The organism is Pantoea wallisii, assembly GCF_002095485.1.
In the GTDB taxonomy this organism is placed as follows: Bacteria; Pseudomonadota; Gammaproteobacteria; order Enterobacterales; family Enterobacteriaceae; genus Pantoea; species Pantoea wallisii.
The window spans coordinates 1-90,677 of sequence record NZ_MLFS01000011.1 but is presented as its reverse complement, the minus strand read 5'-3'; the positions used below and the strand labels follow the sequence as shown (position 1 = coordinate 90,677).

The 90,677-nt window shown below is 56.2% G+C and carries 72 protein-coding genes and 9 pseudogenes; 32 read left to right on the top strand and 49 right to left on the bottom strand.

What is annotated here, in order from left to right:
* Positions 1-117: 117 nt before the first annotated feature.
* From iolG to HA48_RS06205, 3 genes and pseudogenes are all read right to left on the bottom strand, one after another.
* Positions 118-1,128: a bifunctional inositol 2-dehydrogenase/D-chiro-inositol 1-dehydrogenase gene (gene iolG, locus HA48_RS06215; RefSeq protein ID WP_128600253.1), complete on the bottom strand. Its 1,011-nt coding sequence runs from the start codon at positions 1,126-1,128 to the stop codon at positions 118-120.
* 27 nt (positions 1,129-1,155) lie between these two features.
* Positions 1,156-1,977 carry a TIM barrel protein gene (locus HA48_RS06210; protein ID WP_128600252.1) on the bottom strand — a complete coding sequence of 274 codons (822 nt, stop codon included), beginning with the start codon at positions 1,975-1,977 and terminating at the stop codon, positions 1,156-1,158.
* Positions 1,978-2,124: 147 nt separating this feature from the next.
* Positions 2,125-3,569, bottom strand: a pseudogene (locus HA48_RS06205) (sugar porter family MFS transporter).
* A 410-nt stretch (positions 3,570-3,979) separates the two neighbouring features.
* On the opposite strand from HA48_RS06205, the pseudogene HA48_RS06200 reads away from it, so the two are divergent.
* Positions 3,980-5,322, top strand: a pseudogene (locus HA48_RS06200) (MFS transporter).
* A gap of 40 nt (positions 5,323-5,362) precedes the next feature.
* Here the strand turns inward: HA48_RS06200 and arnF are convergent.
* Genes arnF through arnB form a run of 7 tightly spaced genes read right to left on the bottom strand, consistent with a single transcriptional unit; the run spans position 5,363 to position 12,722 of the window.
* Complete coding sequence (arnF, locus tag HA48_RS06195) at positions 5,363-5,740, bottom strand: 4-amino-4-deoxy-L-arabinose-phosphoundecaprenol flippase subunit ArnF (RefSeq protein WP_208613109.1); 378 nt, start codon at positions 5,738-5,740, stop codon at positions 5,363-5,365.
* On the bottom strand, positions 5,737-6,069 hold the full coding sequence (gene arnE / locus HA48_RS06190) for a 4-amino-4-deoxy-L-arabinose-phosphoundecaprenol flippase subunit ArnE (protein ID WP_128600251.1): 333 nt from the start codon (positions 6,067-6,069) through the stop codon (positions 5,737-5,739). Before arnE ends, arnF begins: the two co-directional genes overlap by 4 nt.
* Positions 6,066-7,727 (bottom strand): lipid IV(A) 4-amino-4-deoxy-L-arabinosyltransferase, encoded by a 1,662-nt coding sequence (gene arnT, locus HA48_RS06185; protein WP_128600250.1) that lies wholly within the window; start codon positions 7,725-7,727, stop codon positions 6,066-6,068. The genes arnE and arnT overlap by 4 nt, the downstream gene beginning before the upstream one ends.
* Before the next feature lie 16 nt (positions 7,728-7,743).
* A complete protein-coding gene (gene arnD, locus HA48_RS06180) occupies positions 7,744-8,628 on the bottom strand; it encodes a 4-deoxy-4-formamido-L-arabinose-phosphoundecaprenol deformylase (RefSeq protein WP_128600249.1) in 885 nt (294 codons plus the stop codon).
* Entirely contained in the window at positions 8,625-10,604 is a 1,980-nt protein-coding gene (gene arnA, locus HA48_RS06175; RefSeq protein ID WP_128600248.1) for a bifunctional UDP-4-amino-4-deoxy-L-arabinose formyltransferase/UDP-glucuronic acid oxidase ArnA, read from the bottom strand. The genes arnD and arnA overlap by 4 nt, the downstream gene beginning before the upstream one ends.
* Positions 10,601-11,584: an undecaprenyl-phosphate 4-deoxy-4-formamido-L-arabinose transferase gene (gene arnC / locus HA48_RS06170; protein WP_128600247.1), complete on the bottom strand. Its 984-nt coding sequence runs from the start codon at positions 11,582-11,584 to the stop codon at positions 10,601-10,603. The genes arnA and arnC overlap by 4 nt, the downstream gene beginning before the upstream one ends.
* Position 11,585: 1 nt before the next feature.
* A complete protein-coding gene (gene arnB, locus HA48_RS06165) occupies positions 11,586-12,722 on the bottom strand; it encodes a UDP-4-amino-4-deoxy-L-arabinose aminotransferase (protein ID WP_128600246.1) in 1,137 nt (378 codons plus the stop codon).
* A 424-nt stretch (positions 12,723-13,146) separates the two neighbouring features.
* Between arnB and HA48_RS06160 the strand changes: the two genes are divergently transcribed.
* The 3 genes and pseudogenes from HA48_RS06160 to HA48_RS06150 all read left to right on the top strand — a co-directional run bounded on the left by HA48_RS06160 (position 13,147) and on the right by HA48_RS06150 (position 16,985).
* Positions 13,147-13,908 carry a prepilin peptidase gene (locus HA48_RS06160; protein WP_128600245.1) on the top strand — a complete coding sequence of 254 codons (762 nt, stop codon included), beginning with the start codon at positions 13,147-13,149 and terminating at the stop codon, positions 13,906-13,908.
* 213 nt (positions 13,909-14,121) lie between these two features.
* Positions 14,122-15,507: a diaminobutyrate--2-oxoglutarate transaminase gene (locus HA48_RS06155; RefSeq protein ID WP_128600244.1), complete on the top strand. Its 1,386-nt coding sequence runs from the start codon at positions 14,122-14,124 to the stop codon at positions 15,505-15,507.
* 12 nt (positions 15,508-15,519) lie between these two features.
* Positions 15,520-16,985 (top strand): annotated as a pseudogene (locus HA48_RS06150) (pyridoxal phosphate-dependent decarboxylase family protein).
* A 107-nt stretch (positions 16,986-17,092) separates the two neighbouring features.
* Here HA48_RS06150 and HA48_RS06145 read toward each other — a convergent pair.
* Positions 17,093-18,004 (bottom strand): LysR substrate-binding domain-containing protein, encoded by a 912-nt coding sequence (locus HA48_RS06145; protein ID WP_128600243.1) that lies wholly within the window; start codon positions 18,002-18,004, stop codon positions 17,093-17,095.
* Positions 18,005-18,101: 97 nt separating this feature from the next.
* Here HA48_RS06145 and HA48_RS06140 point away from each other — a divergent pair, with 97 nt between their 5' ends.
* A complete protein-coding gene (locus HA48_RS06140) occupies positions 18,102-18,968 on the top strand; it encodes an aldo/keto reductase family oxidoreductase (protein WP_128600242.1) in 867 nt (288 codons plus the stop codon).
* Between the two features lie 10 nt (positions 18,969-18,978).
* On the opposite strand, the gene pdxR is transcribed toward HA48_RS06140, so the two are convergent.
* Positions 18,979-20,463 carry a MocR-like pyridoxine biosynthesis transcription factor PdxR gene (gene pdxR / locus HA48_RS06135; protein ID WP_208613108.1) on the bottom strand — a complete coding sequence of 495 codons (1,485 nt, stop codon included), beginning with the start codon at positions 20,461-20,463 and terminating at the stop codon, positions 18,979-18,981.
* Between the two features lie 109 nt (positions 20,464-20,572).
* Between pdxR and gabT the strand changes: the two genes are divergently transcribed.
* Together gabT and gabP are read left to right on the top strand one after the other, a co-directional pair.
* Positions 20,573-21,832 (top strand): 4-aminobutyrate--2-oxoglutarate transaminase, encoded by a 1,260-nt coding sequence (gene gabT, locus HA48_RS06130; protein WP_128600241.1) that lies wholly within the window; start codon positions 20,573-20,575, stop codon positions 21,830-21,832.
* A 98-nt stretch (positions 21,833-21,930) separates the two neighbouring features.
* Positions 21,931-23,324: pseudogene (gabP, locus tag HA48_RS06125) on the top strand (GABA permease).
* 24 nt (positions 23,325-23,348) lie between these two features.
* Here the strand turns inward: gabP and HA48_RS06120 are convergent.
* Positions 23,349-23,600 (bottom strand): hypothetical protein, encoded by a 252-nt coding sequence (locus tag HA48_RS06120; RefSeq protein WP_244182808.1) that lies wholly within the window; start codon positions 23,598-23,600, stop codon positions 23,349-23,351.
* A gap of 256 nt (positions 23,601-23,856) precedes the next feature.
* Here HA48_RS06120 and HA48_RS06115 point away from each other — a divergent pair, with 256 nt between their 5' ends.
* A complete protein-coding gene (locus tag HA48_RS06115) occupies positions 23,857-25,197 on the top strand; it encodes a glycoside hydrolase family 10-like protein (protein ID WP_128600239.1) in 1,341 nt (446 codons plus the stop codon).
* A gap of 38 nt (positions 25,198-25,235) precedes the next feature.
* Here the strand turns inward: HA48_RS06115 and HA48_RS06110 are convergent, their stop codons facing one another.
* Both HA48_RS06110 and HA48_RS06105 read right to left on the bottom strand, forming a co-directional pair.
* On the bottom strand, positions 25,236-27,083 hold the full coding sequence (locus tag HA48_RS06110; RefSeq protein WP_128600238.1) for a hypothetical protein: 1,848 nt from the start codon (positions 27,081-27,083) through the stop codon (positions 25,236-25,238).
* A 338-nt stretch (positions 27,084-27,421) separates the two neighbouring features.
* Positions 27,422-29,401, bottom strand: coding sequence for an autotransporter outer membrane beta-barrel domain-containing protein (locus HA48_RS06105; protein ID WP_128600237.1), 1,980 nt, complete (start codon positions 29,399-29,401; stop codon positions 27,422-27,424).
* Between the two features lie 509 nt (positions 29,402-29,910).
* Here HA48_RS06105 and HA48_RS22425 point away from each other — a divergent pair.
* Both HA48_RS22425 and HA48_RS06095 read left to right on the top strand, forming a co-directional pair.
* Positions 29,911-30,138 carry a twin-arginine translocation signal domain-containing protein gene (locus tag HA48_RS22425; protein ID WP_128600236.1) on the top strand — a complete coding sequence of 76 codons (228 nt, stop codon included), beginning with the start codon at positions 29,911-29,913 and terminating at the stop codon, positions 30,136-30,138.
* Entirely contained in the window at positions 30,111-31,346 is a 1,236-nt protein-coding gene (locus tag HA48_RS06095; protein WP_244182807.1) for an NAD(P)/FAD-dependent oxidoreductase, read from the top strand. The genes HA48_RS22425 and HA48_RS06095 overlap by 28 nt, the downstream gene beginning before the upstream one ends.
* 52 nt (positions 31,347-31,398) lie before the next feature.
* Here HA48_RS06095 and HA48_RS06090 read toward each other — a convergent pair whose 3' ends face one another.
* On the bottom strand, positions 31,399-37,416 hold the full coding sequence (locus HA48_RS06090; RefSeq protein WP_128600234.1) for an autotransporter outer membrane beta-barrel domain-containing protein: 6,018 nt from the start codon (positions 37,414-37,416) through the stop codon (positions 31,399-31,401).
* Positions 37,417-37,788: 372 nt separating this feature from the next.
* Positions 37,789-38,916 carry an acyltransferase family protein gene (locus tag HA48_RS06085; protein ID WP_128600233.1) on the bottom strand — a complete coding sequence of 376 codons (1,128 nt, stop codon included), beginning with the start codon at positions 38,914-38,916 and terminating at the stop codon, positions 37,789-37,791.
* 575 nt (positions 38,917-39,491) lie between these two features.
* On the opposite strand from HA48_RS06085, the gene HA48_RS06080 reads away from it, so the two are divergent.
* Positions 39,492-40,292: an SGNH/GDSL hydrolase family protein gene (locus HA48_RS06080; protein ID WP_128600232.1), complete on the top strand. Its 801-nt coding sequence runs from the start codon at positions 39,492-39,494 to the stop codon at positions 40,290-40,292.
* Positions 40,293-40,294: 2 nt separating this feature from the next.
* On the opposite strand, the gene HA48_RS22420 is transcribed toward HA48_RS06080, so the two are convergent.
* The 3 genes and pseudogenes from HA48_RS22420 to HA48_RS22415 form a co-directional block, all read right to left on the bottom strand.
* Positions 40,295-40,624, bottom strand: coding sequence for a helix-turn-helix transcriptional regulator (locus HA48_RS22420; protein WP_244182806.1), 330 nt, complete (start codon positions 40,622-40,624; stop codon positions 40,295-40,297).
* A gap of 83 nt (positions 40,625-40,707) precedes the next feature.
* Positions 40,708-40,782: pseudogene (locus HA48_RS22775) on the bottom strand (hypothetical protein); the annotation flags it as partial.
* Between the two features lie 67 nt (positions 40,783-40,849).
* Positions 40,850-41,188 carry a cupin domain-containing protein gene (locus tag HA48_RS22415; protein WP_279626737.1) on the bottom strand — a complete coding sequence of 113 codons (339 nt, stop codon included), beginning with the start codon at positions 41,186-41,188 and terminating at the stop codon, positions 40,850-40,852.
* Between the two features lie 99 nt (positions 41,189-41,287).
* On the opposite strand from HA48_RS22415, the gene HA48_RS06070 reads away from it, so the two are divergent.
* Complete coding sequence (locus HA48_RS06070) at positions 41,288-42,034, top strand: SDR family oxidoreductase (RefSeq protein WP_128600231.1); 747 nt, start codon at positions 41,288-41,290, stop codon at positions 42,032-42,034.
* A 57-nt stretch (positions 42,035-42,091) separates the two neighbouring features.
* On the opposite strand, the gene HA48_RS06065 is transcribed toward HA48_RS06070, so the two are convergent.
* Both HA48_RS06065 and HA48_RS06060 read right to left on the bottom strand, forming a co-directional pair.
* Positions 42,092-42,520: a nucleotide triphosphate diphosphatase NUDT15 gene (locus HA48_RS06065; protein ID WP_128600230.1), complete on the bottom strand. Its 429-nt coding sequence runs from the start codon at positions 42,518-42,520 to the stop codon at positions 42,092-42,094.
* Positions 42,521-42,585: 65 nt separating this feature from the next.
* A complete protein-coding gene (locus HA48_RS06060; protein ID WP_128600229.1) occupies positions 42,586-43,734 on the bottom strand; it encodes an MFS transporter in 1,149 nt (382 codons plus the stop codon).
* A 155-nt stretch (positions 43,735-43,889) separates the two neighbouring features.
* Between HA48_RS06060 and HA48_RS06055 the strand changes: the two genes are divergently transcribed.
* Positions 43,890-44,384, top strand: a complete 495-nt coding sequence (locus HA48_RS06055) for a MarR family winged helix-turn-helix transcriptional regulator (protein WP_128600228.1) — start codon at positions 43,890-43,892, stop codon at positions 44,382-44,384.
* A 90-nt stretch (positions 44,385-44,474) separates the two neighbouring features.
* Entirely contained in the window at positions 44,475-45,014 is a 540-nt protein-coding gene (gene cybB / locus HA48_RS06050) for a cytochrome b561 (RefSeq protein WP_128600227.1), read from the top strand.
* 69 nt (positions 45,015-45,083) lie between these two features.
* On the opposite strand, the gene HA48_RS06045 is transcribed toward cybB, so the two are convergent.
* Both HA48_RS06045 and HA48_RS06040 read right to left on the bottom strand, forming a co-directional pair.
* A complete protein-coding gene (locus HA48_RS06045) occupies positions 45,084-45,437 on the bottom strand; it encodes an MmcQ/YjbR family DNA-binding protein (RefSeq protein WP_128600226.1) in 354 nt (117 codons plus the stop codon).
* Between the two features lie 67 nt (positions 45,438-45,504).
* Positions 45,505-47,448: a methyl-accepting chemotaxis protein gene (locus tag HA48_RS06040; protein WP_128600225.1), complete on the bottom strand. Its 1,944-nt coding sequence runs from the start codon at positions 47,446-47,448 to the stop codon at positions 45,505-45,507.
* 278 nt (positions 47,449-47,726) lie between these two features.
* Between HA48_RS06040 and HA48_RS06035 the strand changes: the two genes are divergently transcribed.
* On the top strand, positions 47,727-48,833 hold the full coding sequence (locus HA48_RS06035) for a Fic family protein (RefSeq protein ID WP_425270659.1): 1,107 nt from the start codon (positions 47,727-47,729) through the stop codon (positions 48,831-48,833).
* 51 nt (positions 48,834-48,884) lie between these two features.
* Here HA48_RS06035 and HA48_RS06030 read toward each other — a convergent pair whose 3' ends face one another.
* The 3 genes and pseudogenes from HA48_RS06030 to HA48_RS06020 all read right to left on the bottom strand — a co-directional run bounded on the left by HA48_RS06030 (position 48,885) and on the right by HA48_RS06020 (position 50,631).
* On the bottom strand, positions 48,885-49,211 hold the full coding sequence (locus tag HA48_RS06030; protein ID WP_128600223.1) for a YebG family protein: 327 nt from the start codon (positions 49,209-49,211) through the stop codon (positions 48,885-48,887).
* A gap of 69 nt (positions 49,212-49,280) precedes the next feature.
* Positions 49,281-50,074: pseudogene (locus HA48_RS06025) on the bottom strand (SIR2 family protein).
* Positions 50,071-50,631, bottom strand: a complete 561-nt coding sequence (locus HA48_RS06020) for a non-canonical purine NTP pyrophosphatase (RefSeq protein ID WP_128600222.1) — start codon at positions 50,629-50,631, stop codon at positions 50,071-50,073. The pseudogene HA48_RS06025 and the gene HA48_RS06020 overlap by 4 nt, the downstream one beginning before the upstream one ends.
* A 373-nt stretch (positions 50,632-51,004) precedes the next feature.
* Between HA48_RS06020 and HA48_RS06015 the strand changes: the two genes are divergently transcribed.
* A complete protein-coding gene (locus tag HA48_RS06015) occupies positions 51,005-52,372 on the top strand; it encodes a putative bifunctional diguanylate cyclase/phosphodiesterase (protein WP_128600221.1) in 1,368 nt (455 codons plus the stop codon).
* A gap of 90 nt (positions 52,373-52,462) precedes the next feature.
* On the opposite strand, the gene HA48_RS06010 is transcribed toward HA48_RS06015, so the two are convergent.
* From HA48_RS06010 to HA48_RS05975, 8 genes are all read right to left on the bottom strand, one after another.
* On the bottom strand, positions 52,463-53,329 hold the full coding sequence (locus tag HA48_RS06010) for an ABC transporter substrate-binding protein (RefSeq protein ID WP_425270660.1): 867 nt from the start codon (positions 53,327-53,329) through the stop codon (positions 52,463-52,465).
* Positions 53,330-53,367: 38 nt separating this feature from the next.
* Positions 53,368-54,162 (bottom strand): amino acid ABC transporter ATP-binding protein, encoded by a 795-nt coding sequence (locus HA48_RS06005; RefSeq protein WP_128600219.1) that lies wholly within the window; start codon positions 54,160-54,162, stop codon positions 53,368-53,370.
* A complete protein-coding gene (locus tag HA48_RS06000; RefSeq protein ID WP_128600218.1) occupies positions 54,146-55,060 on the bottom strand; it encodes an amino acid ABC transporter permease in 915 nt (304 codons plus the stop codon). Before HA48_RS06000 ends, HA48_RS06005 begins: the two co-directional genes overlap by 17 nt.
* An 11-nt stretch (positions 55,061-55,071) precedes the next feature.
* The gene (locus HA48_RS05995; protein ID WP_128600217.1) at positions 55,072-55,584 is read right to left on the bottom strand and encodes a GNAT family N-acetyltransferase; all 513 of its coding nucleotides are present in this window, start codon (positions 55,582-55,584) and stop codon (positions 55,072-55,074) included.
* Between the two features lie 9 nt (positions 55,585-55,593).
* The gene (locus tag HA48_RS05990) at positions 55,594-56,526 is read right to left on the bottom strand and encodes an ABC transporter substrate-binding protein (RefSeq protein ID WP_128600216.1); all 933 of its coding nucleotides are present in this window, start codon (positions 56,524-56,526) and stop codon (positions 55,594-55,596) included.
* Between the two features lie 16 nt (positions 56,527-56,542).
* Positions 56,543-57,856, bottom strand: a complete 1,314-nt coding sequence (locus HA48_RS05985) for an LLM class flavin-dependent oxidoreductase (RefSeq protein ID WP_128600215.1) — start codon at positions 57,854-57,856, stop codon at positions 56,543-56,545.
* A gap of 81 nt (positions 57,857-57,937) precedes the next feature.
* Positions 57,938-59,074 (bottom strand): amidohydrolase, encoded by a 1,137-nt coding sequence (locus HA48_RS05980; RefSeq protein ID WP_128600214.1) that lies wholly within the window; start codon positions 59,072-59,074, stop codon positions 57,938-57,940.
* 15 nt (positions 59,075-59,089) lie between these two features.
* On the bottom strand, positions 59,090-60,085 hold the full coding sequence (locus tag HA48_RS05975; RefSeq protein ID WP_128600213.1) for an MsnO8 family LLM class oxidoreductase: 996 nt from the start codon (positions 60,083-60,085) through the stop codon (positions 59,090-59,092).
* A gap of 667 nt (positions 60,086-60,752) precedes the next feature.
* Here HA48_RS05975 and HA48_RS05970 point away from each other — a divergent pair.
* Positions 60,753-61,772 (top strand): glycosyltransferase family 9 protein, encoded by a 1,020-nt coding sequence (locus HA48_RS05970; protein ID WP_128600212.1) that lies wholly within the window; start codon positions 60,753-60,755, stop codon positions 61,770-61,772.
* Between the two features lie 418 nt (positions 61,773-62,190).
* Entirely contained in the window at positions 62,191-62,481 is a 291-nt protein-coding gene (locus HA48_RS05965) for a hypothetical protein (protein WP_128600211.1), read from the top strand.
* Between the two features lie 117 nt (positions 62,482-62,598).
* Here the strand turns inward: HA48_RS05965 and HA48_RS05960 are convergent, their stop codons facing one another.
* On the bottom strand, positions 62,599-63,105 hold the full coding sequence (locus HA48_RS05960; protein ID WP_244182805.1) for a hypothetical protein: 507 nt from the start codon (positions 63,103-63,105) through the stop codon (positions 62,599-62,601).
* A gap of 39 nt (positions 63,106-63,144) precedes the next feature.
* On the bottom strand, positions 63,145-64,704 hold the full coding sequence (locus HA48_RS05955) for a sensor domain-containing diguanylate cyclase (RefSeq protein ID WP_128600210.1): 1,560 nt from the start codon (positions 64,702-64,704) through the stop codon (positions 63,145-63,147).
* Between the two features lie 178 nt (positions 64,705-64,882).
* Here HA48_RS05955 and HA48_RS05950 point away from each other — a divergent pair, with 178 nt between their 5' ends.
* From HA48_RS05950 to HA48_RS05925, 6 genes are all read left to right on the top strand, one after another.
* Complete coding sequence (locus tag HA48_RS05950) at positions 64,883-65,314, top strand: peptidase dimerization domain-containing protein (RefSeq protein ID WP_128600209.1); 432 nt, start codon at positions 64,883-64,885, stop codon at positions 65,312-65,314.
* A gap of 78 nt (positions 65,315-65,392) precedes the next feature.
* On the top strand, positions 65,393-65,920 hold the full coding sequence (gene blc / locus HA48_RS05945) for an outer membrane lipoprotein Blc (protein WP_128600208.1): 528 nt from the start codon (positions 65,393-65,395) through the stop codon (positions 65,918-65,920).
* Positions 65,921-66,229: 309 nt separating this feature from the next.
* Positions 66,230-67,927 carry an ABC-F family ATP-binding cassette domain-containing protein gene (locus HA48_RS05940; RefSeq protein ID WP_128600207.1) on the top strand — a complete coding sequence of 566 codons (1,698 nt, stop codon included), beginning with the start codon at positions 66,230-66,232 and terminating at the stop codon, positions 67,925-67,927.
* A 149-nt stretch (positions 67,928-68,076) separates the two neighbouring features.
* Entirely contained in the window at positions 68,077-69,252 is a 1,176-nt protein-coding gene (locus tag HA48_RS05935) for an efflux RND transporter periplasmic adaptor subunit (RefSeq protein WP_128600206.1), read from the top strand.
* Positions 69,249-71,186, top strand: coding sequence for a MacB family efflux pump subunit (locus tag HA48_RS05930; RefSeq protein WP_128600205.1), 1,938 nt, complete (start codon positions 69,249-69,251; stop codon positions 71,184-71,186). The genes HA48_RS05935 and HA48_RS05930 overlap by 4 nt, the downstream gene beginning before the upstream one ends.
* 189 nt (positions 71,187-71,375) lie before the next feature.
* Positions 71,376-71,660: a hypothetical protein gene (locus tag HA48_RS05925; RefSeq protein WP_128600204.1), complete on the top strand. Its 285-nt coding sequence runs from the start codon at positions 71,376-71,378 to the stop codon at positions 71,658-71,660.
* 293 nt (positions 71,661-71,953) lie between these two features.
* Here the strand turns inward: HA48_RS05925 and HA48_RS05920 are convergent, their stop codons facing one another.
* A complete protein-coding gene (locus HA48_RS05920) occupies positions 71,954-72,169 on the bottom strand; it encodes a YdgH/BhsA/McbA-like domain containing protein (RefSeq protein ID WP_128600203.1) in 216 nt (71 codons plus the stop codon).
* 327 nt (positions 72,170-72,496) lie between these two features.
* Positions 72,497-72,706 carry a YdgH/BhsA/McbA-like domain containing protein gene (locus HA48_RS05915; RefSeq protein ID WP_128600202.1) on the bottom strand — a complete coding sequence of 70 codons (210 nt, stop codon included), beginning with the start codon at positions 72,704-72,706 and terminating at the stop codon, positions 72,497-72,499.
* 397 nt (positions 72,707-73,103) lie between these two features.
* On the opposite strand from HA48_RS05915, the gene HA48_RS05910 reads away from it, so the two are divergent.
* Complete coding sequence (locus HA48_RS05910; protein WP_128600201.1) at positions 73,104-73,967, top strand: AraC family transcriptional regulator; 864 nt, start codon at positions 73,104-73,106, stop codon at positions 73,965-73,967.
* 126 nt (positions 73,968-74,093) lie between these two features.
* Here HA48_RS05910 and HA48_RS05905 read toward each other — a convergent pair.
* Positions 74,094-75,184 (bottom strand): annotated as a pseudogene (locus tag HA48_RS05905) (YncE family protein).
* A gap of 417 nt (positions 75,185-75,601) precedes the next feature.
* On the opposite strand from HA48_RS05905, the gene fhuE reads away from it, so the two are divergent.
* Entirely contained in the window at positions 75,602-77,785 is a 2,184-nt protein-coding gene (gene fhuE / locus HA48_RS05900; RefSeq protein WP_128600200.1) for a ferric-rhodotorulic acid/ferric-coprogen receptor FhuE, read from the top strand.
* Between the two features lie 40 nt (positions 77,786-77,825).
* On the opposite strand, the gene HA48_RS05895 is transcribed toward fhuE, so the two are convergent.
* Positions 77,826-78,377, bottom strand: a complete 552-nt coding sequence (locus HA48_RS05895) for a C40 family peptidase (protein ID WP_128600199.1) — start codon at positions 78,375-78,377, stop codon at positions 77,826-77,828.
* Positions 78,378-78,635: 258 nt separating this feature from the next.
* Entirely contained in the window at positions 78,636-80,153 is a 1,518-nt protein-coding gene (locus HA48_RS05890; protein WP_128600198.1) for an MDR family MFS transporter, read from the bottom strand.
* A 78-nt stretch (positions 80,154-80,231) separates the two neighbouring features.
* Here HA48_RS05890 and HA48_RS05885 point away from each other — a divergent pair, with 78 nt between their 5' ends.
* Positions 80,232-80,897: a TetR/AcrR family transcriptional regulator gene (locus HA48_RS05885; RefSeq protein ID WP_128600197.1), complete on the top strand. Its 666-nt coding sequence runs from the start codon at positions 80,232-80,234 to the stop codon at positions 80,895-80,897.
* Between the two features lie 5 nt (positions 80,898-80,902).
* Here HA48_RS05885 and HA48_RS05880 read toward each other — a convergent pair whose 3' ends face one another.
* Complete coding sequence (locus tag HA48_RS05880; protein ID WP_128600196.1) at positions 80,903-81,091, bottom strand: hypothetical protein; 189 nt, start codon at positions 81,089-81,091, stop codon at positions 80,903-80,905.
* A 160-nt stretch (positions 81,092-81,251) separates the two neighbouring features.
* Between HA48_RS05880 and HA48_RS05875 the strand changes: the two genes are divergently transcribed.
* The 4 genes from HA48_RS05875 to HA48_RS05860 are packed head-to-tail and all read left to right on the top strand — an operon-like array spanning position 81,252 to position 84,257.
* The gene (locus HA48_RS05875) at positions 81,252-81,818 is read left to right on the top strand and encodes a peroxiredoxin (RefSeq protein ID WP_128600195.1); all 567 of its coding nucleotides are present in this window, start codon (positions 81,252-81,254) and stop codon (positions 81,816-81,818) included.
* A gap of 15 nt (positions 81,819-81,833) precedes the next feature.
* Positions 81,834-83,066, top strand: a complete 1,233-nt coding sequence (locus HA48_RS05870; protein WP_128600194.1) for a protein-disulfide reductase DsbD family protein — start codon at positions 81,834-81,836, stop codon at positions 83,064-83,066.
* A 17-nt stretch (positions 83,067-83,083) separates the two neighbouring features.
* Positions 83,084-83,635 (top strand): sigma-70 family RNA polymerase sigma factor, encoded by a 552-nt coding sequence (locus HA48_RS05865; protein WP_128600193.1) that lies wholly within the window; start codon positions 83,084-83,086, stop codon positions 83,633-83,635.
* A complete protein-coding gene (locus tag HA48_RS05860; RefSeq protein WP_128600192.1) occupies positions 83,628-84,257 on the top strand; it encodes an NrsF family protein in 630 nt (209 codons plus the stop codon). The genes HA48_RS05865 and HA48_RS05860 overlap by 8 nt, the downstream gene beginning before the upstream one ends.
* Positions 84,258-84,360: 103 nt before the next feature.
* Here the strand turns inward: HA48_RS05860 and HA48_RS05855 are convergent, their stop codons facing one another.
* Positions 84,361-85,425 (bottom strand): SDR family oxidoreductase, encoded by a 1,065-nt coding sequence (locus HA48_RS05855; protein WP_128600191.1) that lies wholly within the window; start codon positions 85,423-85,425, stop codon positions 84,361-84,363.
* Between the two features lie 100 nt (positions 85,426-85,525).
* Here HA48_RS05855 and HA48_RS05850 point away from each other — a divergent pair.
* Positions 85,526-86,427: pseudogene (locus tag HA48_RS05850) on the top strand (LysR family transcriptional regulator).
* Between the two features lie 33 nt (positions 86,428-86,460).
* Here HA48_RS05850 and HA48_RS05845 read toward each other — a convergent pair.
* The 5 genes and pseudogenes from HA48_RS05845 to HA48_RS05825 form a co-directional block, all read right to left on the bottom strand.
* Positions 86,461-87,111: a methionine ABC transporter permease gene (locus tag HA48_RS05845; RefSeq protein WP_128600190.1), complete on the bottom strand. Its 651-nt coding sequence runs from the start codon at positions 87,109-87,111 to the stop codon at positions 86,461-86,463.
* Positions 87,095-88,195, bottom strand: coding sequence for a methionine ABC transporter ATP-binding protein (locus tag HA48_RS05840; RefSeq protein ID WP_128600189.1), 1,101 nt, complete (start codon positions 88,193-88,195; stop codon positions 87,095-87,097). The genes HA48_RS05845 and HA48_RS05840 overlap by 17 nt, the downstream gene beginning before the upstream one ends.
* A 2-nt stretch (positions 88,196-88,197) precedes the next feature.
* The gene (locus HA48_RS05835) at positions 88,198-88,998 is read right to left on the bottom strand and encodes a MetQ/NlpA family ABC transporter substrate-binding protein (protein ID WP_128600188.1); all 801 of its coding nucleotides are present in this window, start codon (positions 88,996-88,998) and stop codon (positions 88,198-88,200) included.
* A 20-nt stretch (positions 88,999-89,018) separates the two neighbouring features.
* Entirely contained in the window at positions 89,019-90,377 is a 1,359-nt protein-coding gene (locus HA48_RS05830) for an LLM class flavin-dependent oxidoreductase (protein ID WP_128600187.1), read from the bottom strand.
* Positions 90,374-90,677: pseudogene (locus tag HA48_RS05825) on the bottom strand (SfnB family sulfur acquisition oxidoreductase); the annotation flags it as partial. The pseudogene HA48_RS05825 and the gene HA48_RS05830, both read right to left, overlap by 4 nt.

Genomic DNA, 90,677 nt, shown 5'->3' with positions numbered 1-90,677 from the left:
GAGGTTTCAGCCAAATATCGCGTGCCGAGGCCTGCATGGATGCGGCCGTTGCCATTCCGGGCGTGCTCAGTATCCCTTCTGACGTTGCAGGATCCTCCCGCAATGACTCGTTAAGGGTTAGTTATAAAACGCCGGACGCGCTGGCATGGTAATCGGCACGATCTCACCGTTATTCTGCGCGGCAACACAGGCATCTGCTGCGACAGCGGCAGCGTAACCATCCCATGCCGATGGGCCAGTCATCTCACCCGACAACACGTTATTGATGAAATCCTGCAGCTCAACGTCATAAGCATCAATAAAACGCTTCTTCCAGTCGGTCAGAATGCCGGTCGAAAGTTTGGCCGCGCTACGGGTCTGTACTGACATCGGTTCAGGCAAACGCGCAATACCCGTCTCGCCAACCACTTCACACTGAATATCGTAACCGTATTCACAGTTAACGAAGATCTCGACATCAATGCGTACGCCTTTCGCGGTTTCCAGCAACACGATCTGCGGATCTTTCAAATGCGATGAGGCTTTACGCGTCTTACGTGGGTAGATTACCTGCGCACTGACATAATCGTCCTTCAGCAACCAGCGCAACACATCCAGCTCATGAATCAGCGTATCGGTAATCGCCATATCGGTGGTATAGCTATCACCCACTTCCGGATTACGGTGCGCGCAGTGCAGCATCAATGGCTCGCCAATCTCACCGCTATCAATCACGTGCTTCAGGGCACGATAGCCGCTATCGTAAGGACGCATAAAGCCCACCTGAACCAGCTTCTTACCGGCAGCGATCTCCGCTTCCACAATATTCATACAGCCCTGCGCCGTCACTGCCAGCGGCTTCTCGCAGAACACTGCTTTCCCTGCTTTGATCGATGCCAGCACAAACTCTTCATGCGTCGGGCCCCAGGATGTCACCAGAATCGCCTGCACATCGGGTGCATTGATCAGATCATGCGCGTTATCGTAAATCTCAGCCTGCAGACCAAGATCGCTGATCACCTGCTCACAGTTACTGCGATTGATGTCATTGAGCGCGACGACGCGAGAGTTCTGCAGCACCTGGCTGCAACGACGAATGTGTTCACGGCCAATTGCGCCCGTGCCGATTACACCAATATTGAGCGTCATGAAAAGTTCCTTAATAGATAAGCGGGGTTAGTTATTCAGGTAGTCAATGCTGGTTTTGATCTCACGCGTAATATCTTCCGCGCTCCAGCTCTCCATCACCGACGAGAACGGCTCAAACGCATAAATCCCGCGGTAGCCCATCTCCTCCAGGCGCTGAACCTGCTGTTTGGATTTCAGCAGATCCTCCGCGCTCAGCATAATGCGCTCTTCATCCGTCAGCTCGTGCGTAGGGCGCGCGTCAGTAACGCCCGAAAGATGCACCAGGCCGATGTTATTCACATCCACGCCGCCGGCGAAATCCTGCTCTGCGCCTTCATACAGGTGATGATGGAAGGTATCCAGCACGATCTTAAACGGGACATCCGCTTGCTTAATCAGCTGCTGCGCCAGCGCCGCAGAACGCAGAGAGCTCTGCGGGAAGCCGAGCGGCTCCACCAAACCTTTGATGCCGTATTCGGCAAACAGCGGCGCTAAGGTTTTCAGCGCATCCACCGTTTGCTGCTCCGAAATAATGGTGCCGTCATTGAGCGGGCACAGCACTAATGCTTTGGCGCCGGTATCACGCGCATCCTGTAATAAACTGCGCGTCCTCTCCAGCACCTCATCCGTCAGCTGGTTAAAGGGATAGACCGCGTTAATGGTCTCAATTGAAAAATTATGCTGCGCCGCCAGACGACGCACTTCAGCGCCGCCTAAACCATCTGTCACGCTGCCGCTTTTCATATCATTGCGAATTTCAACCTTATTTAACCCTAACTCCTCCACCAGCGAGAAAAATTCCGCGATACTCAGGTTAGGCGCAATTTTACGGTTCACACAAAGGCGGTCACTGCTTATTTTGTTCGTCATAGTCGTTCCTGGATAATAAAGGGTAAGGATGTTCTGTTCTGCTTTGACGCCATAACATCCTTTGATAGTAATTTATCTTTTTGCCCCGCACTGCGGCTTCTTTGAGTGATTTACATCAGCGCGATAGCAATCAGATCGCCGTCACAGTTATGACTTTCCGTCATACAACTCATAGAAGTAGTGCTCAACCTGCTCCAGGCTCCGGCCTTTGGTTTCCGGGATGGCACGCAGGACAAACAGTGAACCACCAATGCCAATAATGGCAAAGGTCAGGAACGCCCCGGCCAGCCCAAAGGCGGCCAGCAGCAACGGGAAAGCCATCGAAATAGCGAAGTTCGCCATCCACAGGCAAACACTGCGCCGCCCATACAGATGCCGCGCATGCGGGCCGGGAAGATTTCCGACAGCAGTAGCCAGGTCACCGGCGAAAGTGCCCCCTGCTGGAAGCATAAAAACATCAGCATACCGGTTAGCACCAGATAAGCGCGTACCAGGTTCACCTCACCCGCCGCATGGTACTCCGGCATAAAGAAGCACACCGCCGCGATGAAAAACAGGCAGCCGGTACAGCCCATCTGCCCAATCAGCACCAGCGGACGGCGACCAATTTTGCCAATCATCCAGATACCCACCAGCGTCATCACCACGGAGATCACCCCATTGGCGATGGTGGCGAACAGCGCTGCATCGTTGCTCAGACCGGTTGCCGTCAGCATCGTGGGCGCGTAGTACATGATGGTGTTAACACCGGTCAGCTGCTGGATTGCCGCAATCCCGATGCCGAGAATAAACACCTTACGCAGCCACGGCGTGCGCAAGTCGCGCAGACGGCCTTTGCCCTTCTGGCGATTCTCTTCGATGGTCTCTTCAATCTCCTCCAGTTCCCACTCGACATCCTCCGCCGCGCGGGTCTTCTCCAGTACCTGACGCGCCGCCCGGGTATTACCGCGCATGACATGCCAGCGTGGACTCTCAGGCATGAACATCATCCCGACCCATAGCAGCACCGCGGGCACAGTGGAGATTGCCAGCATCCAGCGCCATGTGTGCTCGCCGCCCCAGATTTCATTGAAGGTGGCATTGGAGACATACGCCAGCAGCTGACCGGAGACGATCATTAGCTCCTGTAACGTCACCAGCTGGCCGCGCTTATTGGCAGGCGCGATCTCCGCAATATAGACCGGCACCGTGGCAGCAGCGCCGCCGACGGCAATGCCGAGAAACAGGCGCGACACAATCATTGACACAACATCAGGTGCAAAAGCGGAACCGACCGCGCCGATGGCGAAGATAAAGGCGAGCAGGATAATGATTTTGCGTCGCCCCAGCGCATCGGCAAAATGCCCGGCCAGAAGTGCGCCAAATGCAGCGCCGAACAGCAGTGAACTGGTAACCAGACCGGTGGTAAACGGCGTCAGGTGCAGGTCACTGCGCATAAAGAGCAGCGCCCCCGACACCACGCCGGTATCGTAGCCAAATAATAAGCCACCCAGCGTGGCGACCAGCGCGATAATTTTTACAAAAGGCTCCGTTCTTGTTGTGCTATTCGGGCCGGATGCGGTGTTGGTCGATATATAAAGTTCTCTTTCCATAATACCTCCTGGTCAAAACTATTTAGGAAATACAGCAGAACAAAACAGAGCCAACACGCTATCGGCATTTTTATTTCAAGTTAATATTTATTTGAAATCTTCTTTTCGAACTGTGAGTTCAAGCAGTTTGACGATTTTATTTTGATGGAATTTCATCAAGTCGTGCGAGGGTGATAAATTACGCAGCATCCGCAGAGAAGTTGGGGTTTTAATATCAAATAACCGATAAAAGTAGCGCAACTATTTGCATCGCTCTGATGCGTGCTAATAAAAAAAGGCGCCGCCGGCTGAGCAAACTTATGAGGATTTCAGGGGTGATTGGCCAAACATATTTGTGATCGCTGACACATCAACAACACAAACATCCTTGTATGGTAGTCGCATTATAACTCATCTGCAGGTATGCATTTATGGCTTCCTCTACCCTCGCATCGTCATCGGCCACTCAGGGCAATCACACCTCGTTGATTCGTCGCGTTGCCAGCGCTTCTGCTATTGGCACCGCCGCAGAGTATTATGATTTCTTCGCCTATGGCACCGCTGCGGTCCTGTTTTTCGGTCACCTCTTCTTTCCCAGCCACGATCCGCTGATCAGTACCCTCGCCGCGTTTGCCACCTACGCGGTGGGCTTTCTGGCACGGCCGATTGGCGGCATTGTCTTTGGTCACATCGGCGATAAAGTGGGCCGGAAAAAAGCGCTGGTCGCGACGATCCTGATTGTCGGTCTGGGCACCTTCTGCATCGGCCTGCTGCCAACCTACGAAAAAATAGGCATCTGGCGCCGGTACTGCTGATTGCCATACGCCTGTTACAGGGATTTGGCGTAGGCGGTGAACAGGCTGGCGCAGTGCTAATGACGGCAGAGTACTCAACGGCTTCACGCCGTGGCTTTTTTGCCAGTTGGGTGCAGATTGGCGCACCGGTGGGTTTCCTGCTGCCGCTGGCGCTGTTTGCTATTCTCAATGCTACGCTATCGGCGGATGAGATGATGGCCTGGGGCTGGCGCGTTCCCTTTTTACTCAGCGCGCTGTTAGTGATTGTGGGCCTGTTTATTCGCCTGCGGATTGATGAATCTCCGGTTTTTGCCGCGATCCGTGAAACCAAAGCCGCCGAATCGCGCCCATTGAAAGAGGTGATCAGCGGTCATCCACGCCTGGTGATTAACGGTGTGGCCGCCAAGTTGATTGAAGCCTGTGCCTTTGCGCTGTTCACGGTGATTATCCTCGCATGGGGAAAAGCCAATCAACTTGACGCGGGTATTCTCATGAACAGCATGATTGTTGCCGTCATTCTGGAGGTGTTCACCATCCCGCTGATGGGCGCGCTATCAGACAGAATAGGCCGCAAGCCGGTCTATTTAATGGGTGCGCTGCTGATCATTATCTCAATCGTGCCTTTCTTCCTGGCGCTCTCTCACAATAGCTACTGGCTGACGCAGCTGGCGATGATCGTGGCGCTCACGCTGGGCCACAGCATGTGTTATGCGCCGCAGGCATCGTGGTTCCCGGAGCTGTTCCCTACCCATATTCGCTGCAGTGGAATCGCGGTGATCTGGCAGATAGGGTCCCTGATTGGCAGCGGCGTACTGGGATTAGTCGCGGTTAAAATACTGCAGGTCACTGGCGGACACTGGTACGGGCTGGCGCTCTATGTTGCCGTGCTGGGGATAATCTCGCTTATCGGCCTGCTGCGCCTGCCGGAAACTGCCCCCGCTCGCCGTAAAGGTGAATACCATCCCTGGCACCAACACTAAATAAAGGCAAAAAAACAGTAAGTCGTGACATTGTCACGACTTAATGTTTACGCTGCGGCAGCGTGATGCACAGCAAACCGCAAACAATCAGTGTGACACCGGCCAGGCTGCTCCAGCGGAACGACTCACCCAAAGAGGGCAGCGTGATTGCTGCCAGCCACACCACGACATAGCTGAGACTCAGAAGCGGATAGAGCCGGTTGAGCGGCAGATAACGTAGCGCCAGCATCCAGCACAGCATAGAGACCCCATAAGCACACAGCCCCGCGCACAGCAACAGCAATAGCGTACCGTGCTGCTGCCACTGCGGGCTGAGCAGTATCGCGACAGAGGGCAACCGGACCATGACAGCGCGCAGCACTAACTGCGCCACAGAGACCAGTAAAATACTCCCCATCGCCAGCAGAAACCCCTTCACAGATGACTCCCCATCAGCGCCACGCCAGCGACAATGACCAGCGTACCGATCCACTGTCGCAGGGTGTAGGTTTCATGCCAGAGCAGACGTGCAGCCAGCGCTACCAGCACAAAGTTCAGGCTCAGCATCGGATACGCCACGCTCACGGGTGTGGTGCGCAGCACCGCCAGCCACAGCAACATCGCCACACCCAGCAGCACCAGGCTAAGCACCACCCACATCAGCAGGCGGATTCGCCCATGGCGCCTGCCTATCAGCGCAGCCTGCTTCTGGCACAGCTGCGCCGCGCAGCTCAGCAGACTGACCAGCATAATCAGCATCACATTCATGGCGTTGCGTTATAACCGTAGTAAACCAGGCGGCCCTGACGATAAACGTCGTCCGGCTGTGGCAAACGCGTATCGGGCTGTTTCTCGCCTGCATTGAGCATCAGCACCAGCGATACCCTGCCCTGGCGACGATGTACCTGTAGCCAGTCGGCAAAGGCCTCTTCATCCACATAGCGCGGCTGTGCATCCGGATAGCTCAGGCCATACTGCAGCTCGCCTTTGGCATCGTAAAAGGTGATGTCGCTTCGCTGCAGCTCCCATGCCATGGCTGAGGCAATGCCAGGGTTGTCTGACAGTAAATAACGACTCTCCGCCAGCTGATGCGCTACCGCCCGCACGAAACTCTGCGGCTGCTTCGCATCTCGCACCCTATCGGGAATCGCGAACCCCACCAGCAGCGCCAGCGCCAATGGGCACAGCGCCGCCCATTGCCAGCGGCCGTTTCCCGGCTTCAGACTCAGCCAGCCCATCACGGCCCAGCCGGCAAATGCCAGCGCAGCACACGCCACCTGTCGGGTCTCATCGCGTGTATAGACCGGGTGGTGTGCCACTCCCCATGGCGCAATCACTGCCACGATGATAAACAGCGCGATCAGGCCAAAGATCAGATTGATCCAGCCGTTAAGCTTAAAGACTTTCACCAGTTGCGCTTTACCGCTGTGCGCATACTGCGCCATCAGCAGCGCCAGCGGCGCAAAGCACGGCAAAATATAGGTTGGCAGTTTGCCTTTAGCGATGCTGAAGAACAGCAGCGGTAATAACGTCCAGCTCAGCAGGTAGACCGCGCCGGCATGCTGTTTCCGCTGGCGCCAGGCGCCAGTCAGCGATCCGGGCAGCAGGGCCAGCCAGGGCAGAGAGCCCGCCAGCAGCACCGGCAGGTAGTACCAGAATGGCGCTTTATGCTGGGCATCAGCGTCAGCGAAGCGCTGAATATGCTCGACCCAGAAAAAGTAGTGCCAGAAATCCCCTTCCTGATGATAGATCGCCAGCGCCCAGGGTGCGCTGATCACGGCCGCCACCCCTATCGTGAGCGGCCCCCAGCGCAGCAGCTCACCAAAGCGCCGCTGCCAGAGTGCCCACGGCACGATGGCCAGTACCGGCACTGCCAGCGCCAGAAAACCTTTGGTCATAAAACCCATGGCGCAGGCTGCACCCAGCAGCAGATAGCCACGCAGCCGCTGCGGGGAGGTCGCCGCCTGCGCCACCAGCCAGTAACTGCACATTGCGGCCACCATCCACAGCAGCAGGATGGGATCGAGCACCGCATAGGTACCCACGCCATACACCAGCAGAGAAGTCAGGAAGATAGTGCTGCCGGTTAGCGCAACTTTATGGCTGGCAAACATCTGCCGGCCAAGCCAGTAAATCAGCAGTGCGCTTAACGTGGTGCAGAAAATTGAACCGGCGCGAACGCCAAAATTTGTGTGCCCAAACAGCAGCTGGCCCAGATTATTGACCCAGTAGCCGGCAATCGGCTTCTCGAAATAGCGCAGGTCAAAAAAGTGCGGCACCAGCCAGTTGCCGCTGAACAGCATCTCACGGCTGATCTCGGCATAGCGGGTTTCATCCGGCTGCCACAACGCACGGAATTCAATCGGGATCAGGTAATAGAGGGCAAAGAGCGCCAGCAGCAGCGCGGTTTTGGTGCCTGTTCGCATCCGGAGTTCCTGTAAATTATTTCTGGCAGCCCAGCCAGCCTTCACGACCGGCGAGGTGTCCGCGCACGACATGACCATACGGCAGCGTGCTGAGGTCATCTGGCAGCAGCTCACTGAGCGGGCAAAACCGGATACCGCTGTGCGCTGCACGCTGCAGGAGTTCACTGAACGCCGCCAGTCCGACAATGCCTTCAACTTCCGCGTGAATGGTATAGACCGGTGTGCCCGGCGCCGCGAGCATCTGCTCAAGGATGAAATCGTTGAAGCCGGCCGCGCTCACCGATTGTCCGACCACCTCATCCCAGGTGGGCAAAGTAACCGGAATCTGTACCGTGCCCGGCGTGCCATCCGGCAGTAGCGGGATAAACGGGCCGCTACCGCGACAATCACTGTTGTAACGGAAGCCAAACGGCTCTTTGGCCGCTACGGTACGCGCGTCCGCGCGCCAGCCCGCCACAGCCGAACAAGTGACATTGTCACCGATTATCGCTTCCAGCGCGCTTTTCCCCCTGGCGATATGCTGGCGCAGCGCTGCCGGTGACCAGACGCCGGCCCAGGTCTGCCAGGCAAAGTGATCCCACGCGTGCAGGCCTACTTCATGGTGATCGGCGGTGGCGCGGATGATGTCAGGCAATCCGCGACCAATTTGTCGCCCGGGCCACGCGGTGCCGGCCAGCAGAATATCCCAGCCGTAGAGCGATACCGCGCGTGAGCGCAGCATTTTCCATAAAAAACGCGGCTTCAGCAGGCGCCATAAATGGCGCCCCATATTGTCCGGCCCGACGCTAAAGAAGAAGCTGGCCTGCAGCTGATGCAGGCTAAACAGCTCCAGCAGCGCCGGCACACCACGCTGCGTGCCCCGCCACGTATCGACATCGACACGCAAACCGACCCGCTTCATGGCTTATCCTGCAGCTCAACGGTGCGCAGGAAAAAGTCCAGCGTGTTATCGATGGTGGTATCCATTGCTACCGCAGGCGTCCAGTCAAGTAAACGACGGGCGTTTTTGATCGACGGCTTGCGGTGCTCCACGTCCTGATAGCCCTTGCCGTAATAGCTGCTGCTCTCGACGTCACGGAAGCCGGCAAACGGCGGGAAGCGATCGCGCAGCGGATGGCGCTCAAAGCTTGCCAACAGCTGCTCCGCCAGCTCTTTAATGCTGGCTTCATTCTCCGGGTTACCGATATTGACGATCTGCCCGTCGCAGTTGTTGTTTTTATTCTCGATAATGCGGAACAGCGCTTCAATACCATCACGGATGTCTGTGAAACAGCGCTTCTGCGCCCCGCCATCGATCAACTTGATCGGCGATCCCTCAACCAGGTTGAGGATCAGCTGGGTGATGGCGCGTGAGCTGCCAATCCGGGCGGCATTGAGGTTATCCAGACGCGGCCCCATCCAGTTAAACGGACGAAACAGGGTAAAGCGCAGCCCCTCTTTCTCGCCATACGCCCACAGCACGCGATCCAGCAGCTGTTTTGAGACGGAGTAGATCCAGCGCTGTTTGTTGATCGGACCTACCACCAGGTTCGAGTGGTCCTCGTCAAAGTGCTTGTCGGTGCACATACCGTACACTTCTGAGGTTGACGGGAAGATGATGCGCTTTTTGTACTTCACGCAGTCACGAATAATCTTAAGGTTCTCTTCAAAATCGAGCTCGAAGACCCGCAGCGGGTTACGCGTGTACTCAATAGGCGTGGCGATCGCCACCAGCGGTAGCACGACGTCGCACTTCTTAATGTGGTATTCGATCCACTCTGAATGAATACTGATATCGCCTTCAACAAAGTGGAAGCGAGGCTGATCGAGAAAGCGGCTGATGGCATCAGAACCGATATCCAGACCATACACCTCAAAATTATCATCCTGCAGCAGCCGCTCGGTCAGGTGGTTACCGATAAAGCCGTTGACGCCCAGAATCAGCACCCGGGTACGGCGCTTGACCGCGGCAATTGGCTGTGAGTAGAGCAGCGCACCCGGTACCATGCCGAGGCTTTGCGCCAGCTGGCTGCCGTTCATGTAGACGCCGTTATCGCTCTGCCCGGTAACCACTTCCAGCGCGCCCGTACCGCAGGCGATCAAAAAGGGCTCCACTGACAGTACCGTGCCCGGTTTGGCCGCGGCGACATCGTTATGCACCCGCGCTTTCCATACGGTAAATTTCACCGTGCCGGCAAACGCAAACGCCCCAGGCCAGGGGTCGGTCACAGCACGCACCAGATTGTTGACGGCCTGCGCCGGCAGCGTCCAGTTGATGCGTCCATCCTCCGGCGTACGGCGGCCTACCACGGTCGCTTCGCTATGGTTCTGCGCCGTGGCGGCGATATCACCGCGCTTCATCGCCGGCAGAGCGCCCTCCAGCAGCTGGCTGGCGCAGGCCACCAGTTTGCGATGCAGCGTCAGCGCGTTGTCCTGTTCATCAATCGCCACACGCTGTTGCGCCACAATATCGCCCGCATCCGCGCGTTTCACCATACGGTGCAGCGTTACGCCGGTTTCGGTTTCGCCGTTCACCAGCACCCAGTTGAGCGGTGCGCGCCCACGGTATTTTGGCAGCAGTGAACCATGCAGATTAAATGCGCCGTTGCGTGCGGTATCAAGAAGGGTGTCGCTGAGTAAGGCACGATAGTAGAACGAGAAGATGAAATCGGGCTGCATCGCTTTAATACGGTCTACCCACAGCGGATGGTTGACCTCTTCTGGCGCATATACCGGAATGCCCTGTTCTGCCGCCAGGCGTGCAACCGACGGGAAGGCATGGCTCTCCGGCGAGGTATCAGCGTGCGTGAAGATAGCGCCGATCTCAAAGCCCGCATTTAATAGCGCAGTGATGCCTGCACAGCCCATTTCGGCATAGGCGAATACGATAGTTTTCATTGCTTAATTTCCTGTACAGAACCATCCTGCTGCGGATAGATAACACGTTGAATGAAGTAGCGCGGACGGGCGCGTACGTCGTTGTAGATACGGCCGATGTACTCTCCGAGCAGGCCCATACCGATAAACTGGGCACCGACAAAGATAAACAGCACGGCAAACAGCATAAATACACCGTCGCCTGCCCAGTCGGCGCCAAGGAACAGGCGCAGCACTATCAGCACCAGTGAGAACGCAAACCCGGCCAGCGCGATCAGGCTGCCGACGATGCTCAGCAGGCGCAGCGGCGTGGTGGTCAGGCAGGTAATCAGGTCATACATCAGGTTAATCAGCTTCATGAAGCTGTACTTTGAGTCACCAAACTCGCGCTCGGCATGCGTGACCGGCAGTTCAATGGTGCGGCGCGCGAAGGTGTTAGCCAAAATCGGAATAAAGGTGCTGCGCTCATGGCAGTTAAGCATCGCCTCGACAATATGACGCCGGTAGGCGCGCAGCATGCAGCCGTAATCGCCCATCGCTTTACCGGTGACGCGCTGGATCAGATGATTGATAGTGCGGGAAGCGCGACGGCGGAACCAGCTGTCCTGACGGTTCTGGCGCACCGTGCCCACCACGTCATAACCCTGTTTTGCCGCCTGGACCAGATGAGGGATCTCCTCCGGCGGGTTCTGCAAATCCGCATCCAGCGTGATGATCAGATCACCCGTGACGTGGCTGAATCCGGCCATGATCGCCGAGTGCTGGCCATAATTGCGGTTGAGCAGTACACCTACCACATGGCTGCCTGGCATATCTGCGGCATCGGTAATCATCTGCGCGGAGCGATCGGCGCTACCATCGTCTACCAGCAAGATCTCATACTCCAGCGACAGCGCGCGGCAAGCCGTATCCGTGCGGCGCACCAGCTCCGGCAGGCTCTCCTCTTCGTTGTAGACCGGGATCACCACAGAGACTTTACGAATCGGTTTTTCATCCAGCATGTCAGACTCCTGCGATGTGACGAAGCGCATTGATGACGCGGGTGACATCGTTATCGTGCATATCCGGGAACAGCGGTATGGAACAGATACGTTCGCTGTTCCACTCGGTGTTCGGCAGAGAGAGCTGCGGATAGCGCTCACGGTAATATTTGTGGGTATGTGCCGCCCGAAAATGCAGACCGGTGCCGATATCCTGCGCTTTCAGTGCCTCCATCAGCGCATCACGGCTGATACCGCAGGTGGCTTCATCAATGCGAATAATGAACAGGTGCCAGGCATGCTGATGCGCCCACTCGGGTCGGGAGAGCGGCAGAAATGGGGTGTCTGCCAGCGCCCGGAGATAGCGCTCAGCGATGGCGGCGCGGCGCGCATTGATGGCAGGCAGCTTTTGCAGTTGTACCAGCGCAATCGCCGCGCTGATATCCGGCAGGTTATATTTAAAGCCAGGCGCGATCACCTCCGCCTGCGGCTTACGGCCGTGGGTGTGACGATCGTAGGCGTCCACGCCCAGCCCGTGAAACTTCAGGCTGCGCATCCGCTCCGCCAGTGCGGCGTCGTCGGTAACAATCAGGCCGCCCTCTGCGCAGGTCACGTTTTTGATCGCATGAAACGAGAAGATAGCCGTGCCCCGATGGCCGATGTGCTGGCCCTGGTAGTAGCAGCCGGCCGCATGTGCCGCATCCTCGATGATCGGAATCGCATGGCGCTCAGCAACGGTGCGAATCGCCGTGACATCTGCCGGCGCGCCGGCGTAGTGCACCGGAATAATGGCGCGGGTGCGCGGCGTAATGGCAGCCTCAATGAGCTCCGCGGTCACCATCAGATTATCGCGGTCAACGTCCACCATCACCGGCGTGGCACCTAATAGCGTAATGATGTTCAGCGTGGAGACCCACGTCATGGAGGGCGTGATCACTTCATCACCGGGCTGAAGGTTCAGCGCCATCAGCGTGACGTGCATCCCTGCGGTGGCAGAACTGACAGCGATGGCGTGCTGATTGCCGGTTAACTGACAAAACGCCTGTTCCAGCGCAGCATTTTGCGGGCCAGTGGTGATCCAGCCTGAATCAAATACTGCCTTGACGGCCGCCAGCTCTTCCTCACCCAAAGCGGGCCGTGAAAACGGAAGAAAACTCATAAATACACCTTATGATTCAATGCCTGAATATGGCTTATTAATAAGCCAACGTAGCTACAGCGCATTGGCTGCAGAAAAAATACATTTTAACTTATTGTTTAAACACAACTTAAACGCATGGCGCGTCTGCGCTGTTTATTGCTTGCGTCATCAATCTGCAATAAAACATAAACAACCCTGTCTTATTGCGCCGTGAACCAACATACGGCCCGAAACTTAACTGAACATTAAATGGTGCTGGCACTAACGGGCTTTTTTCCCTGTTGTTGAGGATTGGTAGAGAAAGACGAGGCCGCATTAGCGTGTCGTCACGGAAGCTGGCTCTGAAACATTGCTGCAAGTGGCTGCAACTTCACGTTTCGCATCGCGAAGCTGGCTTTCGCGGCGTAGAGTGCTGATGCGCAGAGAGCAGGAGGAGAACAGCATGGAGATCGCAGGGTGGCTGATCGGCAGCATACTGGTGCTGGCGGTCGGCAGTTTCTTAAACGTGGTGATATATCGGCTGCCGCGTCAGATCCTGGGGTTGGCTTCTGCCGGCTCGCTATGGTGGCCCGCTTCCTGCTGTCCGCAGTGTCACATTGCGCTGCGCTGGTACGACAATGTGCCGCTGGTGAGCTGGGTGTGTCTGCGCGGTGCCTGCCGCCGCTGTGGGGAGAGAATCAGTCTGCGCTATCCGCTGATTGAGCTCGGTACTGCGCTCTTGAGCGGCGCACTGGCATGGGCGCTGCCCTACGACCAACTCGTCAATGCGCTGTTGCTGAGCTGGGCGCTGCTGGCGCTCTCTCTGATTGATATTGAGTATCAGCTGCTACCGGATGCCATCACGCAGCCACTGTTATGGCTTGGCCTGTTTCTTACCGCCACGGGCACGCTTAACGGTTCGCTACACGACGCGGTTCTGGGCGTGATTGCCGGCTATGGCTGCCTTACTCTGCTGGCAAAGGGATTTCACTGCCTGCGCGGCTACCCGGGCCTGGGTGCCGGCGATGCTAAATTACTGGCCGCACTGGGTGCCTGGCTGGGCTGGACGGCTTTACCCTTTGTGCTGTTAATCGCCAGCGGTAGCGCTATTTTATACGTTTTAACCTCAGGATTTTGCTGGCATCGCGACCGCTATCAGGCGCTGCCGTTTGGCCCCTGGCTTTCGCTGGCGGGTATAAGTCTTTTTATTCACTCAATTATTTAATAACCCGGACATCTGCCCCGGGTAAAATGGGTGGGCAGTTTCTGTCCAACGCCCTGATTCATAAATAAAAAGAATAAACAATTCTAAACAAAATTAATCATTGTGATGTGAGCCAAAAGGCTCTATATTGGCCGCGTTTTTTTAAGCAACTGATACTTTTTTGTTCAATTAGTCAATCGGCCAGCCATGACGAGCCCCGGTTGAAGGAGAGATATGATGACGGATAAAGTCCGTATTGATACTTTTGGTGCCAACTCATTCAACGGAAACAACGACGCATTCTTAGCCCGTCAGGCTGAGTTTGAATCAAACGTCAGGAGTTACCCGCGTAAGTTGCCTTTAGCGATTGCCAAAGCCAACGGCGTGTGGATTACGGATGTTGAGAATAAGCAATATCTTGACTGTCTGGCTGGCGCAGGGACGCTGGCACTTGGTCATAACCATCCTGATGTTCTGCAGAGCATCCAAAATGTCATTACCAGCGGCTTGCCGTTACATACTCTTGATCTGACAACACCTCTTAAAGATCAATTCTCTGAGTCTCTGCTCTCGCTGCTGCCAGGCCAGGGTAAAGAGTACTGCCTGCAGTTCACCGGTCCTTCCGGTGCTGATGCCGTTGAAGCGGCGCTTAAGCTGGCGAAAAAAGTCACCGGCCGTACTGGCGTGATCAGCTTCTCTGGCGGTTACCACGGCATGACGCACGGTGCGCTCGCTGTCACGGGCAACCTGTCACCAAAAGAAGCCGTCAATGGCATGATGCCTGAAGTACAGTTCATGCCATACCCGCATCAGTACCGTTGCCCGCTGGGCATTGGTGGTGAAGCAGGCGTTAAAGCGCTGACTTACTACTTCGACAACCTGATCAACGACGTTGAGAGCGGCGTGCGTAAACCTGCTGCCGTGATTCTCGAAGCGGTTCAGGGCGAAGGCGGTGTAAACCCGGCACCGGCTGAGTGGCTGCAGCGCATCCGCAAAGTCACGCAGGAGCACGGCATTCTGCTGATTCTGGATGAAGTACAGGCGGGCTTTGCCCGTACCGGTAAATTCTTCGCCTTCGAACACGCGGGCATTGAGCCGGACATCATCGTGATGTCTAAAGCCGTGGGCGGCGGTCTGCCACTGGCTGTTCTGGGTATTAAGAAGCAGTTTGATGCCTGGTCACCTGGCCACCACACCGGTACCTTCCGCGGCAACCAGCTGGCGATGGCGACCGGCCTGGCAACCCTGAAAGTGCTGACCGAGCAAAATATTGCCGGCAAAGTGGCTGAACAGGGCGAATGGCTGAAAGCACAGCTGAACCAGATGGCTAAACGCTTCCCGGTTATCGGTCACGTGCGCGGTCTGGGCATGATGATCGGTATTGAGATCGTTAAACCTGATGAAGCAGCGGATCACATGGGTAGCCTGCCTGCCGACGGCGAGCTCTCTGCCCTGCTGCAGAAGAAGTGCTTCGAAGCAGGTCTGATCCTGGAGCGCGGTGGCCGTCATGGCGCAGTGCTGCGTCTGCTGCCGTCGCTGCTGATCACCAACGATGAGCTGGCTGTATTCCTGGATAAATTTGAGCAGGCGCTGATTGGCGCTGGCGTGAAACCTGTTTGACTGGAAGCGTAAATGTCTGAAGTAAACCCGATTCTGGCCGCCTCTGCACAGAGCATTGAGGCGTACCAGCAGGCGATTGCCCAGAGCAGCGCCGCGGTTGTGCAGTGGCTGCAACAGCCTGAAATGTATCAGGGCAAATCCGTTGCCGAGCTGCGCGAGCGTATTACGCTCGACTTCAATCCAAACGGCCTGGGTAACCAGGCCGCGATTGAACGTGCGATTGAATATTTCCTGAAAGATAGCCTGGCCGTGCATCACCACAGTGTGTGGCGCATCTGCACTGCCCGAGCCTGGTGGTCAGCCAGGCGGCAGAGGTACTGATCAATGCCACGAACCAGAGTATGGATTCGTGGGATCAGAGCCCTTCTGCCACCATCATTGAGATCAAACTGATTGAGTGGCTGCGCTCGCAGGTTGGCTACCCGGCGGGGGACGCTGGCGTATTCACCAGCGGCGGCACGCAGAGCAACCTGATGGGTCTGATGCTGGCGCGTGATGCGTTCTATGCGCGTCAGGGCCACTCTGTACAGCAGCACGGTATCACCGGCGATCTGCGCAAGATCAAAGTGCTGTGCTCTGAAAATGCCCACTTCTCGGTGCAGAAGAACATGGCGCTGCTGGGCCACGGCTATCAGTCTGTGGTGCAGGTGAAGTCAGACAAATTTGCCCGTATGGACGTGAACGATCTGCAGGCTAAACTGGCTCAGGCAGAAGCGAACGGCGAGCAGATTCTGGCTATCGTCGCCACTGCCGGTACCACCGATGCAGGCGCAATCGATCCGCTGCGTGAAATTGCCGGCATTGCGGCAAAACACAATATCTGGGTCCACGTTGACGCAGCCTGGGGCGGCGCACTGCTGCTGTCTGAGAAGTATCGCCACTATCTTGATGGCCTGGAGCTGGTGGATTCCGTTACCCTGGATTTCCACAAGCAGTACTTCCAGACCATCAGCTGCGGCGCATTCCTGCTGAAAGATGAGCGTCACTATGAGCTGATGCGTTATCAGGCGGCCTATCTCAACTCTGAGTTTGACGAAGAGGCGGGCGTACCGAACCTGGTGTCAAAATCACTGCAGACAACGCGCCGTTTCGATGCGCTGAAACTGTGGATGGGTCTGGAAGCACTGGGTCAGAAGCAGTATGCCGCGATCATCGATCACGGTGTCAGCCTGGCGCAGGACGTTGCGGCGTTTGTTGCCGCCGAGCCGCGTCTGGAGCTGGTGATGCAGCCACAGCTGGCAAGCGTGCTGTTCCGCTATCGCCCGGCGCAGCTGACCGATAACGCGCAGGTTGCCCTGTTCAACCAGCGTATCGGTGATGCTCTGCTGGAGTCTGGCCGCGCCAACGTTGGCGTGACCGAGAGTGAAGGTGTGACCTGCCTGAAACTGACGTTGCTGAACCCGACCGTGACGCTGGATGACGTGAAAACGCTGCTGGCGCTGGTTGAGAAGACCGCGAATCAGTTGCTGAACGCCTGATTAGCTGGCGGCCCTCGCGGGTCGCCACCCCGCCTGTTGGGTTAGCAACTTTTTGCGAGCCAACAGGCGCCCCTCACGGAACGCCGTAACGGATAGCTCTTATCCGATTAATTCGCGCGGGCATTCAGCTCGCGCACATAATCCAGAAACGCCTGCAGCGGCGCCGGGATCAACCGACGATCGTTGTAGTAGAGCCATAACCCGGAAAAATGTTGCCACCATTCGGGCAGCACCGGCTGCAGACTGCCGTTATCCAGCGCAGGTTTTAGCCACTCCTCAAACAGATACACGATGCCGGCACCGGCAACCGCAGCGGAAACGGTCAACTCCATCGCCGAACCAATACTACAAATCAGCGGACCCTGTGGCTGCAACCGTACGGTCTCTTCGCCGCGCGTAAACTCCCACTCCGCCACCACACCGGTTGCATAACGGCCATACAAACAGCGATGCTGCATTAGCTCGCGCGGATGCTGCGGAATCCCCTGCGCCGCCAGATATCCCGGTGCCGCAGCGGCGGCAAAACGCTGTACGCGCGGGCCAATCGGCAGCGCGACCATATCCTGCTCCAGGTGATCATCGTAGCGGATACCCGCATCACAGCCCTCGCGGAAAATATCCTGCACGTTACTCTCAGCCACCACCTCCAGCCGGATGTCCGGATAGCGCTGCAAAAAGCCCGGCACAATTGCCGGTAACACCAGCCGCGCGGCGCTTACCGGCACATTTAATCGCAGCGTACCGCCGGGCGTATCCCGGAAGGTATTCAGCGCATCCAGTGCCGCGTCAACCTCGTTCATCGCCGGCAACAGGCGCGTCATCAACACGCGGCCTGCTTCAGTCAGCATCACGGTGCGCGTGGTACGATTAAAGAGCCGTACGCCCAGTTGCTGTTCAGCCCTTCGCACCGCATCACTCAAGCGTGAAGCATTACTGCCGGTCATCCGAGCGGCTTCGCGAAAGCCGCCTGCCTTTGCCACCGCCACAACCGCATGTAGCAACGAGATATCCAGCGCCATTGTTCGCCACTCCGTACAGTCTGTCCTGATTTCAATGGATAGTTGCACAGCGCCAGGGTGATTACAATCTAATCACACAATGGTAAAGGAGGTTCTCATGTCCCATCCAGCAATGACGTTTACGCTTGGCTCTCGCCATGTTGCGCGACTCGGTTACGGTGCCATGCAGTTAGCCGGTCCCGGCGTATTTGGTCCGCCGAAAGATGAAGCGCAGGCAATCCAGGTCCTGCGTGATGCCGTTGCGTCCGGCGTCAATCATATCGACACCAGCGATTTCTATGGGCCCCATATCACCAATCAACTGATCCGCAAAGCCCTGCACCCGTACGCTGACGATCTGGTTATCGTGACCAAAGTCGGGGCCCGGCGTGATGACAAAGGCAACTGGCTGCCTGCCCTTACTCCGGATGAGTTGACCCAAGCGGTTGAAGATAACCTGCGTAACCTTGGCCTTGAGGTGATGAAGGTGGTTAATCTGCGCTCTATGCTGAGCGTACACGGGCCGGTGGAGGGTTCGCTGGAGGCGCAGGTTGAGGCGATGATCAAGCTGAAAGAGCGCGGATTGATCCGGCATATCGGACTGAGTAACGTGACGCTGCAGCAGGTAACAGACGCCCAAAAAATGACGCCGATTGCCTGTGTGCAGAACCACTACAATCTTGCCCACCGTCAGGATGATGCGCTGATTGATCAACTGGCTGCTCAGGGCATTGCCTATGTGCCGTTCTTCCCGCTCGGCGGCTTCTCGCCCCTGCAATCCGCACAGCTTACGCAGGTGGCTGAGGAGCTTAACGCATCGACGTTACAGGTCGCGTTAGCCTGGTTGCTACAGCGCTCTGCCAATATCCTGCTGATTCCCGGCACCTCATCACCGGCACATCTGCAACAGAATCTGGCCAGCCGCATGTTAACCCTGTCGCCGGCGGTGGTGCAGCGTCTGAACGGGATCGGTCAGACGCTGTAAAACCGTGGCCCTAAAGTGCCCCGGATTCGGCCAGGCAGGCTTTCAGGATGCCAAACGCATCCTGGCACTGGCGCTCATCCACGCAGGCGTAGCCCAGCAGCAAGCCGCGCCGCGCCTGCGGATGCATATAGTACTGTGACAGCGGGCGCACCTTAACGCCGCGTTGCAAAGCCAGGGCGGCAATCGCCACATCGTCACTGCCGGCAGGCAGATTAAGCACCAGATGCAGGCCAGCTTCATGATTAACCGCTGGCATAAAAGCCGGACCGAGATAACGCGTAATCAGTCCGGTCATAAAGCGCCGACGCTGGCTATAGAGCTTACGCATGCGGCGAATGTGCGCCATATAGTGGCCCTTCTGGATAAACTCAGCCAGCGCGCGCTGAACCAGCAGATGTCCGCCGCGGTAGAGTTCGGCGGCCGCGATGCGCAGCGGTTGCGCCAGCGCTTTCGGCACCACCAGATAGCCCAGCCGCAGCGCCGGGTAGAGCGTTTTACTGAAGGTGCCCATATAGATAACCGGCGCGTCAGGCTCAAACCCTTGTAGCGAGGGAAAGGGCTGGCCTGAAAAACGGAACTCACTGTCATAGTCATCCTCCACCAGCCAGCTTTTATGCTTGCGCGCCAGATCCAAAAGCTGTTTACGCCGCTCCAGGCTGAGATGAACGCCGAGTGGATACTGATGTGACGGCGTCACAAATATCATTTTCGGCGCTCTGCTGCGCGGCGCTAAATCCGGAATAATGCCCTGTTCATCCACGGCTTTGGCCTGGATTTTTAGCCCGTTGATGCGTAGCAGGTTGCGCGTCCCCCAGTAGCCTGGCTCTTCAATCCACACGGTGTCGCCAGCATCACACAGTACGCGTGTAACCAGGTCGACCGCCTGATGCACCCCTTCGGTGATGATGATCTGTTCCGCATCCGCGCGGACTGAACGCGCCACGCTGAGATACTCCGCCAGCGCCTGCCTCAGCTGCGGGCATCCGCCATTGTTGCTGTAGATCAGGCGCTCAATGTCCGGCTCGCGGTTCAGGCGTGACTGAATCTGACTAAACAGCTTATGGGGAAATTCGCGCACATCAGGTGCACCCGGTACAAACGCGCCCCACTGGTAGGGTGAGGCATTGGCATGGCCAAGCAGACTTGCGCCGCGTTTTGAGAGGGCCGCCGGCGGGCTCGTGGAGGGCTGAACGGTGGCGGCAGTGCGCGGGCTCTGCAAACAGCCTTCGGGCAGCGCCTCTGCAATCCAGGTACCGCTGCCGGTGCGTGCGTTGACATAGCCCTGCGCCATCAGGTTTTCATAGACGTTAAGGACCGTATTGCGGGATACCGCAAGTTCTCGTGCCAGGTCTCGCGTGGCTGGCAGACGCGAGCCGCGCGGAAAAATCCCCTCAGCAATTGCACCTTGCATACAGTGCAGTAATCGCTGTTGCAAGGTGCCTTCAGCGACAAACTGCATACGTTCTAATACATGATCGGCGTATAAACTCCGCAATTGGCTCCATCCTTTTCCATGAAATTGGCTCTGGCAACAACGGCCAGTGCAGGCATAAATAAGCGTGTTTGTCGTGTTTTGTAAAGACGCTTATCGCTAAGGAAAGGTTATGGAAGGTAAAAACAGTCAGCTGCAGCAACGTAAAGATGATGCCCTGCCGCGCGGTACCGGCAACCTGTGTCAGTGGTATGTTGAGCAGGCAGAGAACGCCACGCTGCGTGACGTTGAGGGCAATAGCTGGATTGATTTTGCAGGCGGCATCGCCGTGCTGAACACGGGTCATCGTCACCCGCGTATCGTGCAAGCCATTGCGCATCAGTTAGAAAAATTTACCCATACCGCCTTCCAGGTGACGCCGTATGAGAGCTACGTTGCACTGGCGGAGCGCATCAATCAGCGCGTGCCAATTGCAGGCAAAGCCAAAACCGCCTTCTTCAGTACCGGCGCGGAAGCGGTGGAGAATGCCGTAAAGGTAGCGCGCGCAGCTACTCGCCGTCACGGCATCATCACCTTTGGCAACGCTTTCCATGGACGCACCTTCATGACCATGGCGATGACCGGCAAAGTGGCCCCTTATAAGCGTGACTTTGGTCCCATGCCGGCCTCGGTGTTCCATGCCCGCTATCCAAATAGCGTGAGCGGTATCAGCATTGATGACGCTCTCGCCAGCCTCGACGACATCTTCACGCAGGATATCGCCCCGCAGGATGTGGCGGCAATTGTGCTGGAACCGGTACAGGGCGAAGGCGGATTTCATATCGCCCCGGCGGAATTCTTCACGCGGCTGCGCGCGCTGGCCGATCGGCACGGCATTTTACTGATTGCCGATGAGGTCCAAACCGGTTTTGGCCGCACCGGTAAGCTGTTCGCGATGGAGCACTACGCGGTAAAAGCGGATCTGATCACCATGGCGAAAAGCCTGGCGGGCGGGATGCCGCTGTCGGCGGTCAGTGGCCGCGCTGAAATTATGGATGCGCCCGGTCCCGGCGGCCTTGGTGGCACCTATGCCGGTAATCCGTTATCCATTGCCGCTGCACACGCAGTACTGGATGTTATCGACGAAGAGAAGCTGTGTGAGCGCTCAGCGCAGCTGGGTGCGCAGCTGAATACCTTTCTGCAGCAAGCCCGCGCCCACAACAGCGCCATTACCGATGTGCGCGCGCTCGGCTCCATGGTTGCCGTGGAGTTCAGCGATGCACAAAGCGCGCAAACGCTTCAGCAGCAGGCTATGCAGCGTGGGCTGCTCCTGCTCACCTGCGGTCCGCAGGGCAATGTGATCCGTTTCCTCTACCCGCTCACCATTCCTGATGCGCAGTTCCGTCAGGCGCTGGACATCCTCGGCAGCCTGCTAAGCCAGCCGCAGGCCTGACGCATAACCTGTTCCTGCCTGCACGCCGCAGGCAGGCATTTCACTTTGATCTCAGGCCGCGCCGGGCGCCGCCTGAGAGACGATGGGGAGATTTACTGATGAGTGCTCAAAATGCTGATGTCCTGGCACAAGGCCTGAAGCCCCGCCATGTGCGTATGCTATCTATTGCGGGCGTGATTGGTGCAGGCCTGTTTGTCGGCTCCGGCCATGCCATTGCCGAAGCGGGTCCGGCGGTGCTGCTGGCCTATATCGCTGCGGGAACGCTGGTGGTACTGATTATGCGCATGCTGGCGGAGATGGCCGTTGCCTCACCTGACTCCGGCTCCTTCTCAACCTACGCGGATAAATCCCTGGGGCGCTGGGCCGGTTTTACCATCGGCTGGCTCTACTGGTGGTTCTGGGTGCTGGTGATCCCCCTGGAAGCTAACGCCGCCGGCACCATTTTGCACTCATGGTTCCCCGGCGTCGCCGTCTGGCAGTACACGCTGGCGATTACCGCATTTCTCACCATTAGTAATCTGTTCAGCGTGAAAAATTACGGTGAATTTGAGTTCTGGTTTGCCCTGCTCAAGGTGGTGGCGATCGTGGCTTTCCTGGTGGTCGGTAGCCTGGCGCTGTTTGGCCTTTTGCCGGGTAGCAGCACACAGGGCATTTCGCATCTTTATGATACCCATGCTTTATGCCTAACGGTATCAGCGCCGTACTGGCTGCCATCCTCACCACCATGTTCTCCTTTATGGGGACTGAAATCGTCACGATTGCCGCCGCGGAGTCGAGCGAACCGAAAAAGCAGATTACCCAGGCGACCAACTCCGTCATCTGGCGTATCGCCCTGTTTTATCTGTTATCGATTTTTCTGGTGGTCGCGCTGGTGCCATGGAACACGCCATCGTTACGCGGCGCCGGCTCGTATCAGACGGCGATGGAGATGATGAACCTGCCGTACGCCCGTCAGATTGTCGATGTGGTGGTATTGATTGCCGTGTGCAGCTGTCTTAACTCCGCGCTGTATACCGCATCGCGTATGATCTACTCGCTTTCGCGCCGTCACGATGCGCCGGCAGCTGTTTCACGCACCACGCGCAGCGGCACGCCGTGGGTAGCAGTGCTCTTCTCAACCGCCGCCGCCTTTGTCGCCGTTATCGCCAACTACCTGGCGCCCGACGCGGTATTCGCGTTCCTGCTGGCCAGTTCAGGCGCGATTGCCATGCTGGTCTATCTGGTGATTGCCGCATCGCACCTGGTGCTGCGTAAGAAGCGCGAAGCGCGTGGCGAAACGCTGACATACCGCATGTGGCTGTTTCCCGGCCTGACCTGGGCGACAATCATCTTTATTATTGGCGTGCTGACCTCAATGCTGTTCAATGCGCAGCACCGCGCAGAGATTGTTGCTACCGGGTTACTGACGCTGCTGGTGCTGGTTGCCAGTCAGGTGGTGCAGCGCAAACGTACGGCGCGTAAAACGGCCGCTATCGTGGCGCTACGCTCCTGATCGCTCGGGCATGGATGCCCTGCGTTACTGCACATCAATGCTGATTGCTTCCTGCTCAACGTCAACGGTAATAGTGCAGTGCGTCCATACCGGCTGGCCTTGAGTCATGTCATTATCAACAAAGTATTGCTGAAACGCTTTTAATGCCACGGTCAAATCGCCAATCGCGCGCGCGTCCGGTTCGAACCAGTCCGGCTCACCCTTTTCATCAATATAATCAAACTGATATTGTCCGCCATCCTCATCTGCAAACAGCTCCGCTTGCACGATTAACATACGCGCACCGTCTGGCCCGCAGCTAAAGATGATTTGCGCGATGCGCCGGTAGAGATCTTCATATTGCATAGTGACTAAATTCCCAGGTAAAGCGTTCAGAGCGGTTGCGATGTTGCGTTATGGTCGGCTAGCTAACCCGCACGCTGTTACATTTTACAGTAAAATCAATATGTCCTGCAGCAGTGATGCCGTGCTTTCAGATTGACTTTGCCTCGCATGATAAGAGAATGAACGCCTCAGAACAGTAAATTGAAAAATGGAGTTTACCATAGCCTGTTCACAACGCTTTTCTGCCGCTGCGACCGGCAAACGCCTGGCGCCGCTGCTTGCAGCCGCCTTGTTGCTGGTGAGCTGCGCCTCTGAACCGCCCAGGTCGCTGGTCACGCCGCTGCCGCCGGTCGCGAAGCCGCCCGTCGCTGCAAAACCGGTCAACAGCGACCAGCCGGTGCGCGGCGTATGGCTGACGACGGTATCCCGTCTGGACTGGCCGCCCATCGCTTCGGTCAACGCCAGCCCGGCCACGCGTATCAGCATGCAGCAGCGCGCCCTCACGGATAAGCTCGATAATTTAAAACGTCTTGGCATCAATACGGTGTTTTTCCAGGTGAAGCCGGACGGTACTGCGCTGTGGCAATCAACAATTCTGCCGTGGTCCGATACGCTGACCGGACGCATTGGTGAGTATCCCGGCTACGATCCGCTGCGATTTATGCTGGACGAAGCCCACAAGCGCGGCATGCGCGTGCATGCATGGTTTAATCCCTATCGCGTCTCAACCAACATCAAGCCTGCGACCGTTACCGAGCTAAATAATACGCTGTCGCTGCATCCGGCCAGCGTCTATGTACTGCATCGCGACTGGATTCGCACCGCCAGCGATCGCTTTGTGCTTGATCCCGGCATCCCTGCGGCTCGTGACTGGATCACCAGCATCGTCGCGGAGGTGGTGTCGCACTATGATGTGGATGGCGTGCAGTTTGATGACTACTTCTATACGGAGACCGCCAGTTCGCGCCTTAATGACAGCGCCACGTTCCGCCAGTATGGTCATGGGTTTGCCACTAAAGCCGACTGGCGACGTCATAATACGCAGCAGCTGATTGAGCAGGTCTCCCGGACCATCAAACAGCTCAAGCCCGAGGTCGCGTTTGGCGTCAGCCCGGCCGGCGTCTGGCGTAACCTGTCACACGATCCTGCGGGTTCCGATACGCGCGGCGCCGCTGCCTATGATGAAGCCTATGCCGATACGCGCCGCTGGGTGCAGATGGGCCTGCTGGATTACATCGCGCCACAGCTCTACTGGCCCTTTGCCCGCCAGGCTGCCCGCTATGATGTGCTGGCAAACTGGTGGGCAAATGTGGTGAAGCCGACGCGCACGCAACTCTATATTGGCGTCGCGCTGTACAAAGTAGGCGAAGCGGCCAAAAATGAGCCGGACTGGACCGTCAATGGCGGCGTGCCAGAGCTGAAGCGGCAACTCGATCTGAATGCGACGCTGCCGCAAATAAACGGCACTATTCTGTTTCGCGAGAACTACCTCAATCAGCCACAAACTCAGCAAGCAGTTGATTATCTCCGCCAGCGCTGGGGCGAGTGACTGATGCGCCAGTGACAGCCGTCACTGGCGCATTTTTTTTATTCAGTCGGCCCGTCGGCATCGTGCAACTCAATACTGTGTGGATTGCCGTTGACCCGCACTTTAATAAATTTGCGCGTCACGTTATTTATCTTTTTAGTGAAATAAGCGCCGCGCAGTAACAGCTCCTTATTGTCGTTGTAGCCAAATCCCACCTCGCGATTACCTACCCAGTGTTGTTCAAAGGCAACCACCGGCGCGGCTTCCACACGGGCGGCCTCCTCTTCTGAGCAGCTGGTGAAACTTTTGCGAAAAATAAAACACTGCCCCGATAAGTAGCGGTCTTTGCTATTGGTCTCTACCAGCGCAATCGAGTAGCCCGTATAGGCGGCAATTTTTATATAGAGTTTTGTGTGTGCCCCTTTTCCCTCAATATGCACCTTAACCACCGGGCAAGAGCCTTCGCCATACCAGCTGCCAAGCGTGCTGGCATTATTACGGGCCTGCAGATAGATGTGCGCCACCCCTTCCGGCGTTCGCGCGCTGTAATCCCGCTGGGTTTCGCTTTGCGATGAAAATTGCGCAGAGCCAACGATACGCACATGGATCTGCGAATTGGCATTAGAGAAATTAAATTCACCAACGTAGAACCATTTCGCACTGGCTGACGACTGATTATCCATATGGTGCTGCGATGTCACAAAGTCGTAATTGAGCGAACCCTGGATAACAGCGCCTAAATCGGAGATCTCCATTACGCCACGATCGCCTTCGGCCAGAAGCGCCCAGGGTTCGATGCCCTCTTTACTGAAATCAAAACCGGCGCTGTCGCGATGTACGCTCTTCTGGATAATCATGGCGCGACAGTAGCCCATCTTCATGGGTTGCTGCGTCGATTCGATCACCAGCCCTTCAATCGTCCACTGCCCATTGGTGAGATCGCCGGCAAACTCTGAGTGTTCAATCCAGCCGTTACGAATAAAGGATTGCGTACAGCGCGGCAAATCAAACACTGGCTCTTTCGTGCTGCGTTGTAAATTGAAATTCGAGAGTTCAATGGCGGTTGAGTGATCCCACGCGCCTCTCTCCCGATCGGACCAGCGCGCATAAATAATGCTGCCCTGGCAGCCACGCGAATAGAACTGATCTATTTTGCAGTCCAGCGTATCAATCAGCTCCAGGGCGCGGCCGCCCAGATAGCGGAACTCCATGCTGCTGACGCGCAGAAACTGTCCGCCAATAATGCTGTTGGTAAAGAAACCTACGTTGTTGAATGCCGTGCCGCCATCTTCGCCGCTGTTTGAACTCATCCCTTTTACGACAAATCCGGATATTTCTACGTAGCGTGCCTTTACCTTAAAGAAGTGACTTTTTCGTGGTTTGGGTCCCCAGTTAAATTTCAGCGTCGTCGTAGGAAAATAGCCAAAGTTGACTGGCGCACCGGAGATTTTAAAGCGGTTAATCTCTCCATCATTGCCGCGCACTTCCGCCTGATCAAAACCCGATAAGCTGAACTCGCCGGCTGGAAAGCGGATACCCGCAGAAGGTAAAACGCGCTGGGACCATTTATACATGCGGATGACCGCATCAATACAATCCGTTTCTCCATCGGCAACGGCACCAAAATCCACCACCGTCACCGAGCTGTAATCCAGTACCACCCGCTTCCAGCGCCTCTTCCCTGGCGTAACAAACGTCAGTCCACCATCTTCAGGTGTAGTGGTGTCCGTGCCGTCATACACAAATACTCCGCCGCCCATGCGGGTATTTTTACTGTACTCCAGCACAGTGGCTAACTCACCAATGGAGGTCGGCTCGTGTTTGCGCAGATCGTCTATGGTACGTAACTGAATTACCACGCTATTTTCTGTAGGTGTAATGCCGGTATTAACTGACGTATTTGTCATGGTGTACCCCATAGTGAAGGAAGAAATACTGCGAAGCGCTTTCAGTATAAGTCATTGAAAATTAATGCATCTCTTCGTGCCGCGCTAAATAACACCCTTATTAAGCGTGACCTTATTTTCTTCTCAGCAAGATTATGATTCCGAAAATAAAGCGAAGCGGTACTGACTCTGATTTACAGAATTTTCGCAGCAAATTTATATATTGCCCCGGCACGAAGCGTGGAGTGAGTTTGATTTAAGGCGCGTTGATTGCTTATCAATGTGAATATGTCGTGCAGAGGAGCAGTAAGGATGACAGACCCGTCTGCCCGGTACGGAACAGACGGGTACAGGTACGCTTAAAAGAGAGCGTTGATGCCAACGTTCCATGAGACCTGGTGATATTCGCTGTTACCGCCCACGGCTGATACGCCGGCAAAAGCGTTGACGGTTTGCCCCAGCGGAACGCTCGCGCCCACCGACATATCCAGCCAGTTTTTATCTCCCGCCGTAACCGTACGTGCAAAAGAGGTTTGCGTTGATTTGAGTCCGCCACGCAGCGAATTGTCACTATCACCAAACTGATGGTTATAGCTGACCTGCGCCCAGGGATTCACCGGCCACTGTTTGGTATCAATACGCCAGCCAAGCACGCCAATTTGTGAATGCAGGGTTTGATCGGAGAAGCGCATGCTGGTGCTGCTGTCACCGTTTTCGCTATAGCCCCCTACCCGCACATAATCCAGCGCATAGCTGGCAACCGGGCCGGTTGAAAGATGGGTGCCCAGCGGGATATCCCAGCCGGTTTGTACCTTTAATCCCAGTAACTTGCCGCTGGTGCTGCCCTGCTCAACCCGCGTAGCCGGCCCGATGGTGATTTTGCGCTCAATACTATCGAAATCGAGATCGGCATAGTGCAGATCGGTGTTGATCCAGCCCTGATCCCCCAGGGTCAGCTGGCTATAGAGCGCCAGCAGATTGCCGCGCAGTTTGTAATCGTAACGGGACGAGGGAGTTTGCCGCTGATCGCTGTTCGCAAACAGCACGCCTGCCTGCCAGTTATCCGTCAGCTGATAACCGACACCGAGCGTAAGATTGGCGCTGGTGGCATCACCGTTGTATAAGCTATCCCCCTGATAATCAACATGCTGTCCGGCATAGCCGCCAAATACGCTGACCTGACCGGCGCGGCCAGGTTGCTGGCGCTGCTGTTGCAGATGGCCCTCCAGCGTCGTTTGCATCCCCCGCGATAACATCAGCGGCGCACGCGCCAGCGCGCCCACCTGTGCCGGCGCATCCAGGATCGACTGAATGTAGTCCGCGATCATTGCATGTACTGCCGGGCTGGGGTGCAGCCGATCGGCAAACAGATACGCCTGCGCGGTCGTGAAACCGGGCATAGAGGAGGTACATTCTGCTGCGGATGTTCCCACCGGGCAGGCCATACCGATGGTATTGCTTAAACCGTAGCGCTGCGGATCGGCGATAACTTCGTTAAACAGACCGGCGATATCTGCCCGTACGATATTTCCGTTCAGCGCCACCAGCCCGGCTTCCTCCTGCTGGTTATAGCCCTCAGACAGTGCGGTCACCTGCTCGCTCAGCACCTGCCACGCACTAAACAGCTGCTGCGCCAGCGCCTCACGAACTGCAGGTATCGACGAAATTTGCCCGGCCGCCTGGTCAAATGCCTGCTGCACCGCCTGCTGTCGCGTGGCCAAATCAGGCGTAGCGGTCGTGTCCAGTGAGGCGAAGGCCGCCACCAGTGCGGATTGCGCGGCTGGGCCGAGCACGCTCAGTACCGCCTGCACCATAAAAGGTGTCGAACCCAACTGTGGCACGTTTGGCACGATCACCGTGCCCGCACCGGCGTCAAGCAGGGTTTTTACCTGCGAAACCGCCGCCGTGGCGCTGGTGCGGATACTTTCACGCGCGGTAAGCGGGTTGGTGACGGCGGCGGCAATATCGTTTGCCCCGACCCAGTGGATGTACAGGCCATTGCTGTCAGCACGCCCGCCGTTCGACTGTAGCCAGGCGGCCAGCTGATCCTGCGTATTCAGATCGGGATCGATCTGCGGCAGCGTAACGCCGCCGCCCTGCGCATAGTTGCTGCCGCCCTGTGACGAAGCCTGCAGATTTTGCCCAAGATGGGCGGCAAGGATCTCATCATAGAGCGGATGCTGCGCGCCATCCCAGGTGTAACGACCAACGTTGCCGCCATCGCTCAGGCTATCACCAAATACGGTCAGGCTATCCCAGGCCCGGGCGGTTATCGGCAGGCAGAAGCTGGTTAAGGAAACAAGCGCAACGGCAGTCAGCGCCCTGTTTGGCTGGTTCATTCTCTAATCCCCAAATTGCCAGCGTGAATCTCTGGCAGCAAAAGATGGCTTGCGCTTTGGTTTGCAGCAGCACAAGGCGAAGGTCCGCTAACTCGCGGAAAGCAAAGTGATTACAAGGACGTTTAAGGTGTAGTCAGGAAGCGAAGGCTTTACCAGCCTGCCAGCCTGAAATTGCGAGCGCGATCCAGCAGGCAGGTGCGATGTTTCAGATCGTTGGATATGTTGTTCACTCTTCAGCAATACACATTGTCGGACACCCGCGGTTTTCATCCTCCCCTTTATGCCAGGCAACCTGCTCGCTTTCTGCCCAACACGTTACTTGCCAGTGCAACATGGTTGACATGAATTTTACAAAACCCAATAATCTGAATACATCAAGTATACAGCAGATATACAAAATGACATTTTATGCCACCCTTTTCGGCAATGTGATACGCCTCCGGCCTCAGGTTATGGCGTGTCAGGCAATGATTTGAACACCATTTTTGTTATCATGGAGTGTATTAGTAATGGGTATTTCCAGAAGGAAGCTGCTGGTTGGCACCGGTATCGGTGCAGGTGTGATCGCGGCGGGCGGCGGCGCAACGCTGTTAACGGATAACCTGCCGGCCGATCCGGAATCGCTGCTGCGTATTGATGCGCTGCCGTCCGATGACCCCGGACCGGCTGGTTCCATACCAGCCAGAAGCGTACGCCAAAACCGGCGCTGGTGGGCGATGCGCAGGCGCCGTGGGTAGTGATTGGCGCTGGCTTTGCCGGCCTGGCAGCAGCGCGTCAACTGGCGCTGAATTTCCCTGATGATCGGGTGATTCTGGTCGAAGCGCAGCAGGCAGGCTTCGGTACGTCTGGCCGTAATGCGGGTTTTCTGATCGACGTGCCCCACGATATCAGCGCACCGGATTACATCGGCGATAAGACAATTGCGCGTAATATCCTGAACCTTAACCAGACCGGCCAGCGTATCCTCAAAGATCTGGTAGAAGAGCACAACATCACCGAAGCGCATATGCGCCACTCCGGTAAATATCAGGCGGCCGTGGAGAACAGCGGCATTGCGGTATTGGATGCTTATCGCGGCGGTCTTGAGGCGCTGGGACAGAAGTGCAAGCTGATTGAAGGGAGCGCGCTGAAGGATATCTTTGGCACAACGTTCTATCGCAAAGCGCTGTATACGCCAGGCACCATTCTGGTTCAACCTTCGGGGTTAGTTAAAGGCCTTGCCGATACTCTGCCAGAGAATGTCACGCTCTACGAAGAGACGCCGATTACGGCTGTTGAATATGAACCCCGCATCGTGCTGCATCATGCAACCGGCCGCATCATGGCGGATAAGCTGATTCTGGCTAATAACGCGTTCGGCACCCATTTCGGCTTTAGCCCGCGCACGATTTTCCCGGTCTTTACCTACGGGAGCCTGACGCGTCCGCTCACTAAAGCTGAGCAGGATAGCATTGGCGGCGAAGACTTCTGGGGCATCATCCCGGCAGATCCCTTTGGCACGACCTCACGCCGAACCCATGATAACCGCATTCTGATTCGTAACAGTTTCAGCTTCAACGAAGATGGTCGTTACAAGCCAGGCTATACCGAAAAGTATCGCCAGACGCACCGCCAGTCTTTCGAACGCCGCTATCCGACTCTGAAAGATGTGAATTTTGAACACACCTGGGGCGGCGGACTGGGCATGACGCGCAACGGTTCAAGCCTGTTCGGCGAGCTAAGAAAAAACGTGTACGGCGCACTGGGCTGTAACGGCCTGGGTACCGTTCGCTGTACCGCAATGGGCACCATGCTGGCTGACTGGCTGGCGGGGAAACGCAACGACACCATCGATTACCTGCTGTCGCTGCCAAAACCTGAGTGGAATCCGCCCGATCCGTTCCTCACCATGGGCGTTAATTTTACGCTGCGTCGCGGGATGCATGATGCCGGCTTAGAGGCATAAGTGACCTGACCGGCGCGGCGGCTCTTCACTCCGCTGCGCCGGAAATTCCGGATTAAAACGACCACCTTACCCCGGCGTTGTAACGCCAGCCTTTCGCACCGTTGCCGTCGATCTCTTTACGGTAATCGGCTTCGGCATACAGCGCGACATCCCGCTTCAGCGTCACTGTGCCACCGAGGCCAACATCCCACATTTTGCCGAATTTACCGCTCTCAAATGCCTGGCTGTTGTCGCTTTCGGAATCACCCACTCTCACTTTTGCCGTGCCGCCCCAGCCTTGTGAGTAGTTGGCCCGCAGCCAGGGCGTGTACTGATTCTGGCTGCTATCCTGCCAGGTCCGATCAACGCGTGCGCCGAGGCGCGCAACGGTCTGATCGTAATCGTTAAAGGAGACGCGCGTGCGATCGCGATCGGTAAAGCTGTCCATTTTCACTTGCAGCCAGGTGAGCTGCGCCTGCGGTTCAAGCCGCACACCATTGGCGAAGGTAAACGGATAGCCGGATTCAATTGAGGCCGTCCAGCCATTGCCTTTCGGTGAAGCGACCTCTTTCTGGCGCGCAATGTCCGTTTCGCCACGATACCAGCCCCAGCTGAGTGAGCCATCAACATACATTCCGCTCTCCCGTAGCCAGGTGCCGTAGAGAGAGACCGTGTCGCTATCAAAGCTGGTCGTACTGTAACCGTCGGCGGCATGTGGCCGGATGCGCGTGTTGCCGCGCGTATAGGCAATACCTCCGCGCAGGCTATCCGTAACGCCATCGGCCTGGATCAGGTTACCGCCCAGCTGTACTGCGCTGTAATCAAGATCGAAATCGTAGCCATAATCCGCCAGCTGGCGCTGACTCTGGTACGTCAGGTTTGAGCCGATGTAGCGAATAAACATCTCGCCTGCCGGTGATTCATCCACGCCCTGCTGCTGGCGCAACTCACCCAGGCGTTTATGCAGATCATCGGTGACCGCCAGTGAGTAGTAAGCCAGTCCCACCGGGGCAGAGATCCAGGCGGGCACCTGCGGGGTTACGGCCGGGCGCACCGCCCGTGACGTGCTGCCCGTTTGGGGCTGACACAGCGCACCGTCTTCACACACAAAGGTATTGGCCAGCCGGTAATCCCGGAAGTTACTGCCGCTGCCGCTGACAGCGCGCTGGCTGGCGTCGCTGCTGCCCGGTGCAAAGCTATACAAACTGTATTGCCATGGGCCGGACGCGACATAGCCGTTGCGCAGGACGACGCTGCCGGCGCTACCGCTACCGGAGACCTGCGCCAGCGATACGCCTTCATTCGCGGCAATCACGCCGTCGCGGTTGACGTCCATCAGCGGGGCGCCGCGCAGCGTATCCTCAATTAGCGTGGTGCCGCTGACGTTGCCATTCACCAGCAACCTGTCACTTTGCGTTGCGGCTGAGTTGAGCGTGAGACGGCCACCCGCAGAAGCCAGATCGCCGTTAATGGTCAGCGTATTCGCCGCCGTGTTCCCACCGTTAGTGAGATCGAGGTTACCGGCGTTGTTTACCACCAGCGAATCATTAGTGCCGCCCTGTAACAGAGGCTGCACGTTATTACCGGCAAACAGCGTCGATCCGGCATCAATATTGATGGTGCTGTGCGCCAGACGCAGGTTGTCCGTGAGCGTCCAGCGCGCATTGTTGAAGTTCAGTGTGCTCCAGCCGGCCCCAAGATTGGTGCCCTGACTGAGATCGTCGTGGCTGAAGGAGCCGCCGCGGGCATCAATCTCGCTGAGTGTCAGCGTACTGCCTGCGCCGCCATTGCTGGTGATATGGCGCGTGTTCGCCAGACTGATATTCTGCACCATGGCCTGATTGCCCGCGCCGTTGCCCATCGTCAGGCTGCCATCCAGCGTGCCGCCGCTCACCTGCAGCGTATCGCGACCATTGCCGGTGTTAACCTCGCCCACAACCTGCCCCTCCAGCAAGGCAATCACATCGTCCGTCGCGCCGCCGGCGACCACGGTCTGATCGGCATACGGCGCATTAATCGTCCCCTGGTTGATAAACAGCGTCTCGCCGCCGCGCAGATCGATCAGTGGCGAGACGCGGCTTTCAGAGGAGATGATCCCCTGATTGATCACTTCGCTGGCGGTACGCGTAACAATCGCCGAACCGCCGTTGGTATCATGAAGGGTGATGGCTCCCTGCGCGATCACCCTGCCCGACGTGTTGGCGCGTACGCCGGTGCCGGTGCCATAGACATCAATGCGGTAGTCAGGGCCTATCACCAGATCGCTGCTGCTGGTTGAGCCGTCGGTATTTTCAAAGCGGTAGCCCGTGCCGCCGCTGCGCACGCTGATTTGCGCGCTACCGCCAGGATCAAAGGATGTCGCAGAGCGAATGCCCGTGCCGCCATTAGCCTCAAGCCTGACGTTGTGCAGATAGATGTCGCTGATGCCCGCGCGGTTATTCAGCGCGCTGCCGCTGCCGTAAGCGCCAATGACGATATCATTGGCTTCAAACCGCTGTGCGCCGCTATCAAGCAGCAGACCATCCGCGCTGCCATGCGCAGCCAGCGTACTTGCTCCCTGCCCGTCACCGTAGATCATCATGTCGCCGCCGCTGCCTGTGCGCAGTGCCGCTATACCGTCATCAACGCGCAATTCACTGTCGACCGGCACATACTGACCATAACCGCTGCTGACATCCACACCGATGCCCGAGGCCAGATGAATCCGGCCACGGTTGATGAAGTTCCCGCCATCGTGCACGCGCGCGCCGGTGCTGTTCGCGCCGCTCAAATCGACCACGCCCTGATCCTGATTAAACAGGCGCGCGCCGCCACTAACCTCCAGCGCAGTGGCACCGCTGCCGCTGCCGGTGATGGTGGATGCGGCGTACACTTCCGTCTCGTCGCCGCTGGCAACCGCACCGGTGGTATTGCTGCCGTTCAGGACAATACTATTGCTGATGATGCCCTGCGCGCGATCGCTGGCGCGCAGCGCCGTGGCACCACTGCCGGTTACAAGATAGCGATCGGTGCTCGAAACCAGCGCATCACTCCCGCTCACCAGTACCCCGCCAGCGTTCGTGCCGCTCAGCGTCACGTTGCCGAACCCCTGATGGTAGAGCCACGCGCCGTTGCGGATCTCATACAGCAGCGCCTCTTCGCCGCTGACATCAATATCGCTGCCATTCACAATAAGCCGGGTGCCGGGATCAACCGCACGGTAGCCGACCTGGCGCGCGTCATAAAAGTTTACGCGACTGTCTGCGCCCAGCGTCAAACGTCCACCCGCGAAGGCAGAGCCGCCGATCGCGCGCTCACCGTAGAGGTTGATGGTGCCATTTTGTACCGCGCGTCCAAGCTGGTGGTATGCGGTAATGCCCACACTGCTGCCGGTTGCGGCGGCATCATTGTGTACATTGAGGGTGCCGGTGTTATCGATTTCGGTTAACGTCACGCCATCGCTGCGCTCAGGATTACCATCAGCAAACAGCCCACGCCCACTGTGCAGAATCGTGATGTCACCGCGATTGACCAGCCTCGCACCGTACTGGGCGGTGATGGCCGTCACGCCAGCCCCTTCCAGCGTGATATCCCCATAGTTGTACATCTGCGCATGGTTTCGCACGGTGAATGGCACCTGTTCACGTGCGCTGCCATGAATATCCGCATAGTTGGTCAGTAGCGTGTCCGCGTTGAACTGCGTCAACGGATTGATAACCGCGCCTTGCAGGGTGAATGTGTTGCCATCCGCGATTGCAACAGACGCATACTGGCCGTTGAGGTGAATCTGCGCGGCGCGTTCGATGGTCGCATGTGCGCCATCGCTGATCTCCAGACCGTTGGCAAAATCGGCAATATTCAGCGTGACATTGCCACTCCTGACGTCAGTGCCTGCTCCGCTCCCGTTCACCCCTGAAGCGAAAGGACTGTTTGTGGAGAGCGTAAGGCCGTCTCCGGCAAAGTCCGCGCCCGCTTCCACGCGAAAAATGGTGCCGTTATACACGGATGTGGCATAGCTGCCGTTCGCGGGCAGATTGATTCTGGCATTTGGCCCTTTGGTATAAAAACTGATTTGATGGCTATCAAGCGAGCTGTCACTGCCGGTTGATACCGGAATGGCGGCAGCGCTCACATTGACCGTGGCATTGCCTTCCGCACGGATACCGATACCCATTCTGCCGCTGAGCCTGATTGGCCCGCTGAGATCCGCGCTGGCGCTGCCGCCCGGCTCGCCTGTTACCCATACGGCTGTGTTATTGCCGCTACCAAAGCGATCGCCATCACCGGGAACGTTAATCGCCCCGCTGGAGAAGGCATGGGCGCTGTTACCTTGCGAAGCGATAACTTTCAAGCCGGTACTGTTGTAGCCATTAAGGTTAATGGTGCCGGTGTTACCGACCTTGCCGCCGCTGCCTGAATCGATAGCCAGCATGGCGATATTCTCCCGCGGCAGCGGCTGGGCCTGCCCGTTGACATCGATCACGCCGTGGTTCAGAGAGGTGGCATTGGGGCCGGCTTCAACCCGCATCCCGACTGCATTCTCCACTTTTGAGCCAATGACAATATGGCCTTCGTTAATTGCGCTGGAATCGAGCAATCCGGAGATCGCGCTGACGCCACCGTCCAGGCTCACCGCCACATCCTCACTGCTATCACCGCGTGCGTTTTGTGGCGCGCGTCCGATATAGAGGGTGCCATCCGCCGCGTTAACAAACCTGCCCTCACCGCTAAAGCTGACCGCCGACGCAGAGCTGCCGTTGGCAACATTCGTGATGCCGAGGTTGATATTGCCATGATTGACGGCACTACTGTCGCCGAGGAACAGACCGCGTGTGCCCCACGGCGCCGCGCCGATGTGTATATTAAGTACGCCATTATTGCGAAAATGGCTGTTGTAGATGGCCCTCACCGCCGTCCCGGCATAACCGAGAGAGTCTGCGCTGACGCCTGTTCCGTCCGCATTAGTGAAAAAACCGCTGTTTATGACACCGTTATTGATACCGCGCGCGCCGTACGTTAACGCCAGCGCGCCCGCCTCTGACGAAAAAGCATTACTGGTGGAGAGCGTGCCATTGATAACGGCTTTTGCACCGTGACTGGCACGCATCACCTCGCTGGCGCTGTTTTTGACCTCCAGCGTTTTGCCACGATTGATGCTGACGCGCGCATTGCGCCCCTCTGCGCTGAGTACCACCTGATCGCCCAGTGCCGCGGCCACTTCATCATCGATATTGTTGGTGCTCATGCGATACACAACGCGGCCCTCGCGTAGCGTGAACGCTTTATTAAATTCTGCGTTATAACGTTCCGGACTAATAATACCGCTGGTAATTAAATCGATGAGCCAGTCGTTATATTGCCGTAACTGAGTGAGATTACTGACATAATACGACGTGCTGCCGCCATCCAGCGTTGGAATATCAAAGAGGCCGGCGTAATCGACAATACCGCCGGCATCAAACGCCAGCCGATCGCCACCGTAGGGCGGTGTCGCAGCGGTAAAAGTTATACGGTTATTGGCATTCCAGTTAATCTGCCCTTTACGGGTGGCCGCAAAAAGCTGGCTCTGCTTCGCAGCCATTGACCAGCTATTGGTGGCTGAATCTGCCGCTGCGCCATACTGACCAATGTCGATATTCATCGTGCCATTACTGACTGACGCAACGCGGGTGTTTATATATTGTTTGTCGTTAACGTCATAATAATCTGGCACTGCCGTTTCAGAGCCGATTACCGGTATATCAACAATCTCTGCGCTGTTATAAACCTGGTAAATGGTATAACTGTCTGTTTCATAATCAGGAACGCCGATATTGTAATTTTGCGCACCGAGTTGAATGCGTGGTTTTCCGATTACGTCATCATCAACAATGCGGCCAACCGTTTGTAACTCTCCGAGCGTAACGGGACGGGTACCGCTCTCACCCACCGTAAAGCGCGGCAGCCCGCTCAGGGTCTGCGTGCTGCCGTTGCACAAACAGTGAGCGCCGTATTTATTGTCATTCACTTCTGGCGTGAAAGGTCGCAATACCACTGCCGCCGCCGGCAGCACAGGGAATATCAAACCTTGCGTGGCGATAAGGCTAAGTAACACCGGATTTAATTTGAACACAATGTTTTCCTCAACTGAGAAAAGACAAAAGCCGCACAACGCTTGCCGTTATGCGTGACGCACTGCTTAAAAGAATTAATTTGTAACAACGACTAATAAATGGAAATGGGTGAAGTGAGTATTGCTGCATTAAGCGGCAACCGTCCAGTTTGAGTTAAGGAAATGCGAGGCAGGCGTGACAATTTAGGAATTGCGCCACGCATTAACTGCAGATGAATGGACCTAAACGCGGGCAGAAATTAAGTTACTTTTCAGGGATGAATCTATTTAAATACAGAGAGACTGGTGAAGGGGGCAAGAAACTAAAACGATCGTGCCAGGGAAAAATAAGGTGCGCATGGCTGCGCACCTTTTAAAAAGTTAACGTGAAATTTACAGACGAGCCTCTACCGGCACGGCTTCTTTCTTCTCTTTTGGCTTGAGACCAAACATGAATGAGGCAAAGCGTGAGCGCTTAACCAGCGTGTAGCATACTGCGCTGAGCGCGATACCGATGGCAAAATCGAGCAGCACATACAGTACCGAAAGATTGTCAGGCAGCCAGACATCCAGCAGCCACGAGAAGCTCACCACAACCGGATAGTGCAGCAGGTAGATGATCAGAGCCGAATCCACGATGGCGGTTAAAATGCGGTTCTCTTTTACCTTAATGCGCTCGAAGGTAAACACCAGCCAGTACGACAGCATCGCTGACAGTACGCTACCGATCATCACCGGGACATACTTCACCACGCCATTGATATGGTTGTGCGCCACATACCAGCACGTTGCCCATACTGCCAGCACCAGTGCGCCAATCAGCCAGCCATTCATCAGCTTACTGTTAGCATAACGGGCGATTTTTTCCCGGTTAACGTACAGCGCAAAACCTGCAGTGTAGTACACCATAAATCGCAGCGTAATGGGGATCAGCTCGACGAACTCGCCGCGACCTTTCACCACGAATTTCAGTACAAAGCAGGCATTGCCCAGAATCACAAGCGTGGCAATTAACATCGGCAGTGACATTTTGCCCAGCTGACGTGCGCTCCAGTGATAAAACGGTCCAGGAATAACCAGAGACATCACCGTTAACGAGACGAGGAACCACAGGTGATGCATCATGGTATAGCTGTTTAACCAGCCCGTCAGCGTATACGGCGCATTATTGATCTGTCCGGCGATGAAATACATCAGCGGCGGAATAAATATATAGGCCGAAATTAGCGGGATAAACACGCGCTTGCGGCGGTTATCGGTAAAGAACTTCTGCCCTTTACGCAGAATAATCAACGCCGAAAACATTCCTGAGAGAAAGAAGAATACTTCCATCCTGAAGGTATGAAACATACTCAACAACGCCGTAAATATCTCAGAGGGATCGCGTTGCGCCACATAATACCAGCCATTCTCGCCGGGCAAGCTCCGCGAGGCGTGTAATAGCACCCCTTCCAGAATTAACCCGGCACGCAACAGATCCAGACCGATATTTCGGCTGGATAAAAAGGATTGTGTTTTCACGTCGCACACCTTGAAATGAATTGTAGCCCGAGAGTAGGCCAGACAAGGGGGATAGTAACACCAGAAAATTCCGTATACATTGCGTTTAGAAATTATTAGGAATTTTGCCATAGTGTAAAAAGTGTAACCATGCAGCGATCTTTTAATTAAGGAGTACGAATTATCCGATTGAATGTTTAATTAAAATAATATGGATACCCGGTCAAAATTTGTTAGCGCTCAGAGATTGCTCAGCCAATACAATCACTTGATTGCTTTTTGCGCTGCATCATTATCGGAGAAACTGATTAGTGTGATGGTTAACTTTACCGGCCTTACGGTAGTGAATAAGCGCAGCACGCAGATTTTTTTGCCGAAACCTGTGCTGATTACCCCTTAGCCATAAATATAAAACTTGCTGATTTTCTGCGAAATCCCTGCCATTTCGGCCTGTTTCTTCAGAGTTACCCTAATTTTGCAGCGCTACAGTGGCTTTAGGATTGTGACCCTGCATTGCTGCCTGTTAAAGTTACAGCCTGACGGTTAATAACCGGTATTTCACGTAACATTGAGTGTCTAAAAGGCGGGATTTTGTCATGCTTCAGGTTTTCACGCGCGTCGTAACCTTACTGATAACAGCAATCGTTATGCAGCAAACAGCGATAGCAGAACCCCCTAAACCCAGCGATGACTTTATTATTGAGGCATATGGTGGTTCCAGTACGCGCGGCGCGATGGCGATACGGGAGAATGGCAAATTGCGGGCAATCTACATTAAAGACAATGAGATTGCTCTGATTAACAATTGGCTGGCCGATAAGTACGGCAGCGGTATCCGCGTGGTAAATAAAGGCGCCTCCTCGTCTCAGGCGATGGACCTGTTAAATCCAAAATATTTTTACAAGAAAAACAAAAGCTGGCGCGAAGAGATGCATAACTCGCCGGCGAAAATCATTCTGTTGAACTTTGCGACCAATGACGCGCGCCACTTCCATTTTCGCGATATAGAGAAGGATTATCAGGTTAGCCCTGAAAAATATACCCAGGTTATGACGCAGCTAATTACCATTGCCCGCGAAGAGGGTAAGCAGGTGATACTGCAGGAGCCGCATCCGATTTGCGGTCGTGCTGAAAAGTGGAACGTGGCACCTTATGTCGCCAAACTTGATGCCCTGGCAAAAGCGGAGTCGGTTCCGCTGGCGCGCCAGTATCAACGCATCCTGAAAATGGATAACTGGCAGTCGCTGATGTCGCCGGATTGCATTCACCCCTCAGAACAGCTCTACCGCCTGAAAGCCGAAGAGACATTTTCCGTTCTGGTGGCGCAATTTAATGATGAGCTGGCGTCCGCGGGTCATAAAAACCGTGAACAGTCTGAGCAGATGGCGAAACGTTAACGTCACGTTCCTGCGGCAAACCCGGTGGGTGACAGCCCTGCGTAACGAGTAAACGCCACGCTAAAGGCACTGGCGGAGCGGTAACCCACCTGCTCCGCCACTTCGGCAACGCTTAAGTGTGCACTGCGCAGCAGATCTTTAGCTAAGGCCATACGCCAGTTCAGCAGATACTCCATTGGCGACAACCCCAGCGCGGCGCGAAAACGCACAAAAAAAGCTGATCGTGACAGCGCCGCACACTTTGCCAGCTCAACAACCGTCCACGTATGCGCCGGATGCTGATGTATCGCACGAATGGCTGCGGCCAGGCGATCGTCTGCCAGGCCACGCATGACGCCCGGGCAGCCCTGTCATCCGCCAGCGACCGCAACGCATCAATGAGTAGCAGCTCAAGTAACCGCGCCAGCACGATCTGGCGTGCCGGACGCTGCGCGCGGCACTCCTCCATCACCAGTTGCACCAGCGTGGTAAGCCGGGACGCTCCGCGCACATGGATAAACTGCGGCAGCAGTGAAACTATCAACCTGCGTCTGGCGCACCAAACTGGCAATAGCCAATCAGGGTCTCGACCTCAAAGGGCTGATCCTGTTCGCTATCCAGACATCTCCTGGCGCGAGCATGTGCGGTACGGCATCTGGCACGTTCGCTGCCGGTGGCGTCGCGCTGCTCATAGCAAACTCCCACGCAGCCGGGATCAATACGAAATCCCCCTGTTCGAGCGTGACAGGCGCATAGCCCTTTAGTGTTAGCTGACTGCTTCCCGCCAGCACCAGACAATAAAACGGCTGCCCGGTTTCACTGCGCGAAACGCGCCAGCGTCCATTGGCACGCGCACGTTTAGAGAAAGCCGCCTGCGGCTGCAGCAGCGAGACGATTTCGGCAAGCGGATCGATCATTGTGGACTCCTGCGAATGAAACCTGGACTTTGTATTGTAGTGAGTCCGGTTACGCCACTTTATAGTGAATGCTCTATCCACTGCAACGCAGGAGTTAACATGAAAACCATCCTTATTACCGGCTGTTCCTCCGGCTTTGGTCACGCCACTGCACACTATTTTCTTGAACGCGGCTGGAATGTCATCGCCACTATGCGCACGCCCAACCCTGAACTGTTTCCGGTTTCCGACCATTTGCGGTTACTGGCGCTGGATGTCAGCGATGCAGAGAGCATTAAACAGGCGCTGGCCAGTGCGGGCGAAATTGATGTACTGGTGAATAATGCCGGCATTGGCCTGTTGTCATCACTGGAGGGCACGCCGATATCCACCGTGCGCGAGGTGTTTGAGACCAATACGCTGGGGACGATAGCGCTGACCCAGGCGGTGCTGCCGCAGTTTCGCGCGAGGAAAAACGGCACCATTATCAATGTGACTTCGACGGTAACGTTGAAATCACTGCCGCTGCTGGCGGTCTATACCGCCAGTAAGGCTGCGGTTAACGCGTTCACCGAGTCGCTGGCGCTTGAACTGCAGCCGTTCAACATTGCGGTAAAGCTGGTGCTACCGGGTCTTGCGCCCACCACTGACTTTGGTAAAAATGCTGCACCGCGCATGGAGAACGCGCTGCCGGATGCTTACCAGCCACTGCTTGAGCAAGTGATGGGCGGAATGCATCAGCCACAGCCGACCACGACAGCGGAGCAGGTTGCGGCGGCTATCTGGCTGGCAGCAACCGATGCCAGCACGCCGATGCGCACTCCCGCAGGCGATGACGCAGAGCTACTGATGGCGCAGCCCCGCTAATGCGGAGTCAGCGGCTTTGCGGGTATGGAGATAAGCGCGAGCGGAGCCGGCCGGGCATTACTGCCCGCGCTGCCGCGCCAGATCCTGTAGAGCGGCCAGGCCGTCACGCGTAATCCAGCTGCGCAGTGGCGCAAACAGAGGTTCGGGCAGCGCATCCGGCGCGAACCACTGCCAGCCTTCGCACTTCTCCGGCTCCAGCCGCTGGGGTTCACCCCTAATCTCATGCGCAACCATGAACAGCGTAATGTAGTGTTTATTCACCTCCGGAAAGATATCGCTGACAAACGCGCCGTGGCTCAGGCCGTTAATTTGCAGGCCGGTCTCCTCCAGCACTTCACGCTGTGCGCAGGCTTCAGGCGATTCACCAAACTCCAGATGCCCGCCAGGCGCAGACCAGTCGCCCGCCCCGTGGCTGCCTTTGCGCCGCCCCAGCAGCACTTTTCCATTCCGAAACACTAATACACCCACGCCAATCTGCGGTGACATCGTCTCTCCTTTGTTGATCGGTCGTCATTTTCATCGTTAAGTCGTGATAAACAGGTTTCTGCGCATCATGCCTGCTGCGGTTTAAAACGCAGCGCCATCACCATCAGCACGACAATACCTGCGGCCATTATCATCCAGGCGGTGTCGAGTGATTCAGCACGGTCGCGCACGATCCCCGCCATCAGCGGCATCACGGCGGCCAGTAAATAGCCGCCCCCCTGCACAAATGAGAGCAGCGTTCCGGCCTCTTCCGGCGAATGGGCGTGATCAAGCGTGACAATCAGCGAAAGCGGGAACAGCGCGCCAATCCCCAATCCCAGCAGCAACGTTGGCAGTGCCGCGTATGAACCGCCCAGGCTGATTAACGCGATCAAACCCAGTAATATCATCGTCAATACGGCAATTAATGGATAGCGGCGATCGCGAAAACGGTGAATCAGCGCCGACAAAATAAATCCCGCAACCACCTCAACCAGCGTTAACGCACCCAGCACATAACCGCTTTGCTGAGGCTGCCAGCCCTGCTGCATGTAAAACGGGGGTAACCACGCCAGCACCAGCGTATAGGCACCGGTGCCGATACCGAAGAACACCATTAGCCACCAGGCGCGCTGGCATCGCACTATTTGAGGCCACGTACGATTTTGCGCAGGCGCAGGCGCACGTACTGCCCACAGCCATAAGGCGAGTGCCACTAACGCGGGCAACACCGGTATAGCCAGCGCCATCGCTAATCCGCTGTGTTCTGCCAGCGGCGCGGAGCTGGCGGCGGCTATTGCAGCACCCGCCATAATGCCCGTGGTGAACAACGCCATCAGCGTGCCGGCCCTGGTGCCGTAGTGACGCTTAATCAATGCTGGCATAACTGCCTGAATCAACCCAATCCCGCTGCCGGCTATCAGCGCACTGCTCATTAACCCGGCGACTGAGTGCGTCAACCCGCGTATCGCACAGGCTACGATCAGTAACATCAGGCCGGCGGCGACGCCTCGCGCTTCGCCCAGCGTGCGGAGCAGAACCGGGCCTGCCAGCGCAGCCAGGCCCATCATGATTACCGGTAGCGTCGTTAACAGGCTCAGCTGCGTCGCGCTGAGCTGCGCGTCATGCTGCAACAGCGGATACAGCGGTCCGATAGCCGCCATCACCGGACGCAGGTTGAGCGCCACGAGAAAAACCAGAACGGCAAATACGCTGGCAGGTAAAATACGCTTCATCAGGCTAATCCTTACGCTATAAAGTATCTTAACGTTAAGATACTTTCGCGGCGCGTGAAAGCCGCTGCGCACAAAGCAACAAATGGGCAGAGCCGCATACAGTGCCGTAGGGTATTACCTGCAACCGGCGATGCCGCTGAATAACCGGAGAGATCATGACCGATCATATAGATTTTGTAGTCAGGCAGTGGGCAGAGGCCATGCCCGAGCTGGATGCCTCTTCGATGGCGATTACCGGCCGTATGCTGCGCATTATGAAGCAGCTGACAGCCGCCCGTGCTGAGGCGCTGGCCCCCTTTGGCTTCCGCGAGGGGGAGTTTGATGTTCTGGCGACACTGCGGCGCGCCGGCGCGCCCTATTGTCTTTCGCCTACGCAGCTTTACCAGGCCTTACTCATCACATCAGGCGCGATGACTAACCGTCTTAACCGCCTGGAAGAGGTCGGTTCCATCGCGCGCGTGGCCGCCGCGGAGGATAAACGCAGCATGCTGGTGGCGCTGACGCCCTCAGGGCTGGAGAAGATTGAGCAGGCGCTGCAGAGACATACTCAGGTACAGAATACATTTCTCGCGGTACTGAACAAGCAGCAGCAGCAGCAGCTGGTTGAACTGCTGCGTATTTTGTTGCAAGCCAGTGAATCGCAAGCCTGAATATTTGTCCGACGATGTGGCAAAAGATGAATGCGATCGGCCGATTTCGCGATATGTTAGCGTTCCCGCTTCGCATTTTACGGATTGAGTATGAGCAACAAATACGCCCCTTCGCAGATTTGGCTTCACTGGCTGACTTTCGTGCTGGTGGCGACGGCTTATTGCACTATGGAGTTTCGTGGGCTGGCAACGCGCGGATCCTGGCAGGGCTTTGCCATGATCATTGGGCACTTCAGCGCCGGTAGCTGTGTGCTGGTTTTGATGCTGTCACGCATTACGCTGCGTTTCCGCCACCGTAGCCCGAAGATTGAACCTCAACCGCCGCACTGGCAAACCGGTCTCGCGCATCTGACGCACCTGGCGATCTACCTGTTCTTTATCGTGCTGCCTGTGCTGGGCATTCTTTCACGCTTTTATCTCGGCCGCACCTGGTGGATTTTTGGTATTCCTATGCCCGTCAGCGCGAATCCCGATCCGGACTTCTCCGATACGCTGAGCGACTGGCATGAAACGCTGGCGCCCTATGGCTACTGGCTGATTGGCCTTCACGCCGCTGCGGCGCTGGCACATCACTATCTGTTCAAAGACAACACGTTGCTGCGCATGATGCCATCGCGTCGTTCACGGTAGTGCCGGACAGTTTTATGCCCGGTGGCATTGCTCACCGGGCAGGGTTTCAACTTCGCTCCAATCATCCGCTCAAAATGTCAGGCTGAAGCTGTCATCAAGCAGTGCAAGGATCTCGCTATCCGCTAAGCCCTCCTCCAGCGTCAGGCTGAGCCAGTGCTCTTTGTTCATATGGTAAGCGGGATAGACACCATGTTGTTGGCGTAACGATCCGTTTTGTTCCGGGCGGGTTTTAATATTTATCACATCAATGATCGGGCCGTCAGGCAGGCCGAGCTTATCGCGCGTCAGCGGAAATACCAACGCAAACCATTTGCGGTGACGCGGATGGCGCAGCACCGCATAATCACTGTGTCGCTTCCACGGATAGTCAGGTTCAATCTGATAGTGCTGCTGAATATAGGCAAACAGTTGCTGGCGGTGCATGACGGGCTCCGGCAAAAAAAATCGTGGCTCACTGGCCACGATGTTAACAAAACTGCCGGTTAGCTGACTATGCGCTCAGTCGGAAACGACCTACGGTATGCGCCAGCTGGGAAGCCTGATCTTCCAGTGAGCTGGCGGCCGCCGACATCTGCTGTACCAGCGCGGCGTTTTGCTGTGTGGTGCCATCCATCTCATTCACCGCAATCGTTACCTGGCTGATACCCCGCGCCTGTTCATCGGAAGCCGTGACAATTTCACCGATGATGGTGCGAACCGAGTTCACTGCCTGTGTCATCTCCTGCATGGTGCGGCCTGCATCCTGCACCAGCTGTACGCCGCTGCCGACGCGCTGCGTGGACTCCTCTATCAGCGCCGCGATCTCTTTCACCGCGTTGGCGCTGCGCTGGGCCAGGTTACGCACCTCAGATGCTACCACCGCAAAGCCGCGCCCCTGTTCGCCCGCCCGCGCCGCTTCCACGGCGGCATTCAGCGCCAGGATATTTGTCTGGAAGGCAATGCTATTAATGATCGCGGTGATATCACCAATCTTCTTCGCACTATCATCGATCTGCGCCATGGTCTGCACGACCTCGCCCACCAGCGACTCACCCCGGCTGGCAATATGGGTAGCATTGTCCGTCAGCGCGGTAGCCTGGTGCGCGTTGGCGGCATTGTGCTTCACCGTTGCGGTAATCTGCTCCATGCTGGCGGCGGTCTGCTCCAGCGCAGCCGCCTGCTCTTCGGTTCGTGAGGCCAGGTTGAGGTTGCCGCTGGCAATCTCGCCTGCGCCCTGCCGCACGGATGAACTGGCGTCCTGAATCTGTCCTACAATCTCACGCAGCTGGTTTTGCATCGTGTGCAGGGCAAAGAACAGGCTGCTGTTGTCACCCGCTTTCAGCGTAATCACATTATCCAGCTTGCCATCTGCCACGGCCAGCGCAATGGCTGTCGCCTCCAGTGGCTCGCCCCCGATAGGTTTCAACACCTTGCGGCTGAATACCACGCCCAGCAGCGCACTCACTACCAAAATGCTAATCACCATCAGGATCAGGGCATTTATCAGCTGATGGTGGGCCGCCGCCATCACTTTACTGACTGGCGCTACTACGCCAAGATACCACTTCTGGTCGCTGTTACCGATGACGATGGGCTGCCACGTCACCATACCCTCTTCCCCCAGAATCGCGTCTGGCTGCTCTGTAACGGCACTGCTGAAGTTATGCGTTTCACCCTTCCAGGCTTTACTGGTTTGGCTTTTATCCGGGTAGGAGACAACCTTACCTGCACTGGAGAGCAGCATCGCATAGCCGCTCCCTTCCCAGGGTTTGATCTTGTTAACTTTCTCCTGCAGAGAAGCCAGTGAGATATCGGAAGTGACCACTGCCCACAATTTGCCCTGGCTGATGATCGGTGAGGCAACGGAAGTCAGTAACGTCGGTACGCCGTTATAGGCATAGCTGTAGGGCTCAATCAGCATATCCTTCTGGCTTTTTTGCGGCAGCAGGTAGTAATCCCCCTGGCCTGGCGTAAAGATCGAGGTCAGTGGATGCATGTTAAAGGTGCCGGATTGATCGCGGTCGACAAACACCGCATACCGCCCTTTTGGCGCGGCGTTCGGCTGCGTGGCGAACTCCGCATCACGGCCGTCAAAGGCGTTCTCTTCAAATGTCACGGAAATGGATAGATAGTCCGGATTATCACGCAGCGCGGACTCCATCAGCTTGTCCGCCACTTTGCGATCGGCAATGCCGGCTTGTGGCAGAGCAATCAGGCTGTGACCCACGTTGTGCGCCACATCGCGGGCGTAGCTAAGTTCCTGCTGAATTTGCAGCGCCTGCGTTTGTGCAATTTGCTGCAGATAGTTTTCCGCCAGCGATTTCTGTTCACTGCTGGACTGCCAGCTCAGCACGCCGATGGTAACGGTGAAGCCGAGGGTAATGGTCAAGGCACCCGTCAGCAGCATTTGCGTGCGGGTGCTCATTTTTTTCCTGTTTAAAGCTTTCGTGGCCATGTCGGCGCTCCTGGAGTTGACACTTTGTCGCTAAAAAAATGAATCACTCCATGTGCACTTACATCCCTTTGATCACTCTATCGGCGCGCCGGTGCGGAACTTGATGCCCTGGCAGGTCCGATCAGAAAATGATCAATGGTCTGTGATGGCCGACTGCATTTCTGTTGCGATCACTTAACTCATAGCCACTGAGCCGAATACTGGTTATTATTCGAATCAATATATGAGCCGAATATAAGAGATAAACGGCTCATGGAACGTGAGAGAGGGTGATAAATATGTGGATTTGGCAACAGCAGGCGTGGCCGCAGTTCAGCTGGCAAGAGACACAGCTTCTGCCACGTTTACGTCAGCTACAGCAGAAGCGCGGCATGCTACTCGGGCGGGCCAGCGTGGCGGAAAACAGTGAAGCGCAAACGCTGGATACGTTACTGACGAATATTCTCTCCTCCTCAGCCATTGAAGACGAACGCATAAATGCGCAGTCCGTGCGCTCTTCGCTTGCGCGACGACTGGGAGTATCACTTGAACAGCCCTATCCGGTATCTGCTCGCTCGGAAGGCCTCGCCACCATCATGATGGAAGCCATCACGCAACGCGAAGAGCCGCTTACGCTGGATCGCTTGTGCCAGTGGCATCAGTGGTTATTTCCGGCCAGCGAATGGACCATCAAACGCCTGAATGTCGGTACCTTGCGCGGTGAGGAGCCGATGCAGGTGGTATCAGGCCGCCTTGACCGGCCCGTTGTGCACTTTGAGGCACCGCCACGCTGCGGCCTGGAGCAACAGCTGGACGATTTTATCGCCTGGTTCAACCGCAGCCGGGATGATGTAATGCTTGATCCGCTGCTGCGGGCGGCGATCTGCCATTTGTGGTTTGTTACGCTGCACCCGTTTGATGACGGCAATGGGCGCATTACGCGTGCGCTGACCGATCTAGCCCTGGCGCAGGCGGATAGCCAAAGCATTCGCCTGTATGCGATGTCCGCTTCGATCCTGAACCGGCGCGCCGATTACTATCGCATCCTGCAGGAGACGCAGCGTGGAGGGTTGGATGTTACGCCATGGCTGTTATGGTTTCTCGATGTACTGAACGATAGCCTTGAGCAGGCGCTGGCTAGCGTGACCCGCATGCAGAATAAAGCGCGCTTCTGGTTAATACATAACGCTGCTGCGCTTAATGCAGAGCAGACACGCGTACTGAATCGCCTGCTCGACGGCGGAGAACAGGGATTTAGCGAGGGCATCAGCGCCAGCCAGTATCAGAAAGTGGCGAAAGTGAGTAAAGCCACCGCTACACGCCATTTGGCGGAGTTGGTAGAGAAAGGATGTCTGGAGAAACTGCCGGGCGGAGGGCGCAGCACGCGCTATCGGATCAAACACTGAGTGCAGAGAGCACAACGCCGTCAGCGAGGACGGCGTTGCAGAGTGAAAGCATCAGGCCGCTTTTACCGCGCGTACTTTCTTCTCTGGCGCAGCGGCGGTTTCATTAGTGGCAGCAGGCGCATCAGCGGACTCTTTCACCGCATCAGGCAGCTTGCTGGTCCGCAGAATATGCTGCACCGCATCTTTCTGCTCCGCGAGCAGCAGGCCCAGCGCTTCAGCCTGCGCTTCACCCATTTCCGGCTGATGCTGTTGCAGCCAATCGGTAAACGCATCTGCCATATCGAGCATTTTATCCCAGGCATCCGCGTCTTTTTTATTGGCAAACGTCATCTTCTCTTCACCCTTTCTGACCACAACAAATTTGGTTTCGACTGCCATGATGCACCTCGTTAACTGTATTTATATACAGTATAATCCGATTAAAACCGTTCAGCAAGGGGGTGCTTATTAAGCCAGCAACTCCTCCAGGAAGGTCGCCAGCGCTTTGCGCGGATCATCCTCTTCCGACACGATCATCTCTATGCCCCACTGCCCCAGAACCTCCTTCGCCACCGGATTATTGCGATTGGTGAAGAGATAGGATTTTGGACGCGCGGTTGCCAGGCCGGTGCGGCCCCACATTTTTGTCAGACGATAAAAGAGCAGGCGGATGTTGAAATCACTGATGCTATAACCGACAAAAAGCACTGAGTTGCCCATCACATCGTGCGTCAGCTTGATATCCAGCGGTGAGTCGAAATAGAGGCGCTCAAAGTAGCTGCTCTCATCGAGCACAATCGAAGTATCGTCGTCAAAATCGCCGTGAAGTTTAATGATGTGGCGCTTATCTTCGGTTAGCGATACCAGATCGGCCGCATTCGCCACTTTGCTGTACGGCACGTTGTGCGCTTCGTGCGCCATCTCCAGCCAGCGGTCATAGTTGGTGGTGTAGATGCGGGCAAAGTTGCCTGGGTGATCATGGTATGAATTTCCGAGCTGCGCACATCAATATCAGGGCGATGCCATTCGCGATCCATCCAGCTGCGTAGCGGGCCCAGCGACCCTTTACGCTGCTTATAGTATTCAGCCAGCGAAAGATGCGTGCCGTAAGTGTTGAAGATCTTCGGATCGTAGCCCAGCTCATTGGCGAGATGGGCAATCAGTTCGTGCCACTCCGGCAGGCCAAGATTGCGCGAAATACCGGCACCGGCAAACAGAATCAGCTTTCCGGCGTCATAGGCGCGTTTGAGTTCCGGTTTCATGCCAGTCCCCGTGAAGTTTTCAAAAAGGTTGCGAAGCGATCCAGTGCCAGACGCCGCATGGATATCTCATTTTTTAGTTCGCCCATCTCAGCGAAAGTCTGCGTATGCCCCTCCGGGATAAATACGCAATCCCACTGAAATTCACGCGGCCCCGCCGGCTCAGGCGCAATGGTGCCGCGCAGTTCACCCTCAAACTGATACATTTTACGCCCGTCGCAGTAGCCCAGAACGGTTTTTGCCGTCACCTGCGCACTGTCCAGCCCGCGCACCAGCCGGGTAAAACGCTCCGCATTGAGGCGGCTCCAGAAGATGCGCGTCAGGCCAGCCGGTAAACCGTTCAGGCCATCCAGATAGAGTCCGGTGTGTTCCACAAACAGCGGGCGACCAATGATAGAGAATGCTTTGGTCAGCTTGTCACGCACCAGTTCGACCTCGTTTTCAGTCTGGATCTCTTCAATGCGGCGTGCGATAGGGATCACATCAACACCAACCGGCTCGAGGATAGTACGTACCTCGGCAAGCTTAAGCTCATTTGCAGACAGGAATCTAATTTTCATTGCAATCAGTAAGTTGAAAGTAGTGTAAAGGATCAGATTATGCGTATCCGGTTGGTTGTCCGGCTGAAGTTATGTCATGCTGAGACGGTACATCTGCAGGGCATTCTAGCCTGTGCGGCAACCCGTAGCCAGGCACAATCCTGGTAATCAGGTAACCGGGGGGAAAGCACCCGCTAAGAAGAGATCGCTGCTCTGTGTTTAATATAGCGCCATAAATATTTAATACCGACCATTCTTTGCGTTTAAATCAAATTAAAAAACGAGCTGCGCAAGTGTAAATTTGATGAAAACCATTGTGACAGCGGTCTCGCTTAAACGTAAAATTACGCTTTGCAAAATTAAATAATTATGACAATAAAACCGGAAACAACCGATGATGACCTGGTTCATTTTAGGGTACTCACGCCTGAGAAACCTGCCTTTCACGCTACGCGGTGATAGCCCGGAAAAGAAATTACGCCTGACACTGCTGATTGCCGGCGTCTCCAGCATAGTGGCAGGGGTGTATATGGCCCTGTTTAATTTCAGCCGCGATAATCCTGCTATTGCCGCCCTGTACGTTTTCAGCTCACTGGCGGGCATTTATATCGGTGCTGCCGCCTTCTGTAACGGGTTAAAACGTAACCTGTATATTATTACGCATGCACTATTAGCAACGCTTATTCTGTTATTTCTGCTGGATAATCACCATGTGGCCGGGAAACATTCAGAATATAACTACCTGATAGCGTTAACCGCAGGTGCTGCGCTGGTACTGCGTCTGCAGTCACTCTACCTGAGTAAAATATTCCCGCTCATTTGCCTTATTACGTATCTGTTTTTTGTGAGTACCGGCCTGATCTGGCAAAACGGCAGCTTTGTACTTAATGTTCCCCAGGAGTCCGGTTTCTACCTGGTAAACTGTATCGTGCCGATCACAGCATTATTAATGACAGTATTTACCTGTAGCGGTAACTACTCAGAAACGGATTTGATTAAGCGCGAGCTCTCTGATGCCATCGCACGCCAGCAGCTGGAACTCTACTACCAGCCCCAGGTTGACAGTGAAAAAAAGCTGATTGGCTTTGAAGCACTATTGCGCTGGAAACACCCGGTAAAAGGCTTTATCTCCCCGGAAGTTTTTATCCCGGTCGCAGAGAAAAGTGGGCTAATTATCGATATTGGCAAGTGGGTATTGGCACGTACTCTGCAGCAGATGGATGAGTGGGATCGGGAATATCCCATTCAGCATCTGGTGTTCTCGATTAATATTAGCCCGCTGCAACTGATGCACCGCGATTTTACACAGGAGACGCTGCTGACGTTATCACACTATAAAATTCGGCCGGAGCGTCTTAAATTTGAGATCACCGAGACAACCTTTATCTACGATCAGCCACGCATCAGTCGCGTTATTCAACACTTCAGCCAGCTGGGCGTGAAATGGGCTATCGATGACTTTGGTGTGGGCTACTCATCACTGAAATCGCTAAGCGATTTTGCCATTGATGACATCAAAATTGATAAGTCGCTGATCATGCATATTTTCGAAAACGACGCTGCGGCAATCATTGTGCATAAAACCATTGAGCTATCACGTGACATGGGCCTGAACGTGCTGGCTGAAGGCGTTGAGAGTGAAGAGTGCTTCGAGCATTTACGCAGTAAAGGGTGTCATCTGTTTCAGGGCTATCACTTTGCGCGTCCGCTGCCCGCGTCCGAGGCGGCCGTGTGGATAAAAAAGTCTGCCGGGGCGGCATAAGAGTGTGCGCAGGCTGTATTCAACGGGATCAGAATACCCTTTATAAAATGCCTGCAATAACGTTCATTGCAGGCCGTTTTCCACTGTACATTATTGATAAACGATCCCCGGTGGATTTATCTGCGACGTTTCAACCGCCTCCTCCTGCTCGCCCCAGCGGCTTAACACCTGCCTGTATTGTCCGCTGATAATCGCGCCGTTGATCGCCTGCTGTAATGCGACATCTAACCCATTGCCTTTTTTGGTGGTCACCGCCACCCATGCCCGAAACGGACCGTGACCCACGATTTTAGTCTGCCCGCGTGAGGCCACTTTCCAGGCCGCCGTCGCCTGCGGGCCAAAGGTGGCATCGGCGCGCCCGGAAAGGAGCGCCAGCGTGGCAGAAGCGTCATCATTAAGGTAGATCGGCTGCACCGGTGCCAGGCCCTGCGCACGGTTTTTCTCATCCCAGCTCAGCAAAATCTTCTCCTGATTAGTACCGGAGCCAACAATGATGCGTTTGCCCGCCACATCTTCCCGTCCTTGTATGACGTTGACAGCACTGTCCGCTTTTACCGCAAAAGCATGGTTATCGGCCCGGTATGTCGCGAAATCGAACCTCTTTTTGCGCTCTTCAGTCACCGCGATATTAAACATCGCCACATCATAGCGCCCGGCCGTAATGCCCAGCGGCCAGTCCTCCCAGGCCGCCGGCACCAGCTTCAGTTTTAACCCCAGGCTCTCTGCCAGCAAACGCGCGATATCCGGATCGCTGCCAATTAGGGTTTTATTGTCTGAAGCCCATAGCCCAATGGGCGGAGAGTTACTGGCCGTGGTGGCCACCGTTAAATAGCCCGGATTAACGAAATGAAAACCGGGGGGGATTTTCGCCACGGCCTGCGGATTGACCGCAATATGGATAGGCGTTTCGTTATCTTTTGCGTTCAGCGGCGCGGCAGAGGATGACGCAGCCGTCATGAGGCCTGCTACCAGCGCGGCTATCACTATCTGTTTCATTACAGTACCCGCGCCAGAAAGCGTTTTGTGCGCTCATGGCGCGGCTGGTTGAGAACCTGACTGCCGCTGCCCTGCTCAACAATACGGCCATCCACCATAAACACCACGTTATCAGCGACTTCCCGCGCGAAGCCAACTTCATGCGTGACGACGACCAGCGTGGTACCGGATCGCGCCAGCTTTTTGATGACATCAAGCACTTCACCGACCAGCTCAGGATCGAGGGCGGATGTTGGCTCATCAAACAGCATGACGCGCGGGTTGAGCATCAGCGCACGGGCAATGGCGATTCGCTGCTGCTGACCGCCAGAGAGGTGGCGCGGCCACGCATCGGCTTTATGCCGCAGGCCCACAACATCCAGCAACTCTCCGGCGCGATCAATCGCTGCGCGACGCGTCAGCTGACGATGGGCTACCGGCGCTTCGATCAGGTTCTCCAGCACGGTCAGATGGGGAAACAGATTGAAGTTCTGGAACACATAGCCAACGTTAATACGCTGGCGCAAAATCGCCCGCTCTTTCAGCTCATAGAGCTTGTCACCGCGCCGCTGGTAGCCGATGTACTCACCGTCGATCTGAATAAATCCCTCGTCCACGCGCTCCAGATGGTTGATGGTGCGCAGCAGGGTTGATTTGCCCGAACCCGACGGGCCGAGGATCACGGTCACCGACCCCGGCGCCAGCGCCAGTGACACGTTGTCCAGCGCTTTATGCTTGCCGAACGATTTGCTGACGCCGGTAATGGTGATGGCGCCCGTGGTATGCAGATTGCGGTAATCAATGGCTTCGGACATGGGAAAGCTCCTCGTTAGCAGTACGATTGCGCCACTGACGCCAGCGCGACGGTTGCGGTTCACGGGTGACGCTGCGCGCCAGCCAGCGCTCAACGCTGTGTTGTAACAGCGACAGTACGGTCGTAATGATCAGATACCAGGCAGCACCGACCATCAGCAGCGGAATCACCTGCTGAGTGCGGTTGTAGATCATCTGAATGGTGTAAAACAGCTCCGGCATCGCCAGCACATACACCATTGAGGTGCCTTTCGCGAGGCTGATGATTTCATTAAAGGTGGTGGGCATAATCGCGCGCAGCGCCTGCGGCAGAATGATACGGAAGGTACGGCGTGAAGAGGAGAGACCAAGTGCTGATGCCGCCTCAAATTGACCGTGATCGACACCCAAAAAGCCGCCACGAATAATCTCCGCGCTGTAGGCGCTCTGCACCAGCGTCAAACCAATCACCGCCGCCGGGAACTGTCCCAGCACATTGATGGTCTGGAAGTGCCCCCATGACAGCGCAGTAAAGGGCACCCCGAAAGAGAGCGTGTCGTAGAGATAGGAGAAGTTATACAGAATGATCAGCACCACAATCAGCGGCAGCGAGCGAAACAGCCAGATATAGCCGAATGCCAGCGTGCTTAACAGCCACGATGATGAGAGCCGCGCCAGCGCCAGCAGGCCGCCAAAGATCAGGCTAAGCACCGTGCCCGCCAGCGTGAGCAGCAGCGTTTGACCCAGTCCATGCAAAATCACCGGGTCAAAGAACCAGCGCGCAAACACGCCCCACTCCCAGCGAGGATTGAAGGCCACGGAATCAATCACGGCGGCCAGAATAAACAGTGCGACGATGGCCCCGACGGTGCGCGCCGGATAGCGGGCCGGTACCACACTCAGACGATGTTCATTACTCATGGTGGTGCTCCTTAGCTGGCCTGCGCTTCGCTATGCACATCAATGACTTTAAGAAAGCGCAGCCGCCCATCGTGCGGTGGCTGGCCATAAATCTCCATGTCCTCCCGCAGTTCGAACTGCGGTTGATAACCGTGACCGATATAGAGCCGCACCGCTTCCGGCTGGCGGAAGCCGGTGGTCAGGTATACGCGCTGATAACCGGCGCGCAGCGCACGCCGCTCCAGCTCCTGCAAAATCAGCAGCGCCAGCCCCTGACGGCGCAGATCGCTGCGCGTCCAGATGCGCTTCAGCTCCGCTGTCACCGCGTCATAGGGTTTATAGGCGCCCATGGCGATGATCTCACCGTCGCGCTCCAGCACGATAAACAGCCCCTGCGGCGGCAGATACCACTCGGTCAGTTCAGCCTCGTTGTGCTTTTTAAAAAAATCACCGTAGCGGCTGGCGTATTCGCCAAACAGTCCCTGCAGAATCGGCGCCAGCTCCGGGGCTTCGGGTGACACTTCACGGAAAAATTGCTGATTCATGCTCTCTCCTTAATCGCCCAGACCAGCCGGGTTAATCTCTGAGTGCGCCAGACGCTCTACGCCTTCACCCCAGCGGTTCAGTACCTTGTCGTAAGCGCCGTTCTGCATGACGCCATTCAGCGCGGTATTGATCGGTTGCACCAGCCCGTTATCCTTTTTCACCGTCACGGCGATGTGAGCGGCGCGCGGCCAGCCGCCATCCACGCTGCCCACCAGCCGCGTCTGTTTGGTCAGCGCAGCTTTCCAGGCACCAATGACGTTAGGCCCAAAGTAGGCATCGGCGCGCCCGGCCTGCAGCGCCAGCGTTTGCGCGGCATCATCTTTGGTATAAACCGGCGTGAATGGCTTTAATCCTTTGGCCTGATTCTCTTTGTCCCACGTCAGCAGAATGGCCTCCTGATTAGTGCCCGAGCCGACGATGATACGCAGACCGGCAATATCCGCAGCCTTATTCAGCGACGTAATCGGGCTACTGGTTTTGACATAAAAGCCGAGAGAGTCCTTGCGATAGGTAGCAAAATCAAAACGCGTTTTACGCTCCTTCGTGACCGTTACATTGGTGATCGCCGCATCGTATTTGCCTGAGGCCACGCCCAGCGGCCAGTCCTCCCAGGAGGTCGGTACCACATTCAGTTTCAGGCCGAGGCTATCAGCAACCAGGCGAGCGATGTCCACCTCGCTGCCCAGCAGGGTCTTGTTATCATCACTGAACACCGTCAGCGGCGGTGAGTTCTGCGCGGCCACGGCAACCGTGAATGATCCCGGAACGGCAAACCGGTGACCCGGCGGAATCTGCGCAACCGCCGCGTCATTTTTTGGCGTATTGATGGGAACTTTGTTCGCCTCCAGACTCACCTGCTGGCCATTGACGGCCACATCATCAGCGATTGCCGCACTGCTCAGTCCCAGCAACATCAGCGCAATAAAGGATTTTTTCTGCATAGCGTTATCTCGTTTCTTATTGTTGTGTGAAGTGATTAAGCGGATCTTTCAGGCCAAAGCTGGCACGCAGCGTTGTTCCGGGATAAGCCGTACGCGACAGGCCGCGCGCCTGCAGGATCGGTATCACGCGATCCACAAAGCGCTCGAAGGTATCTGGCGTGCCGCCCTGAATAATGAAGCCATCGGTCGCTTCGCTCTCAAACCACAGCTGCAAACCATCCGCAACCTGCTCTGGCGTGCCGTGGAACAGCGGCCGCGGCGTTGCGGCTTCCAGGGCGGCCTGACGCAGGGTATGCCCCTGCTCGCGGGCTTTACGTTTGATCTCATCGGTGGTGCTGCGAAAACTGTTTTGACCGATATCGCCGATATCGGGGAAGGGTTCATCCAGCGGATACTGCGTGAAGTCGTGGTGATCAAAGAAGCGGCCAAGGTAGTTGAGCGCATCGCTGATTGACACCAGCGCAGCCGTGGTCTGGTATTGCTGCTCAACATCCTGCGCATCATCCCCGACAATCACGCTAACGCCCTGGAAGATGTGCAGATCGCCAGGCTCACGGCCGTTGGCCACCAGCTGTTTTTTCACATCCTGATAAAAGGATTGCGCCTCTTCGCGCGTGGACTGGTGAGTGAAAATGGCATCTGCGTGCCGGGCTGCCAGCCTGCGTCCATCTTCCGAGGCTCCGGCCTGAAAGACGATGGGGCGCCCCTGAGGCGTACGCTCAATGTTGAGCGGCCCCTGTACCTGGAAGAAGTCCCCGTGGTGATTAAGCGTATGCAGTTTGCCGGCATCAAAGAACTGGCCGCTGTGCTTATCACGGAGGAACGCGCCTTCCTCCCATGAATCCCATAACCCTTTCACCACCTGTAGATACTCATCGGCGATGCGATAGCGCAGCGCGTGCTCCGGGTGCTGCTGACGTGAAAAGTTCTTCGCGGAGCCCTCCAGCGGCGAGGTCACCACATTCCAGCCTGCGCGACCACCGCTCAGGTGATCAAGGCTGGCGAACTGGCGCGCAACGGTGAACGGTTCGCTGTAGGAGGTTGACACGGTGCCAACCAGCCCCAGATGTTCTGTCACGCCCGCCAGCGCTGACAGCAGCGTTAACGGCTCAAAACGGTTGAGAAAATGTGGGATCGATTTCTCATTAATGAACAGGCCATCGGCAACAAACAGGAAATCCAGTTTGCCGGCCTCCGCTTTTTGCGCAATGCGGCGGGCGTAATCAAAACTGATGCTGGCATTCGCCTGCGCCGCCGGATGACGCCACGCGGACATGTTGCCGGAGGCGCCGTGTAAGATGGTGCCCAGTCGCAGTTGTCTTGCACTCATAATGGTCTCTCTTAGGCTATGGCTCAGCCTGACGGCGACAGCGTGGTCGCCGTACAGCGCTGAAAGGAAATCGGGGTTGGATTAATTCAGAGTGGTGTCGCGACATCGCGCGCTGAGCTGCTGCAGAGCCTGGTGCGCAAGCTGACTAAAATAGTGCGCCGCGGGCGCGATCAACGCCTCATCCGGATTGAAGCCGCCGTGGTGCAGGCCATACGCGCTGGCGCTGCCAATGCTGACAAAGGCACCGGGAATCTGTTGCAGATAGAAAGCAAAATCTTCGCCGCCAAGATGCAGCTCCGCAGTTTGCACCTGATAGCCCACCTGCTGCGCTACGCGGCTGGCGAACTGTGCCCAGTGCGGATCGTTCTCCAGCACCGGTGGGCCGGCATGCCAGCTGAAGGTGGCGCGAGCCCCGCTGGCTGCGGCGACACTCTCTACCAGCTGGCGCGCACGCTGCTCCAGTCGGGCGCGCACCTGCTTGTCATGCGTACGCACCGTACCGCCAAATCCGGCTTCGCCCGGATCGGCTGGATTATCTCTCTGTGCCTCAATACGCGTCACGCTCAACACCAGGCTATCGAGCGTATTGAAGCTGCGCGTGGTGAGCGATTGCAGTGCCTGAATGATCTGGCTGGCAACCAGAATGGCGTCTGTTCCCGATGTCGCGCGCTCTACACGCACGATAAATTTGTCTGCGTTGGCGTAAAAAGCCCCGGCGCGCGTAGCAAAGGTGCCGGTAGGCAGACCCGGTTCGTTGTGCATACCGAAGATGGCCTGTACCCCCTCCAGCACGCCCGACGCAATCAGTGTGCGCGCGCCGGTGGCGTTCTCTTCCGCTGGCTGAAACAGAATCCGCACGCGGCCAGCCAGCCGATCCTCGACAGCTTTCAGCTGCAGTGCCGCGCCAAGCATGACGGCGCTGTGCACATCGTGACCGCAGGCGTGCATGACGCCACTGTTACGCGAACGCCAGGCCAGCCCGGTGGCCTCATGGATCGGCAGCGCATCAATATCGGCACGCAGCGCAATCAGCGCTTCACCTTGCCCTACCTCAGCGACCAGGCCGGTTTCCAGCGGATAGTCCGGCACGCGCAGGCCCGCCTGCTGCAGCCAGCGACGCAGCCGCGCAGTGGTTTCCACTTCATGACCAGAGAGCTCAGGCCAGCTGTGGAGTTCACGCCGCCACGCTATCAGCTGTTGTTCGTTGACTTGCGTCATGGATGCCTCCGCCACTCAGGCTGTGACCAGCCGATGCGTAGCCAGCAGTTCAAGCGATGCCAGCCGCGCCTGCTCTTCCGCTATCGGAGTATCAATCACAAACTCTTCAATGCCGAAGCGCTGGTGCAGCGTCTCAAGCTGAGCATGTACCTGTGCTGCAGTCCCCTTCAGCAGCGAAGGTGTGCGCGGCTCAATAACGTAATCGGTATAGCCGCCCTGGCGCACATAGCGCTCCGCCTGCTCGACGCTGCCGACGTTTACGCTTTGTCCGCCTGCGACACGTACGTGATAAATGCGCAGCGTATCGACCAGCAGATCGGCGGCGGCTGGCGAGTCTGCCACCACCACCTGAACCGCCACCAGCGCCCGCTGGCCGTTACTGAGCGCGTGATAACGATGCAGTACCTGCTGCATGAGCTGCGGATCGCCGTTGTGATGTGCGGCAAACACCAGCTGCCAGCCTGCCTCCGCCGCCAGACGGGCGCTCTCTTCGCTGGCGCCCAGCAGAAAGCGTTGTGCCGGACGCGGTGGCAGCGGCGTAGCACGCAGAATCTCTTCATTACCGACCGGCGGCACATTCAGCCAGCTATCAAGCAGCGCCAGCTGCTCTGCAAAGCTCCCTTTCTCTGCCTGATGTACGCCCAGCTGGAGCGCACGCGTTGAGAGCGGCAAACCGCCGGGGGCTTTACCAATGCCAAGATCGATGCGCCCCGGCGCCAGCGCGGCCAGCAGATTGAAGTTTTCGGCGACTTTATAGGGGCTGTAGTGTTGCAGCATTACGCCGCCGGAACCGACGCGGATGTGATGCGTCTGGCCGATGATCCATGCGATGAGTAACTCGGGTGACGGGCTCGCCAGCTGTTCAGTGTTGTGGTGCTCTGCCAGCCAGAAGCGGTGGTAACCCCAGGCTTCTGCCAGTTGTGCCAGCTTAAGGGTACGATGCAGCGCATGGCTGGCGCTCTCTCCGCTGCTAATCGGCGATTTATCCAGCAAACTGAGTCGGTATGACATGCGCCTTATCCTTGTCGTAATGAATATGGCGACCAGTGTGGAGCGGCGGAATATATTTCGTAAAACATGTTATTGTTATAATCTTTGCAATTTTTTGACTATTAGTATTTTAACAACGGCACTCTGCGGTAATATCTGTAAAAATGGCAAACCCCAAACGAAATATTTTCATTTTCCTGACTGACACATATTGTGTTTGAAATATAAAATTTCCGTGAGGGCATTGCAGTAACGGAAGCGAAAATATGAAGTGAACAACGTTGATTGAAACCCCGTTTTTGGCTGTATGCTGCATCGAACGCTTAATAAATCTTCAAAAGACGTGAGTATATTTAACTCTATCAGATAGGTTATCTGGTTCGCCGCCGTACAGAGGCGCTGCCTGGCTACTATACAGCGCATCATCAGCGATGCCTGATGAATGATTATCTGAAGTCGTTACATGAAGCTTATTTATTGATTTATAATAAAAAAACAGTAAAAACTCTGTGCAAGGTCTAACTTCTCAGGTCTTTGCCTGTCTCCGAACAAGCTGTAGCACGCTTAGGCTTTAGCAACCGCTGGTTGACCATGAATGAGGTCGGCGGCTATAGTCGCCTGCATTTGCAACCCTCAGCAGCACAAAACTCCCGGCGATTTCATACGCAAGGAAACGAAAGGAAGAGCCATGAAGATACTGATCATTCGTCGCGATAATATTGGCGATCTGATTTTAACTACACCATTAATAGCTTCACTGGCAGAGAAATTCAATGTCAAAATCGATGTGCTGGTTAACACCTATAATCAATCTGTTTTAGAAAACAACCCGCACATTGGTCGCATTCATATTTACAGTAAACTGCACCACCGTAAACATGGACAATCAGCGCTGAGTGTTATCATGCGTCGCATCAAGACCTATATTGATATACGTTTTGCCCGTTACGACGTAGCGATCATTGCACGCGAAGGTTTTACCAAACGGCAACTGCACTGGGCGAAAATATCGGGTGCGAAACGTACTATTGCCTTCGGTAACGACGCTTCGGGTTCAATAACAGACGCAATAGGGAAAACGCAGGATAAACGTCATATTGTCGAACTGCTTGCCGATCTGGCTAAACCGCTGGGCGCCTACAGTGAACCCGGCCCGCTGGAACTGTATGTTTCAGAGGATGAGTTAACCTCGATAGCGCAAAAAATAGCTGCTCCTCAGGATATCCCGGTGTACGGATTACAGATTAGCGCCAGGAAACCGCTGCAACAGTGGCAGGCGGAAAAGTTTGTCGAACTGGCACACAGAATAAGCCAGCGCGAAAAGTGCCACTTCCTTCTGTTCTGGTCACCCGGTTCTGCTGATAATAAAGAGCATCCGGGTGACGATGAAAAAGCGCAACGGATAATGAGCGCCTGTAAGGATATCTCCATTACTCCGGTGGCGACAAAAAATCTGCGCGAGTTAATGGCTGCCATGACGCTATGCGATCAGATATTGACCAGCGACGGCGGAGCCTTACACATTGCAGCGGGCGTCGGTGTGCCGGTGGTGGCGATGTTTGGCAACAGCGATGCGTGGTTTTGGGGCCCATGGGGCGTCCCGCATGAAACTCTGGAAGCACCAGACAGAAATGTGAACCTGCTTAGCGTCGATGCGGTTGATGAGCGCTTTATCCAGCTGCGCAGACGTGTGCTGGCTGCTGAATAATGCGGCGCTGCATATAACGAATCAATTCTAAAAAGTCAGCGTGCGTGCAGCAAGAATTACTGCATTCGCTGCTGGCTTGCTGCGAAATATCTCTTCCAGCTCGTGCATTATTTTATTACTGAGATAATTCCTTATTTTTGCTCGAACAAACAGTGCCACGCATAAATTGAGCCGCAGACATCGCTAAACACAGCGGCAAAATAATAAATATTGTGTGCTGCACGAAGATATTTATCGTACCAGATCAGGTGCCCACATTCATGATAGCTGCCGTGCGTTTGCATACGGTTCCGCTTATTCAGTCTGGTCGTATCGATGCGCCTTATTTCTCTCCTTAAGATATTTCCTAATATATGGAAAATATAATTTCGTCCGCTAAACTTAAGTAAACTTAAATTAGCGTCTGTGAGGTGCTGCGATGAATAACTACACAATCCGGGTAGAGTTAAGTGAACCTACGCCAAACATGCATATCGAATTGCTCTATACCATGCTGGAAAATGGCTTTTCGCGCAGCGTGGTGTGTGAAAAAGGTAACACTTATGCGCTGCCTTCCAATGAATTTACCTATGTCGGCACCGAGAATATCCGGAGCCTTACCGATCGTATTGCTAACCTGATAAATAGCTTTAGCCACGATCCGGCCGTGTTTATCAGCCGCTCAGAGGAGCGCTGCTGGTCGGGATTGAGGAGCATTAATCTGAGCTGACGCCGCACTTGTGCGGCGGCGCCATAGATGAGTTAAGAAAACTTACATTTTTACAGTGCAGCTAGCTTTTGGCATCGTCTAAAGCAGGCATATCCGGTGTACGGCTTACCCTGTGCATTAATGCCTGACGGTAAGGTGTGGCGAGCTGTGCCGGAACGCGCCGGATATAGTCGTAAGCATGCGCTGCCGTTTCGCCCTGCAGGCTGATAAGTGCGCCAGAACATCGTCACAGCCTGGAATACGCCCCTCAACATGTTGAAAACGCGGCGGCAAGGCGGTCCAGATAACGGCATCAACGCCATGGTTGATTGCCCAGGTCGCCAGTGCTCCCGGTGCCTGCTGTGGATTGAGCAGGATACCTACACCATCGCAACGCTCATCAGGAATGGCTTCCCGCTCCCGTAAGGCGCGACAAGCTTCTGTCAAATCGGTCGTACTTAGCGGCGCCCACAACACCGGAACCGGCACGGCGTTGATACACAGCGCGGTTGCCACTTCGCCACCATCCCCGATGCGCGAGAACTCAATCGGTAACTGCGGGCCATCCGTCTGCCACTCCGCAGCGATGGGCAAATTCCCGGGTTTCCAGATTAACGATCCCCATCCAAGACAGGCAATTTTCATGAGTATTTCCCTCTTGATCAATATGATTTTGCGTCTGAATCAGACCGTCTCTTCACTGCCTTTTACCTGGTTGCGGCCAGACTGCTTGGCGAAATAGAGCGCCCGGTCGGCCTGCGCAATCAGCGCTTCTCGCGTCGGGCCCTCATCGGCCGGTATCTGTGCGGCATAGCCGGCACTCAGTGTCACTTGCTGAGAGGGCAGATCAGAAGATCGATGCGGTATGTGCAGCTCCCGGATGGCGGCGGCGGCGTTCGTGGCGATCGCTTTAGCGTGCTGGTTATCGGCCCCCGGCAGAATAATGGCGAACTCTTCCCCGCCATAACGGGCAACCAGATCCGTACTGCGCAACGGCAACGCATTCAACGCATAGGCAATGCGCTGCAGGCACGCATCACCGGCGACATGACCGTAGGTATCATTGAAGCGTTTGAAGAAATCGATATCTATCATCACCAGCGCTACGGGTTCCGCACGCTGGCGGGCAAGCGTCAGCGCTTCATCAAGATAGCGATCGAACTCGCGCCGGTTTGCCAGATTGGTCAGCGCATCTCTGTGCGCCATGCGTGACAAGGTGTTGTTGGCTTTTTTCAACTCGTCGCGCAGGCTGGTGAGCTCACTCTGATAGCGCAGACTTCGCTGTGCCTGGCGCATGACATAGATACCCAGCGCCACAATGATGCCGATCAGCGCCAGACTGAGCGCAACATCCTGCACCCGGCTCTTCAGCCAGCGCATAAAAAGATCCTGCGTGTCATAGCCGGCAGCCACGATCAGGGGATAACGATCGGAGCTGGCAAAGCCGAAGATGCGTTTTTTTCCATCCAGCGCAGCCGTCCACTGTCCACTGCCCCGGCTCATGTGTGAGAGTTTTTCACTGAATAACGGACTGGAAGAGAGGTTTTTACCGATATAGCTGTCAGGCATGGGGCGCGCATACAGCACTGAGCTATCCGCCAGCATCAGCACCAGTACGTCGCGTTTACCCATCTCGTAATAGCTGTAGAAGCGTCGGAAATAATCCACTTTAATGGTCGCCAGCAGCACGCCCTGAAATCCGTGGTATGCATCGCTGACGCGTAACGAGACCGGAATAACCAAATCCCCCGTGCTGCGACTGCTAATCACCGGGCCCGGATGAATACTGTTGCGCAAGTTGTTGCGCTGATAGATAAAATATTCGCGATCGGAATTATTGATACCCGCCGGCGTTTGCGCCGCAGAGGTCGCAATCCACTTGCCTTGCGCATCGTAGTAAAAAAGCCCGTGTAACTGAGGCAGACGGTGCTGCAACTCCCGCATGGTTTGGCTCAGGGCCGGGCCATCTACGCCAGTGCTCAGTTGCCCCTCCACTACACGCTGCAGTTCCCGCAGCGAAAGTTCGGTTTGTAAGAAGGTGTCTTCCGCCTGACGTGCCTGCGAAAGAGAGAGGTTGATGGCAGTCTCTTCCGTCTGGCTTACGGTCTCATTCCAGTCAGCATGCATGGTCCATGCACTGATCCCAGCCACCGCTGCCACCAGCAAAATCCAGGCAAGCGTAATACTCTTAATCAGGGATTCGCTCATCACCCCCGCATTCTCACGTGATTTACGTTTGATCATCCGCTTCCTCTCACACACCTATTAATGAGTTAAGCAGATGAAACGCATTACGAAAGCGCTATCCCGCTAAACGGCAAGAAATATGTCGCGTCGATTTATGTGGCTGAAAGCGCGGCTTGCTATTTTTTGCGCAAAGCTTAGCGAAATTTTTTAGTTCAACTCATGCGTTCTGGATTTGATGATTTCCGCCTGCCGGACACACTATTACTCAGGAAGTCATCATGCCGATTCAGCCACACCTGCATTCACCCATCGTTTTACTCTTACCCTTACCGGCAAAGGTGCGCATGCTGCGCGCCCGCATGAAGGTATTGATAGCATCGTTGTCGGCAGTCACATTATTACGGCGCTGGCAACGCTGATGCAGCAAACGACGCGCAAGGGTCCGGTGGCACGGATTACTGTCACGCGCTTTCTCGCCGGTAATAGCTGGAATGTTTTGCCGCCGCAAGCACAGGTTGAGGGCGTGCTGCTGGCAGAGGATGTTGCTGTGCGTCGGCAGTTAATGTTACAGGCCACCACATTGATCGCCCATACTGCGCAGGCGTTTGGCGCGCAGGCTGAGATTGCCTGGCAGCCTGACTCACCGGAAAACGCGAGTGCAGGATAGCGCACCAGGCGGAAACCCTAAAACGCGATCCTTATCTATAATCCTTTGAGGATTAGGCAAAATAGTGAAGGAGTTGCGATGAAAATCTGGCCGTTGGTTGCCATTACGGCGTTGTCATTAACATTAGTTGCCTGCAAATCGCCCACGCCACCAAAAGGGGTGCAGCCTGTTAGCCATTTCGATGCGGAACGCTATCTGGGCAAATGGTACGAGATTGCCCGTCTCGACCACCGCTTTGAGCGCGGGAAAGATCACGTCACCGCCACGTACGCTAAGCGCAGCGACGGCGGTCTGAGCGTGATCAATCGCGGCTACGATCCTGAGAAGAAAAAGTGGGACCAGAGCGAAGGCAAAGCTTACTTTACCGGTAAGCCTGATGTTGCTGCGCTGAAAGTGTCATTTTTTGGCCCGTTCTATGGGGGTTACAACGTGATCGCGCTGGATGATAACTACCAGTACGCACTGGTTGCCGGACCCAATCGTGACTATCTGTGGATTCTGTCACGTCAGCCAACCCTTCCCTCTGCAGTAAAACAGCAGTATCTGGCACTTGCGCAAAAACTCGGTTTCGCCACCGACAAGCTCATCTGGGTTGATCAATCCTGATGCAACTCCTGTGCAGCACCTCACAGGGCTGCACATTTAACACTGGCGTAACACATGCAGGCGCATTATCATTCCTGCACCGATTCACCCCACTGATAACTAAGGAGGATTACTATGCCACTGTGTGAATTGTTTATACACTCACACGCGTATAGCGATTGGCTCTGCTCAGGTTTACCGCACGCGTGCTGCGATAATCCGTCCTGAGCGAAGCTTATAAAATTTAACCCCTTCTCTCCGACTTACCGGGTTGTCGTCAGCGTTTTTTGACGTCAGGCGTTGTTACGTCTGCAACTTGTGAGTAAGCACATGAGCACACTACTTTCCGCACACGCTGTCGGCTATGAAAATGCCTTCGGTACACTCTTTCACAACATCAATTTCAGCCTGAAAAAAGGCGACCGCATTGGGCTTCTTGGCGATAACGGCACGGGCAAGAGTACCCTGCTAAAAATCCTGAGCGGCGAACTGGCGCCTGGCCAGGGCAGCGTCACGCCTGCATCGAGCTGCTTACTGGCGCGGATTGAGCAGCATCTGCCCACTGAAATCGCACACGCCACCCTGCTGGATGCGGTCATCGCACGCCAGCCCGGTTGCGAACGCTGGCGTGCCGAAGCGCTGCTTGACAGCCTCGGGTTCACCGCGGCACAGCAACAGCAAACCGCAGCAACTTTAAGTGGCGGCCAGCATATGCGCCTGCTGCTGGCGCGTGCGCTGATTATCCAGCCAGATTTACTGCTGCTGGATGAGCCCAGTAACCATCTCGATCTGCCGATGCTGCTCTGGCTGGAGAACTTCCTCAACGGCTGGAACGGCAGTTTTGTCCTGGTTTCTCATGACAGCACACTGCTGGACCGCGTAACCAATTGCAGCTGGATTTTGCGCGACCGTTCGCTGCAGCTCTTCCGGTTGCCCTGCTCCGCTGCGCGCCTGGCGCTGGCAGAGCAGGATCAGGCGGATGCGCAGCGTCATCAGGCTGAGCAGAGAGAGATCGAGCGGGTTGAGAAAAGCGCTAAGCGGCTGGCGATTTGGGGGCGCACCTACGATAACGAAGGTCTGTCACGTAAAGCGCAGCAGATGGACAAGCGCGTTAGCTGGCTGAAGGAGGCGCAGACAACGCTAACGGAGGGCAGTTTATGGCAGCTCCAGCTGCGCGGCGAAGCGCTGGATGCCGATCGCGTACTGGCACTGCCGGAGATGCGCGTGTATCCGGCCGCTGATGCGCCCGCCCTGTTCTCTCTGCCTGCGTTGCAGGTCAAAAGCGGTGACCGCGTAGCGATTGTCGGGCAAAACGGCTCCGGCAAATCGTCGCTGCTGCGCCAGCTATGGCAAGCGTATCAGCGCGCGGACAGCGGGCTGTTTCACCCGCGTGCGCACGTGGGCTATTACGATCAGAGCCTGCAGCAACTTGATGATGCGCTGACCCTGCACGAGGCACTGCTGCCCTTTGCGTCACTCAGTGATGAACAGTGTAAGATGGCGCTGATCGCCGCCGGTTTCCCTTATCTGCGCCATCGGCAGCAGGTTGCGTCCCTGAGCGGCGGCGAGCGGGCACGGCTGCTGTTTGTTGGGCTGACGCTGGCGCGCTATTCACTGCTGCTGCTTGATGAGCCGACAAACCATCTCGATATGGTCGGTAAAGAGGAGCTGGCGCAGGCGCTGAATCAGTATGAAGGTGCAGTATTGCTGGTGTCTCACGACCGCAGCTTGATCGCCAGCTGCTGTAACCGGTTCTGGCTGATCGCGCAGCAACAGCTGAGTGAGTGGCACAATCCTGACGAGGCTACCGCACGGTTAAGCCAGGTGGAGCAACCGCTTATGGCCAGGCCAACGTCGGCTCCGTCTATTGTACCCGGCGGCGATGAAGATGCGCTGTTCGATGCCCTGTGTGAACTGGAAAACAAATTGGCCGAAGATGTCTCACGTAAGGCGAAGCATCAGAAACCCGCATTGCAGCAGGCGTGGCGGGCGGAGATTGCGCGCCTGAAGGCGTTGCTGCAGCTGTAGCACGACTCTTTAATGCGTTAACCCGTATGGCGGCCTGAGGATGCTCAGGTCGCCAGTTCAATGCCCAACCGCTGACAAAATTCCCTGCGATTTTTCTCCTGTTTGTCCCGCTTAGTGATTATTATTCTCACCAGATAATAGGGATGACTATGCGTAATAACTCTAAAAAATGGCTGTTTACCGCGCTGGCGGTAGTGATAGTCGCGCTCATCGTTTGGGCGTATTCGGCCTCGCGCCCGCAGCCCAATCCGCTGATGACGGCAACGGTACGTCAGGGCAGTATCGAAAATGTGATTGCCGCCACCGGTAAGATGGATGCCGTCGAGCGTGTTAACGTTGGTGCGCAGGTCTCGGGTCAGGTGAAAAAACTGTATATCAAAGCGGGTGACAAGGTCAGTAAAGGCGAACTGATAGCGGAGATTGACGATCAGCCGCAGCGCAGCGATCTGCGTAATGCGCAGGCGGCGCTCAGCGTGGCGCAGGCCGATCTGCAAACCCGTGAAGCAACGCGCGTGCGCCAGCAGGCACAATATCAGCGCTTACAGCAGATGCTGAAAAGCAACGCCGTTTCCCGCCAGGATTACGATACCGCCGCCGAAGCGTGGCGCATCGCGCAGGCGGAGCTTACCGCGCAACAGGCGCGGGTGATTCAGGCGCAGATTGAAGTGGATAAGAAGCAGCTCGATCTCAGCTATACCCGTATTATGGCGCCGATCGATGGCACGGTAGTGGCTATCGTGACGAAGCAGGGCCAAACGGTTAACGCTGTACAGAGCGCGCCTACCATTGCCAAACTGGCGCAGCTCGACACCATGACCATCAGGGTGCAAATCTCTGAAGCGGATATCAACAATATCCATCCGGGTCAGCAAGCCTGGTTCACCACCTTTGCCAATCCCGACAAGCGTTACAATGCCACGCTGCGCAGTATTGAACTGGCCCCGGAATCGGTGATGAAGGATGATGCGCTGATGGGCAACAGTGAGAGCCCGTCAGGCAGCACCACCAATGCAGCGGTCTATTACAATGCGCTGCTGGATGTGCCTAACAGCGACAACACGCTGCGTATCGCCATGACGGCGCAGGTGAACCTGCTGCGTGATGCGGCAAAAGAGGCGCTGTTGATCCCGGTGCAGGCCACAAAAAAAGCGCGCGATGGTCGAACCTGGGTCAACGTGCCGGACGCCAATAACCAGCCACAGAGACGTTATATCACCACCGGGATCAGTGACAGCGTCGATATTCAGGTGCTGAGCGGCCTGCAGGCAGGTGAGAAAGTGATTCTTGCCACTCAGCAGCCGGGCACGGACAAGGTGGTGATGTGAGTATCATTGAGCTGCACAACATCCAGCGCAGCTATGTGAATGGTGCCCAATCTCTGCATGTGCTGAAAAACGTTAATCTGCAGATCGCTGCCGGAGAGTGCGTGGCGATTATCGGGCCGTCCGGATCCGGCAAATCCACACTGCTCAACATTCTTGGCTGTCTGGATGCGGCTGACAGCGGTGACTATCTCATTAGCGGACAGAATACCGCCACGCTGTCGCCGGATGCGCTGGCAAAAGTACGCCGCGAACATATCGGGTTCATCTTCCAGCGCTACCACTTGATGCCGGACCTCACGGCGCTTAGCAATGTTGAGATCCCGGCCATATACGCCAATGCATCCGGCAAAGCACGCCGCCAGCGCGCGGCAGATCTGCTCGCCAGGCTGGGACTGCAGGGGCGCGAGCACCATAAACCCGGTGAACTCTCCGGAGGTCAGCAGCAGCGCGTCAGTATCGCGCGTGCGCTGATCAACAGTGCAGAGATCATTCTGGCGGATGAGCCTACCGGCGCGCTGGATTCACGCGCCGGGGAAGAGGTGCTGCGTATTCTCAGCGATCTGCACCGGGAGGGCCATACCGTCATTATCGTGACGCATGACATGAAAGTGGCGCAGCACGCCGATCGCATCATCGAAATTCAGGATGGTGAGATCGTCGCCGATAGCGGCCGTAAAACGCCCCTTCAGCAGACAAGTTACAACCCGGTAACGCGCAGGCCACAAAGCGTGCTGCGTGGGTGGGTGGATCGCCTGCGTGAATCGCTGCGCATGGCGCTGCATGCCATGAATGCGCATCGGCTGCGTACGGCCCTGACCATGACCGGAATCATTTTTGGTATAGCCGCCGTGGTGACCGTGGTCGCGCTGGGCCAGGGCGCGCGCGAAAAGACGCTGGAGAGTATCTCCGGGCTTGGCACGAACGTTGTCTCAATCTATGCCGGAGGCGATTTTGTCGAGGATGAAGCTCACCCGGTGCAAACGCTGGTGATGGCAGATGCAGAGGTGATCGCCCGTCAGCAGTTTGTGGCGGCCGTCAGCCCGGAGATTATCGCTACGCAGCCCATTCGTTATCTCTCAAATGCTTCAAAGACGTCGGTTTCCGGTGTCGGCAAAGACTATTTTGACATTCAGGGCATCAGGCTGGTGGAGGGCAGCAACTTCAGCGATGAGCGCCACGCGCGTCAGGAGATCATCATTGACGTTAACACGCGCAATAAGCTGTTTGGTGAGCATGGCGCCAGCCCTGTCGGAAAGATGATCGTTCTGGGTTCTGTGCCGGTGCGCGTCATTGGCGTGGCAAACAATGAAGATGGCCTCTCACCTAACCGCCTTAGCGTCTGGCTGCCGTGGAGCACCGTGATGTATCGCATCAGCGGACAGACCGCGCTGACCAGCATCAGTATCAAACTGAAGCAGGATGTGGTGAGCGGGCCGGCGGTGGAGTCCCTGACGCAGCTCCTGACCACGCGGCACGGCACTAAAGATTTCCTGGTATTTAACCGTGACAAGTACCGTAAAGCTATCGAAGGGGCAGCGGCCACGCTCACCCTGCTGATTTTGATGGTGGCCTCCATCGCATTGATGATCGGCAGCATTGGCGTGATGAATATCATGCTGGTATCGGTCACTGAACGTACTCATGAGATTGGCGTACGCATGGCCGTGGGTGCGCGACGCGGCGACATCATGCAGCAATTTATGATAGAAGCTGTGTTGGTGTGCCTGGTTGGCGGTTCACTGGGGGTTGCGCTCTCTCTGGTGATCGGGCCGGTTATTTCACTGCTGGCAGGTGGCGTACTCACTGCCATCTACTCCTGGCAATCAGCAGGCGCAGCTTTCGCCTGCTCCACCCTTATTGGTATGCTTTTCGGTTACTTACCGGCGCGCAAAGCGGCACGTATGGACCCGGTTGCCGCACTGGCCAGCGAATAAAAGGCACGCCACCGGCTCGCTATCCGGAGCCGGTTATCTTGTTTACTCTGGTACGACCATTTCAAGTCAATTCCTAAAGTGAAATGATTAAATGGCTATGCGGCTAATTCGCGGCGTAAACTGACCACGCTTCTATTTTAGATACGCCTCGTTATTTATTTGTCGCTATAAAATGCCAGAGAGTCCGTTATGTTAGAACCCTGTTATTTTTATTTATGTCCCGATCCGGACGACGGTTGGATATTACATAAAAAAGGCTGTTACGTGCTTGAGTTCGAAGAAGAGAAACTGTTTATCGGTTCGCTATATACTGCGCAACAGGCGCTTACCGTCGCGCGCATTCGCTGTTCCCCGGTAGTTTACTGCAGTGACTGCCTGATAAATAAATCCCACAGGCAGGTGAAAAAATCGGCCCCCCAAAAAGCAAAGAGCGTGATTGCACAACGCCATTTCAATGACGATAAAAAGAAATAGATTAAGCAGCATAATTAAATGACGAACACCTGAAGTTCGCATTAATTAAATATCATCAGATGAATCTTAATTAATTTGCCAGAATGGGATGAATTTACGTCCGGCGCAATATTTGCAAAATGCGAAACGCACCAGAGCGTAACTTATCCACATTACGCGTGCAGAAAGACCGGCCAAATCTGTGGATAAGCGGTGCATTGCCGCTGTTCACGTGCGCTGCAGGATGTTGCTCATTTTTTGAACACCAGAAACAGCAAAGCCGCCCGAAGGCGGCCTTAACGCGCTGTCAGAACTTATTTATACAGTTCAGCAGTCATGTGCACACGGTTGTTGGTGTTAGCTTCCGTGATTTTGTACTGAGCGCCCTGCTCCTGAGCCTGTGCAGCAACTTTTGCTTCTGCACCATCCAGGGTGGATGAGGTCACGGAGACAGTTTGTGCGAAGCTGGCAGCTGACATAAGTGAAAGAGCGGCAACAGCGGCGATTGACATAGCTTTAATGGTTTTCATGGTCTTAATCCTTAATGGTTGAGTCAGAAGGCTGAATGCCTTCGATGCGCATAATAATAACTCTGGTTACTGTTTCTGTATTGATAATTAGTGCGGTCATCATGATCGCGCTAATTATATCCGCGTTAAGGGCTGTGCCATCCGTTCCCGCACGGTAGCCATAAATTGTGGCCAGTGGGCAAAAAGGATAACCGGCATGCGGGCATGTCGCTGCGTTCTTAATGCATCCACAAACGCGATAGCCTGCGCGGTAATGTCACGATTTTGCTGCATCTTTTATCCCTCTTGCCTGCTGCCCTGGCGGCACTATTACCTGATGTCGCGGACTTATTTGCTAAGCTCAGCGGAGATCATGGCACCGTTATCAAAACGCGCGCTGGTGATTTTATAAACCGCGCCCTCTTGTTTCGCCTGCGCCGCGATTTTGGCTTCTGCACCGTCCAGCGTTGAAGCGGAAGCGGTAATGCTTTGTGCAAAAGTGGTGAATGAAACAAATGAAAGAGCGATAACTGCAACGAAAGTTTTGATGGTTTTCATGGTCGTTTCCTCAGAGTGTTTTTAATTTGTGAGGCGTTCTGCCTCGATGTGAGAAAGAATAGACCTGTTACGCAGTGACTAAAAGCTGAACTTCTTGCTGATAGAGTTCAAAAAAAATGAATAAGCTTACCCGGAGCAAAAGTTATCGTCATGCAGGATTGATGGGGCAACTTATAGGGCGACTAAGCTGTAGATAACGGGCGCAGAGGCACTGGCGCAATGATTGAGGCACGATGCACTCTGCTGTGTATTTTCGGTGCAACTTTCACTAGTTTTCGTGAAGCGCAATAGTGCATGCCATTATTTATCAATCACATAGGTGAGAATAAATAACAATAATGATGATTATTCGTTGCCGGAAGCGTGTCACAATGGTGCGATATGACCAGGAGCACGTATGATCACCTTTTGCCTCAATCAACACTCCACCTTACGCGGTTTTGACCATGCGGTGCGGCCACGCCTGACCTTCATCTGCAAGGCGCAAGGTAAAGACGAGGCAATTCCGCGTGTGATGCATAAACACGACGATCGTTTTGAGCTGATGTTTATCCGCGCCGGCAGCGGCATCTATAACATTGACGGCCGGGGCTATCAGGTTAAACAGGGCGATATCATTCTGTTTAATGCCCACGTCCTGCATGATGAAAATCCGGCGGCCTCTGACGATCTGCTCATTTTCAGCTGCGGCGTGGAGCAGTTGAAAATTGATGGCTTGCCCATGAATGTCCTGACATCGCGCACGCAGCCGGCGGTTATGCCGAGCGGTGAGTTCTATGATGAATTTTGTCAGATGTTTGATCGCATATGGTCCCACGTTCATAGCGAGCGAGTTTACAGTGCGGAAATAGGCGACAATCTTCTCGGCGTGCTGTTATTACTGTGCCGTACCCTGTGGATGGAGAATAAGCCTGAACCGGAGAGTAAAAATATGCTACTCGGCCAGCGCATCAAAGACTACATTGACGACCATTATAAAGATGAGATGACGCTGGGATCGATTACGTCGGCACTGAATATGAGCCCGTTCTATCTGGCACATGTTTTTAAGGCGTACTCCGGGTACTCTCCTAAGCAGTATCAAACCCGCCGGCGGATCGGTGAAGCGCAAAATTTATTATTAAGCACCCAATTGGGCGTGACTGAAGTGGCGAACGCCGTGGGTTACGACAACGTGAATAATTTCCATCGCATTTTTCATAATCTGGTGGGTATACCGCCTGCGCGCTATAAAAAATTCTGGATCGGCGGAAAGCCGTAGCCGTGTCGTGGGCTGATGGCCGCCGGTGGCAGCCGTGAGAGCGTGTGTACGCTCCCACGGCCCGGCATCAAGGTTACGCATCAGCCGGAGGGCGGCCACTATTCAACACCGCGCCTCCCCTGACCGTTACTTCAACGCAATACGCACAATCTCATCCGGTGCATTGGTTGAACTGTCTTTATTGAAATCCTGCTTCAGCGTGACATAAAGCGTACTGTTATCCGGCCCAATCAGCAGACTGTTGGGGCTGGCAGTAAAGGACCAGCTGTTTTTCACCGCATAGGTGGTCGCATCCAGCTGCAGCACCTTTTTGGACTCGCGCTGGCTAATATAGATCTCATTACGGGCCGCGTTAAATTTGATGCCCAGCGCATCGCCTTCAATCCGCTTAATCACTTTGCCGCTGCGCTCATCAAATACCAGCGTCGCTTTACCTTTGGAGTCGTCGGTTACAAACAGACGGCCGGTTTTCGCATCTTCTGCCATATTCAGGAACAGATAGGCTTTACCATCGCCGGCGGTCCAGCGCTGCTCAATTTTATGGCTGCGTGGATTAATCACCAGAATTTCACCTGCACCATTTGCTGCATAAATGCGATCGGTCAACGTTGAATAGATGATACCGGTTACCCACTTACCGGCGTTTTTGATGGTGGTTTTCAGCCGGAACGTTTTAGCATCCACAACAGAGATGTAACCCGGATCGGCAACACGGCCTACATACAGCTCATCACCGTGCAGCAGCACTTCGCGCGCGCGGCCGGATAACCCTCTTTGTCTTTCTTGCCCGGGAAGACTAAACGCTCCAGTACTTTACCGCTCTGCGCGTCAACCTTAGAGATAGCACCATCCAGAGAGTTGGTGGTGTAGAACACGTTGCCTGCGCTCTCAATCGCCGTACCAAAATTTTTCAAATCGGTATGGGTTCCGCCGGTGGTTGCCAGCGTGGTTGGATCCAGACGATAAATCACCCCACCGTTCACATCCTTAAAGCTCTGCGCGCTGGCGACATACAACGCTTTGGTCGCCGGCGAATAGACCATCTCATACAGGCCGTCACCCAGCGCCCGCTGGGTTAATGCCGTGTCAGCAGGTTTGCTGGCGGCGGGCGCAGCGGTCTGCGCTTTTTTGGCTGGTGCCTGGCAGGCTGTCAGAGTGAAGGCAGCGATAATTGCTGCAGCAAGCGCGGCCTGGCGAGGGCTAAACAGTGATTTCATACCGAACTCCATCAATGGATCAAGGGTTCCGAACCGGCATATCCGGGGCGGGAAAAAGTAAGAAGAATGAGAATCATACGCATTAACAAGCGGTAAGCAACTTTCACTGTCTGCGAAGAAGCGTTAGTCCGATACCACATAAGATATTCCGCTGTTTTTGCGCGAAATTTGCCTGAAAACAGCGCTGAAAGCGCGCCGAATTTAGGTAAACACTGGCAACTATCCGGTTAATGATTACCTTAAACTGTTGTTAATTAGGTTATTTACATCTCATTACACTTTCAGCATCAATCCTGCGAGAACCTTTAAAGTAAATGATTATCATTGGCTTTCTCAATTGGCAGGAGCAAGCGCTGCGCCCTGCTCTGCCGGAAACGGCAGCACACTCTAAAAAGACCACAAGCGGAATATCAATTTATGGGCAGGGAAAAGAGAGTTACCGTTCGCACAATTGTCAGAGATAATAAGGCATTACGTTATACGCTGCTGGCAGTCGCCATCAACGCCAGCATCTGGCCGGCGATCTCATGGTCGGCAGACTTAACGTCGGATGAGTTAGTCGTTGATGCAACCGCCGATCCCGCCGGTGCGAATGAACAGCAGGATTACGCAGTGAAAACCACGCGCGCAGGCACGAAACTCTTGCTAACGCCGCGCGATGTGCCGCAATCGCTGAGCATTGTGACGCAGCAGCGCATGCAGGATCAGGATTTGCAATCCGTCAGCGATGTGCTGACCAATGCGACCGGCATCTCCACTAACCTGGTGGACAGTGAACGCGCCGAATACTATTCACGCGGCTTCAAAGTCAGCAACTTCACTTACGACGGTATTCCCACTTCAATCAACGACAGCTGGAACTATGGCGATGCCGCCTCCGACACTGCAATTTACGACCGTATCGAAATTGTGCGCGGCGCCACCGGCTTGATGACCGGCGCGGGCAGCCCCTCAGCCTCCATCAACATGGTACGCAAACACGCCGACAGTAAAACCTTCACCGGCACGCTGAGCGCCAGTTACGGCAGCTGGAACAAGCAGCGCTATATCGCCGATCTCTCTGCCCCCCTTAACAGCGACGGCAGCCTGCGCGGGCGTATCGTTACCGGCTATCAGGATCAGGACAGCTGGCTTGATCGCTATCATAAAACTAAAAAATTCCTTTATGGCGTCGTCGATGCCGATCTCAGCGACAGCACAACGCTCTCACTCGGCTATGACTATCAAGATGCCAGAACCGGTAACCCCACCTGGGGTGGATTACCGATGTTCTACAGCAACGGCGCCACCACGCACTACCGTCGCAGCCTGAACTCTGCCGCCGACTGGGCGCGCTACAGCACCAATGCGCGTAAGGTTTTTGCGGATATCGACCACGACTTTGCTAACGGCTGGCGCGTGCATGTAAATGGTACGCATGCTGAGAATAGGTTTAACGACAAGCTGCTTTACGTCACCAGCTATCCCGACCAGCAGAGCGGCGAAGGTGCAACCGGCTTTGGCAGCCAGGATCGCGGCAAGCGCACGGTGGACTCTTTCGATGGCTATGCCAGCGGCCCGTTTACCTTACTGGGCCGCCAGCACCAGCTGATGTTGGGTGTCAGCTACAGTCGCCAGCACAACGCGACATACAGCAGCGACGGCGTAACCGATCAGGAGACCAATACAATCACCAGCGCCGACCTTGGACCGTTCAACAGCAGCTGGAGCGGTAGCCTGGCGGAGCCGGCATGGGGGGCGTGGTATCGCAATGCCGACGACGTCGTGCGTCAGAAATCAGCCTATAGCGCGGCACGCTTCTCGCTGGCCGATCCGCTTTCGCTCATCGTCGGCGCGCGTTATACCCAGTGGAGCACCAGCGGCAGCAGCGGAGATATGGCGAAAAACAACCTGTCACCCTATGCCGGTGTGGTGTATGACATCAACGATACCTGGTCAGCCTATGGCAGCTACACTGCGGTCTTTCTGCCCCAGAGCTATCGCGATACCCAGGGCAAGTTTCTGTCGCCCGTCACCGGTAAAAGTTACGAAACCGGCCTGAAATCCGCCTGGTATGACGGCCGCTTAACCGCCACGTTTGCGGTGTTCCGTATCGAACAGGATAATGTCGGCCAGGCCATTGATGGCGTTTACGTGAACGGCAGTGAGCAGGCGTACGCGGCGGCGAAAGGTGCAGTCAGTAAAGGGGCAGAGTTTGAGCTGAACGGTGCGTTAACTGATAACCTGCAGCTGACCTTTGGTGCAACGCGCTACGTGGCTCGCGATAACAGTGGCCGTTTCAATGCGTATCAGCCGCAAACCTCGTTTAAGCTCTTCACCCGCTATCAACTGCCGATGCTGCCAGCGTTGACGGTAGGCGGCGGCCTCAACTGGCAAAATCGCGTATTCAATGACGTAACCGGCCCGAATGGCGATACCGTGAGGGTGTATCAGGGGAGCTATCCGCTGGCCTCGCTATTTGCCCGTTATCAGGTCACGAAGCAAGTGGCGGTGCAGGCAAATATCGATAACCTGTTTGACCGTGAGTACTACAGCTATATGGATAGCTACGTGTATGGCGAGCCGCGTAACGTTTCGGTGAATGTCTCTTACCAGTTTTGAGCTTACTCTCCCCGGTGCGATACCGGGGAAGTGCATCACATCAGACTTTATTCTTATAGTTGAAACTGATCTGCGAATTTTGTTCACGCGGCAGACGTCTGGCCTGCAAATAGACCGATTTCCAGTATGGGTTATTCAGCGAAGAGCGCATCACGCCCTGGCTTACCGAGGCATGCAGGAACTGGCGATCGGTGTCATAAAAGCCCACGTGCAGCTCATGTTTGATGCGGAAGAATACCAGGTCACCCGGCTGTAAGTGGGCCTGATCCACCGGTTTGCCCATGGCGATCAGCTCGCGGGTGGTCACGCGATCCATCGGAATATTGAAACGATCCTTTAATGTCCGCCAGACAAAACCGGAGCAGTCCACACCGGTTAACTGTGTGCCGCCCCACTGATATTTGGTGCCCTCCCAGGAGTGCATTTGATCGTGCAGCGCGGCAATCACCGGAATCAGGTCGGGCTGCTTAGCACCCTCCAGCGACGTATCTACGCTCTCCTGCTCGGGTGCAGGCTGATGTTTCGAAGAGCAGCCGGCCAGGGTGGCAAACAGCAGGCAGGCGATAACGTTGCGGGCGGCAGAGTTGATCATGGATGACATTTCACAGTGGATAAGGTGGTTTGGGATTTATACCGTAAAAAAGTTGCGGAAATAAAGCGTCGCACGCTGAATTCATCCTCTCTTCATCATATTTACCTAAGTTGACAGAAAGGTAACATCCTGTATTTGAGATAAAAATAGTAATACAGCGTCAAGTGTAGCGATAAAAGGCGCTTAATCCAGCGAAGTACGTATAAATTTTATTCCGCGCCCTGCGCACTCACGCAGCCCGCGGAATAAGGGGTGAAACTATTTGCCGGCTTTATTACGTAGCGGTGATTCCGGTAAAAACAGCGACAGCACGAAGGCCAAAAGCATAACGCCTGCCGCCATCTGGAACGCCGCGTGCACTGCATCGCTGAAGGCCAGCAGATAAGCGTGCTGCACATCATCAGGCAGATGGTGCACTGCATCCGGATCAAGCGAGCGCGGCAACGCCAGCCCCTGCTCCACCAGCGTCGCCAAACCGGATTTCAGTACCTGACTGAATACCGCACCAAACAGCGCCACACCAATCGATCCCCCCACTGAGCGGAACAGGGTAACCGATGACGTTGCCACACCAATGCGATCCGGCGTGACGGCACTCTGCACTGCCAGCACCAGCACCTGCATGGTCATACCCATTCCCATGCCGAGAATGCTGGCGAAGAGATAAAGGTGCCACAGCGGTGCATCTGGCGTCAGCGTTGTCATCAGCCCCATGCCCACGCTGGCCAGTAACGTCCCCGCAATGGGAAAGAGTCGGTACTTGCCGGTGCGGCTGATAATGCGGCCACTGACAATCGAGGTGATCAGCAACCCCCCCATCAGCGGCAGCAGCTGTAACCCGGCTTCGGTCGGCGTGGCGTGCTTAACCACCTGCAAATAGAGCGGCAGGAAGGTGACGCTGCCAAACAGCGACATCCCGACAATCAGGGCCATCAGACTGGCCAGCGAAAAGCTGCGGTTACGAAACAGATCCAGCGGAATGATCGGTTCCCACGCACGCTGCTCTTCATAGATAAACCCAATCGCTCCGACAATCCCAAACGCCAGAATGCACCACAGTACCGGATCGGACCACGCATGCAGCGTGCCGCCTTCGCTGGTAAACAGCGTAATGCCCACCAGCGCCATGCTGAGAAACACTGCGCCAGGATAATCAATCTCGTGCGCTTTACGTTTACTGTCTGCGTTAAACACCCGGTTGATCACCAGCAGGGCAAACAGACCAAGCGGCAGGTTGATATAGAAGATCCAGCGCCATGACATGTGCTGCACGATAAATCCGCCCAGCAGCGGGCCGATGACGGTGGCCAGGCCAAACACGCCGCCAAACAGCCCCTGATATTTGCCGCGATCGGCGGGCGGAATCACATCCGCCACTGCCGCCATGCTCACCACCATCAAACCACCGCCGCCCAGCCCCTGCAGCGCGCGGGTCAGGATCAGCTGCGGCATGGTCTGCGCCATGCCGCACAGCACGGAGCCGATCAGGAATAGAATCACTGAAATTTGCAGTACGGTTTTGCGCCCGAAGAGATCGCCAAATTTACCGTACAGCGGTACCACCAGCGTGGAGGCCAGCATATAAGCGGTGACAATCCAAGACAGGCGATCAAGCCCGCCCAGCTCGCCCACAATGGTTGGCAGCGCGGTGGAAACTATGGTTTGATCAAGCGCAGAGAGCAGCATGACCAGCATTAACGCCCCCATCAGCAGACGGATGGAGGGCGGATTAGCGCCCTCACCGCCGGCATGTGGCGCAGAAGATTGGGGTCTCATTGCGACAACCTTTGTAATTAATTAAATGCACAATTAATATTGATTGCAGTTTGTCATGAATCAAGTGAGCGCGTAAAGATGACCGCACAAAAAGCAGCAGATGAGGGAAAACCAGCCGGCAGCGCACCCCGACGTCCCGGCCGTCCGCGTGGTGGTGCCATCAATGCTCAGCAGCGTGAGCATCTGCTGGATATCACTCTGACGCTGTATGCCCGTGACGGTATTGCAGAGACATCGCTAAATGCGATCGCCCGCACCGCAGGCGTCAGCCCGGCGATGCTGAACTACTACTTTCAGTCGCGCGAATCGCTGCTGGACACCGTGGTTGAAGAGCGTTTTTTGCCGCTGCGGAAACGGCTGGAGGCGCACTTCACGGATGAGAGTCAGGATCCGGTTGCTACGCTGAGCGGCTTTATCCGTGAAGTGGCCGATATCAGCCTGACGCATGACTGGTTCGCGCCGCTGTGGATGCAGGAGGTGACCAGCCCACAGGGGCTTGGGGGTACACTAAAAAACCGTCACGGGCACGCCGGGCGCGAGCGCATCCGGTCGCTCCTGACAGCGTGGCAGCAAAAGGGATTACTGAATCCCGGGCTCAACGTCGAGGTGCTCATGACCTCGATTCTCAGCATGGTGCTGGTGCCGTTTACCCGCTTCGCCCATGAGCCGGGATTCAACACCGAACAGATCCTGCAGCATACGCTCAGTCTGATCTGCCAGGGGATTGCGCCACGCCCGCGATGAGCGGCTCAGTTATCTCGCTTCTCTTCGGCCAGCGTCTCAATTTGCTGCCAGAAGTCCTCCGGCGCGGGCGTCACACGCGGTGCGGGTTCAGCAATGTGTTGTTCAAGCGAGGCCAGCAACTGTTCTGTTTCGCTGGTTTGCGTATCGTGGATAGTGCAGACATAACGGTAATAACCTGAAAAACGGATCAGCACGCTATTTTAAGGATTTTACGCCCGGAATAAATAAGCGAGCCGGTAATTTTGCGCCGGCTATCACTTTTTTTGCCTGCCGCGAAACTTTATGGTCGGTACCAGCGAACTGTTTAGATGAATCACCTAAAACCGGTACTCTCATCTATCGCAGGAGCAGATAATGAAAACCCTTAAAACCCTCGCTTGCACGCTCACTCTGACCACGGCGTTTGGCCTTGCCAGTTTCAGCGCCAGCGCCGCGTTGCAGGCTGGCGCCAAAGCGCCCGACTTCAAACTGCAGGGCGCACTGGCCGGTAAGCCGATGACCTTCTCGCTACAGCAGGCGCTGCAGAAAGGTCCGGTCGTACTCTATTTCTTCCCCGCAGCGTTTAGCGCCGGCTGTACCATAGAAGCGCACGCCTTCGCCGAAGCCACGGATGACTTTACAAAAATGGGCGCAACGGTGATTGGTGTGACTGCCGGGAATACCGATCAGGTCAGTGATTTTTCGAAGCTGGAGTGTCGTGATAAGTTCGCTGTCGCCGCCGATCCGGGTGCCAAAGTGGCCGCAGAGTACCAAACCACCATACAGTTCAAAGGCAAAACGCTCTCCGATCGAACCTCCTATGTTATCGCGCCGGATGGCAATATTCTGCTGAGCTATACCGATCGCAATCCGGAAACGCATATTGATAAAGCGCTGGCTGCCGTGAAGCAGTACGACGCCGCCCATCCGCACACTCACTAATCCGCGAGGCCAGCGATGTTAACCGCCCTGCTGGCCGCCTTTATTGGCGGCGCCATTCTTAACCTGATGCCCTGCGTGTTTCCGGTTATCTCCCTCAAAGCGCTGGGGCTGTTACGTCACAGCGATAACGCCGCCAGCGCACGCCGCGAAGGGCTGGGTTTCTTACTGGGCGTTATCGTGACCATGATGACGCTCGCAGGGATTCTGCTGGCTGCACGTGCCGGCGGTGCCGCAGTGGGCTGGGGTTTTCAGCTGCAGTCGCCGCTGGTGATTGCCCTGCTGTCGTTAGTGATCCTCGCCGCCGCGCTCAATTTGCTGGGTGTGTTTGAGGTTGGGTTATCACTGCAGCGCGCAGGCGCGATTGAGATTCAGCGCGGTGCGTTTCTGCGCGCAGCGCTGACCGGCGCGCTGGCGATCATCGTCGCGACGCCCTGTGCTGCTCCTTTTATGGCCAGCGCCATCGGCTATGCACTGGTGCAGCCGCCTGCGGTTGCGCTGGTAATCTTCTTTGCGCTGGCGCTGGGGTTCGCCGCGCCGTTCACGCTGGTGTCGCTGTTTCCTGCGCTGGCCCGATTTCTCCCCCGGCCCGGCGCGTGGATGGATATCCTGAAGCGCGGGCTGGCCTTTCCCATGTTTGGCGCCTGGGCCTGGCTGGTATGGATTCTGGCGCAGCAGGCGGGCAGCACCGCGCTGGCAGCGTTACTGGCCGCCTCGGTGGTGCTGGCGTTTGCTGGCTGGCTATACGGGATGGCGCAGCATCGGCGCTTCGCCGGCAAAGGGCATAAAGCGCTGTTTGCCGTTACCGCCGTGCTGGCCGTTGCGGCAATTGCACCGCTACCGGGAGTGATCAAGCCCGGCGCTGGCCTGGTAGCCGATCAATCCGCCACGCCGCTCACCAAACAGACATGGACACCACAGGCCGTCGCAGCGCAGCGCGGTCACGGCAAAGCGATCTTTGTCGATTTCACCGCCTCATGGTGCATCACCTGTCAGGTTAACGAGAAGACATCGCTCTCTACGCAGGCCGTGAAAGCGGCGCTGGCAAAAACCGGCGCAGTGTATATGGTGGCAGACTCAACTAAATTTAATCCGGACGTGGATGACACCATGAGCGAGTTCGGTCAGGGCGGTTTACCGATGTATCTGGTCTATCCGGCCGATGGCGGACCGCCCGAAGTTCTGCCGCAGGTGCTAACGCCCGCTATTGTGGTGAAGGCACTCAACAAGGCGGCAGATAAAAAAGCGTAACGGCGACAAGGCAAAATATGCAGATAAGCGATAGCGCGCGTGAACACTGGCCCGCGCTGATGGAGCAGGCGCAGGCGGGCGATCAGCTCGCCTATACCCGGCTGCTCAAAGCACTGGTGCCGGTGATCCGGGCGCGGGTGCGACGTCAGATCGGCGATGATGCGCTAATCGAAGATGTGGTACAGGATGTGCTGCTGACGGTGCATCGGGTACGTCACACCTATGACCCGGCCTTTCCCTTTTTGCCCTGGCTGCTGGCGATTATCTCGGCGCGGGCGGTTGATGCCCTGCGGCGGCGTGGTCGTCTGCAGCGCTGGGAGACACCGGACGAGGCGCTGACGGAAAACGCTGCAACGCCGGACAACCCGCAGCTGGATAGCCGGGACGAACTGGCGGCTTATCTGCGGCAGTTACCCTCACGCCAGCGCGATATCGTTGAACATGTTCACCTGCGCGAAATGAGCCTGACGGAGGCCGCCGTTCATAACAATCTGAGCGTAGCGGCGGTGAAATCGCTGCTACACCGTGCGCTAACCAATCTGCGCCGCTTTGGAGCCCATCATGAGTGATCATCACGCTTTAATTGAGCAGCTTAGCCGTGACCTGCGCCCGGTCAGGCGTCCGCGCGCAACCGGCCTGCGCGTGCTGGGCTGGCTCACCCTGGCGCTGCCCTGTGCCCTCGCGGCCAGTTTGCTGGTGCAGCGCACGCTCACCGACTGGTCACAGCCCGGTGCGCTTCGGGCAGCAATACAGCTGGTGCTGGCTTTTGTGCTGGGTACGCTGGCGATTCGCAGCGCCTTCAGCATGAGCATCGCCGGGCGCCGGGGCCTGAGCTGGAGAGCGCTGCTGCCCATAGGGCTGTTATGGCTGGGGTTAAGCCTGAGCAGTATGCCGCAGCTGGCAGCAGAGACACACGATCACGACAGCGCCCGCTGCTTTACCTTTTTGCTGGTGGTGAGCTCGCCAATGATGCTGTTGATGATCGCCACGCTGCGCCGCACGCGTACGCTGCATCCGGTACGGACGCTCGCTACGGCAGGGTTAGGCATCGCTTCTCTGGCGGTGAGTTTGCTGGCGTTTTGCCATCCGGTGCATCTGCATCCGCTGGATTTTGTTCTGCACCTGGCGGCAATAGTCACCATCGTGGCGATAACCGTGCTGGCCGGCCGGCGCTGGGTGCGCGTGGGCTAAGTGCCGGGCGTCTCCCGCCCGGCACTTGCCTGTTGTGCGGTGCACTCCCCTGGCGGGAAGCGCGTGCACTATATAACCTCAAAATAGCTTCAGAAAAGCGGCCTCAGAAAATGACCCGCTCTGCCTTCAGCTTATCGAACAGCCGGGTAAAGGAATCCAGCGTGCTGCGATAGCCGGTAAACCCGGCTTTGCGGCTTTTGCTCATATCGGTAAACGCCTCCATCGGGCGGCCGAGATCCGCATCGGTGTGCCACCAGGATGCCAGCTTGTTGATATCCGTCTCACGCAGTTGATGGCGCGTAGCGATCTCCTGCCAGGCGGCAGCCGCTTCCTGCATCCGCCCCTCCAGCGGCATCATCTGTGCCGGATAGGCGGCGGCTTCGATGCCAAAGTAAGCAGCAATCCGTGGCCACAGCCAGTTCCAGCGGAAGACATCACCGTTTACCGCGTTGAAATCCTGGTTGGCCGCCGCATCGGCGGTAGCAGCCCACAACAACTGCTCTGCCAGTAATCCGGCATCGGTCACATCCGCCACGCCACTCCACTGCTCTGGCGAGCCGGGGAAGATAAATGGCCAGCCCTTCTCGCGGCACAGGGTCGCGTATACTGCCAGCGTCTGCCCCATGTTCATCGCGTTGCCCACGGCGTAACCGATGATGGTATGCGGGCGGTGTACACTCCAGCGATAGCCATATTTCTCTGCACCGGCGAACACTTCGTCCTCCTGCGCATAGTAGAAGTTATCGACCGGCTGGCGGCCCTGCTCTTCGCGGAATGGCGTAACCGGCACCGCCCCTTTGCCATAGGCCTCGAACGGACCCAGGTAGTGCTTCAGACCGGTCACCAGCGCAACGTGGGCGCCATTAAGCCGATCCTGCAACCCTTCGATGACGTTGCGCACCATGCCGCCATTCACGCGAATATTCTCTTTTTCATTCTCCTGCCGCGACCAGACGCTGAAGAACAGCGCATCGGGCTTCTCCTGCGCCAGTACAGCTTTGACTTCATCAGCCTGCGTCAGATCGGCGGTCAGGCTACGGCAACCGTCCGGGATAGCGCCACGCCCGCGCGAAAGGCCGGTTACCTGCCAGCCCTCCTGCTGCAGTTTTTCCGCCAGCGCACGCCCAATTACACCGCTGATGCCCACAATCAATGCCTGTTTTTGCATTTCAATTCTCCTCTGTTGCAGTTCTTATCAGCCTAATAGAGAATTCAGTTCTTATCTCTGGCATTAATTCACGGCATTCCCAACCTGGATTCACTAATCAATGCACGATCAGCGCCTGAAAGATATCGTCCCCTTTGTAGCCAGCGTCGAAAGCGGCAGTTTCGCCGCCGCCGCCGAACGCCTGCACCTCACCGGTTCAGCCGTAAGTAAAAGCGTGACGCGCCTGGAGCACCGGCTGGGTCACGCCTGCTGGAGCGCACCACGCGCAGCCTGACGCTAACCGACGCAGGCAGCGCGTACTACCAGACCTGCCTGCGCATTCTGGAGGATCTGGCAGAAGCCGAAGCGGTGCTGGCCGCGCAGCGCAGCATCCCCTCCGGACGGCTGCGACTGGCCGTCCCCAACACCTATGGCCGCCTGGGCGTGATGCCACTATTGATACCCTTCTGTCAGAACCATCCGGAGGTCGAACTGAACCTGACCTTCTCCGACCGTTTCATTGACCTGTTTGATGAAGGGATAGACGTGGCGGTCCGTATTGGCGGATCGCCTGATGTGCCGGCCTCACTCGGCTGTCGCCAGATGGGCCGTGAACGGATGGTCTTTTGCGCGGCACCTGACTATCTGGCGCGCGAAGGCCGGCCCGCCAGTGAAAGCGAGCTGTTGCAGCATCGGGCGATTGTGTATGAGCGCGTGGATGGCAGCACCAAGCCCTGGCTGTTCACCACCGCTGATGGTCACCCGCACTGGCGCAGCGTGCCGCACCGTATGGCGCTGGGCGATGTGGATGCCCAGGTGCAGGCCTTGTGCGGCGGGCTCGGCGTTGCGCAGATGCCCTCCTGGCTGGTGCGGGAGCCGCTGGCGCGCGGCGAGCTGGAGATTATCCTGCCGGGGCAGCAGCCGGACGGTCTGGCGCTGACACTGGTGTGGCCGCGCCGTAAACAGCTGTTGCCGAAAGTCGATGCGCTGCTGACGGCGCTGGAAGGGCTGCAGATTCGGTAATCTTTCCCGCAGCCCAGCCAGCCCGGATACCCTTTAGCGGTGGTTTAGCCGCCGCGACAATCGATCGCCGCAAAATTGCAACACCGTGACCAGCGCCACCAGCACGACGATGACCGTGAGCATCACCTGCATATCAAAACGCTGATAACCGTAGCGGTAGGCCAGATCGCCAAGGCCGCCGGCTCCGATGGCGCCCGCCATCGCCGAGGCGTTGATCATCGTGACCAGCGTAATGGTGAACCCGCTGATGATGCCCGGTCGCGCTTCGGGTAACAGCACGTGCCAGACAATATGCCAGCGGTGAAAACCCATGGCCTGCGCAGCCTCGCTCAGCCCCTTATCCACCTCACGCAGGCTGACTTCGGCAATGCGGGCAAAGAACGGCGTGGCCGCCAGCGTGAGCGGCACCACTGCGGCCCATACGCCGTAAGTTGTCCCGACGATCCAGCGGGTAAACGGAATCAGCGCCACCATCAGAATCAAAAACGGTACGGAACGGAACAGGTTCACCAGCCAGCCAAGCAGCCGATGCAGCAGCGGATGCGGAAAAAGATCGCCACGTCCGCTCACCACCAGCATGACCGCCAGCGGTAAGCCAATCAGCAGCGCCAGCAGTGACGATACGCCCACCATCAGGAGCGTATCCAGCAAGCCCGTCCATAAACGATCAAGAGCCAGTGACATAACCTGCAATCTCCAGTTGGTCGGCCAGATTATTCAGCGCGTGCTGAGCGACCGTGGCGTCATGTTGGGCATCCAGCAGCAGCAACAGCTGACCGGTCGGCTTCTCCTGCACCCACTCCACGGCACTGTAGAGCAGCGTAAGCCCGCCGCTTATCCGCGCGCTGATGGCCGCCAGATCCGGCTGTGCTCCCTGCCCGGTGTAACGCAGTCGCACCAGCAAGCGCGAATGGGCATGCTGACGTGTCGCGGTCAGCAGCGGCTGAATCGCTGCCGGCAGCGTGCTGAACTGCGGATTAAGAAGCTGCCGGGTCGTTTCATGTTGCGGATCGCTGTACACCTGCCAGACCGGCCCGCGTTCAATGATCTCGCCCTGGTCGATCACGGCCACCTGATGACATAAGTCGTGCACCACGTCCATCTCATGGGTAATCAGCACAATAGTAATACGGCGTTGCTGGTTGATCTTCCTGAGCAAGCTCAGCGTGGCGCGCGTGGTTTCCGGATCAAGCGCCGACGTCGCCTCGTCGCACAGCAACAGCTCAGGATCGTGCACCAGCGCACGCGCAATCCCGACGCGCTGCTTCTGCCCGCCTGAGAGCTGCGCCGGCCACGCATGCTGACGCGCTTCCAGTCCCACCAGCGCCAGCAACTCATCCACTTTTCGCCGCCGCTCTGCAGCAGGTACCCCTGCAACTTTCATCGGCAGCTCAATGTTCTCACGCACGGTCTTTGCCGAGAGCAGATTAAAGTGCTGGAAGATCATGCCGGTGCGACGACGCCACTTCACCAGCGCCGCATCCTGTAGTGTCCCGAGCTCGATACCGTCGATCACCACCTGGCCGCTGGACGGCGTCTCCAGCCGGTTAAGGCAGCGAATCAAAGTGGATTTTCCGGCACCGCTACGGCCAATAATGCCGAAGATCTCGCCACGTCTGACCTGCAGATCAATATTTCTCAGCGCATCCTGTTGTTGTCCGGCGTAGCGCTTAGTCAGGCTGCGAATCTGTACATGTACACTGCCCGCCTGCGGCACAGGCGGTGAAAACAGCGTATCGCGCTCGCCGGGGAGAGTCAGGCTAACCACGATTACTGACTCCAGCCCGGCTGGTACAGCTTGCCGTAATACTCATCCAGCCTGGCGCGCACCACCGGTGAATGCTGGTAAATCTCCACAAACTGCTTCAGGCGCGGATCGTCCTGGTGTCCGTCGCGCACCACAAACTGAATCACATACTCCGGGTGCTCAAGGCCATCGAACAGTAGCGCATCATTCGGATCGATGGTCTTCGCCAGGCGCAGATAGTGCGGATAGCCCTGCGCCAGATCCACCTCATCCAGCGATCGTGACAGCTGCACCGCTTCCACTTCAATAATCTTCAAATGCTTCGGGTTGCTTTCGATATCGTCAAGGGTCGATTTCAACCCTGCGCCGGGCCTCAGCGTAATCAGCTGCGCTTTCTGTAACAGCAACAGTCCGCGCGCGCCGTTAATCGGATCATTGGCTATCGCCACCGTGCCGCCCTCCGGGATTTGGTCCAGCGCGCGATGCTTTTTCGAGTACAGACCGATGTTATTGATGATCGCAGGTGCGTAAGGCCGCAGGTGGAATCCGCCCTCTTTATTGGCATTGTCGAGGAAGGGTTTATGCTGGAACAGATTAACGTCGATGTCCCCGTTTTCGACGCTGACGTTTGGTGCCGTCCAGTCGGTAAACTCCACCAGCTCAACCTTCAGCCCCTGCTTTTTGGCTTCTGCCACGGCGGTTTCCAGCGGGGGCGCAAAGGCTGCTGTGGTTCCGACTTTTAGCGGTCCGCTGTAGTCGTTTGCGGCAAAGGCGCTTAAGGCCAGCATGGATGCGCTCAGCGCCAGAAGAGGTGCAATTTTCATGTCATATCCCTGAGGTTAAATTAACGAAATCCGGACGCTGGTCGCCAGCGCGCAGCCGGATGGCGATCGGGCAAGCGATCCTGTTGAAAAAGTTTGTGCCGCAGTGAACCTGGCTGATAAGCAGTTTTAAAACGTCCGCGCTGCTGTAACTCTGGCACCACCAGCTCAATAACGTCGCGGTAGCTCTGCGGATTCAAAATGCGCGTCAAATTAAAACCGTCGATATCGCCCTCATCGATCCAGCGGATAAGCGCATCCGCCACCTGAGACGGATTGCCAGTAATGACCGGATAGCGACTGCCCAGAGCGTGCTGCTCCAGCAGACGACGGCGCGTCCAGCCGCTGTAGGCTTTACTGACCGATTCAATGGCGCGCGTATCACCGCTATGAATCGGTTCATCCAGGCCGAAGGCGGCTAAATCAATACCCGTGGAGCTGGAGAAGTGCGCGAGCCCGGCTTCCGGACTGGCATACTCCAGATAGCTGCGATGCTTCTCCTGCGCCTCGCGTTCGGTTGGCGCAACAATGACGCTAACACCCATAAAGATGCGCAAATCATCCGGGCGCCGGCCCGCCTGCACGGCAGCCAGCCTTAAGCGCTGCGTCTGCTCACGCATCGCCGCCGGCGAGCTGGCGTTAACGAAGCTGCACTCCGCGTGACGGCCAGCAAACTGCACGCCTCGCGCCGAGGAGCCCGCCTGAAACAGCAGCGGCGTACGCTGCGGCGAGGGGCTGCTCAGGTGGTAGCCCTGTACCTGGTAAAACTCACCCTGATGATGAATCGGGTGGATTTTCTGTGCATCGGCATACACGCGCCGTGCCTTATCGGCCACCAGCGCATCCTCTTGCCAGCTGCCTTCCCACAACTGATAGGCGACGTCGAGAAATTCATCGGCCTGATCGTAGCGACGATCGTGCGCCAGCAGCTGATGCTGGCCCATGGCGCGGGCCGCGCTATCGAGATAACCGGTCACGATATTCCAGCCAATGCGCCCGTTTGTCAGGTGATCCAGCGTGGAGAGACGGCGGGCAAACGGGTATGGCGCTTCGTAACTCAGATTGGCCGTCACGCCGAACCCCAAGTGCTGCGTCACGCTTGCCATGCCGGAGACCAGCATCAGCGGATCGTTAACCGGCAGCTGGATCGCCTCGCTCGCGGTTAAACCAATGCCCTGCTGATAGACGTCGTAAACGCCAAGTATGTCGGCAATGAACAGGCCGTCAAAGAGCCCACGCTCCAGCAACCGTGCCAGATCCAGCCAGTAATCCAGGGAGTTGAAATCCACCGAGCGATCCTGTGGATGGGTCCACATACCGTGATGGATGTGACCCACGCAGTTCATATTGAACGCGTTGAGTAAAATCTCTTTTTGGCTCATATCGTGCCCCGGCGCGGCGGCAGCACCCCGTTCAGCAGATAGTTGCCAATGATCGGGTATTTCCAACGCACCGGATCGTGCAGCGTGTGGGTACGCGCATTGCGCCAGTGACGATCAAAATTGTGTTCCCGCAAGCTGGCGCGCGAGCCGCCAAGCTCAAAGAGTAAATTGCCTGCTTCCAGCGAGACCTCTGTGGTCCAGGCACGGGCCTGCGCCACGGCAATCGAGGCCTGTGCCACGCTCTCCGCGCTGGCATCCTGCCGGGCGCACTCCACCGCTTCGCCGGCCACGGCCAGCAGA

What these genes read in the sequence shown, in the direction of transcription:
- HA48_RS05960 (WP_244182805.1), bottom strand. Translation starts at nt 63,105, where the DNA reads ATGAAAATTGCCTGTCTTGGATGGGGATCGTTAATCTGGAAACCCGGG.
- HA48_RS06005 (WP_128600219.1), bottom strand. Translation starts at nt 54,162, where the DNA reads ATGTCCGAAGCCATTGATTACCGCAATCTGCATACCACGGGCGCCATC.
- HA48_RS05865 (WP_128600193.1), top strand. Translation starts at nt 83,084, where the DNA reads ATGCAGATAAGCGATAGCGCGCGTGAACACTGGCCCGCGCTGATGGAG.
- HA48_RS22420 (WP_244182806.1), bottom strand. Translation starts at nt 40,624, where the DNA reads ATGCGTGGCCTGGCAGACGATCGCCTGGCCGCAGCCATTCGTGCGATA.
- HA48_RS06080 (WP_128600232.1), top strand. Translation starts at nt 39,492, where the DNA reads ATGCTTCAGGTTTTCACGCGCGTCGTAACCTTACTGATAACAGCAATC.
- HA48_RS06015 (WP_128600221.1), top strand. Translation starts at nt 51,005, where the DNA reads ATGATGACCTGGTTCATTTTAGGGTACTCACGCCTGAGAAACCTGCCT.
- HA48_RS05965 (WP_128600211.1), top strand. Translation starts at nt 62,191, where the DNA reads ATGAATAACTACACAATCCGGGTAGAGTTAAGTGAACCTACGCCAAAC.
- HA48_RS06035 (WP_425270659.1), top strand. Translation starts at nt 47,727, where the DNA reads ATGTGGATTTGGCAACAGCAGGCGTGGCCGCAGTTCAGCTGGCAAGAG.
- HA48_RS05895 (WP_128600199.1), bottom strand. Translation starts at nt 78,377, where the DNA reads ATGATCAACTCTGCCGCCCGCAACGTTATCGCCTGCCTGCTGTTTGCC.
- arnE (WP_128600251.1), bottom strand. Translation starts at nt 6,069, where the DNA reads ATGAATGTGATGCTGATTATGCTGGTCAGTCTGCTGAGCTGCGCGGCG.
- HA48_RS06160 (WP_128600245.1), top strand. Translation starts at nt 13,147, where the DNA reads ATGGAGATCGCAGGGTGGCTGATCGGCAGCATACTGGTGCTGGCGGTC.
- HA48_RS05910 (WP_128600201.1), top strand. Translation starts at nt 73,104, where the DNA reads ATGATCACCTTTTGCCTCAATCAACACTCCACCTTACGCGGTTTTGAC.
- HA48_RS06060 (WP_128600229.1), bottom strand. Translation starts at nt 43,734, where the DNA reads ATGAAGCGTATTTTACCTGCCAGCGTATTTGCCGTTCTGGTTTTTCTC.
- HA48_RS06140 (WP_128600242.1), top strand. Translation starts at nt 18,102, where the DNA reads ATGTCCCATCCAGCAATGACGTTTACGCTTGGCTCTCGCCATGTTGCG.
- HA48_RS06040 (WP_128600225.1), bottom strand. Translation starts at nt 47,448, where the DNA reads ATGGCCACGAAAGCTTTAAACAGGAAAAAAATGAGCACCCGCACGCAA.
- cybB (WP_128600227.1), top strand. Translation starts at nt 44,475, where the DNA reads ATGAGCAACAAATACGCCCCTTCGCAGATTTGGCTTCACTGGCTGACT.
- HA48_RS05950 (WP_128600209.1), top strand. Translation starts at nt 64,883, where the DNA reads ATGATTTCCGCCTGCCGGACACACTATTACTCAGGAAGTCATCATGCC.
- HA48_RS05830 (WP_128600187.1), bottom strand. Translation starts at nt 90,377, where the DNA reads ATGAGCCAAAAAGAGATTTTACTCAACGCGTTCAATATGAACTGCGTG.
- HA48_RS05985 (WP_128600215.1), bottom strand. Translation starts at nt 57,856, where the DNA reads ATGAGTGCAAGACAACTGCGACTGGGCACCATCTTACACGGCGCCTCC.
- HA48_RS22415 (WP_279626737.1), bottom strand. Translation starts at nt 41,188, where the DNA reads ATGATCGATCCGCTTGCCGAAATCGTCTCGCTGCTGCAGCCGCAGGCG.
- HA48_RS05835 (WP_128600188.1), bottom strand. Translation starts at nt 88,998, where the DNA reads ATGAAAATTGCACCTCTTCTGGCGCTGAGCGCATCCATGCTGGCCTTA.
- HA48_RS06010 (WP_425270660.1), bottom strand. Translation starts at nt 53,329, where the DNA reads ATGACGGCTGCGTCATCCTCTGCCGCGCCGCTGAACGCAAAAGATAAC.
- HA48_RS05995 (WP_128600217.1), bottom strand. Translation starts at nt 55,584, where the DNA reads ATGAATCAGCAATTTTTCCGTGAAGTGTCACCCGAAGCCCCGGAGCTG.
- HA48_RS06115 (WP_128600239.1), top strand. Translation starts at nt 23,857, where the DNA reads ATGGAGTTTACCATAGCCTGTTCACAACGCTTTTCTGCCGCTGCGACC.
- HA48_RS05855 (WP_128600191.1), bottom strand. Translation starts at nt 85,425, where the DNA reads ATGCAAAAACAGGCATTGATTGTGGGCATCAGCGGTGTAATTGGGCGT.
- HA48_RS06065 (WP_128600230.1), bottom strand. Translation starts at nt 42,520, where the DNA reads ATGTCACCGCAGATTGGCGTGGGTGTATTAGTGTTTCGGAATGGAAAA.
- HA48_RS06120 (WP_244182808.1), bottom strand. Translation starts at nt 23,600, where the DNA reads ATGTTAATCGTGCAAGCGGAGCTGTTTGCAGATGAGGATGGCGGACAA.
- HA48_RS22425 (WP_128600236.1), top strand. Translation starts at nt 29,911, where the DNA reads ATGGGTATTTCCAGAAGGAAGCTGCTGGTTGGCACCGGTATCGGTGCA.
- HA48_RS06070 (WP_128600231.1), top strand. Translation starts at nt 41,288, where the DNA reads ATGAAAACCATCCTTATTACCGGCTGTTCCTCCGGCTTTGGTCACGCC.
- HA48_RS05940 (WP_128600207.1), top strand. Translation starts at nt 66,230, where the DNA reads ATGAGCACACTACTTTCCGCACACGCTGTCGGCTATGAAAATGCCTTC.
- fhuE (WP_128600200.1), top strand. Translation starts at nt 75,602, where the DNA reads ATGGGCAGGGAAAAGAGAGTTACCGTTCGCACAATTGTCAGAGATAAT.
- HA48_RS05990 (WP_128600216.1), bottom strand. Translation starts at nt 56,526, where the DNA reads ATGCAGAAAAAATCCTTTATTGCGCTGATGTTGCTGGGACTGAGCAGT.
- HA48_RS05975 (WP_128600213.1), bottom strand. Translation starts at nt 60,085, where the DNA reads ATGTCATACCGACTCAGTTTGCTGGATAAATCGCCGATTAGCAGCGGA.
- arnT (WP_128600250.1), bottom strand. Translation starts at nt 7,727, where the DNA reads ATGCGAACAGGCACCAAAACCGCGCTGCTGCTGGCGCTCTTTGCCCTC.
- arnA (WP_128600248.1), bottom strand. Translation starts at nt 10,604, where the DNA reads ATGAAAACTATCGTATTCGCCTATGCCGAAATGGGCTGTGCAGGCATC.
- HA48_RS05915 (WP_128600202.1), bottom strand. Translation starts at nt 72,706, where the DNA reads ATGAAAACCATCAAAACTTTCGTTGCAGTTATCGCTCTTTCATTTGTT.
- HA48_RS05885 (WP_128600197.1), top strand. Translation starts at nt 80,232, where the DNA reads ATGACCGCACAAAAAGCAGCAGATGAGGGAAAACCAGCCGGCAGCGCA.
- arnB (WP_128600246.1), bottom strand. Translation starts at nt 12,722, where the DNA reads ATGAGTTTTCTTCCGTTTTCACGGCCCGCTTTGGGTGAGGAAGAGCTG.
- blc (WP_128600208.1), top strand. Translation starts at nt 65,393, where the DNA reads ATGAAAATCTGGCCGTTGGTTGCCATTACGGCGTTGTCATTAACATTA.
- HA48_RS06030 (WP_128600223.1), bottom strand. Translation starts at nt 49,211, where the DNA reads ATGGCAGTCGAAACCAAATTTGTTGTGGTCAGAAAGGGTGAAGAGAAG.
- HA48_RS05955 (WP_128600210.1), bottom strand. Translation starts at nt 64,704, where the DNA reads ATGATCAAACGTAAATCACGTGAGAATGCGGGGGTGATGAGCGAATCC.
- HA48_RS06045 (WP_128600226.1), bottom strand. Translation starts at nt 45,437, where the DNA reads ATGCACCGCCAGCAACTGTTTGCCTATATTCAGCAGCACTATCAGATT.
- HA48_RS06000 (WP_128600218.1), bottom strand. Translation starts at nt 55,060, where the DNA reads ATGAGTAATGAACATCGTCTGAGTGTGGTACCGGCCCGCTATCCGGCG.
- HA48_RS06110 (WP_128600238.1), bottom strand. Translation starts at nt 27,083, where the DNA reads ATGACAAATACGTCAGTTAATACCGGCATTACACCTACAGAAAATAGC.
- HA48_RS05875 (WP_128600195.1), top strand. Translation starts at nt 81,252, where the DNA reads ATGAAAACCCTTAAAACCCTCGCTTGCACGCTCACTCTGACCACGGCG.
- gabT (WP_128600241.1), top strand. Translation starts at nt 20,573, where the DNA reads ATGGAAGGTAAAAACAGTCAGCTGCAGCAACGTAAAGATGATGCCCTG.
- HA48_RS05920 (WP_128600203.1), bottom strand. Translation starts at nt 72,169, where the DNA reads ATGAAAACCATTAAAGCTATGTCAATCGCCGCTGTTGCCGCTCTTTCA.
- arnD (WP_128600249.1), bottom strand. Translation starts at nt 8,628, where the DNA reads ATGAAGCGGGTCGGTTTGCGTGTCGATGTCGATACGTGGCGGGGCACG.
- HA48_RS05970 (WP_128600212.1), top strand. Translation starts at nt 60,753, where the DNA reads ATGAAGATACTGATCATTCGTCGCGATAATATTGGCGATCTGATTTTA.
- HA48_RS05890 (WP_128600198.1), bottom strand. Translation starts at nt 80,153, where the DNA reads ATGAGACCCCAATCTTCTGCGCCACATGCCGGCGGTGAGGGCGCTAAT.
- HA48_RS05980 (WP_128600214.1), bottom strand. Translation starts at nt 59,074, where the DNA reads ATGACGCAAGTCAACGAACAACAGCTGATAGCGTGGCGGCGTGAACTC.
- HA48_RS06155 (WP_128600244.1), top strand. Translation starts at nt 14,122, where the DNA reads ATGATGACGGATAAAGTCCGTATTGATACTTTTGGTGCCAACTCATTC.
- HA48_RS05935 (WP_128600206.1), top strand. Translation starts at nt 68,077, where the DNA reads ATGCGTAATAACTCTAAAAAATGGCTGTTTACCGCGCTGGCGGTAGTG.
- HA48_RS05860 (WP_128600192.1), top strand. Translation starts at nt 83,628, where the DNA reads ATGAGTGATCATCACGCTTTAATTGAGCAGCTTAGCCGTGACCTGCGC.
- HA48_RS06055 (WP_128600228.1), top strand. Translation starts at nt 43,890, where the DNA reads ATGACCGATCATATAGATTTTGTAGTCAGGCAGTGGGCAGAGGCCATG.
- iolG (WP_128600253.1), bottom strand. Translation starts at nt 1,128, where the DNA reads ATGACGCTCAATATTGGTGTAATCGGCACGGGCGCAATTGGCCGTGAA.
- HA48_RS05870 (WP_128600194.1), top strand. Translation starts at nt 81,834, where the DNA reads ATGTTAACCGCCCTGCTGGCCGCCTTTATTGGCGGCGCCATTCTTAAC.
- HA48_RS06145 (WP_128600243.1), bottom strand. Translation starts at nt 18,004, where the DNA reads ATGGCGCTGGATATCTCGTTGCTACATGCGGTTGTGGCGGTGGCAAAG.
- HA48_RS06210 (WP_128600252.1), bottom strand. Translation starts at nt 1,977, where the DNA reads ATGACGAACAAAATAAGCAGTGACCGCCTTTGTGTGAACCGTAAAATT.
- HA48_RS06020 (WP_128600222.1), bottom strand. Translation starts at nt 50,631, where the DNA reads ATGAAAATTAGATTCCTGTCTGCAAATGAGCTTAAGCTTGCCGAGGTA.
- arnC (WP_128600247.1), bottom strand. Translation starts at nt 11,584, where the DNA reads ATGCTGGATGAAAAACCGATTCGTAAAGTCTCTGTGGTGATCCCGGTC.
- HA48_RS05845 (WP_128600190.1), bottom strand. Translation starts at nt 87,111, where the DNA reads ATGTCACTGGCTCTTGATCGTTTATGGACGGGCTTGCTGGATACGCTC.
- HA48_RS05925 (WP_128600204.1), top strand. Translation starts at nt 71,376, where the DNA reads ATGTTAGAACCCTGTTATTTTTATTTATGTCCCGATCCGGACGACGGT.
- HA48_RS06105 (WP_128600237.1), bottom strand. Translation starts at nt 29,401, where the DNA reads ATGAACCAGCCAAACAGGGCGCTGACTGCCGTTGCGCTTGTTTCCTTA.